Annotated in this window: 100 protein-coding genes, 6 tRNA genes and 1 other RNA gene (1 of these 107 only partly in view); 55 read left to right on the forward strand and 52 right to left on the reverse strand. The window is 70.3% G+C overall.

Going from position 1 to position 111,042, the window contains the following annotated elements:
* Positions 1–186 precede the first annotated feature (186 nt).
* Positions 187–1,788 carry a S8 family serine peptidase gene (locus JYK02_RS12220; protein ID WP_207051116.1) on the forward strand — a complete coding sequence of 534 codons (1,602 nt, stop codon included), beginning with the start codon at positions 187–189 and terminating at the stop codon, positions 1,786–1,788.
* Positions 1,789–1,868: 80 nt separating this feature from the next.
* Here the strand turns inward: JYK02_RS12220 and JYK02_RS12225 are convergent, their stop codons facing one another.
* From JYK02_RS12225 to JYK02_RS12235, 3 genes are all read right to left on the reverse strand, one after another.
* On the reverse strand, positions 1,869–2,312 hold the full coding sequence (locus JYK02_RS12225; protein ID WP_207051117.1) for a CoA-binding protein: 444 nt from the start codon (positions 2,310–2,312) through the stop codon (positions 1,869–1,871).
* Entirely contained in the window at positions 2,309–3,211 is a 903-nt protein-coding gene (locus JYK02_RS12230) for a hypothetical protein (protein ID WP_207051118.1), read from the reverse strand. Before JYK02_RS12230 ends, JYK02_RS12225 begins: the two co-directional genes overlap by 4 nt.
* A gap of 83 nt (positions 3,212–3,294) precedes the next feature.
* Positions 3,295–3,612 (reverse strand): DUF2795 domain-containing protein, encoded by a 318-nt coding sequence (locus tag JYK02_RS12235; RefSeq protein ID WP_207051119.1) that lies wholly within the window; start codon positions 3,610–3,612, stop codon positions 3,295–3,297.
* A 204-nt stretch (positions 3,613–3,816) separates the two neighbouring features.
* On the opposite strand from JYK02_RS12235, the gene JYK02_RS12240 reads away from it, so the two are divergent.
* The 4 genes from JYK02_RS12240 (at position 3,817) to JYK02_RS12255 (ending at position 7,199) form a co-directional block, all read left to right on the forward strand.
* A complete protein-coding gene (locus JYK02_RS12240) occupies positions 3,817–5,418 on the forward strand; it encodes a YiiX/YebB-like N1pC/P60 family cysteine hydrolase (RefSeq protein ID WP_207051120.1) in 1,602 nt (533 codons plus the stop codon).
* Positions 5,419–5,426: 8 nt separating this feature from the next.
* Positions 5,427–5,702, forward strand: coding sequence for a hypothetical protein (locus tag JYK02_RS12245; RefSeq protein ID WP_207051121.1), 276 nt, complete (start codon positions 5,427–5,429; stop codon positions 5,700–5,702).
* Positions 5,703–5,787: 85 nt separating this feature from the next.
* Complete coding sequence (locus JYK02_RS12250) at positions 5,788–6,612, forward strand: SirB1 family protein (protein WP_171421309.1); 825 nt, start codon at positions 5,788–5,790, stop codon at positions 6,610–6,612.
* Between the two features lie 14 nt (positions 6,613–6,626).
* Complete coding sequence (locus JYK02_RS12255; RefSeq protein ID WP_207051122.1) at positions 6,627–7,199, forward strand: NUDIX hydrolase; 573 nt, start codon at positions 6,627–6,629, stop codon at positions 7,197–7,199.
* Here the strand turns inward: JYK02_RS12255 and moaC are convergent, their stop codons facing one another.
* From moaC to trxB, 3 genes are read right to left on the reverse strand one after another with little or no spacing between them, the layout of a single operon-like run.
* A complete protein-coding gene (gene moaC, locus JYK02_RS12260) occupies positions 7,200–7,640 on the reverse strand; it encodes a cyclic pyranopterin monophosphate synthase MoaC (RefSeq protein ID WP_347402473.1) in 441 nt (146 codons plus the stop codon).
* On the reverse strand, positions 7,637–8,824 hold the full coding sequence (locus JYK02_RS12265; RefSeq protein ID WP_207051123.1) for a trans-sulfuration enzyme family protein: 1,188 nt from the start codon (positions 8,822–8,824) through the stop codon (positions 7,637–7,639). The genes moaC and JYK02_RS12265 overlap by 4 nt, the downstream gene beginning before the upstream one ends.
* 42 nt (positions 8,825–8,866) lie before the next feature.
* A complete protein-coding gene (trxB, locus tag JYK02_RS12270) occupies positions 8,867–9,832 on the reverse strand; it encodes a thioredoxin-disulfide reductase (protein ID WP_207051124.1) in 966 nt (321 codons plus the stop codon).
* An 81-nt stretch (positions 9,833–9,913) separates the two neighbouring features.
* On the opposite strand from trxB, the gene JYK02_RS12275 reads away from it, so the two are divergent.
* The 4 genes from JYK02_RS12275 to JYK02_RS12290 all read left to right on the forward strand — a co-directional run bounded on the left by JYK02_RS12275 (position 9,914) and on the right by JYK02_RS12290 (position 13,687).
* On the forward strand, positions 9,914–10,372 hold the full coding sequence (locus JYK02_RS12275; RefSeq protein WP_207051125.1) for a cyclic nucleotide-binding domain-containing protein: 459 nt from the start codon (positions 9,914–9,916) through the stop codon (positions 10,370–10,372).
* Positions 10,373–10,549: 177 nt separating this feature from the next.
* Positions 10,550–11,320: a RadC family protein gene (gene radC / locus JYK02_RS12280; RefSeq protein ID WP_207051126.1), complete on the forward strand. Its 771-nt coding sequence runs from the start codon at positions 10,550–10,552 to the stop codon at positions 11,318–11,320.
* Positions 11,320–11,580, forward strand: a complete 261-nt coding sequence (locus JYK02_RS12285; protein WP_207055086.1) for a DUF3006 domain-containing protein — start codon at positions 11,320–11,322, stop codon at positions 11,578–11,580. The genes radC and JYK02_RS12285 overlap by 1 nt, the downstream gene beginning before the upstream one ends.
* A 52-nt stretch (positions 11,581–11,632) precedes the next feature.
* Positions 11,633–13,687, forward strand: coding sequence for a RecQ family ATP-dependent DNA helicase (locus JYK02_RS12290; RefSeq protein ID WP_207051127.1), 2,055 nt, complete (start codon positions 11,633–11,635; stop codon positions 13,685–13,687).
* On the opposite strand, the gene JYK02_RS12295 is transcribed toward JYK02_RS12290, so the two are convergent.
* Together JYK02_RS12295 and JYK02_RS12300 are read right to left on the reverse strand one after the other, a co-directional pair.
* A complete protein-coding gene (locus JYK02_RS12295) occupies positions 13,684–14,040 on the reverse strand; it encodes a hypothetical protein (protein ID WP_207055087.1) in 357 nt (118 codons plus the stop codon). The genes JYK02_RS12290 and JYK02_RS12295 overlap by 4 nt on opposite strands.
* A 52-nt stretch (positions 14,041–14,092) precedes the next feature.
* A complete protein-coding gene (locus tag JYK02_RS12300; RefSeq protein WP_207051128.1) occupies positions 14,093–17,857 on the reverse strand; it encodes a tetratricopeptide repeat protein in 3,765 nt (1,254 codons plus the stop codon).
* Between the two features lie 92 nt (positions 17,858–17,949).
* Here JYK02_RS12300 and JYK02_RS12305 point away from each other — a divergent pair, with 92 nt between their 5' ends.
* Positions 17,950–18,369, forward strand: a complete 420-nt coding sequence (locus tag JYK02_RS12305; protein WP_207051129.1) for a hypothetical protein — start codon at positions 17,950–17,952, stop codon at positions 18,367–18,369.
* A 346-nt stretch (positions 18,370–18,715) separates the two neighbouring features.
* Here JYK02_RS12305 and JYK02_RS12310 read toward each other — a convergent pair whose 3' ends face one another.
* On the reverse strand, positions 18,716–19,678 hold the full coding sequence (locus tag JYK02_RS12310) for an NAD-dependent epimerase/dehydratase family protein (protein WP_207051130.1): 963 nt from the start codon (positions 19,676–19,678) through the stop codon (positions 18,716–18,718).
* Entirely contained in the window at positions 19,675–20,529 is an 855-nt protein-coding gene (locus tag JYK02_RS12315; protein ID WP_120592868.1) for a lysophospholipid acyltransferase family protein, read from the reverse strand. Before JYK02_RS12315 ends, JYK02_RS12310 begins: the two co-directional genes overlap by 4 nt.
* A 91-nt stretch (positions 20,530–20,620) precedes the next feature.
* Here JYK02_RS12315 and JYK02_RS12320 point away from each other — a divergent pair, with 91 nt between their 5' ends.
* A complete protein-coding gene (locus tag JYK02_RS12320; RefSeq protein WP_207051131.1) occupies positions 20,621–22,051 on the forward strand; it encodes a DUF2252 family protein in 1,431 nt (476 codons plus the stop codon).
* On the opposite strand, the gene JYK02_RS12325 is transcribed toward JYK02_RS12320, so the two are convergent.
* The 3 genes from JYK02_RS12325 to JYK02_RS12335 form a co-directional block, all read right to left on the reverse strand.
* Positions 22,052–22,999 (reverse strand): polysaccharide deacetylase family protein, encoded by a 948-nt coding sequence (locus tag JYK02_RS12325; protein ID WP_207051132.1) that lies wholly within the window; start codon positions 22,997–22,999, stop codon positions 22,052–22,054. It lies immediately after the preceding gene.
* Positions 23,000–23,014: 15 nt separating this feature from the next.
* The gene (locus tag JYK02_RS12330) at positions 23,015–23,725 is read right to left on the reverse strand and encodes a glycosyltransferase family 2 protein (protein WP_207051133.1); all 711 of its coding nucleotides are present in this window, start codon (positions 23,723–23,725) and stop codon (positions 23,015–23,017) included.
* Between the two features lie 78 nt (positions 23,726–23,803).
* Positions 23,804–25,117 carry a protoporphyrinogen/coproporphyrinogen oxidase gene (locus JYK02_RS12335; RefSeq protein ID WP_207051134.1) on the reverse strand — a complete coding sequence of 438 codons (1,314 nt, stop codon included), beginning with the start codon at positions 25,115–25,117 and terminating at the stop codon, positions 23,804–23,806.
* A 230-nt stretch (positions 25,118–25,347) separates the two neighbouring features.
* Here JYK02_RS12335 and JYK02_RS12340 point away from each other — a divergent pair, with 230 nt between their 5' ends.
* The 9 genes from JYK02_RS12340 to ffs all read left to right on the forward strand — a co-directional run bounded on the left by JYK02_RS12340 (position 25,348) and on the right by ffs (position 33,074).
* Complete coding sequence (locus tag JYK02_RS12340) at positions 25,348–30,450, forward strand: tetratricopeptide repeat protein (protein WP_207051135.1); 5,103 nt, start codon at positions 25,348–25,350, stop codon at positions 30,448–30,450.
* Positions 30,451–30,539: 89 nt separating this feature from the next.
* On the forward strand, positions 30,540–31,820 hold the full coding sequence (serS, locus tag JYK02_RS12345; protein ID WP_207051136.1) for a serine--tRNA ligase: 1,281 nt from the start codon (positions 30,540–30,542) through the stop codon (positions 31,818–31,820).
* 124 nt (positions 31,821–31,944) lie between these two features.
* A tRNA-Ser gene (locus JYK02_RS12350) sits at positions 31,945–32,031 on the forward strand.
* A gap of 42 nt (positions 32,032–32,073) precedes the next feature.
* Positions 32,074–32,163: transfer RNA gene (locus JYK02_RS12355), tRNA-Ser, on the forward strand.
* A gap of 29 nt (positions 32,164–32,192) precedes the next feature.
* Positions 32,193–32,269, forward strand: a tRNA-Arg gene (locus JYK02_RS12360).
* A 23-nt stretch (positions 32,270–32,292) separates the two neighbouring features.
* Complete coding sequence (gene tadA / locus JYK02_RS12365) at positions 32,293–32,760, forward strand: tRNA adenosine(34) deaminase TadA (protein ID WP_207051137.1); 468 nt, start codon at positions 32,293–32,295, stop codon at positions 32,758–32,760.
* Between the two features lie 6 nt (positions 32,761–32,766).
* Positions 32,767–32,853, forward strand: a tRNA-Ser gene (locus JYK02_RS12370).
* 13 nt (positions 32,854–32,866) lie between these two features.
* Positions 32,867–32,953: transfer RNA gene (locus tag JYK02_RS12375), tRNA-Ser, on the forward strand.
* A gap of 28 nt (positions 32,954–32,981) precedes the next feature.
* Positions 32,982–33,074: signal recognition particle sRNA small type (ffs, locus tag JYK02_RS12380), an RNA gene on the forward strand.
* 83 nt (positions 33,075–33,157) lie between these two features.
* On the opposite strand, the gene JYK02_RS12385 is transcribed toward ffs, so the two are convergent.
* Positions 33,158–34,627: a mannosyltransferase gene (locus JYK02_RS12385; RefSeq protein ID WP_207051138.1), complete on the reverse strand. Its 1,470-nt coding sequence runs from the start codon at positions 34,625–34,627 to the stop codon at positions 33,158–33,160.
* A 111-nt stretch (positions 34,628–34,738) separates the two neighbouring features.
* Between JYK02_RS12385 and JYK02_RS12390 the strand changes: the two genes are divergently transcribed.
* From JYK02_RS12390 to recR, 5 genes are all read left to right on the forward strand, one after another.
* Entirely contained in the window at positions 34,739–36,277 is a 1,539-nt protein-coding gene (locus JYK02_RS12390; RefSeq protein ID WP_207051139.1) for a phytoene desaturase family protein, read from the forward strand.
* Positions 36,278–36,354: 77 nt separating this feature from the next.
* Positions 36,355–37,566 (forward strand): DNA polymerase III subunit gamma/tau, encoded by a 1,212-nt coding sequence (dnaX, locus tag JYK02_RS12395; protein WP_207051140.1) that lies wholly within the window; start codon positions 36,355–36,357, stop codon positions 37,564–37,566.
* Positions 37,567–37,744: 178 nt separating this feature from the next.
* On the forward strand, positions 37,745–39,073 hold the full coding sequence (locus tag JYK02_RS39620) for a DNA polymerase III subunit gamma/tau (protein ID WP_242588717.1): 1,329 nt from the start codon (positions 37,745–37,747) through the stop codon (positions 39,071–39,073).
* A gap of 97 nt (positions 39,074–39,170) precedes the next feature.
* Positions 39,171–39,488 carry a YbaB/EbfC family nucleoid-associated protein gene (locus tag JYK02_RS12405; RefSeq protein ID WP_120551982.1) on the forward strand — a complete coding sequence of 106 codons (318 nt, stop codon included), beginning with the start codon at positions 39,171–39,173 and terminating at the stop codon, positions 39,486–39,488.
* Between the two features lie 6 nt (positions 39,489–39,494).
* Positions 39,495–40,088, forward strand: a complete 594-nt coding sequence (gene recR / locus JYK02_RS12410) for a recombination mediator RecR (protein WP_120527892.1) — start codon at positions 39,495–39,497, stop codon at positions 40,086–40,088.
* A 3-nt stretch (positions 40,089–40,091) separates the two neighbouring features.
* Here the strand turns inward: recR and JYK02_RS12415 are convergent, their stop codons facing one another.
* From JYK02_RS12415 to JYK02_RS12425, 3 genes are read right to left on the reverse strand one after another with little or no spacing between them, the layout of a single operon-like run.
* Entirely contained in the window at positions 40,092–41,948 is a 1,857-nt protein-coding gene (locus JYK02_RS12415; protein ID WP_207051141.1) for a protein kinase domain-containing protein, read from the reverse strand.
* A gap of 3 nt (positions 41,949–41,951) precedes the next feature.
* Positions 41,952–43,922 carry a hypothetical protein gene (locus JYK02_RS12420; RefSeq protein ID WP_207051142.1) on the reverse strand — a complete coding sequence of 657 codons (1,971 nt, stop codon included), beginning with the start codon at positions 43,920–43,922 and terminating at the stop codon, positions 41,952–41,954.
* A 31-nt stretch (positions 43,923–43,953) separates the two neighbouring features.
* Positions 43,954–45,519 (reverse strand): carboxypeptidase regulatory-like domain-containing protein, encoded by a 1,566-nt coding sequence (locus tag JYK02_RS12425; RefSeq protein ID WP_207051143.1) that lies wholly within the window; start codon positions 45,517–45,519, stop codon positions 43,954–43,956.
* A gap of 223 nt (positions 45,520–45,742) precedes the next feature.
* On the opposite strand from JYK02_RS12425, the gene mglB reads away from it, so the two are divergent.
* The 12 genes from mglB (at position 45,743) to JYK02_RS12485 (ending at position 59,707) form a co-directional block, all read left to right on the forward strand.
* Entirely contained in the window at positions 45,743–46,222 is a 480-nt protein-coding gene (gene mglB / locus JYK02_RS12430) for a gliding-motility regulator GTPase-activating protein MglB (RefSeq protein ID WP_002637270.1), read from the forward strand.
* An 11-nt stretch (positions 46,223–46,233) separates the two neighbouring features.
* The gene (gene mglA / locus JYK02_RS12435; RefSeq protein ID WP_014394794.1) at positions 46,234–46,821 is read left to right on the forward strand and encodes a gliding-motility regulator Ras-like GTPase MglA; all 588 of its coding nucleotides are present in this window, start codon (positions 46,234–46,236) and stop codon (positions 46,819–46,821) included.
* Between the two features lie 108 nt (positions 46,822–46,929).
* Positions 46,930–47,709, forward strand: coding sequence for a dihydrolipoamide acetyltransferase (locus JYK02_RS12440; protein ID WP_207051144.1), 780 nt, complete (start codon positions 46,930–46,932; stop codon positions 47,707–47,709).
* A 12-nt stretch (positions 47,710–47,721) separates the two neighbouring features.
* Positions 47,722–50,127: a tetratricopeptide repeat protein gene (locus JYK02_RS12445; protein WP_207051145.1), complete on the forward strand. Its 2,406-nt coding sequence runs from the start codon at positions 47,722–47,724 to the stop codon at positions 50,125–50,127.
* Positions 50,128–50,133: 6 nt separating this feature from the next.
* Positions 50,134–53,541, forward strand: coding sequence for a tetratricopeptide repeat protein (locus JYK02_RS12450; RefSeq protein WP_207051146.1), 3,408 nt, complete (start codon positions 50,134–50,136; stop codon positions 53,539–53,541).
* On the forward strand, positions 53,538–54,893 hold the full coding sequence (locus tag JYK02_RS12455; RefSeq protein WP_207051147.1) for a tetratricopeptide repeat protein: 1,356 nt from the start codon (positions 53,538–53,540) through the stop codon (positions 54,891–54,893). Before JYK02_RS12450 ends, JYK02_RS12455 begins: the two co-directional genes overlap by 4 nt.
* A 16-nt stretch (positions 54,894–54,909) precedes the next feature.
* Positions 54,910–55,182 carry a hypothetical protein gene (locus JYK02_RS12460; RefSeq protein ID WP_207051148.1) on the forward strand — a complete coding sequence of 91 codons (273 nt, stop codon included), beginning with the start codon at positions 54,910–54,912 and terminating at the stop codon, positions 55,180–55,182.
* A gap of 4 nt (positions 55,183–55,186) precedes the next feature.
* A complete protein-coding gene (locus tag JYK02_RS12465) occupies positions 55,187–56,533 on the forward strand; it encodes an AgmX/PglI C-terminal domain-containing protein (RefSeq protein ID WP_207051149.1) in 1,347 nt (448 codons plus the stop codon).
* Positions 56,534–56,580: 47 nt separating this feature from the next.
* Complete coding sequence (locus tag JYK02_RS12470) at positions 56,581–57,027, forward strand: cyclic nucleotide-binding domain-containing protein (protein ID WP_207051150.1); 447 nt, start codon at positions 56,581–56,583, stop codon at positions 57,025–57,027.
* A gap of 119 nt (positions 57,028–57,146) precedes the next feature.
* Positions 57,147–57,713, forward strand: coding sequence for a hypothetical protein (locus JYK02_RS12475; protein WP_207051151.1), 567 nt, complete (start codon positions 57,147–57,149; stop codon positions 57,711–57,713).
* Between the two features lie 108 nt (positions 57,714–57,821).
* Positions 57,822–59,081: a hypothetical protein gene (locus tag JYK02_RS12480; RefSeq protein WP_207051152.1), complete on the forward strand. Its 1,260-nt coding sequence runs from the start codon at positions 57,822–57,824 to the stop codon at positions 59,079–59,081.
* Between the two features lie 11 nt (positions 59,082–59,092).
* Positions 59,093–59,707 (forward strand): polysaccharide biosynthesis/export family protein, encoded by a 615-nt coding sequence (locus tag JYK02_RS12485; protein WP_207051153.1) that lies wholly within the window; start codon positions 59,093–59,095, stop codon positions 59,705–59,707.
* Here JYK02_RS12485 and JYK02_RS12490 read toward each other — a convergent pair.
* From JYK02_RS12490 to JYK02_RS12515, 6 genes are all read right to left on the reverse strand, one after another.
* Positions 59,704–60,528, reverse strand: coding sequence for an inositol monophosphatase family protein (locus tag JYK02_RS12490; protein ID WP_207051154.1), 825 nt, complete (start codon positions 60,526–60,528; stop codon positions 59,704–59,706). The genes JYK02_RS12485 and JYK02_RS12490 overlap by 4 nt on opposite strands.
* Positions 60,529–60,551: 23 nt before the next feature.
* Entirely contained in the window at positions 60,552–61,136 is a 585-nt protein-coding gene (locus JYK02_RS12495; protein WP_207051155.1) for a TlpA family protein disulfide reductase, read from the reverse strand.
* 3 nt (positions 61,137–61,139) lie between these two features.
* Positions 61,140–62,609, reverse strand: coding sequence for a UDP-N-acetylmuramate:L-alanyl-gamma-D-glutamyl-meso-diaminopimelate ligase (gene mpl / locus JYK02_RS12500; RefSeq protein WP_207051156.1), 1,470 nt, complete (start codon positions 62,607–62,609; stop codon positions 61,140–61,142).
* Positions 62,610–62,621: 12 nt separating this feature from the next.
* Entirely contained in the window at positions 62,622–63,785 is a 1,164-nt protein-coding gene (locus JYK02_RS12505) for a serine hydrolase domain-containing protein (protein WP_207051157.1), read from the reverse strand.
* Positions 63,782–64,696, reverse strand: coding sequence for a S66 peptidase family protein (locus JYK02_RS12510; RefSeq protein ID WP_207051158.1), 915 nt, complete (start codon positions 64,694–64,696; stop codon positions 63,782–63,784). The genes JYK02_RS12505 and JYK02_RS12510 overlap by 4 nt, the downstream gene beginning before the upstream one ends.
* 251 nt (positions 64,697–64,947) lie before the next feature.
* Positions 64,948–66,141 (reverse strand): RsmB/NOP family class I SAM-dependent RNA methyltransferase, encoded by a 1,194-nt coding sequence (locus tag JYK02_RS12515; RefSeq protein ID WP_347402474.1) that lies wholly within the window; start codon positions 66,139–66,141, stop codon positions 64,948–64,950.
* Between the two features lie 141 nt (positions 66,142–66,282).
* Here JYK02_RS12515 and JYK02_RS12520 point away from each other — a divergent pair.
* Positions 66,283–66,355 (forward strand) — tRNA-Asn (locus tag JYK02_RS12520).
* A gap of 252 nt (positions 66,356–66,607) precedes the next feature.
* On the opposite strand, the gene JYK02_RS12525 is transcribed toward JYK02_RS12520, so the two are convergent.
* The gene (locus tag JYK02_RS12525) at positions 66,608–68,512 is read right to left on the reverse strand and encodes a bifunctional metallophosphatase/5'-nucleotidase (protein ID WP_207051159.1); all 1,905 of its coding nucleotides are present in this window, start codon (positions 68,510–68,512) and stop codon (positions 66,608–66,610) included.
* Between the two features lie 490 nt (positions 68,513–69,002).
* Here JYK02_RS12525 and JYK02_RS12530 point away from each other — a divergent pair, with 490 nt between their 5' ends.
* On the forward strand, positions 69,003–71,822 hold the full coding sequence (locus JYK02_RS12530; protein WP_242588718.1) for a cell wall anchor protein: 2,820 nt from the start codon (positions 69,003–69,005) through the stop codon (positions 71,820–71,822).
* Positions 71,823–72,071: 249 nt separating this feature from the next.
* Here the strand turns inward: JYK02_RS12530 and JYK02_RS12535 are convergent, their stop codons facing one another.
* The 3 genes from JYK02_RS12535 to JYK02_RS12545 form a co-directional block, all read right to left on the reverse strand.
* A complete protein-coding gene (locus JYK02_RS12535; protein ID WP_207051161.1) occupies positions 72,072–72,449 on the reverse strand; it encodes a hypothetical protein in 378 nt (125 codons plus the stop codon).
* A 112-nt stretch (positions 72,450–72,561) separates the two neighbouring features.
* Positions 72,562–73,308, reverse strand: coding sequence for an SDR family oxidoreductase (locus JYK02_RS12540; RefSeq protein ID WP_207051162.1), 747 nt, complete (start codon positions 73,306–73,308; stop codon positions 72,562–72,564).
* 41 nt (positions 73,309–73,349) lie between these two features.
* Positions 73,350–73,655, reverse strand: a complete 306-nt coding sequence (locus JYK02_RS12545) for a nuclear transport factor 2 family protein (RefSeq protein ID WP_242588719.1) — start codon at positions 73,653–73,655, stop codon at positions 73,350–73,352.
* An 86-nt stretch (positions 73,656–73,741) separates the two neighbouring features.
* Here JYK02_RS12545 and JYK02_RS12550 point away from each other — a divergent pair, with 86 nt between their 5' ends.
* Positions 73,742–74,644, forward strand: a complete 903-nt coding sequence (locus tag JYK02_RS12550; protein ID WP_207051164.1) for a LysR family transcriptional regulator — start codon at positions 73,742–73,744, stop codon at positions 74,642–74,644.
* A 46-nt stretch (positions 74,645–74,690) separates the two neighbouring features.
* Here JYK02_RS12550 and JYK02_RS12555 read toward each other — a convergent pair whose 3' ends face one another.
* From JYK02_RS12555 to JYK02_RS12565, 3 genes are all read right to left on the reverse strand, one after another.
* Entirely contained in the window at positions 74,691–75,557 is an 867-nt protein-coding gene (locus JYK02_RS12555; RefSeq protein WP_347402475.1) for a hypothetical protein, read from the reverse strand.
* Positions 75,558–75,631: 74 nt separating this feature from the next.
* On the reverse strand, positions 75,632–76,390 hold the full coding sequence (locus JYK02_RS12560) for a hypothetical protein (RefSeq protein WP_207051166.1): 759 nt from the start codon (positions 76,388–76,390) through the stop codon (positions 75,632–75,634).
* A gap of 10 nt (positions 76,391–76,400) precedes the next feature.
* A complete protein-coding gene (locus JYK02_RS12565) occupies positions 76,401–77,594 on the reverse strand; it encodes a hypothetical protein (RefSeq protein ID WP_207051167.1) in 1,194 nt (397 codons plus the stop codon).
* 393 nt (positions 77,595–77,987) lie between these two features.
* Between JYK02_RS12565 and JYK02_RS12570 the strand changes: the two genes are divergently transcribed.
* A complete protein-coding gene (locus JYK02_RS12570; RefSeq protein ID WP_207051168.1) occupies positions 77,988–78,875 on the forward strand; it encodes a hypothetical protein in 888 nt (295 codons plus the stop codon).
* A 35-nt stretch (positions 78,876–78,910) separates the two neighbouring features.
* Here the strand turns inward: JYK02_RS12570 and JYK02_RS12575 are convergent, their stop codons facing one another.
* Positions 78,911–79,858 carry a TolB family protein gene (locus JYK02_RS12575; protein ID WP_207051169.1) on the reverse strand — a complete coding sequence of 316 codons (948 nt, stop codon included), beginning with the start codon at positions 79,856–79,858 and terminating at the stop codon, positions 78,911–78,913.
* A gap of 154 nt (positions 79,859–80,012) precedes the next feature.
* Here JYK02_RS12575 and JYK02_RS12580 point away from each other — a divergent pair, with 154 nt between their 5' ends.
* Positions 80,013–80,900: a helix-turn-helix transcriptional regulator gene (locus tag JYK02_RS12580; protein ID WP_207051170.1), complete on the forward strand. Its 888-nt coding sequence runs from the start codon at positions 80,013–80,015 to the stop codon at positions 80,898–80,900.
* Between the two features lie 16 nt (positions 80,901–80,916).
* Here JYK02_RS12580 and JYK02_RS12585 read toward each other — a convergent pair whose 3' ends face one another.
* Complete coding sequence (locus JYK02_RS12585; protein ID WP_207051171.1) at positions 80,917–81,600, reverse strand: SdpI family protein; 684 nt, start codon at positions 81,598–81,600, stop codon at positions 80,917–80,919.
* The gene (locus tag JYK02_RS12590) at positions 81,597–81,884 is read right to left on the reverse strand and encodes an autorepressor SdpR family transcription factor (protein ID WP_207051172.1); all 288 of its coding nucleotides are present in this window, start codon (positions 81,882–81,884) and stop codon (positions 81,597–81,599) included. Before JYK02_RS12590 ends, JYK02_RS12585 begins: the two co-directional genes overlap by 4 nt.
* A gap of 166 nt (positions 81,885–82,050) precedes the next feature.
* Between JYK02_RS12590 and JYK02_RS12595 the strand changes: the two genes are divergently transcribed.
* Positions 82,051–83,388, forward strand: coding sequence for a PQQ-dependent sugar dehydrogenase (locus JYK02_RS12595; RefSeq protein WP_207051173.1), 1,338 nt, complete (start codon positions 82,051–82,053; stop codon positions 83,386–83,388).
* 42 nt (positions 83,389–83,430) lie between these two features.
* Here JYK02_RS12595 and JYK02_RS12600 read toward each other — a convergent pair whose 3' ends face one another.
* Complete coding sequence (locus JYK02_RS12600; protein WP_242588720.1) at positions 83,431–84,342, reverse strand: alpha/beta fold hydrolase; 912 nt, start codon at positions 84,340–84,342, stop codon at positions 83,431–83,433.
* A 41-nt stretch (positions 84,343–84,383) separates the two neighbouring features.
* Positions 84,384–84,689, reverse strand: coding sequence for a putative quinol monooxygenase (locus JYK02_RS12605; protein WP_207051174.1), 306 nt, complete (start codon positions 84,687–84,689; stop codon positions 84,384–84,386).
* A 127-nt stretch (positions 84,690–84,816) separates the two neighbouring features.
* On the opposite strand from JYK02_RS12605, the gene JYK02_RS12610 reads away from it, so the two are divergent.
* Positions 84,817–85,593, forward strand: coding sequence for a cupin domain-containing protein (locus tag JYK02_RS12610; RefSeq protein ID WP_207051175.1), 777 nt, complete (start codon positions 84,817–84,819; stop codon positions 85,591–85,593).
* Between the two features lie 103 nt (positions 85,594–85,696).
* The gene (locus JYK02_RS12615) at positions 85,697–88,603 is read left to right on the forward strand and encodes a PQQ-dependent sugar dehydrogenase (protein ID WP_242588721.1); all 2,907 of its coding nucleotides are present in this window, start codon (positions 85,697–85,699) and stop codon (positions 88,601–88,603) included.
* 77 nt (positions 88,604–88,680) lie between these two features.
* On the opposite strand, the gene JYK02_RS12620 is transcribed toward JYK02_RS12615, so the two are convergent.
* The gene (locus tag JYK02_RS12620) at positions 88,681–89,805 is read right to left on the reverse strand and encodes an FAD-dependent monooxygenase (protein ID WP_207051177.1); all 1,125 of its coding nucleotides are present in this window, start codon (positions 89,803–89,805) and stop codon (positions 88,681–88,683) included.
* A gap of 118 nt (positions 89,806–89,923) precedes the next feature.
* On the opposite strand from JYK02_RS12620, the gene JYK02_RS12625 reads away from it, so the two are divergent.
* Positions 89,924–90,574 (forward strand): TetR/AcrR family transcriptional regulator, encoded by a 651-nt coding sequence (locus JYK02_RS12625; protein WP_207051178.1) that lies wholly within the window; start codon positions 89,924–89,926, stop codon positions 90,572–90,574.
* A gap of 3 nt (positions 90,575–90,577) precedes the next feature.
* Here the strand turns inward: JYK02_RS12625 and JYK02_RS12630 are convergent, their stop codons facing one another.
* A complete protein-coding gene (locus JYK02_RS12630) occupies positions 90,578–91,351 on the reverse strand; it encodes an oxidoreductase (RefSeq protein WP_207051179.1) in 774 nt (257 codons plus the stop codon).
* A 120-nt stretch (positions 91,352–91,471) separates the two neighbouring features.
* Here JYK02_RS12630 and JYK02_RS12635 point away from each other — a divergent pair, with 120 nt between their 5' ends.
* Positions 91,472–92,065 carry a TetR/AcrR family transcriptional regulator gene (locus JYK02_RS12635; RefSeq protein WP_207051180.1) on the forward strand — a complete coding sequence of 198 codons (594 nt, stop codon included), beginning with the start codon at positions 91,472–91,474 and terminating at the stop codon, positions 92,063–92,065.
* Between the two features lie 9 nt (positions 92,066–92,074).
* Here JYK02_RS12635 and JYK02_RS12640 read toward each other — a convergent pair whose 3' ends face one another.
* Complete coding sequence (locus tag JYK02_RS12640; RefSeq protein WP_207051181.1) at positions 92,075–92,722, reverse strand: nitroreductase family protein; 648 nt, start codon at positions 92,720–92,722, stop codon at positions 92,075–92,077.
* Between the two features lie 100 nt (positions 92,723–92,822).
* On the opposite strand from JYK02_RS12640, the gene JYK02_RS12645 reads away from it, so the two are divergent.
* Entirely contained in the window at positions 92,823–93,770 is a 948-nt protein-coding gene (locus JYK02_RS12645; protein WP_207051182.1) for a GlxA family transcriptional regulator, read from the forward strand.
* A 110-nt stretch (positions 93,771–93,880) separates the two neighbouring features.
* Here JYK02_RS12645 and JYK02_RS12650 read toward each other — a convergent pair whose 3' ends face one another.
* Both JYK02_RS12650 and JYK02_RS12655 read right to left on the reverse strand, forming a co-directional pair.
* A complete protein-coding gene (locus tag JYK02_RS12650; protein WP_347402476.1) occupies positions 93,881–94,855 on the reverse strand; it encodes a hypothetical protein in 975 nt (324 codons plus the stop codon).
* A gap of 29 nt (positions 94,856–94,884) precedes the next feature.
* Entirely contained in the window at positions 94,885–95,811 is a 927-nt protein-coding gene (locus JYK02_RS12655; protein ID WP_207051184.1) for a LysR family transcriptional regulator, read from the reverse strand.
* Between the two features lie 106 nt (positions 95,812–95,917).
* On the opposite strand from JYK02_RS12655, the gene JYK02_RS12660 reads away from it, so the two are divergent.
* Complete coding sequence (locus tag JYK02_RS12660; RefSeq protein ID WP_347402477.1) at positions 95,918–96,781, forward strand: aldo/keto reductase family oxidoreductase; 864 nt, start codon at positions 95,918–95,920, stop codon at positions 96,779–96,781.
* Between the two features lie 2 nt (positions 96,782–96,783).
* Here the strand turns inward: JYK02_RS12660 and JYK02_RS12665 are convergent, their stop codons facing one another.
* The 3 genes from JYK02_RS12665 to JYK02_RS12675 are packed head-to-tail and all read right to left on the reverse strand — an operon-like array spanning position 96,784 to position 98,400.
* Positions 96,784–97,359, reverse strand: a complete 576-nt coding sequence (locus JYK02_RS12665; protein WP_207051186.1) for a methyltransferase domain-containing protein — start codon at positions 97,357–97,359, stop codon at positions 96,784–96,786.
* 11 nt (positions 97,360–97,370) lie between these two features.
* Complete coding sequence (locus tag JYK02_RS12670) at positions 97,371–97,988, reverse strand: DUF6940 family protein (protein WP_207051187.1); 618 nt, start codon at positions 97,986–97,988, stop codon at positions 97,371–97,373.
* Between the two features lie 13 nt (positions 97,989–98,001).
* A complete protein-coding gene (locus JYK02_RS12675; RefSeq protein ID WP_207051188.1) occupies positions 98,002–98,400 on the reverse strand; it encodes a GFA family protein in 399 nt (132 codons plus the stop codon).
* 133 nt (positions 98,401–98,533) lie between these two features.
* On the opposite strand from JYK02_RS12675, the gene JYK02_RS12680 reads away from it, so the two are divergent.
* Positions 98,534–99,265: an SDR family NAD(P)-dependent oxidoreductase gene (locus JYK02_RS12680; protein ID WP_207051189.1), complete on the forward strand. Its 732-nt coding sequence runs from the start codon at positions 98,534–98,536 to the stop codon at positions 99,263–99,265.
* 18 nt (positions 99,266–99,283) lie between these two features.
* Here the strand turns inward: JYK02_RS12680 and JYK02_RS12685 are convergent, their stop codons facing one another.
* Positions 99,284–99,835, reverse strand: a complete 552-nt coding sequence (locus JYK02_RS12685) for a TetR family transcriptional regulator (protein ID WP_207051190.1) — start codon at positions 99,833–99,835, stop codon at positions 99,284–99,286.
* Positions 99,836–99,942: 107 nt separating this feature from the next.
* Here JYK02_RS12685 and JYK02_RS12690 point away from each other — a divergent pair, with 107 nt between their 5' ends.
* Positions 99,943–100,860, forward strand: a complete 918-nt coding sequence (locus JYK02_RS12690; RefSeq protein ID WP_207051191.1) for an NmrA family NAD(P)-binding protein — start codon at positions 99,943–99,945, stop codon at positions 100,858–100,860.
* Positions 100,861–100,867: 7 nt separating this feature from the next.
* Here the strand turns inward: JYK02_RS12690 and JYK02_RS12695 are convergent, their stop codons facing one another.
* Positions 100,868–101,674, reverse strand: a complete 807-nt coding sequence (locus JYK02_RS12695; protein WP_207051192.1) for a helix-turn-helix transcriptional regulator — start codon at positions 101,672–101,674, stop codon at positions 100,868–100,870.
* An 89-nt stretch (positions 101,675–101,763) separates the two neighbouring features.
* Between JYK02_RS12695 and JYK02_RS12700 the strand changes: the two genes are divergently transcribed.
* Positions 101,764–102,417, forward strand: coding sequence for a glutathione S-transferase family protein (locus tag JYK02_RS12700; RefSeq protein ID WP_207051193.1), 654 nt, complete (start codon positions 101,764–101,766; stop codon positions 102,415–102,417).
* Here JYK02_RS12700 and JYK02_RS12705 read toward each other — a convergent pair whose 3' ends face one another.
* The 4 genes from JYK02_RS12705 to JYK02_RS12720 are packed head-to-tail and all read right to left on the reverse strand — an operon-like array spanning position 102,418 to position 103,966.
* Positions 102,418–102,825 carry a DUF1801 domain-containing protein gene (locus JYK02_RS12705; protein ID WP_207051194.1) on the reverse strand — a complete coding sequence of 136 codons (408 nt, stop codon included), beginning with the start codon at positions 102,823–102,825 and terminating at the stop codon, positions 102,418–102,420.
* Positions 102,826–102,840: 15 nt separating this feature from the next.
* Complete coding sequence (locus JYK02_RS12710) at positions 102,841–103,227, reverse strand: DoxX family protein (protein ID WP_207051195.1); 387 nt, start codon at positions 103,225–103,227, stop codon at positions 102,841–102,843.
* On the reverse strand, positions 103,224–103,646 hold the full coding sequence (locus JYK02_RS12715; RefSeq protein WP_207051196.1) for an SRPBCC family protein: 423 nt from the start codon (positions 103,644–103,646) through the stop codon (positions 103,224–103,226). The genes JYK02_RS12710 and JYK02_RS12715 overlap by 4 nt, the downstream gene beginning before the upstream one ends.
* Positions 103,643–103,966, reverse strand: coding sequence for an ArsR/SmtB family transcription factor (locus JYK02_RS12720; RefSeq protein ID WP_207051197.1), 324 nt, complete (start codon positions 103,964–103,966; stop codon positions 103,643–103,645). The genes JYK02_RS12715 and JYK02_RS12720 overlap by 4 nt, the downstream gene beginning before the upstream one ends.
* Before the next feature lie 157 nt (positions 103,967–104,123).
* Here JYK02_RS12720 and JYK02_RS12725 point away from each other — a divergent pair, with 157 nt between their 5' ends.
* Positions 104,124–104,342, forward strand: a complete 219-nt coding sequence (locus JYK02_RS12725; RefSeq protein ID WP_207051198.1) for a hypothetical protein — start codon at positions 104,124–104,126, stop codon at positions 104,340–104,342.
* Positions 104,343–104,402: 60 nt separating this feature from the next.
* On the opposite strand, the gene JYK02_RS12730 is transcribed toward JYK02_RS12725, so the two are convergent.
* Both JYK02_RS12730 and JYK02_RS12735 read right to left on the reverse strand, forming a co-directional pair.
* Entirely contained in the window at positions 104,403–105,569 is a 1,167-nt protein-coding gene (locus tag JYK02_RS12730) for a hypothetical protein (protein WP_207051199.1), read from the reverse strand.
* Positions 105,570–105,836: 267 nt separating this feature from the next.
* Positions 105,837–106,820 (reverse strand): hypothetical protein, encoded by a 984-nt coding sequence (locus JYK02_RS12735; protein WP_207055361.1) that lies wholly within the window; start codon positions 106,818–106,820, stop codon positions 105,837–105,839.
* 168 nt (positions 106,821–106,988) lie between these two features.
* Between JYK02_RS12735 and JYK02_RS12740 the strand changes: the two genes are divergently transcribed.
* The gene (locus JYK02_RS12740; RefSeq protein WP_207051200.1) at positions 106,989–107,897 is read left to right on the forward strand and encodes a hypothetical protein; all 909 of its coding nucleotides are present in this window, start codon (positions 106,989–106,991) and stop codon (positions 107,895–107,897) included.
* Here the strand turns inward: JYK02_RS12740 and JYK02_RS12745 are convergent.
* On the reverse strand, positions 107,860–109,707 hold the full coding sequence (locus JYK02_RS12745; protein WP_207051201.1) for a M48 family metallopeptidase: 1,848 nt from the start codon (positions 109,705–109,707) through the stop codon (positions 107,860–107,862). The two genes, JYK02_RS12740 and JYK02_RS12745, sit on opposite strands and share 38 nt — an antisense overlap.
* Before the next feature lie 127 nt (positions 109,708–109,834).
* Between JYK02_RS12745 and JYK02_RS12750 the strand changes: the two genes are divergently transcribed.
* A protein-coding gene (locus tag JYK02_RS12750; RefSeq protein WP_207051202.1) for an SH3 domain-containing protein crosses the window boundary here: on the forward strand, positions 109,835–111,042 show its 5' portion. Its footprint extends 247 nt past the window's final position; 1,208 of the gene's 1,455 nt are visible here — the first part of the coding sequence; the start codon lies at positions 109,835–109,837; its stop codon lies beyond the right edge, outside the window.

Consider the following 111,042-nt stretch of genomic DNA (forward strand, 5'->3'; position numbering starts at 1 on the left):
TGTCCGCCGAGCGGGCCCTGGCCCGGCCCCCCGTCCCCTTCGAGCAGAGCATCTGAGCGTCCTCGCACGCCCAACGCGTTCAACGAGGGCCGAATAAATCAACAGGACAGAAATAAAGGGATAGCCTGATTTAAATGACAGACCGGCGTGGCATGGTGGAGATGCTGTCCATCCCGGAGGAAGTCCATGCTGAAGTCGACGCTGTCCCTGCGCCCCCTGCGTGGCGCGGCCCTGGCTGTGTCCCTGCTGGCGTTGGCCCCCGCTGCTGGCGCCGCGCCGAAGCTGGCGCCGCGCGCGCTCCTCGCGAAGCCCACGGGGCGAGAGCTGCCCGCGGGCACGTTCGTGGAGCGGCTGGTGGTGAAGTTCCACGAGGGCAGCCACGTGCGCCTGCGCGGCGACGCACTGCGCGCCCTCGCTTCCGAGCGCAGCGCCGGCGAGCGGGAGCTCCTGTCCGGCCTGCGCCTGGACGACGCGCGCGTGGAGGCGGACATCGCGGAGGTGGGAGCGCTGCTGGATCGCGCGCCGCGCATCGGTTCGCTCACCCGCGTCTTCCAGGCCGAGGAGGCCGCGCTGGACGCGAGCAAGGCGTCCGGTGAGGCGAAGGGCGGCGAGCAGCTGGCGGACCTGAACCTGTACTTCGAAGTACCGCTCTTGCCCGGCACCACCGCGGACACCGTGGCGGACCTGGTGGCGGCGCTCAACCGCGTGGGCAGCGTGGAGACGGCCTACGCGGCGCCGCCCGCGGAGCCGGCGATGGTGAACTTCGCCATGGAGGCCGGGCTGCGCGCGCTGCTGTCCGCCGCGGACCTGCCGCCCACCACGCCGCTGTACCAGGCCAACCAGGGCTACCTGAACGCGGCGCCCTCCGGCGTCAACGCGACGTACGCGTGGACGCAGACGGGCGGCCGGGGCACCAACGTGAAGTTCGTGGACATCGAGGGTGGCTGGCGCACCACGCACGAGGACTTCCCCTCGTTCTTCCGCGTGGGCGGCACGCAGTACAACGACCTGGGCTGGCGCAACCACGGCACCGCGGTGCTGGGTGAGATTGTGGGCGCGTCCAACGGCTACGGCGTGACGGGCATCGCCAACGCGGCGCAGCCGGGCGTGGAGGCCATTGGCGCGCAGAGCGCCGCCAGCGCCATCACCAACGCGGCGGCGGCGGTGGGCGCGGGCGGCGTCATCCTCATCGAGCTGCACGCGGGCGGCCCCGCGGACGGCACGGCCTGCACGTGCAACACGTCCCAGTGCAACTACATCGCGATGGAGTACTGGCAGGACAACTACGACGCCATCCGCAACGCCACCGCCAACGGCGTCATCGTGGTGGAGGCCGCGGGCAACGGCAGCGCGAACCTGGACGCGGCGGCCTACGGCGGCCGGTTCAACCCGGCCACGCGTGACTCGGGCGCCATCCTCGTGGGTGCCAGCACCGCCACCACGCGCGTGCCCATGTGCTGGACGAACTTCGGCCAGCGCGTGAACGTGCACGGCTGGGGCGAGTCCGTCGTCACCACCGGCTACGGCGACCGCTTCGGCAGCGGCTACGGCGAGGACCAGTACTACACGTCCACCTTCAGCGGCACGTCCAGCGCGTCGCCCATCATCGTGGGCACCGCGGTCAGCGCCCAGGGCGTGGCGAAGGCCAACGGCCGGCTGCTGAACTCCGTGCAGATGCGCGGCCTGCTGCGCAACAACGGCACCGCCCAGGCCGCGGACTCGCGCCAGATTGGCCCGCTGCCGGACCTGGCGAAGGCCCTGCCCAAGGTCATCTCCGGCAACTACTGAAGCGTCACTCCAGGGCCGGCGACCTCCACGCGCGGCCCCGCGGCCCTCCGTGCCTTCGGGCGCGGAGGGCCGTTGTTTTTTCAGCGCCCGCTGTAGCGGCGGTGGTCCACCATCAGGCAGCGGTCCTGCACCACGCGGATGCCGGCGGCGGCCAGCTTCCGGGCCGCGTCGTCGTTGCGGATGCCGGACTGGAACCACACCGCCTTGGGCTTCTTCGCGATGATGTCGTCCACGTGCTGGTCGATGTCGCCGGGCCTGCGGAACACGTCCACCAGGTCGATGTCGCCCGGGATGTCCACGAGCCTGCGGTACACGGGCTTGCCGAGAATCACCTTCGCGTCCGGGTAGTAGACGGGCACCGGAACCACGTCCACGCCCGCCTTCGCCAGGTACTCCGGCACGTAGTACGCGGGCTGGGCGGAGTGGTCCTCCGTCTTGATGCCCAGCACCGCCACGCGCCTGGCTTCCTGCACCACGCGCTTCACACCCGCGTCGTCCTCGATGAGGTACTCGTCGTGGCTCATGGCCCTTCCTCCTGGAGCATTTCCGCCTGGGACTCGGTGGTGAGCGTCAGCGTGGCGCCCTTCTCCACCGCCTTCACCTTCAGCAGGCGGCGCACCGGGATGAACCGGCCGTACGCCACCACCTGCTCGCCTTCACACGTCACGCCCTTCGCAAGCTCCGGCGAACCGGCCTCCGTCCACGCGGCCCGCAGCTCCGCGGGCGCCTTGGCGGGCAGCGCGTCCAGGCACTTGAGCGACAGCACCACCGCGTCGCCGAACGTCGTGGGCCGCGTGCCCTCCACCGTGCGCTCCAGCAGGTAGGCGCGCTCCTCGCCGTCCACGGCCACGAAGTCCACCGCCCACGTGCGCTGGCCCTCCACCAGGTTGCGCTGCAGGAGGCCCGCGTACTTCGCCTCCCACTCGCGGCGCGCGCGCGTCTCCAGCGCCTCCGGGGTGAAGAAGCGCTCCACCTCCGGCAGGCCGGTGCCCTCGGGTGCTACCTGCCGCAGCGCCTCCTGCGCGGCCTCCGGGCCCACCAGCTTCACGAAGGTGCCGTCCGCCGCCAGTTGCATGCGCAGCGTGAAGCGCTCCAGCACGGCGCCGGACAGCGACGGCACGTCCTGTCCGTCATGCACCTGGCGCGGGGTGCGCACGGACTGGGCCACGCGCCAGCCGCCGTCGGACGGGGAGAAGCGCGTCTCGGTGGTGAACGCGGCCTCGTCGCGCACTTCCGGCTGGCCCTCGCGCTGGAGGGTGCGGGTGGCGCGCACGGATTCGGTGAGGAGGCGGTCCACGGGGGGCTTGAAGTCCAGACGCACCGGCGGAGGCAGCCCCGGCGCGGGGTTGAGCGGCGGATACCGGGACGTGCACCCGGCAGCCAGCGACAGCACGAGACAGCACCACGGGAGACCAGGACGCATGCGCTCGCGAACGCTGGCAGAAAGCCAGGGCGCCCGCGAGCGTCTTGCACCGTTCCGCTGAAGGAGTCACCGCGCGGGCGACACTACGGGTGGCGCGTCTCCCCGTTGGAGGCACCCTCGATGCGGTCGCGCCCGATGTTGCGGCGGTCGCGGTCCACGCCGTCGTCGTCCTTCAGGCCGTTCATCGCGAAGCGGCGCTCGGCCTCCGCCAGGTCGCGCAGCACGTGCTCGCGCAACATGTACTCCGTCTGCGGCAGGGACTTGAGGATGTTGATGATGTCGACCGGGGCCTCGCTGTCCGCGGCGGCCTCGACGAGTTCCTCACGCGTCGCCGGGTACTCCACCCCATCCAGATGCGGGGTGATGGAGCGCGCCGGATCCTCCGCCTTTCCGTAAGCCATCGTGCCTTCCACCTTTCTTGCGCCCGGGCGTCCATGCCCGAGCGTCCATCCACGGAACAACGTGGGGATGACGCCCGCCCCGGGCCACCCTGCCTCCCGGCTCCTCCTACGACGCCGGGCAGGCGAGGGACCGACCGCCTTGCCCGCGCGCGCTTCGGGGTAGAGTCTTCCGCCGCGCCTACGCCCGCCGGAGTCCTCACCCCGATGTCCGCCGCCTCCCTGCTCGCCGCCTGGCTCACGCTCGCCAGCCCCCCCGCCGGCCCGCCGTCCGCCGCCCCTCCGCCGCCCGCCGCCCAGGCCCCGCGCGACGTCTACGCGCTGGACGACGCGGCCTTCGTCGCCCAGGCCCGCCGCGACCTGGAGATGCTGCGCCAGGGCACCGAGGGCCTGCGCCGCCTGCGCGATGAGGCCTTCCGCGCCAGGGCGCTGTACCGGCGCGGCGAGGACGTGCCGTACACCCCGGACGAGAAGCAGCTCCTGGTGTCCACCTGGGCCGCCTTCTTCGACTGCTTCGTCTCCACGGAGGTGGTGCGCCAGCGCTACTGGGACTTCCTCACGGTGCCCGCCGTCACCCAGCCGAAGAAGCACGCCTGGGGCTTCCTCCTCACCCACGCGGCGCTCGCGGCGGAGCTGGCGCAGGGGATGGCCTTCGCGGACCTGGCCGGGGGACAGGCGCAACTGGAGGTGCTGCTGGACGAGCCCGGCCCCGAGTACGGCCTGCCCGCGCGCGCCTTCAGCCGCTTCAAGAAGAAGGTCGTCCACGTGGGCACCACCACGCAGCTCTTCACCGGCGACGGCTACCGCGCGACGCTGCACCCGGTGCTGGCGAGGTCCGGCGTGCTGAACGAGCCCGGCGTCCCCGCGCTCTTCCAGGCCATGCGCCAGGACAGCAGGACGGCCCGCACGCGCCTGCTGAAGCGCGGCCCGGTGCTCTTCGCCAAGGCCGCCGCGGACCTCACCCAGGACACGACGGCGCGCGCGGTGTTCCCGGTGCAGAAGACGGTGGCCGAGTGGATGGGCGACACGCGCGTGCACCGCTCGGGAAGGCCGCTCATCTCCCGCGAGCAGACGCTGGCGCTGCTGCCGCGCATGGCCCCGGGCGACGTGATGGTCGCGCGGCAGAACTGGTTCTTGTCCAACATCGGCCTGCCGGGCTTCTGGCCGCACGCGGAGCTGTACGTGGGCACCGCCCGGGAGCTGGCCCTGACCTTCGACGCGGACCCGGAGGTGAAGGCCTGGGTGGCCACGCTGCCCGGCCACCCGGAGACGTTCACCGGCCACCTGGCGAAGGCATTCCCCGCCAAGTGGGCGGAGTACACCGGCAAGGACTCCCATGGGGACCCCTTGCGCATCATCGAATCCATCAGCGAGGGCGTGAGCTTCACCGGCGTGGAGCACGGCATGCACGTGGACTACCTGGGCGTGCTGAGGCCCCGGGTGTCGCAGGTGGACAAGGCCCGCGCCATCCTGCGCGCCTTCACCTTCCAGGGCCGGCCGTACGACTTCAACTTCGACTTCTTCTCCGACCAGTCCCTGGTGTGCACGGAGCTGGTGTGGAAGTCCTACGCCCCGTCGAAGGACATGAAGGGCCTGGACATCCCCCTGGTGAGCGTGGCGGGGCGCAGGACGCTGCCGGCGAACGAAATCGTGCGCGTGTTCGACGCCGAGTATGGCCAGCCCGGCCGGCAGTTCGACTTCGTCGCCTTCCTGGACGGGCGGGAGGCCACGGGTGACGCCGTCGAAGCGAACGCCGAGGCCTTCCGTTACACCTACCGACGCATGAAATGGGACATCGCCCAGGAGTGAGGCAGCGCATGACGGAAGAGACAGCGAACGAGTTCCTGGCCCTGGCCTCTCCCCTCTACGAGCGGATGATTGCCCAGCAGCAGGCGAAGGTGCTGCGGCTGGCGCGCGAGGCGGTGCCCAACATCGGGCCGGAGGAACTGCGCAACCCGCACGACTTCCCCCAGCTCAAGGAGCACCCGTCCTTCGAGTTCGAGGACGGCATCCTGGCCGGGCTGATTTCCGCGCACATGGCCATCCGGGCGGAAATCAAGAGCCGCCTGCCCGCGTCGCCGCCGGGCGCATGACGCTCGGCTGCCTGCCTTTGCCGTGAGGAGCTTCCGTGGGTTACAGGTGCGCACCGTGAGTTTTCCCTCTGGATTCGGCCCGCCCCTGGCGCGCGAGCGGCTGGTGTCTTCCCTGGCCGCGGACCCGCCCCGGCTGGACCTGGCGGCCCTGGCCATCGCCACGCTGGGCCGTGAGGACCTGGACGCCCCGGCGTGTCTGCACACGCTGGACGCGCTCGCAGCCCGGGTGCAGGTGGAGGCGGAGCGCCTGCGCGAGAAGGGCGAGGCCCTGGCCCCCTTGCGCGCCCTGCGCCACGTGCTGGCGGACATCGAGGGCTTCCGGGGCAACGAGGACGACTACCACTCGCCGGACAACAGCTTCCTGGACCGGGTGCTGGAGCGGAAGGTGGGGCTGCCGATAACGCTGTCGGTGCTCTACCTGGAGGTGGCTCGCCGCGCGGGCATCCCGCTGTACGGCGTCCCCTTCCCCGGCCACTTCCTGGTGGCGTGCGACGCGGGCGACCACAAGCTGGTGATGGACCCCTTCCACCACGGCGACATCCTCACGGAGCACGGCTGCGAGGAGCTGCTCAAGCGCGTGGCGCCGCAGCTCAAGTTCGACCGGGCCATGCTCGCGCCCGCGCCGGTGGAGCTCATCGCGTACCGCATGCTGTCCAACCTGCGCCGCGTGTACCTGGGACGCGACGACAGCCAGCAGGGGCTGGCGGTGGTGGACCTGCTGTTGCTCCTGGCCCCGGACCACCCGGGTGAATTGCGCACGCGCGCGTCGCTGCTCACCACGATGGGCGCCTTCCGCGCCGCGCTGAAGGACGTGGAGCGGTGCCTGGAGCTGTCGCCGGACGCGCCGGACCGCGAGCGCCTGGAGCTGTCCGCGCGCGAGCTGCGCGAGCGGGCCGAGCTGCTCAACTGAAAGGGAACCCCCGCATGGCGTCCGAGTCACCCAAGTCCACAGTGAAGCCCTGGCCGCGCCTGCGCCGGGGGCTGGAGCACGACTTCACGGTGGTGAAGGTGCGCGAGGACGTGGTGGCGGACCCGCGCACGAACCTGGAGCACGGGCGCGTGCGGCTGGAGTGCGCGGACTGGGTGAACGTCATCGCGGTGACGAAGCAGGACGAGCTGGTGATGGTGCGCCAGTTCCGCTTCGGCATCGACGCGCCGACGCTGGAGGTCCCGGGCGGCGTCATCGACCCGGGAGAGGACCCGGCCACGGCCGCCGCGCGCGAGCTGGAGGAGGAGACGGGCTACCGCGCCGGACGCCTGGAGCCGCTGGGCGAGGTGCACCCCAACCCGGCCTTCCAGTCCAACCGGTGCTTCAGCTACCTGGCGCTCGACTGCGAGCGCGTGAGCGACGGGGACCCGGACGACGGCGAGGACATCGCGGTGGAGCTGTACCCGCGCGCGGCCCTGCCCCGGCTCATTTTGGAAGGCCACATCACGCACTCGCTGGTGGTGGTGGCCTTCTTCCTGGAGCGGCTGCGCGCGGAAGCGAAGCGCTGACTACGCCGGCTCGCGGTCCCAGGTGCCGGAGCGGCCGCCGGACTTGTGGTCCAGCTGCACCGCTTCGATGACCATGCCCCGGTCCACGCTCTTGCACATGTCATAGACGGTGAGCGCCGCCGCGCACGCGGCCGTGAGCGCCTCCATCTCCACGCCCGTGCGGTCCACCGTCTTCACGCGCGCGCGGATCTCCAGCCCCTCGTCCACCGGCTCCAGCGTCACGTCCACGCCCGCGAGCGCGATGGGGTGGCACAGGGGCACGAAGTCCGGGGTGCGCTTGGCGGCCATGATGCCGGCGAGGCGCGCCGCCGCGAGCACGTCGCCCTTCTCCACCTTGCCCGCCAGGATGCGCTCGCGCGTCTCCGGCAGCATCCGGAGGCGCGCGGTGGCCACCGCCACGCGGTCCGTCTTCGGCTTGTCGCCGACGTCCACCATCTTCACCGGCCGGCCCCCTTCGCCACCGCGGCGAGCAGGTCGTCCGCCACGTCGTCCGGGTCCTCCAGCCCCACGGACACGCGGATGAGGCTGTCGCGGATGCCCGCCTGGGCGCGCTCCTGGGGCGTCATCCGGCGGGCGCTGGCGCTGGCCGCGTGCATCACCAACGTGCCCACGTCCCCCAGCGACGGCCCGGGCTTGGCCACCCGCAGCGCCTCCAGGAACCGGTCGCCCTCCTTCTGCCCCGCGCCCTTGATTTCAAACGCCACCATGGGCCCGAAGCCGCCCTCCAGCACCCGCCCCGCCACCGCGTGGTCCGGATGGGAGGAGAGGCCCGGGTAGATGACCCGCTCCAGCAGCGGCGAGTCCGACAGCCGCTTCGCCACGTGGGCGGCGTGCTCGTTGTGGGCCTTCATGCGGACGGGCAGCGTGCGCAGGCCGCGCAGCGTGAGCCACGCCTCGAAGGGGCCCAGCACGTCGCCGGACAGGATGCGTGCGGACCGCAGCGGGTCGATGCGCGCCCTGGAGCCGCTCACCGTGCCGCCCAGCGCGTCGCTGTGGCCGTTGAGCCACTTGCTGGTGGACTGCACCGCGTAGTCCGCGCCCAGCTCCAGCGCGCGCTGGCCGTAGGGCGACGGGAAGGTCGCGTCCACCGCGAACACCGCCCCCGCGTCCTTGCAGGCCTGCGCGAGCGCGCGGATGTCCGGCACGCGCAACAGCGGGTTGGAGATGCTCTCCGCCAGCACCAGGCGCGGGCGCCACTCCCGGATGCGCGCGGGGGCGTCCGGGTCCGTCTGGTCCAGGGGACGCAGCTCCACGCCCCAGCGGGCGCACAGGTTCTTGTAGAGCGCCCGGGTGACGCCGTAGCCGTCCGTGGGCATCACCAGCACGTCCCCGGCCTTCCACGGCTGCGCGTCGAACAGCGAGCGCAGCGCCGCCATGCCGCTGGCGTACGCGACGCACGCCTCCGCACCCTCCAGCGCCGCCACGGCCTCCTCCAGCAGCGCGGCGTTGGGCGCGCTGATGCGGGCGTAGGCGTAGTCCTTGCCGTCCAGCGCGTCCGACAGGTCGTCGCTGCTGTCGAACCAGTTCACCGCCGCCGGGAAGATGGGCGGGATGACGGGCACGGCCTTGCTCCCGGTGAGCCGGGAGCCCGCGTGCACCGCCACCGTCTTCTGCTTCGTCTTCATGCGCGTGTCGTCTCGCTGGGGACGGAAGGAAATGGGGACTGACTACTCGCCGTGCTCGATGAGCCAGCGCTCCGCGTCGATGGCGGCCATGCAGCCGGTGCCCGCCGCGGTGATGGCCTGGCGGTAGTAGCTGTCCTGCACGTCGCCGCAGGCGAAGACGCCTTCGATGTTGGTGCGCGTGCTGCCCGGAATCGTCTTCAGGTAGCCGCCCTGGTGCGTCTCCAGGATGCCCTGGAACAGCTCCGTGTTCGGCGTGTGGCCGATGGCGACGAACAGGCCCTGCGCGTTGACGAGCTGGCTGTCACCCGTCTTGAGGTTGCGCACCACGGCGCCCGTCATGCCCTTCGCGTTGCCCACCACCTCCTCCACGGCGGAGTTCCACATGAAGGAGATCTTCGGGTTGTTGAGCGCGCGCTCCTGCATCACCTTGGACGCGCGCAGCGTGTCGCGGCGGTGGATGAGCGTGACGTGGTTGACGATCTTCGCCAGGTACGTGGCCTCTTCCATGGCCGTGTCGCCGCCGCCCACCACCAGCACGTCCTGCTTCTTGTAGAAGGCGCCGTCGCAGGTGGCGCACGCGGACACGCCGCGGTTCTTGTAGGTGTCCTCGCCCTTGACGCCCAGCCACTTGGCCGTGGCGCCCGTGGAGATGATGACCGTCTCCGAGCGCACCTGGATGCCGCTCTCGCTCTCCAGCAGGAAGGGCCGCTTGGAGAAGTCCACCTTGGTGATGTTCTCCATGTGGATGACGGTGTTGAAGCGCTCCGCCTGCTTCTGGAAGCGCTCCATCAGCTCCGGACCGGTGATGCCCTCCGGGAAGCCGGGGTAGTTCTCCACGTCGGTGGTGACCATGAGCTGGCCGCCCGGGACGCGCTGGGGGTGCTCCAGGGTGGGGCCGCCGGCGAACACCACGGGCTCCAGGTTGGCGCGCGCCGCGTAGATGGCGGCCGTGTAGCCCGCCGGGCCGGAACCGATGATGGTGACCTTCTGGATCTTGTCCTGCGACACGGCGCCTCCTGCGCTCATACGTTGACGGGCCCGGACGGTAACAGACGCCGCCGTCCTGGCCATGATACGAACCTGGACCCCATGGATGCCGCTGTCCTCAAGAAGGTTGCGCTCTTCGAGGGGTTGACCCAGGGCCAGCTCGCCAAGGTCGCCCGGATTGCCCAGCCGCGCACCCACGTGGCCGGTGATTACCTATTCCGGGAGGGTGACGCCGGCCAGGACATGTTCATCCTCGCCGACGGCAAGGTGCGCATTTCCAAATCCGTGCCGGGCATCGGGGAGGAGGCGCTCGCCATCCTCGAACCCGGCCAGTATTTCGGGGAGATGGCGGTCATCGAGGATTCACCCCGCTCCGCGGACGCCATCGCCCACACCTCGTGCACGGTGTGGGTCATCGAGCGCGCGAAGCTGGACCAACTGATGTTCACGGACAAGGACCTGGCCTACGTCCTCCTGTGGACGTTCGTCCGCACGCTGAGCGAGCGGCTTCGAGAGACGAACGACAAGATCAAGGCCTTCTTCGCCATCTCCCGCTTCTAGCCGCCCGCCGCGAGCTTCCTGCTTCCTCGCACGCCAGGAGTGCGGGTGGAGCATCGCTGTCCGTCCCGCCAAAGGGCCGCTTCGCGCGGGTCTGGACGGGCGCAAGCGCGGTGTCCGGGAGTGAACCCCGAAGGCACGTGCCTTGCTCAAGCCCGCCGTCGCGTGGACGGAGGCGGGATGGAACAAGGTGGAGAGGCGTGGGCGGAGCCGGGCGAAGGGGAAGCCACAGGTGGCAGGTCGGTGAGGGCGCGCGGTCCGGCGTTGCCGGGGTTGGGAGCCGCGCGCGAGCGCCTCTTCCGGCTGGGCGCGGAGGCCCTCACCGACCTGGAGCTCCTGGGGCTCTTGTGGACGGAGGGGCTGGGGGACGCGGCGGACGGCGTGGTCAGGGGCGGGCTCAAGGCGCTGGTGCAGGAGGATCCGCGCGTCCTGTGCGCGCGGCGGGGCGTGGGGCCGGCCCGCACGTCCCGGCTGCTGGCGGCGCTGGAGCTGGGACGGCGCGTGCAGCGCTCTCCGGAGAAGCGGCCCCGGCTGCGGAACCCGAAGGAGGTGCACGCGTACCTGGCGCCCACGCTGGCCGCCTTGCGGCGCGAGGTGTTCCACGTGCTGTGCTTCAACCCGCGCAACGTGCTGGTGCACGACGCGCGGGTGGCGGAAGGGACGCTGAGCGCGTGCCCGGTGGATCCGCGCGAGGTGTTCGCCGCGGTGCTCTCCGCGCGGGCCACGGCCATCGTGCTCGCGCACAACCATCCGTCGGGGGACCCGGAGCCCAGCGTCCAGGACGTGGGGCTCACGGAGCACCTGGCACGGGCGGCGGGGCTGCTGGGCGTGAAGCTGCTGGACCACGTCGTCGTGGGCGACAGCGCGTTCGTGTCGATGCTGGAGCGGGGCATCCTGCCGGACAGCGAGCGGGAGGGCCGGCGCAGGTGCGTCACGGGCGGGGGCTGGTGATGGGGGCGGGCGTGCTGCTGGCGCTGGGGGCAAGCCCCGTGCGCGTGGAGGTGCTGGAGGACACGCGGGCCCAGGTGGTGCGGACCGACGGAGGGCAGGCGTGCACGGTGGAGCGCTGGCGGCTGCCGCAGGGCGCGCGCGAGGGGGACGTCGTCGTGGACGGCCGCCTGGACCCGGAGCGGACGGAGGCGCTGCGGCGGGAGGTGGCGCGGAAACGGGCCGCGCTGGCGGTTCCCCTTCCTCCGGGCCTTGAGCTGTGAGGTGGGGGCACCGGTGCCCACGGAGGGGATTGGCGTTGACGGCCGATCCAGGATGGTGAACATGCGCGCGATGACGGAGTCCCTGCCCTTCCTTGAAGATGCCCAGCAGGGACTGGTGCGGCACTTCGGCCTGTCGGAGTTCCGCCCCGGCCAGGCGCCCGTCATCAACTCCGTCCTCAGCGGCCGCAACACCGTGGTGGTGATGCCCACGGGCGCCGGCAAGAGCCTGTGCTACCAGCTCCCGGCGCTGCTCTTGCCGGGCATCACGCTGGTGGTGTCACCGCTCATCGCGCTGATGAAGGACCAGGTGGAGCAGCTCACCGCGAAGGGCATTCCGGCCACGTACATCAACTCGTCGCTGTCGGACGTGGAGCGGGCGGACCGCCTGCGCAAGCTGCGCGCCCGCGAGTACAAGCTGCTCTACGTGGCGCCGGAGCGCTTCCGCAGTGGAAGCTTCCTGGAGCTGGTGTCCGGGCTGGGCGTCGAGCTGTTCGCCGTGGACGAGGCGCACTGCATCTCCCAGTGGGGCCATGACTTCCGGCCGGACTACGCGCTGCTGGGCCAGGTGCGGAAGCGGCTGCGGCCCCCGCGCACGGTGGCCCTCACCGCCACCGCGACGCCGGAGGTGCGCGAGGACATCGTCCGCGTGCTGCTGATGAAGGACCCGGCGGTCTTCGCCCAGGGGTTCGACCGGCCCAACCTCTTCCTGGACGTGGTGAACGTCAGCGGGGACGAGGAGCGCCGGGACGCGTGCGCCAGTCTGGCGGCGAAGGGCGGCAGCGGCATCATCTACTGCTCCACGCGCAAGGCGGCGGAAGGGATGCACTCCGCGCTGGTCACGCGCAAGGTGAACGCGGTGCTGTACCACGCGGGCATGGAGGACGACGCCCGCCGCCGCGCGCAGGACGACTTCATGTCCGCGAAGGAGGCGGTGGCGGTGGCCACCAACGCCTTCGGCATGGGCATCGACAAGCCGGACATCCGCTTCGTCGCGCACGCCAACATTCCCCGGGCGGTGGAGGCGTACTACCAGGAGATTGGCCGCGCGGGCCGCGACGGCAACCCCGCCACCGCGGTGCTCCTGTTCAACCACGCGGACGTGTACACGCAGGAGCGCCTCATCGAGAGCAGCCACCCGTCCGAGGCCGTGCTGTCGGACATCTGGGCGCAGCTGCAGGCCGTGGAGGAGTTCGACCGGGGCGTGCATGCGCTCGCGGGCATGGTGGGCGCCAGCGAGTTCGAGGTCTCCGCCGCGCTCAAGATTTTCGAGCGCGAGGGCAAGCTGGAGCGCGGTGGCCGGGGTGAGGGCGAGTACGGCATCACGCTGACGGACAAGGCCGCCAGCGCCCAGCCGCACGCGGCGGAATCGCAGCGGCTGTTGCGCTCGCTGCTGGAGACCTTCCCCGTGGGACGGCAGGCCACCACGGAGCTGCCCATCCTCGCGCGGCGCACGGGGCTCACGGAGGACGACGTCCGGCATGCGCTGGGCCTGCTGGAGAAGTCCGGCGTGGTGCGGGTGCGCAGGCCGTTCGCGGGGCGCTCCATCCGCGCGCTGGAGCGCGTGCCGTTCCGCGAGCTGACGGTGGACCTGTCCCGCGTGCGCGAGCAGGAGCGGCTCAACCGGCTGATGCTCAAGCGGATGGCGGACTACGCGTACACGCCGACGTGCCGGCGCGCGTTCATCCTGCGCTACTTCGGGCAGGCGGACGCGGCGGCGGTGTGCGGAAAGTGCGACCGGTGCGCGGGCAGCATGATGCCCAAGCCCTCCGGTTCCTCCTCGCGCTCCGCGCCGGCCGCGTCCGGGGCGCCGGTGATGGTGTACAGCGAGCTTGCGTCCACGGAGCTGCGCCGCTGGCGCAAGGACCTGGCGAAGGACCTGGGCATCGCGCCCTTCATCATCTTCAACGACGCGACGCTGCTGGGGCTGGCCGCCGCGCTGCCGGTGGACCGGGAGTCGTTCCTCGCGGTGAAGGGCACCGGGGAGAGCCGCTGGGAGCGCTTCGGCCCCAAGGTGGTGGACATCTGCCTGATGGCGCGCGCGGCGGGCCACGAGCCGCAGGCGGCGCCCGTGGCCCCTCGCATCCGCAAGGCGAAGTCGCGCCGCTAGGCGTCCCGGCCTGGGCCCGGCGGCGGGCCGTCACCACCTCCGCGGGTGGCGCGCATGAGCGTCCACCGCAGCACGCCCATGATGGCGCCCACCACCAGGGCGAGCAGGAAGATGACCGCCACGGTGACGACGCCGAAGACGACGCGCACCCCCAGGTCGGTGATGCGGCCGGTGAAGTACGCCGCGCGCAGCGGCTCCATCGTGTGCGTCAGCTCCAGCGCCCGCGCCGGCAGCGAGTCGAGCGCCATGGAGAGCCGCTCGAAGAAGGGCGCGTGGTACCGCCGCCGGATGGACTCCACGACGATGCCCGTCAGCAGGTAGAGCACGGACAGCAGGAAGGCATTGCCCCACATGACCTTCAGCAGGGGGGAGGACGGGGGCCGCTGCTCGCTCACGTCCACCACGCTAGCGCGACGCCCGGCGCTTGAGGAGCGGAAGGGCCTTCTTCACCCGGTTCGCCTCCGGAGCCCCCCCGGCGAGCTTCAGGAAGGCCTCGTAGGCCTCCACCGCCCGGGGCAGCTCCGAGGACTCGCGCACCAGCACGTCCGCCAGCGCCAGGTGGGCCAGGCCGTCCGTGGGCTCCAGCTCCACGGCCTTGGCCAGCGCCTCGCGGGCGGGGGCCTCCTGCCGCTGCTTGAAGGCCACCAGTCCCAGGGCCAGGTACGCACGCCCGTTGTAGGGGGCAAGCCGCACGGCCTCGTCCGCCGCCGCGCGGGCCTCCTTCACGGCTCCGGCGCCCAGGAGCACCCGTGCCAGCGTCACCTGGGCGAAGGCCTTGTCCCAGACGGTGGGCGCCTTGTCGGCCAGGTCCTGCAGCGTGCGCGCCGCGCCGCGTCCACCGCCCGGCAGCTGCGTGTACAGCTCGCCCACGCGGCCGCACGTCGCGTCCGGCCCCTCGCGCCGCGCCGCCGCGAAGGCCGCGTCCGCGCTCTCCACCTGCCCCTGGCGCAGGAACGCCTGGGCGATTTCGCAGAAGGTGTCCGGGTCCTTGGAGTCCAGCTTGTTGGCGCGCTCCAGCGCCGCGAAGCCGCCCTTCGCGTCGCCGTTGGCGAACAGGAGCGCCGCGCGCAGCCGCTGCCCTTCCGCGTCGTCCGGCGCCAGCTTCACCGCGCGGCCCGACGCGCCCTCCGCCTCCTTGCGGCGGCCGGACTGGTACAGCGCCAGCGCGAAGCCCTTGTGCGCGGCCGCGTTGCCCGGGTTGTCCAGCTGCCAGGCCTCGAACTGCTTCAGCGCATCCGGAGTCCGGCCCAGCGCCAGCAGCGTGCGGCCCAGGGCGTCGCGCGCCTCGCCGTGCGCGCCGTTGCGCTCCACCGCCTGCGTCAGCGGCTTGAGCGCCATGTCCGGCAGGCCGCGCGACAGGAGCAGCCGCCCCAGCGAGCACGCGCCCTCGTAGTCGCGCGGGTCCTTCAGCGCCTCGTCGAACTGCGCCTGCGCCTTGTCGAGCGCGCGCTCGCGCCAGTACACCTGTCCCAGCGCCACGCGCAGGTCCGTGCGGGGCTTCTTGGCCACCGCCTTCTCCAGCACGTCGCGCGCCTGGGCGGCGTTGCCCTCGTTCGCGTCCGCCAGCGCCAGCCACGCGACGGCCTCCGGCGGGTAGCGGTCGTTCACGCGCGTCTTGCCCAGCTCCACGCGGGCGCGCTTCCAGTCCCCGAGCCGCGCGTAGGCAGCACCGCGAACCAGCGACACCTTGCGGCCGCCGTCCGCCTCCAGCCGCTGGAGCGCTTCCTTCTCGCGGTCGCGGTCCAGCAGCGTGCGCCCCAGGCCCTCCTTCGCGGCCTCGCTCTTGGGCTGCAGCTTCAGCGCGGCCTCGTAGGCCTGCTGCGCGGCCTCCAGCTTGCCCGCCGCGCGGCCCGCGGCCCCGAGCGCCAGCTGGAAGTCCATGGCCAGCGGCCCCTGCGTGCCCTTGGAGAGCATCGCGCGCGCTTCCTCGTACTTGCCCAGCGCGGACAACAGCTCGCCGTGCACCAGCTGCTGGCGGGGCTGGAGCGCGGGCGGCAGCTTCGGGTCCTGCGCGAGCGGCGCCACGTCCGCCAGCGCCGCGTCCAGGTCCTGCTCCAGCGCGAGCCGGCTCTCGGCCATCCCGATGCGGGCGGCCGGGTGCTCCTTGGAGACCTCGCGCGCGCGCTTGAACATCTCCAGCGCCTGCGGGAAGTCCTCGGAGGCGAGGTAGTAGTCGCCCAGCGACACCAGCGCGCGGACGTTGCCCGGGGACGCCTTGAGCGCACGGTCGAAGCGGTCCAGGGCCTTCTTCTCGTCCTTGGCGGCGATGAGCAGGCTGCCCGCGAGCGCGTGCACCTCCGTCACGTCGTCCTGCGACGCGAGCAGCGCGCGGCGCGAGGCCTCGCGGCCCCGGTCGTCGGCGACGAGCGCATTGGTGGCCAGCACCAGGCCGTTGAAGCCCTCCTTCACGCCCGGCTTCTCCAGCGCCTCCAGCGCGAGCCGGCGGTCGTCGGCGTTGGCGCCGTGGTCCAGGTAGCGCAGCGCGTGCGCGTAGCCCGCGAGCGCCCACGCGGCGGGGCTCGCTTCGTCCATGTCACGCGCGCGGTCGAGCTGGCGGAGCGCCTCGTCCAGCGACGCCCCCGTGTCCTGCGCGATGGCGCGCTTCGAGAGTTCCAGCGTCTCCGACAGCGTCTGGCCGCCCTGGCGGGAGCGGTAGAGGATGAAGAAGCCGGCGCTCGCGCCCAGGAAGATGAGGGCCACGAAGAGGGCCACGGTCTTCGCGCCGTATCGCTCGAGGAGGGACTGCTTCGCCCGCTCCTTGGCGATCTTCTCGTGCATCTCGCGCTCGTACTTCGCCGCGAGCGCCTCCGTGTCCTTCGCGTTCGCCGCCGCCTTGTTGCGCGCCGCGGCCGCCGCCAGCTCCGTCGCATCCGGGATGTCGTCCAGCAGCGAGCGCTTGCCGCCCGCCCCCGACGACGCCACCGGAGCCGGCCTCATCGGCACGGTCGCGCGGGCCCGAGCTGCCTCGGGAGGAGGAAGGTCCCCGAGCAGTCCCCCACTCTGCGACGCGGGTTCTTCCGCCGGGGCGTCCGGCAGGTCCGCCAGCATCCCGGACTTGCGCCCACGACCAGAGGCACCCTGCGCGGACTCGGAAGCGGCACCCGCGCCCGGATCCGTCGGAGCACCGTCCGTCGCGTCGCCCGCGGAGGCCTCCGAGCCCGCGCCCGAAGCGTCACCGCGAGCCTCAAGGCCGCGTCCCGAACCGGGCTCCTGGCCCGCGTCCGAGGAGCCATCACCGGGTTCCTGGCCCGGATCCGAAGGTCCACCACGGGCCGCGCGACCGCGTCCCGCACCGGATCCATTACCCGAATCCGCTCCGGCCTCCGACGCCACGCGCTGCCGCCCCGAACCCGGCTCCTGCCCCGGATCCGACGGGCCACCGCTGGCCACACGACCGGATCCGTCGCCCGGATCCGCGCCAGCGTCCGGCGCGCTCTCGCGCTGATCATCCGCCGCGGACGGACCACCCGCATCCACCGAACCATCGCGCCGAGCATCCTCCGGCACCGGCGTTCCGGAAGGCGCGGTCGGCCCTCCGTGCGCCTCCACGGATCCGACGCGAGCAGCCGCGTGCGCATCCACTCCACCCGCTGGGGTCTCCGTCCTCGCGGAACGGCGCGGCTCCAGGCCCGCCGCAGCGGCGGCACGCGCCTCGAACGCGGACGGGGCTGCTTCCGCACCCGGCGCTTCCGGCGTCTCTTCCTCCGGCGCCGCCGCCGGGGTCCCCAGGATGCCCAGGTCCTCGAAGATGGGCGCAGGGCCGCCGGACAGCGCCTGCTGGGCCTGATCCAACCACTGCTTCACGCGCCCGTTGTTGGGCTGCAGCGCCACGGCCTTGCGCAGAATCGGCAGCGCGGAGCGGTACAGCCCGCGCTGCAGGAGCACGTCGCCAATGAGGTTGTAGGCGTACGGGTTGTCCCGCTCGATGGCGATGGCTTGGTCGAACTGCTCCATCGCCTCCGCGGGCCGCCCCAGCTGGATGAGGGCCTTGCCCCACAGCACCCGCCCCACGGTGGACGTGGGGTGGTGGGAGATGCCCTGCGTACACACCTCGATGGTGCGCGCCGCGTCTCCCTTCTCCAGCAGCGCCTTCGCCAGCTCCACGAAGACGGAAGAGGTCGGGTCCTGCCGGAGGAGCTGCTCGTAACGCTCCACCATCGACTTGGCCATGTTGAGTCGCGACTCCGGTGCGCTAAGCGGGGGAGCGCGGACCATACCACTGCCCTCGTCCGTTCCGCCCAGCGGCTGCTAGCGTCGCGCGCATGAAACGCCTGCCTGCCCTGATGGTCGCCCTGGTCCTCGGTGGGGCGTGTGCCCACACGCCGCCCAAGTCGGACCTGGAAGAGCTCCGCCCCGTCGTGGAGGGCTTCCACAAGAACCTGCGCTGGAGGAACTACCGCGCCCTGTCCGGCTTCCTCGTCCCCGAGGAGCGCAAGGACTTCGAGCGCCAGCGCCGCGAACTCCACGACGAGCGCGACCTCACCGTCACCGACTTCGAAATCGAGGACGTGAAGCTCGCCGAGGACGGCCGCCGCGCCACCGTCCACAGCCGCATCCAGTGGATGCGCCTGCCCTCCGTCTCCGAGCAGACCGACACCGTCACCTCGGAGTTCGTCTTCCGGGACGGCGTCTGGCTGCTGGAGAAGCAGCACGACGGTCCCTTCGCAGGCGAGCTGGAGTAGGCGCCCCTACCCCGCAAAAAAATCGCCCACCGTCTCGGGGCCGGCCGAGACGATGGGCGTCGAGGGTTCCCCAATGGAACCCCCTACCAGGGTGACGATGTCGCGCGGTACTTCCGGCCCGCTGCGACTTCGCCGTGTTGCCTGGTCTCTAGAGCAATGCTGGTGCCAACCTTCGAGCCCCCCTGCCCCACCCCGGGTTCCCACGGGAAATCAGGCACTTAACCCACCTCACTCCCCGGCTCCGCCGTCCCATGCCTGACAGTCCTGTCAGGCCCTCCCTGCCATGGCGCCACGTTCCCCCTGACATGGCTGTCAGGGAACTGACGGCGGGCCCCATGAAAAGCCGCTACTCGCCGATGACGGAGCGGATGGTGTCCCGCATGGAGTGCTGGGCCTTCCAGCCCACGTCCTGGACCCAGCGGTTGCCGTCCACGGCGCAGAGGAACTGGATGTGGTCCAGCTCCGGCGGCGGGAAGTTGGCCAGCCGGTAGCGGAACATCAGGCCCAACAGCGGCCGGGCCACCGGGTGCGGCACGGGGATGGGGGTGTGGCCCAGCTCGCGCAGCACCGCGGACAGGGGCACCTGGCCGGGGCCGACGACGTTGTAGACGCCCTTGGGCTCCGGGCGCAGGGCCTCCATCATGGCGCGGGCCACGTCCTCCACGTGGATGAGCTGCACCATGGGGTCGAAGCCCGCCATGGTCCACGGGTAGCGCAGGCGCAGGTAGTGGGACGGCGCGTTCTTGATGGTGGGCCCGACGATGTGGACGGGCCGCAGGATGACCGTCTCGATGTCGGGGTGCTTCCAGAAGAAGCTGTGCGCCAGCATGTCCACTTCGATGAGGTCGCGCACGCCGGAGAAGCGGCTGGCGGCCATCAGCGGCGCGTCCTCCGTGAGGAAGTTGGAGTTGTCCGGGCTGGGGCCGTAGACGTTGGCCGAGGACAGCACCACCACCTTCTTCACGCCGTACTTCGCGCAGTACTCCAGCAGGCGCGTGGTCCCCACGACGTTGAACGAGTGGTGCTCCTCCTCGCTCATGCGCGGGTCATGCATGATGCCCATGTGGATGACGGCGCGGATCTCGTTCTTGCGGAAGACGTCCTCCGCCTTCTTCTTGCGCAGGTCCAGCTGGTGCATCTCGACGTCCTTCGGCTTGCCCACGAAGGGGCGCCGGTCGATGCCGATGATGCGCTCGCGCTTGTGCAGCTGCTTCGCCAGCGTGCGGCCCAGGTTGCCGCTGATGCCGGTGACGACCACCGCCGGGCGCTTGTCCGCGACGGTGTCCTTCTCCTCGGTGGAAGCGCTCACCAGAACACCCCCCGGCGTTCCTTGAGGCCCTGGTGCAGCATCGCCTGGATGGAGGCCTTCACGGTGCGCACCTTCTTGTCCAGCTCGCTGTCCTCGTCGTCCGCGCGGCCGGTGAAGTGGAGCGCGTCTCCGAAGTAGATGCGGTACTTCGTGGGCAGCGGGAAGGGCGTGCCCGTGGGGGTGATGGGGAAGGACGGGAAGCCCAGGAGCTTCGCCACCGGCTTGAGGTTCATCAGCGCGGGGGCCTGCTCCTCCGCGCCCACCACGGCGATGGGCACGATGGGCGTGTTCGTCTCCAGCGCCAGCCGCATGAAGCCCAGGCCGAACTCCTGGAGCTGGTAGCGCTGGGGCCAGAGCTTGTTGAGCCCGCGCGTCCCTTCCGGGAACACGAGGATGGCCTCCTCCGCCTCCAGCAGCCGCCGGCAGTTCTCCGGCGTGCCGACAATCTGCCCCACGCGCGCCATGAACGTGGAGACGTACGGCAGGGACGGCACCCACTTCTCCACCATGCTGCGGATGGCGCGCGGCGGGTTGCCCTCCACCATCAGGGCAATGCCAATCATCGCGCCGTCCAGGGGCAATTGGCCGGAGTGGTTGGACACCAGCAGCACCCGTCCCGCGGGGATGCGGTCCGCGCCGTAGGCCTCCACCCTGAAGTAGTGGCGGTAGAGCCACATGAACGGGGCGATGGCGGCCAGGCTGTAGTCCAGGTTGAACCCGAACGGGTCCACCCCGTACTCGTTCTCCGTCCGGGCCAGGGCCTGGAGTTGGTCGGACTGCTGCTCGCCGGCCATGCGCTCGGTCCAGCCGCGCAGGCCCTTCTTCACCTTGTCGCTGAAACGCTCCAGCATGGGCTGGCTCCTTAGCACCCCGGCATGCACGCCGGGAGTGCGCCGACAACCCGCGAACGCCTTCTGACGATAATCCGCCGGAAGGTCCCCCATGCGCATCCCGCCCAAGCCCTCGCCCTCCTCCCGGACGTCCGTCCCCGGCTCCACCGTGGCCGCCACCGTGCTGACGCTCGCCTCCGGGGCCTCGGCGGGGCGGCTGCCGTCCCACGTCAGCGACTTCCAGCCCCAGGCCACCACGTCACGGACGGGCAACGCCGTGGCGCTGAACGCGCCAGCGCCCAAGGGGGCCCGGGCGTCCGGACTGGACCGCGAGCCCGCCCAGGCGGTGGCCTTCGTGCGCGACTTCAACGCGCGCCTGGACCTGCCGCCCGCGCGCCTGAAGGAGAAGCTGGCGCAGATGCGTGAGAGCCCCTCCGCCATGTTCCGCGCCATGCCCGCCCTGTTCCACGCGGACCTGCGCGGTCCGTACGCGCAGGAGGCTCGGCTGACGGACCGGACGCCGCCGGACATCCGGGTGGTGGGCGACGCGCACGTGGGCAACCTGGGCACGTTCCGGGGCCCGGACGGCAAGGCGGTGTGGGGGCTCAACGACTTCGACCAGACGGGCACGGCGTCGCCGGAGGCGGACCTCACGCGCCTGGCCACCAGCGCCGTCCTCACCGCGCGCGAGGCGGGCCTGTCCTCCAGCGAGCAGGCCAAGGTGGTGGAGGCGCTCGCGAAGAACTACTTCGAGACGCTGGAGCTGCTGGCGGACGGCGACGCGAACCCCGGGGCCTTCCTGGACAAGAAGGAGTCCTCCGGCGCGGTGAAGGACCTCATCGGGAAGGCGCGCGACACGTCCGCGAAGGACCTGCTGTCCAAGTACGTGAAGCTGGATGGCGCGAAGGGCCCCCACTTCCTCAAGTCGGACACGCTCAAGCCGCTGGACGCGGAGCAGAAGACGGCGGTGCGCACGGCGCTGGCCTCCTACGAGAAGACGCTGGACGGCACGGAGGGCGTGGCCGTGCCCCTCAAGATCTTGGACCTGGCCGCGCGGCTGGACGCGGGCGGCAGCAGCTACGGCCTGGAGCGCGACTACGTGCTCGTGGGCGCGGCGGATCCGAAGGCGCCGCCCGTGCTGCTGGAGCTGAAGGAGCTGCTCGCCTCCGGGGTGACGTCGCCGCCGGTGCCCGCGAACGGCGCGGACGTGGTGAAGGCGCAAGAGGAGCTGGGCGGCGCGGTGAACCCGCTCACGGGCGCGGTGGACATGGGCGGCCGGGCCTTCCTCGTGCGCGAGGTGGAGCCGGAGAAGGACAAGCTGGACGACGCGGTGCTCGGGAAGAAGAAGGCGCTGCGCTCCACCTTCGAGCAGGCCGGCGTCGTGCTGGCCCGGGCCCACGGCAACACGCAGGCGCAGGCCGCGCGCCTGGAGGACTGGGTGGGCGGCGACGCGAAGGGCGCCACGAAGCGGCTGGTCACCTTCGCGCAGGCCTACGCGGATCAGGCGGAAGCGGACTGGAAGGCGCTGAAGGCCGCGCGCTGATCAGAGCGCCGCGGAGAGCTGTCCCGCCGCGTCGCGCAGGGTGACGACGTCGAAGTCATCCTTGAGCCACTGGAAGATGCTGCGCAGCCGCTCCTGCTTCTTCGAGGCGCTCACGCGCAGGTCGCGCTGCTGGCGCACGAGCTCCGGCGGGATGCCGTCCGTGGCGTCCAGCACGTCGACGCCGTGCAGCTCGAAGTTGAAGAAGGCGTCCGCCCGGCACGTGCGGTACGCGGCGCGCATCGTCCCGCGAGGCAGCGTCGTCGCGAACGTGCCGATGAACGGGAAGCGCACCACCGGCGTCACCGTCATGGGCAGCTCCAGCACCGCCCCCGAGCCACGACGGTAGGGCTGCGCGGGATCCGGTCGGTACGGAACCCGTGGCGCCAGCAGCACGCGCGGGGTGTCCAGCACGGAGCGAGACGGCCGCCCCAGCGCCGCGAGCGCCCCCATCACCGCCGCCTTCGCCGCGTAGTACGGCGCCGCCGGGAACGCGGAGGACCCGTACTGGTACCCCTGCGCCACGGTGGCCGCGTACAGGTCCGCGTTCAGCGTGTAGCCCGGAGCGCGAAAGCCCACGGGCCGCACGCCCACGGCCTTCTCAATGGCCGCGTCCGCGCGCCCCAGGTCCTCCGCGATGGCGGCGGGCCCGCGCCGGGTCAGCGCGTAGTCATGCGCGTGGCTGTGGCTGGCAATCTCCACGCCCGCGGCGTGGGCGCGCCGCATGCCGTCCGCCGCGCCGGGGTCCGACTCCAGGTCCTCGCCGATGACGAAGAACGTCCCCGGCACGCCGACCTGCGCGAACAGCTCCAGGAAGCGCGGCACCGCCACGCGGTGGATGAGCGTCCGCGCGCGCTCGTCGAGCAGCGACTCCGGGAGCCCGTGGATCCGGCAGTAGTGCGGCAGCGAATCCAGGTCGACGGAGATGGACGCCAGTCGCGCTGCCGTCATGGGGCAACCCTCCGCTCAGGTCCCGCGCACGCGGATGACGTAGAACAGCTTGCCCACGTTCTTGAGCACGTTGGGCACGCGCTTGAAGAGGTGGATGGACGGCTGGCGCTTCTCATGGAGCTGGATGGGGATCTCCATGACGTTGAGCCCCTCGCGCCACGCGCGGATGACGAACTCGCTGGCGAACACGTCCATGTCCACCACGCACTTCTGGATGACGGGCAGCAGCGCTTCCCGGCGGAACGCCTTCAGGCCGTGCGTGTCCGTGCCCTGGAAGCCCAGCGCCACGCGCAGGAGCTTGTTGTGCACCCGCGTGGCCGCGCGGCGGATGAGGGGGCGCTGGTCGCTCGCGCCCTTGGCCGCCTTGGAGCCCACGACCATGTCCGCCTCGCCGCGCTCCAGCCGGGGCAGCGCCGCGTCGTAGAAGGTCAGGTCGCAGAGGTCGATTTCATCGCACACCACGTAGGTGCCCCGGGCCTTGAGGATGCCGGCCTTGAGCGCCACGCCGTAGTTGGGCGTCTCCGAGTGGAACCAGCGCAGGCGCGGGTTCTTCGCGCAGAGCTCTTCCAGGATGCGGGGGGTCGCGTCGCGCGAGCCGTTCTCCGCGAAGATGATTTCGTAGTCGAGCCCGCGAGCATCCAGCCCCTGGCGCAGCTCTTCGGCTGCCTGGGCGATGATGGACTCCTCGTTGTAGACGGGGATGACGACGGAGAGGTGCAGGGCCATGGGTCCGGAGATGCGAAGGGAAGGCCTCGGGGCCTAGCACGGCCCCGGACCACCGTCGACAGGAGACGACTCCGTGCGTCAGCCGTTCAGCGTCCGGGCGCAGGCCCGCCCGCCCAGGATGGCGTCCTCCATGGAGGAGTACTCCCACTTCCCGTAGCGCCCCGCCGTGAGGATGCCGGCGTGCTCCAGGAAGCGGTTGATCTCCGCCATCGCGGGGCCATAGGCGTCGTCGTAGAGGACGTACGCGTTGGGAATCTCCCGGCCCTTCGTGAAGAGGATGTCGTCCGCCGAGTGGATCATCCGCGAGCGCAGCAGGTCCTCCACCGCGTACTTCTCCGCGTCCGCCACGGACAGCTCGCCGTGGTGGCTGAACTCCACGGAGAAGCTGGCCGTGTCCGGCGGGGCCAGGGGCGCGTACACCGCCGACGGCGCCCCGATGCGGTACGAGTGGAACTCCGGCTCCGGCAGGTAGATCCAGTGCCACGGCTGGCGGTTGGCGCCCCGGGCCCCCACGCACACGTACGTGACGATGAAGGCGCGCAGGCGCTTCGCCGCGGCGCGCACCTCGTCCGGCACGCCGGAGGCGCCCTTCCCGATGAGGTCCACCAGCAGGGGCAGCGCGATGGAGGACACCAGCCCGGAGTACGGCAGGGTGCGGCCGTCGGACAGCGTGACCTGCTTCGCCTTCCAGTCGATGGAGACGGGCTCGGTGCGCACGCTCAGCTCGCCGCCCGTCAGGTGCTGCTTCATCGCGCGCGCCAGGCTCTCGATGCCGCCCTCGCGCGGGTAGAGGAACGACGCGTTGTAGCCCAGCTGATCACTGCCCGCGCCCAGCGCCCCGTCCACGACCTCCTTGAGGGTGGGGCGCGGCACGAACCGGCCGACCCACGCGGCGGACATCTCGCGCGGGTGCACGGTCCAGAGCTTCTGGTTGTAGGGCAGCATGAAGTTCTTCGCGAAGCCCTCGCCCATGTAGCGGAGGATGAACTCCTCGAAGTTCACGGGGTCGCGCTCGCGCAGGGCGCGGCCCTTCTCCCCGTAGATGGCCTCCACGTAGCCGACGAGGTTCTCCGCGACGACCTCCGGCGGCAGCCCGTGGGTGTTCACCTGGTAGGGGAAGCGGGTGAAGGTGTCGCGGGAGAACACGGCGGCGCGGCGCTGGATGCGCACCAGCTGGTCCGGGAGCCAGAGCGTGTTGACCAGTTCCTGGATCTCCGGGTCGCGCAGGTGGAGCCAGTGGCCGGTGGGGTCGAAGTAACACCCGTCGATGACCTCGGTCTTGATGAGGCCGCCGACCCGGTCGGACTTCTCGATGAGGCGCCAGGGGCGCTTGAGGAAGTGCGCGGTGGACAGGCCCGCCAGGCCCGCTCCGAGGATGACGATGGGATCCATGACCCGCCGGGTCTACCACCTCGGGAGGGCCCCTGGAAAAGGGACGCACACTGTTGGTGTTGCCGGGCGCCCGCCCTCCTGCCCGCCCGGGTGACGGCGGTGCGCCCCAGGGACGCGTTCTTTCCGGGCTTGAAACGGCTCTGCTAGCCTGCACGCGCCGCGCGGACCATCGCACCGCCCCCGTCATTCCAGCGCGTGCGCGCGCCAGCCGGTCTCGTCGAAGGAAAACAATGAAAGTCTCCTGCCCGTCGTGCCAGACGAATTACAACATCGATGACAGGCGGATCCCGCCCGGGGGCGCGAAGCTGAAGTGTGCCCGGTGCCAGACCACGTTCCCCATCAAGGCCGATGGCGCGGGCACTGAAGCCCCCGAGGCCGCGGCTCCCGCCGCGCCGCAGCCCGCCGCGATTCCGCTCCCCGGCACCGCCGCGCCCCAGTCCGCCGCCATCCCGCTGCCCGGAAACGCCGCGCCGCAGCCGGCCGCGATTCCGCTCCCTGGCACCGCCGCGCCCCGCGCCGCCGCGCCGCAGGCCGCCATTCCCCTGCCGGGCACCGCTGCTCCGCAGTCCGCCGCGATACCGCTCCCGGGCCACGCCGCGCCGCAGTCGGCCGCCATCCCGCTCCCCGGTAGCGCCGCGTCTCAGTCCTCCGCGATTCCGCTGCCGGGCACCGCCGCGCCGCAATCGGCCGCCATCCCGCTTCCGGGCAGCGCCGCTTCGCAGTCCGCCGCCATCCCGCTCCCGGGCAGCGCCGCCTCGCAGTCCGCCGCCAGCCCCCTGCCGGGCACCGCCGCCCCGCGCGCCGCGCCCCAGTCCGCCGCCATTCCGCTCCCGGGCCAGGCCGCACCGCAGTCCGCCGCCATCCCCCTGCCGGGCACCGCTGCGCCCCAGTCCGCCGCCATTCCGATGGGTGCCGGTCCGGCCATCCCGCTGCCGGGCACCACCGCGCCGCGAGCCGCCGCCATCCCGCTGCCGGGCACCGCTGCTCCGCAGTCCGCCGCGATTCCGCTGCCGGGCACGGCCGCGCCCCAGTCCGCCGCCATTCCGATGGGCGCGGGTCCCGCCATCCCACTGCCGGGCACCGCCGCGCCCCAGTCCGCCGCCATCCCGATGGGCGCGGGTCCCGCCATCCCGCTGCCGGGCACGGCCGCCCCGCGCGCCGCCGCCATCCCGCTGCCCGGGAGCGCCGCCCCGCAGTCCGCCGCCATCCCGCTGCCGGGCACGGCCGCTCCGCGCGCCTCCGCCATTCCGCTGCCGGGCCACGCCGCGCCGCCCGTGCCTGAGGATCCGTTCTCCTTCGACGACGAGGTCCCTCCCGCCGCGTACGCCTCGCCGGGCGTGGCCGCGCTCCGCGCCATCTCGCTCGACGCGGGCCCGGGTGCGCCGGTGGCCCTTCCGGATGACTCGTTCAACTTCGACATGGACGCCGCGCCGCCGGCCCCCGCGCCCATGGCCGCGGAGGACGACTTCTCGGAGGTGGGCAGCGGCGAGTTCTCCTCGCTCGACACCAGCGACTTCTCCGAGCCGCGCGAGGACGTGACCCGCGTCGTCGCCATCCCCGTCCCCACGGACGCCTACCGCGAGCCCGCCGCGCCCGCCGCCTACGGCTCGAACGAGCCCGCCAGCACCGCGCGCGACTTCGACTTCTCCGAAGACCCCATCGCCGCCGCCCCGCCCGCTCCCGAGGCCGACTTCGGCACGCCCGACTTCGACTTCGCGGACGACGGCAACCTGCCCGTCCCCGCGCAGCCCGCGCCCGAGGACGCCTTCACCTTCGACATCAACGACCCGTCCAACGCCCACGGCCCGGCGGCGTCGCGAGCCCACCCGCAGACCTTCGGCTACGGCGAGCCCCCGCCGGCGGATCCGTTCGCCCTGGCCCCGCCCTCCGCCGAACCCGAGGCGGATCCGTTCGGCCTCCCGCCGCCCTCCGCCTACGCGGCCCCGGCCCCCGAGGCGGATCCGTTCGCCCTGCCCCCGCCGCCCGCCGGCGCACCGGCCTACGACCTGGGCGGGCTGCCCTCCGGGAGCGAGGACCCCTTCGCCCTGCCGCCCTCGCCCGGCCTGGACTACTCCGACCTGCCCTCGCCCGCCGCGCCCCAGGCGATGGACTTCTCGGACCTGCCGTCCCCCGCCGCGCCCGCGCCCGTGTCCTTCGACTTCGCGGAGCCGCCGGCCCCCGCGTACGGACAGGCGCCCGCGTACGGCCAGTCCCCGGTGCCGATGGATGATCCGTTCGCCGTGGACTTCACGTCGCCGCCCCCGGCCGCGCCGCCCGCTCCGGACTTCTCCCTGGACTTCGGAGACCCCGCCCCGGCCGCGCCCCCGGCGCCCGCGCGCATCAACCCCGCGACGGACTTCGGCGACGTGGACTTCGGCGACCCCTCGCCCGTCCCGTCCTCCGCCGCCACGGGCCTGCCGGACGCGCTGGAGTTCGACCCCACCGCCGCGCCCGCGGATGACCTGGAAGCGGACCTCTCCGCGCCGCTGCCGCCCCCGCCCGCCGCGGGCCCCGCGGACGGCCTGGAGATGCTCAGCTTCATCGACGACAGCGCCGGCAAGGACGCCGGTGCCCGCGCGCCGGTGAAGCGCTTCCACGTGCGCCGCCGCTCCGGGAAGATGTTCGGCCCGTTCGAGGAGGGCGTCATCGTCAAGATGCTCGAGGACGGCCAGCTCCTGGGCAACGAGGACGTCTCGCCGGACTCGGAGGCGTGGTCCGCCATCGGCACGGTGCCCGTCTTCGCCGCCGCCATCCAGCGGCTGATGGAGGGCCCGTCCAAGGCCGTGCCGCTCGCGGCCACCCCGGGCGCGCCCGCGCCGGACGCGGCCGCCAGCCCGGACGCCGCCAACCCGCAGGCCAGCATGGAGCGGCTGCGCCAGCTCTACGAAGGCCGCATGGCCGCGGTGTCCGTCGTGGACCGCAGCGCCGCGGAGGCCAAGTGGAAGAAGCGCCTGCCCGTGCTCATCGCCGCGGGCGTGTCCGTGGTCGTGCTGGGCACCGGCGCCAGCTTCGAGGCCGGCCGCTACGGCGCCTTCGGCCGCAACAAGTTCTTCCCGGCCCGCGTGTCCGCCGGCTCCTCGGAGGCGAAGCTCGTCGAGGAGGCGCGCCAGGGCCTGCTGGCGGACACCTACGCCAGCTACAAGGAGGCGCGGAAGAAGAGCGCCCAGGTGCTGGCCTCCAAGGAGTACCCCGAGGTCCGCGCCCTCTGGTGCCAGTCCGTCGCCTACCTGCAGCGCCGCTACGCGGACGGCGAGCGCTCCGACCTCACCGCGTGCAACACGCACATGGAGGCCATCGAGCTGCTGGGTGAGAAGAACGTGGAGGTCATCAAGACCGCCGCCGCCATCGCCCTGGCCAACCGCAGGGGCGCGGAGGTGCAGGCCCGCCTGCAGGACGCCGCCACCCGCGAGGACAACCAGAACGACCTGGAGCTCTCCTTCCTGCTGGCGGAGTCCTTCGCGCAGCAGAAGGACATCCCCAACGCCGTCGCCACGCTGACGAAGATCCTGGAGAAGGACGCGAAGTCCGCCAAGGCCCACCACGCGCTGGGCAACCTGTACCAGGCGCAGGGCAAGGCGGACGAGGCCGCCAAGGCCTACGCGGACGCGCTCGCCGCGGATCCGCAGCACGCCGCCTCCGCGGTGGAGCTGGCCGCGGTGGAGCTGCTGGTGCGCAAGTCGAACATCGAGCAGGGCGCCCAGGCCGTGGAGAGCGCCCTGAAGCTCCAGGACGCGCTGGGGCCCGCCGAGCGCGCCCGCGCCCGCGGCCTCAAGGGCGTGGCCCTCTTCCAGCAGTTCAAGCCCAAGGAAGCGGAAGCCGAGCTGAAGGAGGCCTACAAGGACAACCCGGACTCCGCCTTCATCAAGGCCCAGCTCGCCCAGGTGCTGCGCTCGCAGCGCGACTACGACGGCGCGCTGCCGCTCTACGCCTCGCTCGCGGCGGAGGACAGCTCCAACCTGGAGCTCGTGGACGGCCACATCACCGCGCTGGTGATGACGGGCAAGATGCAGGACGCGCTCACCGCCGTGGAGGCCGCCAGCAAGAGCTTCCCCAACGAGGCGCGCATCGCGTACCTCTACGGCCGCATCGAGGACGCGCTCGACAAGCCCACGGAGGCGGAAGGCCACTTCAAGCGCGCCAACGCCGCCGACGCGAAGCTGGTGGACGCGGGCCTGTACCTGGGCCGCCTGTACCTGCGCCAGCACCGCAACGCGGACGCGCGCGCCCTGCTGGAGGCCGCCGCGCAGCAGGCGCCGGAGCACGCGGGCGTGCACGCGGGCCTGGGTGAGCTGGCGCTCGCGGAGAACAACAGCCTGCTCGCGCAGCAGGAGTTCGACCGCGCCGTGCAGCTGGACCCCAACCTGGCGGACGCCCACCTGGGCCTGTCGCGCGTGGCGCTGCTCAACGGCGAGGCGGCCCGCGCGGAGACGGAAGCCAACCGCGCCCTGGAGCTGGATCCGCACCTGCTGAAGGACGGCCGGCTGCAGCGCGGGCTCGTGCTCTGGCGGCTGCACCGCCTGGACGAGGCCGTGGCGGAGCTGGAGAAGGCCAAGGCGGAGGACCCCCGCTCCACCACCACGCCCATCACCCTGGGCGCGGTGCTCCTGGAGAAGGGCGACCTGGCCGGCGCGGAGAGCAACCTGGGCCTCGCGCTGCGCAACGAGCCCTCCAACCACGAGGCGCTCTACTACCTGGGCCTCGTGCGCGCGAAGCGCTCCGAGTACACCCAGGCGCTCGACAGCATGAAGACCGCCGTGGACCGCGCCCCCAAGCGCGCGGACTACAAGTACGCCTACGGCGTCATCCTGCGCGACGCGAAGCGGCTGCCGGACGCCATCGAGCAGTGGCAGGCCGCCGTGCAGCTGGACCCCAACTACGCGGACGCGCACGAGGCCCTGGGCCACGCCTACCTGGAGCGCGCCGACTTCGACAGCGCCATCGCCTCCTTCGAGGCGGCCCTCAAGGCGGATCCGCAGCGCACGCGGGTGATGGGCGCCATGGGTGACGTGCTCTTCAACGCCGCGCGCTGGGACGACGCCGTCCGCCGCTACCAGGCGGCGCTCAAGGTGGATCCGAAGCTCACGTACGTCTACTACAAGGTCGCGCGCGCCTACACCGAGCAGGCCCAGCACGCGAAGGCCATCGACTGGTACAAGAAGGCCACCACCGCCGAGCCGGAGAACCCCCAGCCCTTCTACTACCTGGGCTTCGCCTACAAGGAGCGCAACAAGCGCAAGGACGCCATCACGGCCTTCAAGGAGTACCTCGTGAAGAAGCCGGACGCGGCGGACAAGAAGGACATCGAGGACGAAATCTACGACCTCGAACACTAGCCCCACCCTTCCGGGCGTCAGGCCCTGAGCACCCGGTGCGTGGAGAGCCTTGCCGGCCCACGCCCGGGATGACTACAAGGCGAGCCCCTATGCTGGACCTCCGGAACGTTGCGCAGAACTTCGATGCGGTCGTCGCCCGACTCAAGACGCGGGGCGGCAGCCTGGACCTCGGCCCCTTCCAGGCGCTCTTCCTGGAGCGCCGCGACCTCTACGTCTCCATGGAAGCGCTGGCCGCGCGCCGCAACGCCGCCAACGAGGAGATGAAGCGCAAGGCCAAGGAGGACCCGGCCGCCATGGAGAAGCTGCGCGGCGACCTGCGCGGCGTCTCCCAGGAGATCAAGGAGAAGGAGGCCCGCCTCAAGGAAGTGGAGGAGGAGCTCAACCGCATCCTGCTGGTCATCCCCAACGTGCCCCACGAGTCCGTCCCCGTGGGCACGAGCGCGGACGAGAACGTCCAGGTGAAGAGCTGGGGTGAGAAGCCCAACCTGCTCTTCACGCCGAAGCAGCACTTCGAGCTGGGCGAGTCGCTGGGCATGCTCGACTTCGAGCGCGCCGCGAAGGTGTCCGGCAGCCGCTTCACCTTCTACAAGGGCGCCCTCGCCCGGCTGGAGCGCGCGCTCGTCACGTTCATGATCGACGTGCACACGTCCAAGGGCTACACGGAGCTGCTCCCGCCCTACCTCGTGCTGCGCGAGACGATGATGGGCACCGGCCAGCTGCCCAAGTTCGAGGACGACGCCTTCAAGACGTCCGGCGATCCCGAGCGCTTCCTCATCCCCACCGCGGAAGTCCCCGTGACGAACTACCACGCGGACGAAATCCTGGAGGGTGAGCAGCTCCCCATCCGCTACTGCGCCTTCAGCCCGTGCTTCCGCGCGGAGGCCGGCGCCGCGGGGCGCGACACGCGCGGCCTCATCCGCCAGCACCAGTTCCACAAGGTGGAGCTGGTGAAGTTCTCCCAGCCGGAGAAGAGCCTGGAGGAGCTGGAGGCCATGACGGACGACGCGTGCGACATCCTGCGCCGCCTGGGACTGCACCACCGCGTGATGCTGCTGTGCACCGGGGACATGGGCTTCGGCGCCCGGAAGACCTACGACATCGAGGTCTGGCTGCCGGGCCAGGGCGCGTACCGGGAGATTTCGTCCTGCTCGGACTGCGGCGACTTCCAGGCCCGCCGCGCGAAGATCCGCTACCGCGCCCAGAAGGGCGACAAGCCCCAGATGGTGCACACCCTCAACGGCAGCGGGCTGGCCGTGGGGCGCACGAGCATCGCCATCCTGGAGAACTACCAGCGGGAGGACGGAAGCGTCGCCATCCCGGAGGCGTTGGTGCCGTACATGGGGGGCCTGAAGGAACTTCGCCCCCTGTAGTCAGGTGCGCCGGGCCCCGGACGTGAAAAGGGGCCAACATCCTGCTTGCCACAGGGAAGAAATGATGTAGAAGGGCGGCCCCACGGGCGCGGTTGGCCCGCCGGGAACCGACGGCACCTGCTGTGGAGGCGTGGCCGAGCGGTTGAAGGCAGCGGTCTTGAAAACCGCAGAAGGTGAAAGCCTTCCGTAGGTTCGAATCCTACCGCCTCCGATTTTGAGCTTGAGTTTCGCGGTTCTTTGACAGAGAAGAGTTGGAGAGATGGCCGAGAGGCTGAAGGCACAGGTTTGCTAAACCTGCATACTCGAAAGGGTATCGAGGGTTCGAATCCCTCTCTCTCCGCCACTTGATGTAAAGCAGCAGCCGGAAGAAATGCTCCCTTAGCTCAGCTGGATAGAGCGTCGGACTACGAATCCGAAGGCCGGAGGTTCGAATCCTCCAGGGAGCGCCACTTCTTCTTCAGGCGCGCACATCATGAGTGACGACATCGCTTTCATGCAGCAGGCTCTTGAGCTCGCGCGGGAAGCAGCTTCACTCGGGGAAGTTCCGGTAGGTGCGGTGGCGGTGCTGGACGGAAACGTCGTGGGCACGGGCTACAACCGCCGCGAATGCGACCGGAACCCCTTTGCCCACGCCGAGATGATTGCCCTGGCAGCTGCTGCCAAAGCGCGTGATGCGTGGCGACTCTCCGGGGTGACCCTCTACGTGACGTTGGAGCCGTGCGCGATGTGCGCCGGTGCGCTGGTCCAGTCTCGTGTCACCCGACTCGTCTTTGGTACGATGGACCCGAAAGCGGGCGCGGTCGGCTCGCTGTACAACCTGGTGGAAGAGCCCCGGCACAACCACCGGCTTCAAGTGACAAGCGGCATCCTGGCGGAAGAGAGTCGCCAGCTTCTCAAGACGTTCTTCGAGCGCTTGCGCGCGAAGCGACGTGAAAACTGAATATCTGGAGAGCTGGCCGAGTGGTCGAAGGCACCTGACTCGAAATCAGGCGTACCGGCAACGGTACCGTAGGTTCGAATCCTACGCTCTCCGCTCCAAAGTCTCTGGAGAGGTGGCCGAGCGGTTGAAGGCGCACGCCTGGAACGCGTGTATATCTGAAAGGGTATCGTGGGTTCGAATCCCACCCTCTCCGTTGTTATTTTCGAAGTCGCAGCACGGATTTTGTGGTCGGGACAACGTGGGGGCGCGAACCCCGCCAGGTCCGGAAGGAAGCAACGGTAGCGTACTTCCGCGTGTGTCCCGGCCGTTCTGTTTCACCGCAAGCGCCGACATCCCTCCGGGGATGCCGGCGCTTCGGCTTTGCGGGCCTGCCCTCCCCTGCCCGGCCGCTCCTCCTTCAGTCCCGGGCGAGAATCGTTTCCCGCCCCACCTGGCGGACGACCCGGAAGCCGGCGGCCTGGAGCTCTTCCAGGGCCCGGCCCTCGAAGGTGACGGCGCGGTTGAAGGTGCGGTCGCGGATGGAGGCCTGGAAGGCCGCGTCCTGGGGCCAGTCGCAGGTGCGCCAGGGGATGTTCCGGCCGATGTAGAAGAAGCCCCCGGAGCCCCACAACCCCTCGTTGACGATGAGCAGCCCCGTCGCGTCGTCCCGCGTGGCCCGGACGATGGCGCGGAACTGGTCCGCGCGGAGGTCGTTGGACGGGAAGCCCTGGCCGTGCACGAAGCCCAGGCACAGCGCGAGCACCGCCGCCCCGTTCCGCAGGCCCGGCCGGGAGAGCGTGGTGATGGACGCAGCCAGCTGGGACGCGGCCGCGAGCAGCGCCACCACGAGCCCCGGGTAGAGGAAGCGCTCCTCCTTGTGCGGCGTCGTCAGCAGGACGGCCGTGTAGACGGCCGCGCAGGTGAGCGGCAGGGACAGCGCGCGGAAGCGGACCAGGGGGATGAGCGACAGCGGCACGGCGGCCCAGGCCCAGAGGGGCACGGCCTGGAGCAGCGGCTCCCAGTAGAAGCCCGGCGGTGAGGCGCCGAAGGCCTGGGCGGCCTTCCCGGACAGGACGTTGTAGTCCACGTAGGCCCGGAACGAGTGGAAGGGCGTGCCCCAGGTGCCCCAGTCGAGCAGCCCCAGGCCCACCGCCACGACGGAGCCGCCCACGCAGGTGAAGGCGAGGAGGCGCCACCGCCGGGCGGCCACCAGCCACGCGAGCGCGGCCACCACGAAGAGGGCGGACGGGTAGCGCGTCACCACGGCGAGCCCCAGGGCCCCGCCGCCCAGCAGCCCCGCCCGGCGCACCCGTGAAGCGGGCCCGGTGTCCGGGCGGTCCAGGGCCTCCATGGCCACGAGGAGGAAGGACGCGGAGAAGGACTCCGACAGGGTGCGCCCGGCGAAGAGGAGCACCGGCGCGCTCAGCCCCACGAGCACCACCGCGAGCGCCGCGCCCCACGGGCCGGCGCGGCGTTGCGCGAAGCGGTGGACGGCCCACAGGCTCCAGGCGTGCAGGGCCAGCTGGGGCAGCGCCACCACGCCCCGGTAGACGCGCGGGTCGGTGATGCCGAAGCCGTGCGCCACCTTGAGGAAGGCGGCCAGCACGCCGGGGGCGAACCAGTTGCGCAGGCCCTCGCGCCACTCCCAGGCCAGCACGCCGTAGCCGTGCACGCGCCAGTACGCGGGCTCCAGCGCCTGGAAGACCTCGTCCGGGTGGATGCGCCCCAGCTGACGCACCGCGAGGACGGTGGGCACCAGCGCCACGGCGAGGAGCCCCAGCGCGAGGAGGCGTCCGGACGGCTCCGGCTGGACGGCGGGCACCGGGAGCTCCGCCGGAGCGGGGGGGATGGCGGGGGCTTCGGGCGCGTCGGGGGTGGAGGCGTTCACGGGGCGAAAGCCGACTCTTTCTGGACCCGACGTCCTGCGCAAGACGCGCGGTGTTTGTCGGGGAGGCCGCGGCTCGGGTAGGAACGGCCTTTTCCCCCAAGGAGGAAGACCATGCCAGACGTCATCGTGGTGGGCGCGGGCCACAACGGACTTGTCGCGGCGGCGATGCTCGCGCGCCGGGGCCTGTCGGTCACCGTGCTGGAGGAGAAGGACCAGGTGGGCGGCGCGTGCAAGACGGAGTACCCGTTCCGCACCGCGCCGAGGCTGGGGGTCTCCACGGGCGCGTACCTCCTGGGGCTGATGCCGCCGGAGCTGCTCCAGGAGCTCCAGTTGGAGCTGCCCCTCAAGCGCCGCGACCCGCACTACTTCCTGCCCACGATGGACAAGCGCTACCTGCTCTTCGGCTCGGATGAGCGGGAGCTGGAGCGGCAGTTCCGCGAGTTCTTCTCCGAGGCGGACTGGAACGCCCACGTCGCGATGAACGCGGAGCTGGGGGCGCTGCGCGAGGACCTGGCGCCCGCGTGGCTCCTGCCGCCCCGGCCGCTGGAGGAGACGGCGGAGCGGTACGTGCGCCCTGCCCTGCGCCAGCACTTCATCCATCTGTGTCGCGGCACGGCGCGCGAGTACCTGGAGCGCTTCGGCTACAAGTCCGACTTCGTGAAGGCGATGTACGCCGTCACCGACGCGTTCTCCGGCCTGGACGGCGGCTACGACACGCCGGGCACGGGCATGAACCTGCTGGTGCACAACCTCTGCCGGCTGCCGGGCAGCGGCGGCACGTGGATGATTGTCGAAGGCGGCATGGGCACCGTCACCCAGCGCATCGCGGCGCTCGCGCGCAAGCACGGCGCCCAGCTGCGCACGAACGCGAAGGTGGCGTCGGTGCGCGTGGACAGCGGCGTGGTGAAGGGCGTGGTGCTGGAGAGCGGCGAGGAGCTGTCCGCGAAGGTCGTGGTCTCCAACGCGGACCCCTTCCGCACGCTGAAGCTGGTGGACTCGGAGGCGCTGAACGCGGACTACCGGAGCATGGTGGACGGGCTGTCCGCGCCGGGCACCACGCTGAAGGTGAACCTGTGCCTCAAGTCCCTGCCCACCTTCACCTGCCTGCCGGAGGACCGGGGCCAGTTCGGGCCCACCATCCACCTGCTGCCCCAGGAGGACGACGTGCTGGGCGCGCTGGCGCACGGCTACAAGGAGGCGAAGGCGGGACGGCTGGCGGAGTTCCCCTCCATCGAGTGGTACGTGCACACCACGGTGGACCCGTCCCTGAAGGACGCGGAAGGCCACCACAACTCCGCCCTCTTCGTGGAGTGGGTGCCGGAGAAGCTGGAGGGCACCACCTGGGAGAAGGAGGAGGCGCGGTACGTGAAGCACCTCTTGTCCATCTGCGACCGCTTCGCTCCCGGCACCAGCGACCTGGTGCAGGAGTACTTCGCGCTCACGCCGCCGAAGATTGAGTCCCACTTCGGCATCACCCGCGGCCACATCCATCATGTGGACAACAAGCGCGGGTTCACCGACCGGCTGCCCTATGAGACGCCGGTGCAGGGGCTCTACTTCTGCAGCGCGGGCTGCCACCCGGCGGGCAGCGTCATCGGGGCGGCGGGGCACAACGCGGCCAACGTGGTGCTACAGGCGCTCGGACGCTGACAGGGAGTGCGGTTCACGGCGGGCGGAATGGACGTTCCATGGATCATTCGGCCCGCCGTGTTTAGATGACTGTCCCCATGAGCTACCTCGTCCTCGCCCGTAAATGGCGCCCGCAGAAGTTCGATGACATGACCGGCCAGGAGCACGTGGTCCGGACCATCGGGAATGCCATCAAGATGGACCGGGTCGCGCATGCGTACCTGTTCTGTGGCCCTCGAGGGGTGGGCAAGACGACGGCCGCCCGCCTGCTCGCCAAGGCCCTCAACTGTGAGCAGGGGCCCACGGCGACCCCGTGCGGCACCTGCCGGGCGTGCACCGAAATCACGGCTGGCACCAGCGTGGACGTGGCGGAGATCGACGGCGCGTCCAACAACGGCGTCGAGAACGTGCGCGAGATTCGCGAGAACGCGAAGTACCTGCCGCAGCGCGACCGCCACAAGATCTACATCATCGACGAAGTCCACATGCTCTCCGGCGCGGCGTTCAACGCGCTCCTGAAGACGCTGGAGGAGCCGCCCGGTCACGTGAAGTTCATCTTCGCGACGACGGAGGCGCACAAGCTCCCGGACACCATCCTGTCGCGCTGCCAGCGCCACAACTTCCGGCGCATCTCCGCGGCGCGGATGCTCCAGCGCCTGAAGGAGATCTGCCAGGCGGAGGGCGCGGGCATCTCCGAGCAGTCGCTGTCGCTGGTGGTGCGCCAGTCCGAAGGCGGCATGCGCGACGCGCTGAGCCTCCTGGACCAGATTCTGGCGTCGTGCGGTCCCAACCCCACGGACGAGGCGGTCGCGGAGGCGATGGGCGCCATCGACCGCACGGTGGTGCAGGACTTCGCGGAGGCGCTGGTCCGCAAGGACGCGAAGCGCGTGCTGGGCCGGGTGGACGAGGTCTTCAACCGGGGCCTGGACCTGAAGCGGTTGGCGGAGGAGCTGGCGCTGCAGCTGCGGCACCTCTTCGTGACGAAGTCGCTGGGCGAGGCTCCCGCGGAGCTGGCGGAGTCCGAGCAGAAGGCGCTGCTGGCGCTGGCGAAGGAGGCGGACACCGCGCAGCTGTCGAGGCTGTTCGACATCGTGCACGGCAGCATCTGGGACGTGTCGCGAGCGGCGCAGCCCCGGCTGGCGCTGGAGATGGCGCTGCTCAAGGCCATCCAGCTGTCCCCGGCCGGTTCGATTCCCGACCTGCTGGCCCGAGTGGAGCGGCTGTCGGCGGGACTTGGCGCGGAAGGCGCCGCGAAGAGCACGTCCGGAGCGCCGGGAGGTCGCTCCGGTCCCGCGAACTTTCGCGTCTGACGCCCAGACCGAAGTCCGAGCCCCGGCCGCGTCCGTAGCGCCGGCGCCGCGCCCTGTCGAAGCACAGGGTGCGCCCGCGCAAACGGGCGCCATGCCGCGTCCGTTCGATGCGCAGGGTACGTCCGCGCATGCGGAAGCGACGTCACGTCCGTTCGATGCCCGCGCAGCGGCTGGGGCCATGGGCCCCACGTCGCGCATGACGGATGCGCAGGGTCCGTCTACTCACGCCGGGGCCACTGTCCGCCCCTTCGACGCGGCGGCGCACCCCGCATCCAACGGGCACTCCCGTGAGGCCCAGGGTCCCGCGGCCTACGCGGGCGCCAGTCCTCGGCCCTTCGGGGTTCAGGACGCGTCCGCGCGCACGGGCTCCGCGCCCCAGTCCTTCGAGGCTCGCGGTGCTCCCACGGCGCACGACGGCGCACCGCCCACGGTCGTCACGCGCGCACCCGAGCCGCCCCAGGCCGGAGCGTCCGCCGTGGCCACGCGGACGCCTCCCGCCGCACTGATGGAGGGCCTGTCCCCCGCCGCGGCCCGTCCCCTCTCCTTCCTTCGCAATGGCGGCGCCGCGGGCGCACCCGTGCCGACTCCCGCCGCCGTGCCTCCCGCGCCGGTGGTGATGGACGACCTGTCACCCTCCGCCGCGCGCCCGCTGTCCTTCCTGCGCAATGGCGGCGGCGCGGCCCCCGCGATGGAGGCCCCTCCGGCCCCGGCCGTCGTCATGGACGACCTGCCCCCGTCCGCGGCGCGTCCCCTTTCCTTCCTCCGCAACGGCGGCGCCCAGCCCCCACCGCCCGAAGCCGGGCCCACCGTGCGCATCACCAACATGCGCAAGCCGGAGCCCGTGGCTCCGCCGGAACCGCCGCCCATCGATGACGCGGACGAGCGCATGTTCCCCGAAGAGGGCTCCGCCGAGGGCTGTGCCTCCGGCGAGTGCATCCCCGTCGCGGAACCCGCCGCCCCTGTTGAACCGGAGCCTCCGGAGCCCGAACCGCCGCCCGCGATGGCGCCCGTCGCCACCAGCCGCGACAACCCCAACCGCCCCCTGCCCGAGCGCTGGCGCGCCGCCGTGGAGACCGTGAAGTCCGCGTCCGTGCGCCACGGCACGGCGCTCGCCAACGGCCGCCTCCAGTCCATGAAGGCCGGCGAAATCGTCCTGGGCTATCCGCCCTCCGCCGCCTTCCACAAGGCCGCCGTGACGGCCCCCGCGGGCAAGGCCGCCGTGGACGCGGCGCTGGCCTCGCACTTCGGCCGGGCCGTGAAGCTCACCATCACGGACGTGCCCCAGGTCCAGGACATGCTCCCGGGCGGCATGGGGCAGAGCCTCTCCGAGCAGGACACCCAGAGCCGCGCCACCCACGAGAAGACCACCGAGGGCAAGGTGCGCTCGCACGCGTCCGTGCGGGCCATCCTCAAGATGCTGGGCGGTGAAATCGAGCACATCCAGGTCTACGAGCCCGAGCGGCCACCGGCCAACCTCCCGGACGTCCCGGCCGCTCCTGAGGACTGACAACGCCGCCGCGCCCCGCTAGGGTGCGCGGCAACGTCCCTGCACCGAGCGGCGCCATGCCGGCCCGCGCTCCCACGTCCGGGGACCGAGGAAGCACATGCCCGGCATCGACCTGAACTACTTCATCCGGCAGGCGAACAAGCTCACCGAGAAGATCGAGGAGCGGAAGAAGCAGCTGGCGGAAGAGACCGTCGAGGCGAAGTCAGGCGAGGGCCGCGTGACGGTCGTCGCCAACTGCGTGCAGGAGATCCGCAGCATCAAGATCGACAAGAGCGCCATCGACCCCAACGACCCCGGGATGCTCGAGGACCTCATCACCGCCGCCGTGAACGCTGCCCTGGCGAACAGCCGTCAGCACATGAACGCCGAGCTGGCGAAGATCTCCGGCGGCGTGAAGATCCCCGGCATTAATTAAAGACGGATGACCCCCGATCCGCTGAATCGCCTGGTCGCCCAGCTCGCGAAGCTGCCGGGCATTGGTGAGAAGACCGCCCAGCGCCTCGCGTTCCACATCCTGCGAGCGCCGGGCGAGTTCGCCGTGGACCTCTCGCAGGCCATCCGCGAGGTGAAGGAGAAGGTGCACCTGTGCGTGCGCTGTTTCTCCCTCACCGACTCGGAGCTGTGCGGCTTCTGCCGCGACAACCGCCGCGACGAGCGCGCCCTGTGCGTCGTGGAGACCTACTCCGACCTGATGGCGCTGGAGCGCACCCGCGAGTTCAAGGGCCGCTACCACGTGCTGCACGGTGTCCTGTCCCCGCTGGAAGGCGTGGGCCCGGAGCAGCTGCGCATCAAGGAGCTGCTGGAGCGCCTCAACGACAGCCGGGTGGAGGAGATCATCCTCGCCACCAACCCGGACATCGAGGGCGAGGCCACCGCGCTCTACCTCACGCGCCTGCTCAAGCCGCTGGGCCTGCGGGTGACGCGCATCGCGCAGGGCCTGCCCATGGGCGGCGACCTGGAGTTCGCGGACCAGGCCACGCTCGCCAAGGCGCTGTCCGCCCGTCGCGACCTGTGACGGCTACTGCGTCACCTTCCACGAGAACGGCATCAGCACGGTGACTTCCTGGTCGCGGTGCGCCGGGAAGCGCAGGCTCTGCGCCTGCGTCTCCAGGCAGCGGCCCACCGCCGTGGACGCCAGCGGCCCGCGCGTGCCCGCGCGCACCTTGCCGGAGGACACGATGGTGAGCTGCACCTGCACCTCGCCCGCGGCGGACGGCAGGTCGGACTTGTAGCGCTCGAAGCAGCCGGTGATTTTCGAGCGGCCGTTGGACACCACGCGCTGGATGTCCTCGATGCCCAGCGACACGCGCTCCTTCACCGCCGGCTTCGTCCCCGTCTTGCGAGGCGCCGTGTCCTCCGTCCCCTCATCGACATGGGGCGAATCCGTCACGGACGCAGCCACCGTCTCACCGCCCGGCACGGTGCCAGGTGAAGTCCCTTCAGGACCCTGCGCCTGCGTCCCCACGGGCGCCCGCGGGGGCGGAGGCTGCTGCACCGCCGCCGGAGGAGGCGCCGCGTTGGTGACGGGAGCGGCGGCCTGCTGCACCGGTGCCGGAGGCGTGGAACCCGTGGCCGAACCACCGGGCCGCGCGACGACGAACGCCGCGCCCGCGAGCACCAGCCCCACCCCGCCCACCACGCCCGCGAGCCACCGCCGGGACGCGGGCTTCGCGGGAGGCGCGCTCGCGACGACTTCCGGCGCGGGAGCCTGCGCGGGGGCGGACTTGTTCTGAGAGGTCAGCGCCCGCATGCCTGTGGCGCTGGGACGGGACACCTGCTGCCCGTACGTGTTCGTGCCCGGGCTGGCGACCGGAGGGGCAATCGCCGCGAACTCGGGGTCCGTCGGGCGCGCGGCGGTGAGCGTGGCCAGCGTGGGGATGCGCGTCTTCTCCGTGACGCGCTCCTCGCCGAAGTGCTGGCGCAGGAACGTGCCCAGCGCCGGAGCGCCCGCGGCCCCGCCCTGGAAATCCGAGGCGAAGGTCTCCAGCGCGAGCGCGAAGTCCTCCGCGGTCGCGTACCGGTCCTCCGGCTTGAAGGCCATGGCCTTGAGGATGATGGCCTCCAGGCCCTCCGGCAGGTCCGCCCGCAACGCGCGCGGCTTCTCGAACTCGCCCTGCAACAGCGCGTTGAGCACCGCCAGGTCGTTCTCGCGGGAGAAGGGCCGCACGTGCGTGACGGCCTCGTAGAGGCTGACCCCCAGCGAGAACACGTCCGCGCGGTGGTCGACCTCCTTCCCCTGCGCCTGCTCCGGCGCCATGTAGATGTACTTGCCCTTCACCACGCCGGTGCGCGTCTGCACCAGGCGCGACTCGGCCTTGGCGATGCCGAAGTCCAGCACCTTCACCTGGCCCTGGTACGTCACGTACAGGTTGGACGGCGACACGTCCCGGTGCACCACGTGCAGCGGCTGGCCCTGCTCGTTGGTGAAGGTGTGCGCGAAGTGCAGGCCCCGCGCCGCGTCGATGAGCACCCGCAGCACCACCGGCAGCGGCACGTACTGGCGCCGGCGGCCCGCGAGCCGCAGCGTCGTGGAGAAGTCCTCGCCCGCGAGGTACTCCATGCAGATGTAGTAGCAGCCATCCGTGAAGCCCAGCTCGTGGATCTGCACGATGTGCGGATGCGACAGCTTCGCCGCGAGCCGCGCCTCGTCGCGGAACATCTCCACGAAGTCCGGGATGGCCGACAGCGTCGGCAGCATGCGCTTGAGCACCACGTTGCGCTCGAAGCCATCCGCGCCCAGCAGCTTGGCGAGGAAGATCTCCGCCATGCCGCCTTCCGCCAGCTTGCGCACGAGGACGTACTGTCCGTAAGGCTGGAGGATGGGCGCGGTGGAAGCACCGGCGGGATCCGGAATGGGAACGTTGGGCTGTGCCATCCCTCAAGGTCCTCGCGGCTTCAGGGTGCGCACCGTCAGTACGTCCGGGGCACCGGGTCGCGTCATCTTAAACACCAGCAGGGGGGGCATTCCCATGGGGGGGACCCACGTATCGAAGCGGTGCTTGGCGTCCAGGGGCACGTCCCGTCCGTTGATGGACAGGCGGGCGTTCACGGGCGCCACGCCTGAAGCCCGCACCTTCTCCGCCGCCGACGCACCCTGCCGCGGGCTGTCCACCACCAGCCCCACCACCGAGTTGTCATAGACGAGCTCCAGCTTGTTCATCCGCCCGCCCTTGAGGGCCGCGCCTGCCTGCGACAGCGGCGTGACGGACCACAGGTAGCTGCCCTCGCCCAGCGCCCCCGCCTCCAGCGCCGCGCGCGGCTCCGACACCGTGCGCTGCACCACCGGCGTCGCCAGCGAGCCCGCCTTGTACACCGCCACGCGATAGCTATGGGCCTGCGGTTCCTCGCCGTAGGTGAACGTCACCGCCGGGGGCTTGTCCTGGTAGAAGATGGTCGTCTTCTCCGGCCCCTCTGGCACCACGTTGCGCACGCGCGCCAGCGAGCTGGTGGGGGATTCGGGAGCGAAGTGGACGCTGCCCGCCGCCACCTGCGTGCCGTCCTCCTTGCGCGCGCGCCAGTACAGCGTGCCCCGGGCCAGCGCGGACACGTTGACGGAAGCGCGGTGCACCCGGCCCCAGAGCACCGGGCGCTTGAAGGCCGCATCCTGCGCCGCCTCCACCACCGCGTCGCCCTCGCCCTCCCAGGTGAGCGCCACCTCCGACAGGCCCCGGTGGAACACCTCCGTGCCGTCGCCCGGGCCCACCGCCACCACCGCCGCCTCCAGCGGCTCCACCTTCGCGGTGCCGTCCGTGGCCACGGTGGCGCGCTCACCGGCGCGCAGCTCCTGCCGCGCTTCTCCGCGTCGCAGCGTCACGTCGCCCGTGTGCGCGGCCACCTGCATGCCGGAGCCGGTGCGGCGGATCTCCAGCCGCGCCCCGCTCCCGGACTCCACCGTCATCTCCGGCAGCACCACGCGGCTCTGCCGTCCCATGGCGAGCTGCACGGCCAGCAGGCCCTGGAGCAGGTTGACGCGGGCTTCATCAATGGTGCCCTGCTGCCCCGCGCTCTCCAGCACCGCCTCCGCGCCCGGAGCGAGCGTCAGCACCGAGCCGCTGTCCTTGAAGGACAGCACCGCCTCGCCGCCCTTCGTCCGCACGCCGTCGCCGAAGGCCAGCACCTCGCCCTCGCGGCGCACCTTGCGCCAGCGGCCTGAGTCCTTCGCCTTCACCTCCGTGACGCCCGAGGACGCGCGCACCGTCACCGGGATGGGCGCCAGCTCCACGATGCGCGGGGCCGCGGGCACCACCTCCGCGCGCTCGCGCGACAGGTCCACCGCGTCACCCTGCGCCGCGCGCAGCGTCTTGCCGTCCTTGGAGACCAGCTCGATGGCGCCCAGCTTCACCTCCACCCGCGCCGAGTCCTCCGCCACCGCGACCTTCACCTCCGACGGATCCGGTCCCACGCGCGTGAGGCCGAACGGGGTGAGGATGTTCAACGTCACCTTGGAGCCCGCGACCTCGGCCCTGCCGCCCGCGGGCACGCGCGACAGCACGATGCCGCGCTCCACCTTCATCACGATGCCCGTCGCGTCCGAGCCCACCGCGAACCGGCCCTCGCTGCCCACCTCCACCGTCCGGTCGCCCGGGAAGCGCACCGTCGCGGATCCACTCTCACCCGTCTCGACCGCGTCGCCCGCGAGCAGCGGTCCCTCCACCGCCGGCCCCACCTTGCCGCCGCGCTCCAGGCGCACGTCGCCGGAAAGCCCTTCCAGTCGGCCAATGGGGACGACGGCCCCCGCGTCCACCTCCACCACCGCCGGTGGAGGTTTCGGCGCCTCCTCGCGTTCACACCCCGAGCAGCCGGAGAGGAGGACGAGCAGCGACAGCGCCAGGATGCGGACAGGACTCACTGAGACCTCAATGACGACGGACGGGCGCGGTTCACCGGCCCCTCGGGAACAGATCAACGTTGAGAATCGCCTGCTCGCCCTCGCGCACCGTGACCGTCTTCGTCTGGGCACGGTGCCCGGGGGCGGACAGGGTGATGCGGTACGTGCCGCCACGGACGCGCGCGGTGAAGGCGCCGCTCTTGTCCGTGCGCGTGCGCACCTTCGCCTGCGGGATGCTCACCGTCGCCACCAGCGGCTGGCCGCTCCGGGCGCTGCGCACCTGGCCCACCAGCGTGGCCAGCTCGCCCTTGCGCTCCTGCGACAGCACCACCACCAGCTCCGACGTCTGCCCCGCCACCACGACCGCCGCTTCCTCCGAGGAACGGAAGCCCGGCGCGGACATCGCCACCGCCACCGGCCCCGGCGCGAGCCCCTCCAGCAGCACCTCGCCCACCAGGTTCGTGCGCAGCCGCGCGGCGCCGGAGACGACCTGCACGTCGGGCACCGGCTGCCCGCTCTTGCCCTGCACCACCTTCACCTTGAGGGAGCCCGTGGCCGGCGCCTTCTTGCGCAGGCGGAGCTGGACGGGCGCGCTCTCCGCGTCACCGCTGACAGAGGCCACCGCCGTCGCGTCCTCATAGCCCTCCACGCTCGCCTGCGTGGACTGCGAGCCCTCGGGCAGCAGAACCCGCAGCTGGCCCTGGGCGTCCGCCACCAGCTCCTCGTCCGTGCCCGGCGTCTTCAAGGAGGGCACGCGCACGTGGGCGCCCGGAAGCGGTGCGCCCGTCTCCGCGTCCACGACGCTCAGCGCGACGAAGGCCTGGCGCGGGCCTTCCACGGGCCGCGACGTCCGGCCCCCACCGTCCAACGCCACCTCGAAGCCCAGGCCGATGCGGCGCATCCGCTGTTCGGAGCGCAGGCCGCTGTCCTCCAGCTCCATCGTGTCGTGGGCCTGCTGCACGTCCAGGAGCAGCCGCCCCGTCCAGCCGTCCCGGCTCACCACCGGATACGAGAGCGCCGCGCCCACGACGTAGCCGGACGACGACGCCTTCAGTCCGTCCGCCGCGTGCGCGGACAACGTCAGCGGCACCTCGCCACGCGCCTCCAACTGGAGCCGCGCCGGCAGTGCCACCAGCACCCGTCCTGAGAACAGCGCCGCGTGCCGCACGCCCCGCTGCAACACCGGCGCATCGGTGAACCCACCGAACAGCGGCAGCTGCGCGAAGCCATAGCCCGCGCCCAGCTCCAGCCGCACCGGCCCCAGGAACAGGCGCCCGCGCGGCCCTACCGAACCGCGCACCAGGCTGCCGCCTGTCACGCGCGACGACGCATCCCGCAGCTCGAACGCCTCGCGCTGGAGATCCACCTGGCCACCCAGGGACGTCCCCGCCCAGCCCATCAACGTCAGCGCCACGTCGTTCGGCGTCAGACCGGAGTAGGTGAGCCCGGGCCCTACATCCACCTGCTCACCCTGGCGCGACGACAGGCCGTAGCGCAGCCGCAGCGAGGCGCGCTCGGACTCGGGTCCTTGAGCACGGGCGGCCCCGGAACAGGCGAGCGCCAGGACGAGGACGAGCAGTCGCGGGAGGATGTCGGTGAGGGGGCTCGGGCGGCGCAAGGCCCGGCAGAGTATAGAGAAGCGGGGCAGGTGTCCCAACCCGCGAAGCCGTCATTCCTTCAAGAAGCGGCGCGGATCACGGCTGGCTTCTTGCTGGAGTGGAACTGCTTTGCTAAGCATGACGGCGGTCGGTAGCGCCTCGTCTAACCTCCGGGATTCACTCCAGAAACATCGGAGCGCCGCCGTGCGCGGGGCGAGCGAACGCTGAGGAGCGCATACGCCCATGGGCACGCAACTGGTGATGTACGAAGAGGAGTTCACCAAGATCAACGCCGTTTGCGACCGGCTCACCAAGGACGCGAACGCGAAGGTGGTCTTCCTCGTCGACAAGAACGGCCAGCTCATCTCCTCGGCCGGCCAGACGCAGAACATCGACACCACGTCGCTCGCGTCGCTGACGGCCGGCAACGTGGCCGCCATGGGCGGGCTCGCGAAGCTGATCGGGGAGAACGAGTTCCCCAACCAGTTCCATGAAGGGGCGAAGGACAGCCTCTACATGACCATCGTGGGCAGCCGCGTGGTGCTGGTCGTCATCTTCGACAACCGCACGAGCCTGGGCCTGGTGCGCCTGCGCATCAAGAAGGCCAGCGACGAGCTGACGAAGATCTTCGAAAGCCTCGTGAAGAAGACCGACAGCCCCGGAGCCGGTTCGCCGTTCGCCGAGATCTCCGACGACGATATCGACAACCTCTTCAGCGAGTAACCCGGGAAGCCATGTCCTTCATCAATTACTCATCCCGCGAAATCAACTGCAAGATTGTCTATTACGGGCCGGGCCTCTGCGGGAAGACGACCAACCTTCAGTACATCTACAACAAGACCGCGGCGGACACGAAGGGCAAGCTCATCTCCCTCTCCACGGAGACGGACCGCACGCTCTTCTTCGACTTCCTGCCGCTGTCGCTCGGTGAGATCCGCGGCTTCAAGACGCGCTTCCACCTCTACACGGTGCCCGGCCAGGTGTTCTACGACGCCAGCCGCAAGCTCATCCTCAAGGGCGTGGACGGCGTGGTGTTCGTCGCCGACAGCCAGATCGAGCGCATGGAAGCCAACATGGAGTCGTTGGAGAACCTGCGCATCAACCTGGCCGAGCAGGGCTACGACCTGAACAAGATTCCGTACGTCGTGCAGTACAACAAGCGCGACCTGCCCAACGCGGTGACCGTGGAGGAGATGCGCAAGGCGCTCAACCCGCGGAACATCCCGGAGTACCAGGCCGTGGCCCCCACGGGCGTGGGCGTCTTCGACACGCTCAAGGCCGTGGCCAAGCTGGTCCTCACCGAGCTGCGCAAGGGCGGCTGACACGCTGCCTGCTCCCCTGCCCGGCGGGCTGCCCCCCAACGGGCAGCCCCCGGCAAAGGATGGTATGACCTCGTGCCGTCGGGCAGAGCCGCCTTCCGAGGTCGTACCGTGCGCGTCGCATCCGCCACCTTTCGTCTCCTCGCGCTCCTGAGCGCTGGCCTGTCCGGGCCGGTGTTCGCGCAAGGTGCTGCATCCCCCACTCCCGCTTCTCCTCCCGCCGCGTCGCCGCAGGCCCCCGCGGCCACGACAGCGCCCGCCGGCGAGCAGACGGCGGATGAAGCCTTCACGTCGCGCGTGAAGACGCTGGAGGAACAGGTCGTCGACCTGAAGGAGAAGATCTACCGCTCCAAGGCGCGCCTGCTCCTGCTCCAGGAGTCGGTGATGGGCGGCGAGCTGTCCACCGGCGCCCGCGCGGTGCTCGTGCACAAGAACGAGATGGGCAACGCGTTCCAGTTGGAGTCGGTGGTGTACGCGCTCGACGGCGCGCCCATCTTCACCCAGGTGGACACGCAGGGAGACCTGAACCGCCACCAGTCGCTGGAGGTCTTCAACGGCCGCATCGTGCCGGGCCAGCACCAGTTGGCGGTGCGCCTGGTGTACCGGGGCAGCGGCTACGGCGTGTTCAGCTACCTGGAAGGCTACAAGTTCAAGGTGCAATCCAGTTACACCTTCAACGCGGAGTCCGGAAAGGTCACCACGGTGAACGTGGTGGGCGTGGAGAAGGGCGGCCTCACCACCGACCTCAAGGACCGGCCCGCGGTGCGCTACGACATCGAGGTGGCCAAGGACACGCGCGCGAACCGGCCGCCCGGCCCTACCCCTCCGGCGACGGAAGGGGCCGCGGGCACGCCCGCCGCGCCGGCCACCACCTCCAGCGAGCCGAAGTAGGAGCGGACGGCCGTGACCGCGACGCTGCACGCCCTGGCCCTCGCGCTGTCCCTCGGGGCCGCGCCCGCTCCGGCGCCCCAGGCCTCCAAGCCGGGGACCGCGCTGCCCCCCATGCCCGCCTCGCTCAGCACGCGCGCCGCTTCGGTGGAAGCGGTGGAGGCGCAGCTTCGCGCGGCGGAGCAGTCCCTGCGCTTCGTGGAGACGCAGTTCACGGAGCGCCCGGAGCCCAGCAGCACCGACTCGCAGCTCAAGCGCTTCTCCGAGGGCGAGGTGTACTCGCTGCTGGGGGACTGGGCCGCCGCGTCCGTCCTCTTCTACGACCTGGTGAGCGACCCGGACTTCAAGGCGAACCCGCGCTACCCGGAGGCGGTCTTCTACCTGGCGGACGCGCTCTACCAGCAGAAGAATGACATCGGCGCGCGGGTGTACCTGCGCGACGTGCTGTCGCTGCCCCTGACGCCGCAGCGCTACAAGGAAGCCGTGAGCCGCTACCTCGCGGTGGCCGGCCGGCTCCAGCAGTTCGAGGGCATCGACGCGTACGTGGAGAAGGCGCGGCAGCTGTCGGGCGGCGTGCTGGCGCCGGACATCGCCTACGTGCACGCGCGCGGCACCTTCAAGCGGCTGGACCTGTCGCCGGAGGAGCACCAGCAGCGCTCGCGCGCGCTGTTCGCCCCGCTGGCGCAGAACCCCGGCGCCTTCCGCGTGCAGGCCGTCTACCACCTGGGCGTCCTGAGCGTGCAGAGCGGGGACTACCCCGCCGCCATCGCGCAGTTCCAGCGCATCGTGGGCAGCGGCCCGGACTCCGTCGTGTCCACGGGCCTGGCCGAAGCAGAGGCCCAGCGCTTCCGCGAGCTCGCGTACCTGTCGCTGGGCCGCCTGATGTACGAGACGGGCCGCTACGACGAGGCGCTGGACCACTACGGCCAGATTCCTCGCGAGAGCGAGCGCTTCCCGGAGTCGCTGCTGGAGGTCGCGTGGACGTACGTGCGCAAGCAGGACTTCACGCAGGCGAAGAACGCCACGGACATCCTGCTGCTCGTCGCGCCGGACTCGCAGCTCGCGCCCGAGGGTCGCATCCTCCAGGGACACCTGCTCCAGAAGCTGCGCCAGTACGACGAGGCGCTGGAGACGTATGACGGCGTGGCCAACACGTTCCGGCCCGCGCGCGACAAGGTGGACGCGCTCCTGCGCGTGAATCAGGACCCCGTCGCGTACTTCGACAACCTGCTGGCGCGCAACGAGCGCTCGCTGGACGTGAGCACCCTCCTGCCCCCGCTGGCGCTGAAGTACGCGTCCACGCAGAAGGAGGTCGCGGACGCGGTGCGCATGGTGGGCGACCTGGACAGCGGCCGTCAGGGCGCGGGCGAGGCCAAGGCCATCGCGGAGCGCATCCTGGAGGCGCTGGACGCGCGCGGGCTGGAGGCCTTCCCGGAGCTTCAGGAAGGCTACGTCCGCGCGGAGGCCGTGGACACCGCGCTCACCGCCGTGGAGCAGTCGCTGGTGCAGGCGGAGGCCGCGCTGGTGGAGGAGAAGCTGACGCCCGCCGAGCGCGAGAAGCTGCTCGTCGCCCAGGGCGCGCGCGAGGCCCAGCGGCTGCGCTTCGCGGCGCTGCCCGCCACCACCAAGGAGCTGGAGGCGCGGCGCCAGCGCATGCAGGCGAAGGTGGACGCGGTGGACCGCGAGGCCTTCCGCGTGGGCTATGAGCTGCAGAGCCTGCACGCCAACGCCGCCGCCATCCGCAAGTGGGTGGAGGACACGCGCGACGAGCGGCAGGCGGACCCCGCCGAGGAGCGCGAGTTCCTGGTGCAGTTGCAGGCGGAGATCGCCACGCTGAGGGATTTGCAGGCGGAGCTGGACCGCACGCGCGCCCGGCTCGCGACCGAGCGCCAGTCCACGGACACGTCGCTGGAGGGCGAGGCCGCCATCCGCGCCCGCTACTCCGCCGCGCTCCAGCAGGAGCACGGTCTGCTGCGCGCCGGTGAAGGCCGGCTGTCCGGCGAGGACACCCGCGTGCTCCTGCGCATGCACCAGGTGCGCTCGCGCATCGACTCGCTGCGTGGCCGGGTGGCGGTGGCCCGCGTGGCGCTGCGCTCGCGGCTGGAGCACCGCGTGAAGTCCATCCGCGACAAGGTGCGCGTGGAGCAGGCGCTGCTCCAGGGCTACGAGCAGGAGGTGGCCGCCGCGTCCGGCGACGCCCGCAACCTGGTGGGCCGCATCGCCTACGAGAGCTTCCGCCGCGTGCGGCAGCAGTTCTACGACCTGGTGCTCAAGGCCGACACCGGCACGGTGGACGTGGCCTTCAGCCGCACGCAGGACAACGCGGTGAACATCCAGAAGGTCGCCAAGGAGAAGGCGGACGCGCTGCGCGCGCTCGACACGGAGTTCAAGGACGTCCTGTCGTCGGAAGGGGGGGACTGAAAAGCCATGCGCCGCCCTGCCCTCGTCCTTCTGTTGGCCCTCGCGCCGCTGGCCTCGCACGCAGCGAAGGCCAGGGCCGCGAAGAATGCCCCTCCCCCCACCGCGCCCGTGAAGGCCCCACCGGCCCCCCCGGCTCCGCCCGCGCCCAACACCTCGCGCTACCTGGACGGCCTGGGCCACACGCCGGAACAGGAGAAGCTGCTGCGCGACGTGAGCCGCGCGCTGGAGGCCTACGAGGCGGAGTCGCGCGACTTCCACCGCGAGGTGAAGCAGCTCATCGAGCGGCGCTACCAGCAGAAGCGCTCGTCGCTCAACAACGCCTACGAGAAGACGCTCACCGCGCTGGAGTCGCAGGAGCGCACGCAGCGGCTGGACGCCATCGCCCGCTTCGAGGACTTCCTGCGCCGCTACCCGGACGAGCCTCGCGCCACGCCGGACGTGATGTTCCGCCTGGCGGAGCTCTACTACGAGCGCTCCGCGGACGAGCACCAGCTGGCGCGCAAGGACTACGCGGAGCGCGTGCGCACGCTGTCCGACGAGCAGATGATGGACCTGCCGCCGGAGCCGGAGGTGGACTTCACGCCGTCCATCGGCCTGTACCGCACGCTGCTCGCGCGCTTCCCGGACTACAAGCTCAACGACGGCTCGCTGTACCTGCTGGCGTACTGCCTCAACGAGCAGCACAAGGACGAGGAGAGCCTCGCCACCTACCAGCAGCTCACCACGCGCTACCCGAAGAGCCGCTTCGCCACCGACGCGTGGACGCGCATCGGCGAATACTGGTTCGAGGACGAGACCGACCCGGAGGCGCTGCGCAAGGCCGCCGAGGCGTACACCGTCGCGACGCGCGACACCGAGCACCGGTTCTACGACAAGGCCCGCTACAAGCTGGCCTGGACGTACTACCGGATGGACTGGTTCGAGGAGTCCGTGGACAGCTTCCTGCTGCTCCTGGACCACTACCAGTCCCACCAGCAGTCCGGCAGCAAGGCGGACGAAGGCGACCTGCGCGCGGAGGCCATCCAGTACATCGCGCTGTCGCTGGCGGATGAGACGTGGGGCGGCGTGGCCAAGGCCCGCGACGTCTTCGCGAAGCGCGGCGGCCGGCCCTACGAAGCCGAGGTGTACCGGCGGCTGGGCAACGTCTACTTCGACCAGCTCCGCAACCCGGAGGCCATCGCCGCGTACCAGCAGGCGCTGGCCATCGACCCGCTCGCCACGGACGCGCCCCGCCTGCAGCAGCGCATCGTCCAGGCCTACGAGCGCGACCGGCGCATGGACCTGTACGCGCGGGAGTCGGAGAAGCTGGCCAACGACTACCTGCCCGGCGGCGCCTGGTACGAGAAGAACAAGGACGACCCGAACGCGCTGTCGCACGCGCAGACGCTCGCCGAGCAGAGCCTCTACTCGGCCGCCGCGTATCAGCACCAGCAGGCGCAGGCCTTCCAGAGGGAGGGCAAGGCCGCGGAGGCCAAGGCCACCTACGCCGCCGCGGCGCGCGCGTACGGCACGTACCTGGAGCGCTTCCCACGCAGCAAGACCGCGTACGCGATGCGCTTCTTCCACGCCGAGTCGCTCTTCAACTCGGACGCGTACGGCCCGGCGGCGAAGGAGTACGAGGCCGTCCGCGACTCCAACCAGGACAACACCTACCGCGACGTGTCCGCGCACAACGCGGTGCTCGCCTGGAAGGCGCAGCTGGACGAGGACGTGAAGGCGGGCCGCGTGCCGGAGCGCAAGCCGCTGCGCGCCAGCGAGCGCCCCAAGGACAGCGCGCATACGCCCGTGGCCCTGGCCCCGACGGAGGCCGCGCTCGTGAAGGCGTCCGACGCCTACGTGACACTGCTGCCGAAGGAAGAGGCCGCGCCGGGCATCGCGTACCAGGCCGCGGAGCTGTTCTACACGCACGACGACTTCGCCCAGGCCCGCCCCCGCTTCGAGCAGGTGGTGAAGACGTACCCGCGCGACCCGGTGGCCGGCTACGCCACCAACCTCATCATCGAGTCCTTCCTCGTGGACCAGGACTGGAAGAGCGTGGAGGAGGTCAGCGCGCGGCTCGCCAGCAACGCGCAGGTGGTGGACCCCAACAGCGACCAGTACCGCGAGCTGATGAAGTTCAAGCTCGCCGGCCGCTTCAACCTGGCGGATCAACTGGCGGCGCAGAAGCGCTACGACGAGGCGGCGAAGAAGTACCTCCAGTTGGTGGAGGAGGCCCCCCGCCACGAGTTCGCGGACAAGGCGCTCAACAACGCGGCGGTGGCCTACGAGGAGCTGCGCCGGTTCGACTCCGCGATGAAGCTCTACGAGCGCATCTACCGCGACTATCCGAAGTCGCCGTGGGCGCACACCGCGCTGTTCCGCGTGGCCCTCAACGCGCAGAAGTCCTACGACTTCGACAAGGCCGTCACCAGCTACCAGAGGCTGGTGAAGGACTACCCGAAGGCGGAGGAGCGCGAGGCGGCGCTCTACAACGCGGCGTCGCTGCTCGAAGGCCAGCAGCGCTACGCGGAGGCCGCCGCTGCCTTCCAGCGCTGCGTGGAGCTGTATCCCCACGGGAAGAACGCGCCGGAGAACCAGTACCGCGCGGCCCGCATCCTGGAGAAGTCGGGCGACACGAAGGGCGAAGTCCAGGCGCTGGAGGCCTTCGTCCGCAAGTTCGCGAGCAAGGCGGATCAGGTGGAGCTGGTGGTGGACGCGAAGCGCCGCCTGGGCGACGCGTGGAAGAAGCGCGGCAACGTGAAGGAGGCCCAGCGCGCGTACACCGCCGCCGCGGATGAGTTCGACCGCCGCAAGCTGAAGCCGGACACGCACCTGCGCGCCGCGGAAGCCGCCGCCTACAGCCGCTTCCAGCTGGCCGAGCTGGAGTTCCAGCGCTTCGACGCGATGAAGGTCAGCGGCGTGGGCAAGGCGCTGGCGAAGAGCTTCACGAAGAAGACCGAGGCCGTGAAGGCAATCGACGCCGTCTACGCGAAGGTGCTGCCGTACAAGCAGCTGGAGTGGTCGCTGGCGTCGTTCTACCGGCGTGGCTACGCCAAGGAGCGCTTCGCCGCCACGCTGCTGGAGGCGCCCGTGCCTCCGGAGGTGAAGCGCATGGGGGACGACGCGGTGCTCGCCTACCAGGACCAGCTCACGCAGAACACCGTGGCCCTGGAGGACAGCGCGGTGGAGAGCTACGCCGCCACGCTCAAGGAGGCGCGCAACTACCGCGTCTCCAACGAGTGGACGCGCCGCACGCTGGAGGCCCTCAACCGGTTCCGGCCCAAGGAGTACCCCGTCCTCAAGGAGGCCCGGGGCGCGCTCGCGTCGGAGACCGTGTACCCGGACGGCCTGCTGGGCAGCCTCGCCGCGCCGGCCGCGCCCGCGCGCGTGGAGCCCGACAAGGCGACCCGGCTGACGGAAGGGGGCACGCCATGAACGCGGGCCGCAAGTTCGCGCTCACCGGACTGGTGCTCTGGCTGTCCGCCTGCGCCTCCGGCCCGGAGACGCGCAAGGACTCGAAGCTCACCGGCCCGGAGGCCGGGCCCGCCACGGCCGTGAGCACGTCTCCGAAGACCGGCGACGCGAAGCCGCAGGCGAAGGAACCGGCGCCTGTCGCGAAGTCACTTGCCGGGCAGGAGCGGGACTTCACCAGCGCGGTGGAGGTCGCCCGGCGTGGCGAGCTGACCATCGCGGAGACCGCGCTCAAGGCCCTGCTGGAGAAGTCCCCGAAGCTGGGCCCCGCGTGGACGAACCTGGGCATCGTGCAGGAGCGCCAGGGCCGCTTCCCGGACGCGGAGCGCTCCTACCGGCAGGCGCTGTCGCTGGAGCCGGACCAGGAGGCCGCGTGGGACTGCCTGGTGCGCCTGTCCGCGCGCACGGGCCGCGCGGCGTCGCTGGAGGCGGAGCTGCGCGAGGCGCTGACGAAGCAGGACTCGGTGGCCCGGCGCACGGCGCTGGCGCTGAACCTCCTCTTGCAGAAGAAGCACTCCGCCGCCGTCGCGGAGGCCCGCCGCGCGCTCCAGGTCAGCGAGCAGCACGTGCCCGCCATGCAGGTGCTCGCGCAGGTGTACGCCCGCGAGGGCAAGTACGAGCTGGCATCCATGGTGCTGGGCAACGCGCTCGCCATCGACGCCGAGGACGCGGCCACCCTCAACGCGCTGGGGCTGGTGCACCTGGGCTTGAAGGAGCGTCCCCAGGCGCTGGAGCGCTTCCGCCAGGCCATCGCGCTGCGGCCGGACTTCGCGGAGGCGCGCAACAACCTGGGCACCCTGCTCAACGAGGGCGAGGACTACGCCGGCGCCCGCGTGGAGCTGGAGGCCGCGGTGAAGGCCGCGCCGGACTTCGCCGCCGCCCACCTCAACCTGGGCAACGCCTGGCGGGGCGAGGGCGACTTCCCCCGCGCCCTGGCGGAGTACGAGCGCGTGCTCCAGCTCCAGCCCGACACGAAGGACGCGTTCTTCAACCTGGGCCTGCTCCACCTGGACCTGGAGCCCGCCGGCATGGACACCCTGGAGCGGCTCCAGAAGGCCGTGGCCTTCCTGGACCAGTACAAGGCGAAGGGCGGCACCGACGAGCGCACCGCGCAGTACCTCAAGGACGCGCAGAAGGGCATCGACCGGGAGACCCGCCGCCGCGAGCGCGAGCGCAAGGAGGGCCTGAAGAAGGCCGCCGAGGCCGCCGCCGCTCCCGCGAAGGCCCCCGAGGCAGCTCCGACCCCCGCCCCGCCCCCGGGGCCCCCTGCCACGCGGCCGGGCGCCTCGGGTAAGGTGTCCAAAGACGTCCGGTAGCCACGACCTTCCGCCCATGCGCCCCGCCCTCTTCCTGCTGCTGCTTGCCGTCGCCCGTCCGTCCTGGGCGGAGGACCCCGCGTCCACGAAGAAGGCGGCGGACGCCGCGCCGCCCGCGAAGAAGGCGGTCAAGACCATCCGCCTGGAGGCCATCCAGGTCGAGGGGCGCATCCAGAAGCCGGAAGCCTTCTATTTCCTCGACCGCTCCAAGCCGAGCTTCGACGACCTGAACCGCACGGAGAGCTTCGTGCCCAAGGTGGTCCAGAGCGTGCAGCAGGACCCGTTCTAGTCCCATGGCCCTTCAAACCCGCCCCAAGCTGCTGCGCGTCGGCGTCATCCAGGACGGGCGCATCGTCGAAGAGCACCACCTGCTCCACGACTCCGTCACCATTGGTGACGACGCCCGTAACACCATCGTCCTGCCTCCGTCCGAGGCGCGCCCGCCGCGCTTCAAGGTGCTGGAGAACCGCGGCCAGCAGTTCCACCTCATCATCGACGAGCAGATGCAGGGCCGCGTCAACCTGGGCTCGTCGGACGTGGACTTCGAAGCGCTGCGCGCCCAGGGCCTGGCCACGCGCCGCGCGGACGACACGTTCGACCTGCCGCTGCAGGAGAGCGCGCGCGGCAAGGTGGAGCTGCCGGACGCCACCCTCTTCTTCCACTTCATCCCCGCGCCCGCGGAGGGCGCCAGGGCCGAGCTGCCTCCGGAGCTGAAGGCCAGCCCGTGGCGCACGGTGGACCGCCTCTTCTTCGGCATCCTCCTGTCGATGCTGGTGCTCTACGTGCTGAGCGTCGCGCTCATCGTCGCCCAGCCGGCGCCGGTGGAGCGGGAGGTGGAGCTGGACCAGCTGGAAGACCGCTTCGTGCGCGCCATCATCCCGGAGCAGCCTCCGAAGAAGGAGGAGCCGCCGCGGGAGCAGGGCACCACCGAGGAGAAGAAGGCGGACGAGCCGAAGACCCCTTCGAAGAAGCCCTCCGCCGACCCGACGCCCGCTCCCGCCAACAGCGAGGAGCGCCGGCAGCAGGTCCAGGAGAGGGTCGCGGGCACCGGCCTCCTCAAGCTGCTGGGCGGAAAGGGCCCCGGCGGCGGCAGCGCCATCGCGGACGTGCTGGGCAGCACCGGCAGCGGCGCCAACGTGGCGGAGGCGCTCGCGGGGGCGACGACGGGCGGCGCGCTCACGGCGGGCTCCGGCGGCAACGGCATCGCGAACCCGCTGGGCGACACCGGCGGCAAGGTGGCGGCCATCGGCACGACGCAGACGTCCGGCGCGGGCACCGTGGACACCGGCAAGAAGCAGGTCGTCAAGGTGCCCCAGGTCGTGGACTTGGCGCCGGAAGTGGACAGCTCCGAGGTCAAGCCCAAGGACCTGGCCCGCTTCATCCAGAGCCGCAAGGCCTCCATCCAGCGCTGCTACGAGAACGGCCTCAAGCGCGACCCCTCCCTCAAGGGCAAGGTGATGGTCCGCTTCGAACTCACGCCGCAGGGCCGCGCCAGCAACGTGGAGGTGGAGGAGTCCACCCTGCGCTCGGACGAGGTCATCAACTGCATCAAGACCACCATGCGCGCCTGGACGTTCCCTTTCAAACCGAGTGACGACGTCCCCGTCAGCTACCCGTTCATCTTCTCGCCAGGGGAATAGGCTCGACCGTCCGGACCTTCCGGAGGCGCCGGACCTGCGGGGAGCACATGGAGAAGCTGGCCGTCATCGCCACATCCCCCCTCTTCGAGATGCTGGCCCCCGCGGAGCTCGCGCGGCTGGCGGAGCTGGCACGGCTCTACCGGTACTCGCACGGGGAGGTGGTGTTCGAGGAGGGCGACCTGGGCGACAGCCTCTTCGTCATCGTGCGCGGCCAGGTGGAGGTCGTGCGCCGGGGGACGGACCACGGCGCGAAGCCCCTCACCGTCCTGGGCCCGCCGGAGTTCTTCGGGGAGATGGGCCTCATCGACAAGGACCACCGCTCCGCCACCGTCCGCGCCCTGGGCGAGGTGGAGCTGCTCCAGCTCACCGCGCAGGACTTGCGGACCTTCCGGCTGGCGCACGCGGACGGCTTCACCTTCATCGTCGTGAACATCGCGCGCAGCCTGTCCGCCCGCCTGCGGGAGGCCAATGCCCGCCTGGTCCCCCAGGACTGAAACCCCGCGTCCGAAAACCGGACTCCCGGTCGATGGGGCATTGCGTTGACACCCCACCCCCTCGCTCCTACGCTCGACTCACGACGCTGGAAGAGGGGCCGGAAGGACTCGTGAAGCACATGCGCATCCTGGGAATGCTCGCCGTGGTCGGAGGACTCGTCACCTCCGGGATGGCGCACGCGCAGGCGCCCGCGCCGCTGCCGCGCCCCGCCACCCCGCCCGCGCTGGACAAGGCCGGTGACGTGCCAGACAGCCAGAAGCTGGAGCGCAGCACGCAGGCCCTGGGCGGCATGCGCGAAGCGCTCCGCCAGGTGCTGGAGAAGGTGGAGGAGGCCCGGCGCACCAAGGACGTCGTGAAGCTCAACTGCGCCAATGAGAAGCTGACGCAGATCAAGGGCCTCCTGCGCATCTCCGAGCAGGCCGACGTGGCCCTCCAGGAGGCCGTCAGCAAGAGCGAGGCGGCCCCCGGCGAGCACGAGTTCACCAAGGTGATGATCGCCCAGCAGAAGGTGGGACAGCTGCGCTCGGAGGCCGAGGAGTGCATCGGCCAGCTCGCCTTCCGCACCGACGAGAACCTCTTCGTGGAGGTGGAGGAGCCCGACAACCTGCCCGGCGGAGACCCCACGCGGCCCCCGCCGCCGCCGGACCTCGTCGTGCGCCCGCCGCCCGCGAGCCCCGTGGACTGAGTGCCTGCTCCCACCACCTTCCCCGGTCCCGGCCCTGGACCGTTTGTTCCGATGGGGGAACCTGCGTGCTATGCCCGCCGTCCCACCGTCTGGAGCGCCTCTGACACCATGAAGCAGCCTGGGACATTCCGTCTGGCCCTTGGGGCCCTGGCGCTCGCGGCGCTCCTGCCGCTGACGGCGTCGGCGCAGGCGTTCGCGGGGGGCCGGCCTCCGGGGGGCAACGGCCTCAAGGTGGGCAACGGGCGGCTGCACCCGACGCTGGATTTGGAGACGCGCCTGGACAGCGGCGTGGGCTACTTCCGCGCCGAGGGCACCGGCCCCCTGTCGCCGGACCTGTCCGGAGAGCTGGCGCTGCACATCCGCCCCGGGCTGCTGCTGGACGTGCCGTCGCCGAAGCTGGCCATCGCGCTGCGCGCCAACCTGGACTACGTGGCCTACACGGGCCTCATCACCGCGGGCTCCGGGGCGGCGTCGCACCTGGAGGGCGCGGCGGACCTGGCGCTGCTCTTCAACCAGGAGAGCACGCTGTCCGTGGAGGTCGGCGACCAGCTGACGCGCTCGGACCGCACCCGCACGGTGGCGCTGGGCGCGGGCATCCTCAGCCTCTTCAACGAGGCGCGCGTCAAGGCGCAGTGGAAGCCCGGTGGCGGCGCGCTGGAGGTGACGCCGTCCGTCGCGTACGCGATGGAGTTCTTCGAGCCCCTGGGCGGCATGGCCCCCGTGGGCTGCACCGACGCCGCGTGTGATCCGCTCGCCGCCAGCCAGTTCAACTACGGCAACCTGCGGCTGGGCGCGGAGGGCCGCTGGCGCTTCCTGCCCAAGACGGCCGTCGTCGTGGACACGGGCCTGGAGTACCGGGGCTACTTCAACGACACCACCACGCCCGGCGCGGCCATCCTGCACGCCATGGCGGGCGTCTCCGGCCTGGTGTCGCCGCGCATCACGCTGACGGCGAAGGCGGGCTGGGCCCAGAACCTGGGCTCGAGCGGCGGCGGCACGGTGGTGGCGCTGGCGGAGAGCACGTACCTGTGGGGCCCCTCGCTCACCTTGAAGGGCGGCTACCTGCGCGCCTTCGAACCGGTGGCCGCCTACGGCACCTTCAGCGACAACCGCGTCTACGCGGAGGCGCGCTCCCTGATGGGCAGCCGGCTCGCGCTGCACGCGATGGGCGCGCTGGACTTCCTCTCCTTCGCGGGCGGCCGGAGCGACACGCTGGTGACGCTGGACCTGGGCCCGGAGTATCAAATCCGCCCGTGGCTCGTGGGCGCGGTGGGCTACATGCTGGGCACCCGCTCCTCGTCGCTGGGCGCCGCCGGCCTCAACTACACCCGCCACGAAGGCTACGCGCGGGTGTCCGTCTCGTACTGAGGCTCGCGGCCATGCGTTCCTCGCGGCTCACCCTCCTGCTTCCGGCCCTCCTCGCGCTCCTGTGCGCGTGCCACGCGGACACGCGTCCGCTACCGCCGCCGCCCACGCCCGCCGCGACCACGGAGGCCGCGGCGACGTCCGGCGGCAACCTGGGCCCGGGGGACGTGGTGGAGGTGCGCGTCTTCCAGGAGCCCGAGCACTCCGGCACCTGGCGCGTGTCGCCGGAAGGCACCATCGACTATCCGCTGTGCGGCAAGGTGGAGCTGTCCGGCCGCACCGCCAGCGCCGCCGCGGACACGCTGCGCGACTGCCTGGCGCGCTACCTGAGACACCCCCAGGTGTCCGTGCTGGTGCGGGAGTACAACTCGCAGAAGATCTTCGTCTTCGGCGAGGTGCAGAAGCCCGGCACGTTCCCCGTCACCGGTGAGATGTCCATCATCCAGGCCATCACGCTGGCCGGTGGCTTCACCAAGCTGGCGGCGAAGAACAACACGCTCGTCACGCGGGTCATCGACGGGCAGGAGCGCAAGATTCGCGTGCCCGTGGAGGACATCGGCGTGGGCCGGGAGCGCAACTTCCTGCTCCAGGCCGGCGACATCGTCTTCGTGCCGGAGAGCTTCTTCTAGTCGCGCGGCGTCCAGCCGATTTCGTCCAGGAAGCGCTTCGCCTGGGTCATGAGCTGGGGCGCCAGGTTCGCGCCGCTCGCCAGCACGTCGCCCTTGAGCACGTCGAAGGGCCGCCCGTCGATGTGCACGATGACGCCGCCGGCCTCCGCCACCAGCAGGCCGCCCGCGGCGATGTCCCAGGGCTTGAGGCCGAACTCGAAGTAGCCGTCGAAGCGGCCCGCCGCGACGTACGCCAGGTCCAGCGCGGCGCTGCCGGTGCGGCGCATGCCCTGCGCCAGCAGGATGAGCTGCGAGAAGAGGCCCACGGGCAGGTCCGGGCGCTCGCGCACGTCGTAGGGGAAGCCCGTGCACAACAGCGCCCGCTCCAGCGTGGCCGTGGGGCTGGCCTTCAGGGGCACGCCGTTGAGCGTGGCGCCCTGTCCCTTCGCGGCGGAGAAGAGCTCGTCGCGCATGGGGTCGTAGACGGCGCCCGCCACGGTGCCCTCCGGCCCCTCCACCGCCACGCTGACGCAGAAGTGCGGCACCTGGTGCGAGTAGTTCGTCGTGCCGTCCAGCGGATCCACGATCCACCGGAACGTGTCGGTGCCCTGAGTGGCCCCGCTCTCCTCCGCGAGGATGGCGTGGTGCGGGTGACGCTCGCGCAGGAAGTCCAGCAGGGCGGCCTCCGAAGCGCGGTCCGCGTCGGTGACCAGGTCGATGCCGCCCTTGAACTCGATGGTGCGGTGCTGGGGGAAGCGCTCACGGAGGATGCGGCCGGCCATGCGCGCGCCCTCCTCCGCGGTGCGGCGCAGCGCGGCGGGCGTTTCCGGGTCGTGGGCCATGGATGCGGTTTCCTCGTGGGAGGTCAGGAGGCGGGCTCGGCGAGCAGCTGCTCGATCTCCGTCTGGAACTGCTGGAGGAACTCCTCGGCGAAGCCCTCGTGCACGTGCCGGATGACGCCCTTGCGGTCAATCAGGAAGGTGGTGGGCATCAGCCGCACCTTCAGCAGGCGCTCGGCCACCAGCGCGTTGGCGTCCAGGAGGATGGGCACCTCCACCTTCGCCTCCTCCAGGAAGGTCGGGATGGCGCGCACGTCCTCGTCCACGTTGAGGGCGTAGGCCTTGAAGCCGCGCGTGCCGTATTCCTTCTGCAGCTGCGCGTACATGGGCAGCGCGTCCTTGCAGGGCTCGCACCACGTGGCCCAGACGTCCAGGAGGACCACCTGTCCCCGGTCGCTCTTCAAGTCGTACGGGGTGTTGTCCGGGTAGCGCTTCACCTGGAAGGACAGCGGCTGGCCCTTGGCCTGCCCTGACGACTCCAGCGCGGAGGCGCGGGTGCGGGGACTGTCACCGGTGCGGTCCGTGAGCGGCGGCAGTGGCGCGGGCGATGACGAGGCACAGCCCAGGGCCAGCGACAGGGCGCCCAGCGAGAGCAGGAACGGACGGCGCATGGCTCAGGTCCCCTTCCCCGCCCGGGCCTTCAGGGCGCTGAGCAGCTTTTCGATGAAGCCCCCGAAGGCGCCGTTGCTCATGACGAGCAGCACGTCGCCAGCCTTCGCCTCGGCGGAGACGCGGTCCACCAGCGTCTGCACGTCGGTGGCGCCGTCCGCGGCGATGCCCTGACCCTTGAGCGCCTCGATGAGCTTGGGGACGTTGAGCTCCTCGCCCTCGGGCACCTTGTCGTGGCGCTCGGGCACCTTGAGGCTGGCGCGCGCGGCGCCGGGGAAGGCGTGCGCGTAGTCCTCCTGGTGGATGTTGCGGCGGCTGGTGTTGGAGCGCGGCTCGAAGATGGCCCACAGGCGCCGGTCCGGGTAGCGGTGGCGGATGGCGGCGATCGTCTCCCGCACGGCCGTGGGGTGGTGCGCGAAGTCGTCCACCACGAGCACGCCTTCAATCTCCGCGCGCACCTCCTGCCGGCGCTTCACGCCCTGGAAGGTGGACAGGCCCTGCTGGATTTCAGCGAAGGTGAGACCCAGGCCGCGAGCGGCGGCGATGACCGCGAGCGCGTTCTCCACGTTGTGCGCGCCGGACATCGGCAGCGTCACGGTGCCCAGGTCCTGGCCCTTCTCCATGACGTTGAAGCGCGCGCCCTCCGGACCGAAGGAGAGGTTCTTCGGCGTGTAGTCCGCGTCCGCGCCCTCCTTGGCCACGTAGGTGACGACGGGCGCGGTGCCGCCCCGCGCGATGCGCACGGCGTTGGGGTACGCGGCGCAGACGACCAGTTGGCCGTCCCTGGGCACCAGGCGCACGAACTTCTCGAACGTGGCCTCGTAGTGGGGCAGGTCGCGGAAGATGTCCGCGTGGTCGAACTCCACGCTGGTGACGATGGCGGTGCGCGGGCGGTAGTGGAGGAACTTGGAGCCCTTGTCCCAGTACGCGGTGTCGTACTCGTCGCCTTCGACGACGAAGTGCGGGCCCTTCCCTACGCGGTAGTTGCCCGCGTAGTTCTGGGTGACACCGCCCACGAGGAAGCTCGGGTCCTTGCCCGCGGCCACCAGCACGTGGGCCATGAGCGAGGACGTCGTCGTCTTGCCGTGCGTGCCGGCCACGACGACGGAGTGCGAGCGGTCCAGGAAGAGCGAGCCCAGCGCGGCGGGGAAGGACATCTGCTTGAGGCCCCGCTCGCGCACGGCGGTGGCCTCCGGGTTCACGCGGCGGATGACGTTGCCGATGATGACCAGGTCCGGCTTCGCCGCGTCCAGGTTTGCGGGCGAGTACGGGCTGCTGGCGGGGATGCCCCACGTCCGGAGCATGTTGCTCATGGGCGGGTAGACGTTCTCGTCGCTGCCGGTGACGTCGTAGCCGGCGGCCTTGAGCATGCCGGCGAAGGAGCCCATGCCGGTGCCAGCCACGCCCACCAGGTGGATGCGGCGCACGGACTTCGGGTCGAGGGTGTCGAGGACGTTGCCGTTGTCGTCAGCCATGCTGCGGTTTCCTCAGGGGAGGACGTGGAGGTCGAGCGCCTCCACGACGAGCTCGTGGAAGGCGGGGCGGAAGTCGCGGATGCGCAGGTCCTGTCGGCCCTGGGCCACGCGGTTGGTGATGAGCGCGACGACGAGCGACCGCCTCAGGTCCACCCAGAGGCTGGTGCCGGTGAAGCCCAGGTGGCCCACCGCGCCCGGAGGCGTGTCGCCAATGAAGCGGCCCGCGCTGGAATGACCCTTCGACGGCGAGTCGAAGCCCATGGAGCGCGTGCTGCCCGCCACCAGCGGATCCGTGGCGAGCGCGCGGTGCCACAAGGGCCCCGGAGCAATCGCGGCATGCGTGCCCGCGGCGCCTTCCAGCACGGCCTGGCCGAAGCGGGCCACGTCCACGGCGGTGCCGAAGAGGCCCGCGTGTCCCGCGACGCCGTCCAGCACCCAGGCGTTGTCGTCGTCCACCTCACCGGGCCGGGACGGCTGCGACGGCACGTCCTTCCACAGCGACTCCTGGCCGGGCGCGGGCTCGCGCGGGCGCATGGCGCCGGTGGGCGCGGTGGCGCCGTCCGCGGGGAAGTCGGTGAGGCGGTGGAAGCGGGCCTTCAGGTCCAGCGGCTCCGCGATGTGGCGGTGGAAGAGCACGTCCAGCGGGGCGCCGCCAGCCCGGGCGAGGATGTCCCCCAGGAGGATGAAGCCCACGTCGCTGTACGCGGTCTTCGTGCGCACGGGCGCATCCAGCGGCGTGGCGGCGGCGGCGTGCAGCACCTCCGCGTGGACCTGCGCGCGAAGGCTCGCGGGGCACGCCGCGTCGAGCAGCTCCGGATGGGCCTTGAGGGCGTCCGCGAAGAACGGGACGAAGGGGGGCAGGCCGGAGCGGTGGTAGAGCAGGTCCGCGACGGTGACGCCCGCGTCGCCCGCGGGTGAGCCGGGGAAGTAGCGGGACACGAGCGTGTCCGGGCCCACCTTGCCCTCGGTCCACAGGCGCAGGAAGAGCGCGGTGGTGGAGAGGACCTTGGTGAGGGACGCGAGGTCGAAGCGCGTGTCGCCCTTCACGTTGCCGGCGACGCCGCCGAAGACCTGCACGCCCTTGTGGAGCACCACGGCCTGTGCGGCGGGGAAGATGCCCAGCTCCACGCCGTCATCCAGCACGGCCTGGAGGTTGGCGATGGGGTGCTGGTTCATCCGGGGCTCACCGCGCCTTCGAGGAACGTGAGGCGCGCGGCGTCCGCGTCCAGGCGCACCTGGGTGCCCAGGGCCACGGGGTAGTTGATGGCGCCATGGCCAATGGGGAAGCCCGCAGCGCAGGGAAGCTTCGCGTCCCGGGCCAGCTCGCGGAGCACGTCCGCGCTGGAGTAGTTCGCGTCCTTCTCCTCGCAGGCGGTGAAGTCGCCCAGGACGATGCCGCGCACGCGGGCGAAGACGCCGGCGAGCCGCAGGTGGGTCCACATGCGGTCGATGCGGTAGGGGCGCTCGGTGACGTCCTCCAGCAGGAGCACTGCGCCGTCGAGCGGCGGCATGTACGGCGTGCCCAGGAGCCGGGAGAAGACAGACAGGTTGCCGCCCACGAGGACGCCCTCGGCGGTGCCGGGGACGTAGGTGGCGTTGCCCGTGAGGGGCGGCGGGGCCTCCGAGGATTCAAGGAGGCGGAAGAGGTAGTCGTGGACCTGGGTGGACTGGCGGCCCAGCTGCGTGAGGACGGGCGCGTGGATGGAGACGCGGCGCAGTGCCTGGAGCGCGCAGTGGACGGACGTCAGGTCGGAGAAGCCGGTGAAGGCGACGGGGCCGGCCTTGTCGAGCGGCAGCTCCGGCAGCAGGCGCGCACTGCCATAGCCCCCCCGGGCGCAGAAGATGGCGCGCGAGGCCCGGTCGAGGAACGCGTGGGACAGCTCCTCCTGGCGGCGGGCGTCATCCCCCGCGAGGTAGCGGTGGGACGCGCCGATGTCGGGGCGGACCACCGGGCTGTAGCGCTCGGAGAGGATGCGCAGGCCGGCCTCGAAGGGGGCCTGTTCGAAGGGGCCCGCGGGGGCGACGACCTGCACCGTGTCCCGGGGGCGAAGCGGAAGGGGCTTGAGCCAACGCACGCAGCGCTTCATAGCACCCGGTGCCGGGGCGCCACGGTGTTTCAGGGAGCTGATGGCCCCAAGCGTTGAGTACCGCAGGCCGGAGGAACGAGGCCCCGTGGAGCGCTCGTCCGCCCGCCCGCCGCCGGAGCGGAGCCGCCCAACTGGTCCGACTGTCGGACCAGTTCGGAACCAGCCCGCCCAACCCCGCCGAGCTGCGTTCGAGCACCGCCGCGTCGCCGGAAACCTGTCCGACAGTCGGACAGGTTTGGAACCGGACCGCCCTACCCCTCTGAGCTGTGTTCAAGCACCGCCGCGAAGAACCCGTCCGTCCCGTGCCGGTGCGGGGTGACGAAGAGGAACCCGTCCTGGACACACGCGTCCGGAAGCCAACCGGCGCCCGGGGTGACGGCACGGAAGTCCGGGCGGGAGCGGAGGAAGTCCGCGACCACGTCCTGGTTCTCCGCGCGGTTGACGGTGCAGGTCGCGTAGACGACCCGGCCGCCGGGGCGCACCACGTCCCCGGCCCGGGCCAGGATGTCCCGCTGGACGACGGTATCCCGGGAGAGGACGTCCGGGCTGAGCCGGAAGCGGAGGTCCGGGCCCCGGCGCAGGGAGCCCAGCTCGGAACAGGGTACGTCCGCGAGGACGCGGTCGACGTTGAGCCCCGCCGACGGAGGCGTCCGCAGCACCTGGACGCGGGTGAGCCCGGCACGGGAGGCCCGTTGCTGGAGCCGGTCCAGCCGCTCCGCATCCGGGTCATAGGCGAGCAGCTTGCCCGAGTCGTTCATGGCCGCCCCCAACTGGAGCGTCTTCCCCCCTGCCCCGGCGCAGAGGTCCAGCACGGTCTCCCCGGGCCGGGCCTCCACGAGGAGCCCCAGGAGCTGGCTTCCCTCGTCCTGGACCTCGAACAGGCCCTCACGAAGAGAGGCCAGCCCATAAAGGTTGGGCCGGGGCCCGTCGACATGGAGGGACAGCGGGCTCCAGGAACCAGGGCGGGTCGCGACGCCCTCGGCAGCCAGGCGCGAGGCCAGGGCCTCACGGGAGATGCGGGCAGGATTCACCCGGAGCGTGATGGGGCCCGGCACGTTGAGGTGGGCGCAGAAGTCCTCCGCCTCCGGCCCCAGCTCCCGGGCGAAGTGGTCCGCGAGCCAGTCCGGCAGCGAGGCCCGGAGCGCCAGCGACGGAGGCGGCTCCATGCGCAGCGGCACCGGGGCCGGAAGCCCCGCCCACGACGCGGCCTCCGGAGCAGGAACGCCGACGAGGCCATGCAGGAGCGCGAAGAGGAGCTGGGACGGCAGAGCGTCCGGAGAGCCCAGCAGGAACCCCAGGCGGCGGCGCCAGAGGCCCACGTTGAAGACGGCTTCCTTCAGGGCCTGACGCCCGTCGCGGGACAGGTCGCGGTGGGCCCGCAGGGTCCGGTCGAGGACGCGCTCGGCGGGGTCCCCCGAGAGGACGCGGGCAAGCGCGTCAGACACGACGGGGCCCAGTCCCTCCAGAGCGGACCAGGGCTGCGAAGTAAGCCGGGAGATCGGATCGAACAGGACAGTTGACAGGGCAGGCTCGGTTCTCTAGAAGTCGCATCCGTCTCGGCAACGCACCGCCGCGACGGGACATATTCCCCGATAGCTCAGCTGGTAGAGCGGGTGACTGTTAATCACCATGTCCGTGGTTCGAGTCCACGTCGGGGAGCAAAAAAGAAGGCCCTGCCCTAATCCGGCAGGGCCTTTTTGCTTTTCTCGGCCCGCCGAGAATGTGCGTGCAGCGCTCCCCAAAGAGCATGGCTCGGCGAATCGAGTCCTCCCAAGCAGGCCGCCAGAAGTTCCGAGACAAATTCGGGTCGCATGCCCAATTCCTGGGGCAAGCGACCGGCAAGTAGCCCAGCCGAGCTGGGGCTGACAGCACACGAGCTGAAGAGCGTCGGAGGGGGTTCTCAACGCCCTGCTAGGGCAGCCTGGTGATGCGATTGAGCGCGGGGGCGGGCAAGGGGCTCGCCTGACTGCTGTGTGCCTTCAGGTATGCCTCCAGCGCGTCGCTGTCCACGGCGCCACCCAGCCGGTTCGTCCCCTCGGCGAACACCTGGAAGCCATCACCCCCACTCGCGAGGTAGTTGTTCGCGGTGACGCGGTAGTTCGCCGCCGGGTCCACCGTCACGCCGTTGATCCGGATGGACGCAGGGTCTACGCGGCTTCCGACGGGCGCCGACGCGCTGAACGCATAGGTGAAGCCCGCCGACGGAAGCAGCATGAGGGTGGCTCCCGACGGCCGCCACTGCCGCTCCAGCAGTTGCTCGATTTGCGCGCCCGTCAGCGTCAGGGTGACCAGGCCGTTGCCGAACGGCTGCGTCGTGAAGGCCTCGCCGTAGGTGACCTCGCCCTGGGCGATGTCCGCGCGCACGCCGCCCGGGTTCATGAAGGCCACCTGCGCCCCACCCAGGTTCGCGGGCTTCGTCGCCTCCAGATGCGAGTCCGCGATGACGAAGCCCAGGCTGGACTGGCCTACGGAGTCCGACTGTGTCCTGAGCGTTTGCGACACCCAGCCGATGACCCGGTTGGCCCTCGGCGTGACGAGTTCCTGGTACTTCGTCACCAACTCCTTCACCGCGCCGACCTCCTGCACGTCGCGAGTGACGATGATGTTGTTTGCTCGCGCCTCCACGACGTCGCCCGTCGCCTTGCTCAACGTCAGGTCGATGTCCGTGACGAGCTGCCCCATCGACGAGGCGCTCGTGACGACCTTGCCATCGATGACGCAGTTGTAGGCCTGATGCGTGTGGCCGCTGACGATGACATCCACCGCGGCGTTGAGGCCCTTGGCCACGCCCACGATGGCACCTGAGATGAGGCCGTCCGCACCCGCGCCCTTGCAATCGTTCACCAGCGAGCCCGAGGTCGGAATTCCGCCCTGGTGCACCACCACGATGATGGCTTCGATGCCCTGCCGCCGCAGCTCCGGCACCAGCGCGTTCACCGTCTGCACTTCGTCCTTGAAGGTGAGCCCCGCTACGCCCGTGGGGATGACGCTTTCCGGCGTGTCCTCCAACGTCATGCCGATGAAGGCCACCTTCACGCCCTCGAACTCGCGCACGTCGTAGCGGGGGAACAGTGTGCTGTCCACGCCCGTGGCCACGTTGGCCGCCAGGAACTTGAACTTCGCACCCCGGAAGCCATCCCCGTCCAGGCAGCCATCCACCGGGTGGCAGCCGCCCGACTGCATGCGCAACAGCTCCGTGCTGCCCTCGTCGAACTCGTGGTTGCCCACCGCGACCAGGTCCAGGCCAATCAGGTTCATCGCCTCGACGGTGGGCTCGTCGTGAAAGAGCCCCGACAGCAGCGGGGAGGCGCCAATGAGGTCTCCCGCCGCTACCACCACCGTGTTCGGATTGGCGGCCCGCAGGGCCGCGATGTGCCGGGCGAAGTACGTCACGCCGCCCGCGTTCACCCGCACCGGTCCACCGTCGGCGGCCACGCCCGCCAGAATCTGGCCCGCGGGCTCCTCGAGTTGCCCGTGGAAGTCATTGAACGCGAGCACCTGCACGCTCACCGTGGAGGGACCCGAGTCGGGCGTCCCTGAGTCGGGCGTCCCTGAGTCGGGCGTCCCCGCGTCCGTGCCGGAATCCGGGGGCGGCACCTGGACGGAATGCTGATCACAGCGCTTGTCCTCGCAGACCCACTCCGTGTTCGAAGCCGGCGGTCCCTTGTCTTCACGGCAGTCGGCGGCGTCCTGGCACTCGTCACCTCCGCAGCCGCCCTGGGCGAAGAGGAACATGCCGGTGACGAACGCTCCGGCGAGCAGGAAGACGCTGGGACGCGCGTCCAGAAGTGACGAGCGCGGTGTGGCTTGTGGCATCGACGGAACTCCACCGAACAGGGAGGGAGAACCTACTTCGGTTCGTAGACGATGGAGCGACTTCATGGCGGCACGGTGAAGCTCGCGCCCCGACGTCACGAGCCGGTCACAGCCACGGTCACGAGGCTTGCCTGGAGGCGCACCCCTCGGGGTGCCGGCCGCCCTTCGGCCCTCGCACCCTGCGCGGAAGTCCTTGGGCCTGGCGTTCTCCAAGGACTCCGCGTGACCGCATGGACAGGACTGCCACCTTCTTTCGATGACACCTGACGATCCCAACCATTTCACGGCAGCTTTCCCGTGCCATGACAGTGGATTGCGCTTCGCACTTCGGCGTTCTTCACATGGCTGATTCCCGGACCTCCAGTCCGGTGAGTCGACACCCGATCGAAACCCCATGACCCGATTCCGAAGTCTGTGGCTCGCGGCCGCCCTACTGCTGGCCGCCTGTGGAACGACTGAACTCGCGCAACCCGACGACGTACAGGATGCGATGACGGCCCAGGGCCTCTCCATGCTCTCCGTGCGAGGAACCACCAGCGCGAGCGGCCTGGCCACCACCACCCTCTCCATCCCCACCCCCGTCGGTACGGCCGCCGGAGATGTGCTGGTGATGCAGCTGAGCAATCGCGAGGCCGTCACCGCCGTCGCCACCCCACCCGCTGGCTGGACGCTGCTGCGCTCCGAGCAGAGCGCCTCGGCCATCAAGTCCTGGCTCTTCCTCCGCGTGGCCAGCGCGGCCGAGCCGAGCAGTCACACCTTCACCCTCGACCTCGCCAGCTCCATGGCGGCCACCCTGGTCGCTGTGTCGGGCGCGGATCCGCTCCAGCCGGTCGACGTGCACGTGGGCCAGAAGAATGGCAACAGCGCGAGCCTCGCGCTGCCCGTCGCCACCACGTCGTCCGCGAACGGCCTCGCAGTGTGGTTCTCGGCCCAGGTCTGGGGAGGCGCCGCGTGCCCCGCGGTCCACACTCCTCCGGCGGGCTTCACCGAGCAGCTCGACACCTGCCTCGTCTCGTCGTCGCTCGGCGTGCTGCACAGCGCCGCCACCTCGGAGCTCGGGGCCGCGGGTGCCCAGCCCGCCTTCACCGGCAGCTCCACGCTCCCCAACACCAACATCACGCACGCGGTGGTGCTGCGTCCCCGCCAGCCGCCGGCCACCGGGGAGATCACCCTCGTCGGCACCACGCACGCGAGCGGCAAGACGGTCACCAGCCTGACCCTCTCGACCCCTCCGGGCGTCGCCGCCGGTAACGTGCTGCTGGCGCACCTTGCGAACCGGAACCAGATTGGCGCCGAGTTCACCCCGCCTCCGGGTTGGACGCTGGTGCGCACCGACATGAGCACCTGGAGCATCCGCGGCTGGGTCTTCGTCCGCGTCGCCACCGCCAGCGAGCCCGCGAGCCACACGTTCCAGGGTTCCATCGCGAGCAACCTCGTCGGCAGCCTCGTGGCGTATGCCGGCGTCAATCCGGCCAACCCGATCGACACGCACGCCGGCAAGAGCAACAGCGGCTCGACGGCCTTCACGACGCCGCAACTGAGCACCACGACCGCGGGCGGGGCTGCCGTCTGGTTCGGCGCGCAGGCGTGGACCGGCGCCGCGTGTCCGGCCCCGGCGATCGAGCCTCCCGTGGGCTTCGCCGAGACCTACGACACCTGCCTGGTGTCCTCGTCCCAGGGCCTCGTCTTCAACGCCGCCTTCATGCCCCTCGCCGGTGCCGGCATCCAGGGACCGTTCAACGGGAGCTCGACGTTCGCCGAGACCAACGTCGCGCAGGTCGTCGCCCTTCGCCGCGCCGAGGTCGCACCGTCCTCGGGGGTCGCGTTGCGTGGGAGCTCGCGCCACAGCGGCCTGTCGCTCTCCTCGCTGTCGATCCCCAAGCCGGTGGGGACCGCGGCCAACGACGCACTCATCGCGCGGGTGACCGTGCGCAACAACATCTCCGCGACCGTCACGCCGCCCGCCGGCTGGACGTTCCTGCGCTCGGAGCAGAGCGCCTGGGCCATCCGCACCTGGATCTTCTACCGCGTCGCGAGCGCCTCCGAGCCCGCGAGCTACGCGTTCGGACTGGACGCGACCACCCACATGGCTGGGAGCGTGGAGGCCTTCAGCGGCGTCGATCCGGTCCAGCCCATCGACGTGCACGCAGGCCAGAAGAACGGCGACTCCGCGTCGTTCACCGTGCCCGACGTGGTGACCGGCAGCGCGGGTGGCCTCGCCGTCTGGTACGGCTCACAGGTCTGGCCGGACGCCACCTGCCCTGCCACCGGCATCGAGCCGCCGCTCGGCTTCACCGAGGCCTTCGACGCGTGCCTGGGTCACACCAACGGACTGCTCTTCAATGCGGCCTACCGGTCGCTCACCGCGCCGGGCCTCCAGACGGGCCTCTCCGGCAGCTCCGCGTTCGTGCAGACCAACACCGCGCACGTGATCGTCCTGCGCGCCGCCAACGCCCCCAGTTGCATGGTCGGCGACACGTACGCGAGCACCTTCACGCTCCAGGGCACCGTGACCGCGCCGGAAATCGTGGAGCCCTCGGGCCTGGCCGCGAGCCGCGTGGTCGGCAACGCGCTCTACGTGCACAACGAGGACACCACCGCGATCGTCGCGATCAACACCCTCAACGCGAGCACGATCGGCACGTTCAACGTGACCAACGTGACGCCGGCCGACTGGGAGGACCTCGCGACCGGGCCCTGCCCGAGCGGCTCGTGCATCTTCATCGGTGACATCGGGAAGTGGAGCGCCAACTTCCCTCCGGGTGGCACCCCCACGTCATTCACGATCTACCGCGTGCCCGAGCCGGATCTCGCCAACGGCCAGACCTCGGGGGGGCTCGTCGCCGAGGCCTTCCCGTTCGTCTATCCGGACGGCGCGAAGGACGCGGAGTCGCTGATGGTGCACCCCACCACCGGGGACATCTACGTCGTCACCAAGAACGGGGGCACGGGGCAGAGCGGCGTGTACAAGTTCCCCCGGCCGCTGACGCCGGGCGTGCAGGCCACGCTGATCCACGTCCACACGATCCAACTGCCGCTGAACGGAGACGCCAACTTCTCGGCCGCGACCGCGGCGGCGATCCATCCATGCGCGGATCGTTTCCTCCTTCGCACCTACCGCACTGTCTACGAGTTCCGTGCGACGCCGGGACTTGGCTTCGAGTCGGCCGTCTTCGCGACGCCCGTCACGCTGACCGACACCTCCGAGGGCCAGGGTGAGGCGCTCGAGTACGAGGCCAACGGCGCGAGCTACTTCACGATGAGCGAGAGCCCCTCCCCCTTCAGGCTCAAGCGCGTGCCCCTGCGGTAGGACCGCGTCGACACGCCGAGCAGCAAGGCCGGTCGTGGGGCACGTCCCCATGGCCGGCCTTGCTGTTCCGAGCTGGGAGCTCGCGCCAGGCGCCGCCGTTCACGCGGTCGTACACACGGCGTCCCGCCTGATGCCTCTCCCCGGAAGCGACGTGCGGCACGGAGGTCTACGCGTCAGACTCCTTGCGAACCTGCGGGGCAGCTGCGCCCGCTGCGAGCGAGTCCCCGCGATGGAGACGATGGAGCGGCTTCAGCCCGGACAGCGCGCGAAGGTCGCCGAGGCGGCCAAAGCTGAGCTGGAGCGACTCCAGGCTTCGACTTCGCGAGATTCCGTCGAGGTCCCGGATGCTGTTGCGGTCGTCAGGCCCGTGAGCCAGCGGACGCGGATCTGCATGCGGAGCTCAGCTGCACGGGGCCCGTTCGCGTCGCGAAAGCGCCGAAGCACCTCGATGACTCGCTGCTCGCGCACGTCCATGTCCTGCCAGTCGTCCTTGCCGCCCTCGAAGCGGAGCTGTCCCGGTGTGGCATGAACGACATCAAGGATGTTTCTGTTGGGCGCGGGGTCGTAGCGAACCGTCGCGAACAGTGCCTCATCGCTTTCCCCGACCCACCGTCCTGCGTCCCACATCGTGTGTCCCCCTGGCGGCAGTGTACCTGGGACAGCCGGGCGTGGATGACGAGGGCCCGCTCCTGCTCCGGTGCGGGAGGTCGTCCCCGCACCGGAGTTTTTCCGCGGCCTGCTAGCTCACGGGCACCGTCCCGCCGTCGATCACGTACTCCGCCCCGGTGATCGCGCTCGCCCGGTCCGAGACGAGAAACCCGATCAGCTCGGCGACCTCGGCCGGACGCGCGGGGCGCCCGAGAGGAATTCCGCCGAGCGAGCGCATCACGAGTTCCTTCGCGCCCGCCTCGTCGGTGCCGTTCTTCGCCGCGATCTCGCTCATGAATCCGACGGAGGCCTCGGTCTCGACCCAGCCCGGCGACACGCGATTCACGCGCACGCCCTGCGGCGCGACCTCCTTCGAGAGGGCCTTGCTGTAGTTCGAGAGTGCGGCCTTGGCCGAGGCGTACGCGGTCGTCGCTTCATGAAGCGGCATCTGCCGCTGGATCGACGTCACGTGCACGACCGCGCCGGTCCGGCGCTCGCGCATTCCAGTGACTAGTGCCCGGTCGAGACGCACCGCCGCCATCAGGTTCAGGTCGATCGTCTTCTGCCACGCGTCGTCGTCGAGGACGGAGAAGCCGCCCGCCGGCGCCGACGTTCCCCCCACGACGTGCACCAGGATGTCCACGGCTCCGGCGGCCTTGACGACGCGCGCGCAGCCCTCGGCCGTGGCGACATCGGCGGCGATGAAGCCCTCGCCCGTTCCCTCCCGCGCGGTCGTCAGTACCGTCGCGCCGGCCGCGCGCAGCCATGTGACCACCGCCTTGCCGATGCCCTTCGTCCCGCCCGTCACGAGCGCGCGCTTACCCTCTAGCTCTCTCATCACGTCATCTCCTTCCGCAGGGTTGAAATGGGCACCGCGGCTCACGCGCCGATGCTCAAGGCCGCGATCCGATCGCCCTTCATCCGGAACGCGAACGTGAGCGTGATGGGACTGCCGGGAAACCGGCCCGTCACCTTCGCGCGAACCTCGCAGGCATCGTCCTTCGCGTTCACTTCGATCGGCTGCGCGACGGCCTGATACTTCGCCTGGGAGTCACGCCACCATGCGTCGATGGCCGCATGCCCGACATGCCGATGTCCCTCATCCTCGACAACGGCATCGGGCGCGAAGGCGTGGAGCGGCGTGGCACTGCCCGCGTCGAAATAGGCTCGAATGGATGGGTGCATTGTCATGACCCAAGAGGTAAGCCCTCGCGATTGCGCGCTCAACAGGGACAAACCAGGATGCGGCATCCCGAATTAGAGGACTATCGATGTATCAACCCGGACTGAATGATCTCGATGCCGTCCTCGCCGTCGCTCGCAGGAGCTCGTTTCGCGGCGCTGCCCTCGATCTCGGGATGTCGACGACGGCGATGAGCAGCGCGATCGCGAAGCTCGAAGCACATCTGGGCGTCCGCCTCTTCAACCGCACGACGCGCAGCGTCTCGCTGACCGACGCCGGCAGAGCGTTCGTCGAACAGGTGGCTCCGGGACTCGAGGACATCCGCGGCGCGATGGACGCGGCTCGCTCCCAGCAGGCGAAGCCGTCCGGCATGCTGCGCATCAACACCTTCGCGACAGCGGCGCGCGAGATCCTCGCGCCACTGGTGCTGGAGTACCTCCGCCGCCATCCGGACGTGCATATCGACGTCGTGACCGAAGGCCGGCTGGTCGACGTCGTCGCCGAGGGGTTCGACTTCGGCGTGCGGATGGCGAACCTCGTGCCCACCGACATGATTGCCATTCCGCTGGGAGCGCCCCAACGCCATGCCATCGTCGCTTCGCCGGCGTACCTGAAGAAGCACGGTCGGCCGCGCGTCCCCTCGGACCTCTTCCGTCACCGGTGTATCCGGGTGCGCTTGCCGAACGGCAGCCTCTTCCGGTGGGAGTTCCGTAAGCGGGGGCAGACGGCCCTGATCGATGTGACGGGGCCCCTCACGCTGGACGAGGCCAGCCTCTCGCGGATCGCAGTCCTGGAGGGCATCGGACTCGGCTTCTTCATGGAGCCGGACGTGCGAGGCGACATCGAAGCGGGACGCCTCGTTCGCGTGCTCGAGGACTGGACACCCGAGCTCGCTCGGCTCTGCCTCTACTACCCTGGCCGGCGCAATGCCTCGGCCGCTCACACGGCGTTCGTCGCACTGGCCCGCGAAGTCGCGGTCGCTCGCAAATGAGGCTCGCCGTAGGCAACTGGCAAGGGGCTCAACGGAATCCCGGTCACTACGACGACGCGTCCTCCGAGCCGAAGTCGCGGGCCCAGTGTGCCCTCAGGATTCGCGCGAAGCTCTCACGCTGCCTCGCGCCGGAACGACGCAGCGAATCTTGCGAGGAGATCCAGAACGCGTTGAACCGCTTCGGGTCCTCGAGCAGCACCTCCGCGAGCGCCTCGAGGAAGTGCCGGACACGCTCCGGCTCCCGTCTCGCGGAGGGCGGCACGAGATTCCATTCCTGCTCCACCACGTTGGAGATGACTCCGTCCTCGAAGGTGACCACCATGAAGAGGATGGAGAGCGACTCGTCGGGCCCCTGCTGGGTGTCCACCCATTGGAGGCGCGTGGAGTCGGTCTCGCGCACCGCCTCGAGCGGCGGCAGGCCCTCGAGACAGTCCTTCAGCGCCCGGGCCGAGAGCGCCTCTCCAGGAAGGAACGGCTCCGTGACGGTCTCCTCGGGATGGAGATCGAGCGCCGGCAGGTCGGGCGAGCCCGTGGATGAGAAGTTCACCGAGCTGAGCCGTCTGCCTTCACCTCCGACGTGGGTGGTGAACACGTCGAGCCGACGTGCCTCCACATCGAAGACATAGACATAGGCCACGGCACCGGTCTCCTCCGGTGCGACGCGCAGTCCCGGCTCCTGCTCCGAGAAGCGTTGGCCCTCCGGCTTCTCGGGGCCCGGCATGCAGAGCGACCAGCCCCAGGGGGCCTCATCGATGAGCTGGCGCACCACGGCCCCCAGGTCCCCCTGCGCGCGCTGCGCGCGGTACAGAAGGTGTTGCCCGAGGCCGGTGGGGTAGCCATCCCAGTGGTGATAGACCCCACGCCAGGGCCGCTCTGAGACGTGCTCGGGGATGCCCGAGCCCGACGTGTACACAGCGATTGCTCCGGGAGTCGACATGAGATGGAGAGTGTAGTGTCTCCACGCTCCTACCGAAACAGGCTCCAAGCTCAGCGGAGGGCCTTCTCCAGCTCCTCGCGGCTGAAGTCCCTGGAGAGGTTGTTCGGGTCCCAGAGGTCGGCCAGCTCGACGATGGCCGGCAGCAGTGCCTGGATGCGGTCCTTGAGCCTGGCGCGCACGTGCTCCTTGAACCGCTGGTTCTTCACGCGGGCCAGCTCGCGCACCTCTTCCGGGACGCGGTTGACCAGGTCGTCCAGGGGGCGCAGGCCCCGCTCGAGCGCGCTGTCGGCCTCGCTCTGGAGGTTGCCCGGCAGCGCCTTGAGCTTGCCGGCGGCGTCCTTGCGAGTGATTTCCTCGAGGTGCTGACAGAAGAGGTAGGACTCCGCGAGCTGCTCGAGGGTCTCGCTCCCCAGGGACTGGACGAAGATGCCGACGAGCAGGTCGTCGTGGAGCTGGGGCGTCTGCACCTTGGCCAGGGAGTCGAAGAAGGCCATCTCGTGCTCCAGCGCCTGGTACCAGAAGAGCTGGAGGGCGGGCGAGAGCATGTGGTCCTTGGCGGCATCACCAAAGGCGCGGCTGATGTCGGCCGTGGCCGTGGCGCAGCGCTCCTGCCACTTGCGCGGCGTCCCCAGATTGCCGGCGCTGGTGCGCTCGCTGGCGTCGAGCATGGCCGACAGGGCTTGATCGGCCGCGTTTCCAACCTTCACGATGGCGTCGCTCAAAGCGCGCTTCACCGTGTCGGGGGCGCCCTCGGAGGCGCGGTTCAACTGCTCGTTGAGTTCAGAGACGCGGCTCGAATACCAGCCCATGGAGTGCTCCTTACAGGCGCTGCTCGCTGGTGATGCGCCAGGGGCCACCGTTGCGGCGTTGCACCGTCCAGCGCCGACGCACGTCGACTGACTTGAAAGTGCGGGTCTGGCCCTCGAAGAGGCCGACGTGGTCCAGCTCCAACTCGACCTCCTCGACGCGCGGCAGGCCCGGAGCCTCGTCGCCCCGGATGACGACCCGTACATCGCCCATCCAGCGCACCCGCGCGTCGAGCACCTTGTTGAGCAGGAGTTGCCGCGAGCGCACCCACTCGCTGTCGCGGCCGTTCCAGGTCCAGACCGGGTAGTAGATGGGCCGGTCGGCGTCTGGCACGGCGCGCCAGTCCGCGAAGAGGCCGTTCCAGGTCTCCTGGTCACCGCGCTTCACGGCCGAAATCATCGCGGTGAGGACCTCGCGCGGGCTCGCGTCGTCGGCCGGAGCGCCGAAGCGCTCCTGGCGGAGCGTCTCCTCTCCAGCGAAGCGCGGTCCGCCCTCGCTCGGGTCGCTGACGTCGACGCAGACCACGCCGCCGACCAGGGCGGCGACGGGCTCCACCTCCAGGCCGGCGGCGGTGCGGCCCGAGCCCGCGAGCAGGCGGGGGTCCGGAAGGATGCGGCCGAGCACGGCGATGTCGAGCCTCACCGACGGGGCCACGCGCTTCTGGTAGCGCTGCATGGCGGAGAAGACCTTGTTCATGGCCGGGGTGCTGGCGGGGCAGAAGACCCAGGCGCCGGACTGGTTCCAGGCCAGGTAGTTCTTGCCCATGTCGACCAGCCACTCGCGCTGCGTCAGCGTCGGCAGTGAGACCAGCTTGCCAGTCACCGCCGAGCGGTCACCCCGGAAGGGGTCGATGACGGGGAAGGCGCCGAGTGTCTCCCCTGCACGCGCCTCCAGCAGCACCTTCCACGCCGCCGCGGCCTGGAGGCCGATGGCCTTCACCTGCTCCTCGCCCCGGGTGCGGAACTCGAGGGCATCCGCCGGGAGCGTGACGAGGTCTCCATCGAGACAGGCACGCACCGTCTCCCAGTCCTCGCGCATCGCCGTCGCGAAGGGGCCGGGATGATGCTCGACGAGGAAGTCGACGCGGGCCTTGTGTCCGAGGTGATTCGCGAGCTCCGCGCGCGTCCCTCGCGAGGTGCGCCAGGCGCCGAAGGTGCTGTCGAGCAGGCGCTCCCAGTCGAAGACGCGCTTCTCGAGCCATGACATCCAGGTCTCCGACAGGCTGCCCGTCGACAGCGATGACCCGGTCGCCCACGCGCAGTCCCGAACCGCGGAAGCCGCTGTCCCAGGAGATCCACGCCACGTGGAGGTGGGGCGTCAGGGCGTCGAAGCGCGCGTCGAGCTTGAGGCCGCTGCGCAGGCCAGCTTGGAGGTATTCCTTCTCAGCGCCACGAGGGTTCATGAAGGCGCTCCTGCCCTGAATCCCCGCCCCCTGCGGAGATGAGGCATCAATCTCTATCTCGCGGGCCTCGGCGCTTCGAGGAAGGGGGACGCCGGAGCACCTTAAAGGGACCACATCCTCAGCGAGGGCAGAGGCTTCGCAAAAAATCGCTATTCGTGGTAGTCCTGGACTCCAATTTCTTCGGGAGTTTTGAAACAATGAAGAAGTGGACTCGCTCTCTGGTAGCCCTGGTTGGGTCGTGCCTTGGCCTTGTGTCGAGCACGGCCGCCGCGCAGCAGGCCGTCCTCACGGATGCGTCTGGGAAAATCCAGATCGGCATCTTCCACAAGGATTCGGAGCAGGCCGCCCAACCCATTGTCACCATTCCCGTAGGCGGGGATTGGGTGGTCATTGGCGGCGGTGGGTTCACCGACTGGCTGGGATACAATGGTTACGGGAGCCTGCTGACCGCATCCTACCCCGACCCGTATTTCTCTTCATGGACGGTACGGGCGAAGGACCACATCTACTCGAACCCGGCTGTCATTCGCGGGTATGCCATTGGGATGAGGGTGAGTGGTCTATCGCGCCAGCAACTCCTGGAGCACGTGAAGCTGAACTCGGTGGCAAGCGCCTACTCCGGCACTCCGAGCGCCACGGCCTACGTCGACAGCGGCTACACACTGCTGGGATGCGCCTTCCAGATTCAGTACAGCAGCGCGGGAAACATGGCCGTGGACGCTTATCCCTCGAACTCGAGCAGTTGCTACGCATCAGGCAAGGACCACCAGATTTTCGATGTGTCGATGATGTTCGTGTCCACCATTGGCATCCGCACCACCATTCCTGGCGTGGGCAACATCATCAACACCCTCCAGAGCGCGCTTTCCACAGCCAGCTATCCTCCCATGGCGACCGCGAAGGTGCCGGACGGCTTCGTGGTGACGGGCGGCGGCGCGGACATCACCTCCTCCGGAGCAGGCCATCTGCTCTGGATGAACAGGCCGCTGGTGAGCAATAGCTGGACCGTTGGCTCCAAGTGGCATGCGGTCACGGATACCTCCGGCTACGTCCGGGCCTTCGCCATCGGTGTGAAGGTGCAGTAGCCCTTCAGCCCTTGCGCTTCGTGGCGCGCTGGCGCTCACAACCCCAGCACGGACATGGGGAGCCGGTAGATGTCGCCTGTTCCCCGGCCGATTCCTTCGAGTGACGCGTCATTCCTGGGAGTGTCGAAGCGCGTGCCCACGGGGCCCGTGAAGGGCCGGTTGCTGCTGAAGTAGAGCCACTGGCCGTCCGGCGAGACGCTCTGGTTGAAGTCTCGCGCCGGGGAGTTGATGCCCTCGCAGAGGTGCTGGGCCGGCTCCCAGCCCCCGGGCCCCCTGCGGCTGACGTACAGGTCGTAGCTGCCGCGGCTGTCCGCGCGATTCAGGGCGCTGAAGAGGAGGAAGCGCCCGTCGGGGGCAATCCAGGGCTCGACCTCTGGGCCTTTCGTGTTGATGGCGTCCCCAAGATTCTCGGGAGGCTGGTGGACGCCCCCCACGAGGCGGGACACCCAGAGGTCGCTCCCCCCGTGGCCCCCTGGCCTGTCCGCGCCGAAGTACAGGTCTCCGTTCGCGGCCACCGAGGGGGACCACTCGTCCCGGGTCGCGTCGCTCACCGGCTCGGGGACCCGGCGGGCCTCGCTCCATTCGCCGTCCGCCTGGAGCGAGGCGGTCCAGACGTCGAACGTCGCGCGGGCCGCGGTCCCCTCCTCTCCCGGGTTGGGACGGTTGGAGATGAAGAAGACCGCGCGGCCGTCGGGCGTGAAGTGTGGATCCGCGTCGCTCCATCCGGAAGCGAAGCGCGGCTTCACGGGAGGGGACCAGCTCCCGTCCGTGCCGAGCCGGGTCTCGTAGAGCGTGTAGTGCTCGAAGCCGTCATCCGCGCGGCCGAAGACCACGCGCCGCTGGTCGGGCGTGAACGCGAGGAAGAAGTCCCACGCGCCCGTGGTGAAGAGGCCCGCGCCGTAGAGCTCGGGGACGCAGTGCGTGGCGGGGGCTCCGGTCCCGGCATTGGTGGTCCGGCAGCCCGCCAGTCCGACGCAGAGCATCAGCGAGAGGCTCCACGCACGGGTGCACACGGGGGACTGCCGGGACGAAGCGGAACGAGAAGGTTCGTGCATGGGACGGTGGCTCCAGGGGATGCCGCGATGCGGCCAGCGCAAGCGACTCCAGCTCGATGAGTCGTGGCAGTAGCATCCGTGCATGGCGCGAAACTTGGGGAATGTTGCGACGGTCCCGCTCCCGGTCCGGCCGTGCGGCTTCCACGAACTGATCCGTGACGAGGCATGGGGCGCCCGGGATTGCGTCTGCGCGCTGGGCATCCGCGCTCGCCGCTCCCAGGGGGCCCACCCTCGCGCACGGATCGCGGTCATCCTCTCCGGCACCTTCCAGGCGCGGTCGAGCCAGGGCGAGATGCTGGTGGGACCGGGGGCGTTCCTGCTCGGGAACGCGGCGGCGGAATACGAGTACCGCCATGTCGATGACGGCGGGGACCGCTCGCTCGTCTTTGATTATTCGGAGGCGCAGCTGGAAGAAGTGGGCCGCTCGCTCGGCGTTCACGTCCGCGGTGCGAGGTCCTTTGGTCGGGTCGCGGTGCCTGCCGCACCCGGGTCGGTGCGGGCCGTGGCGCTCGCGCACGAGGCCCTTTGGGACGGTGGACGCGAGGCGTTGCGTGAGGCGGCCCTGCTCGGCGCGGAGGTCGTCCTGTCCGAGCAGAACGGAGGAAGGCATTGCGTGGCGGAGCCCTCCGCGACGCAGGTCCGGCAGGTCGCCCGGATGCTCCGCTACATCGAAGCCCACAGCGCGGGGGATTGCTCGCTCGATGCGCTGGCCGCGCTCGCGGGGCTGAGCCGCTTCCACTTCCTGCGCATCTTCCAGAAACAGACCGGCCAGACACCCCGCCAGTACGTCATCGCCACCCGGCTGCGGGTCGCCGCCACCACGCTTCGGACGACCCGCCTGCCCGTCACCCAGGTCTCACTCGATGCCGGCTTCGGGGACCTGTCCCACTTCACGACGCGCTTCACACAAGCCTTCGGTGCATCGCCTCGCGCGTACCGGCTCCGGCACCTGCCCCGTGCCGCGCATTGAGGCTGGGAGCGCTGCTTCACACGGGGCCATGTGAGCCCGCGTCGTCCGTCGGGCCGTGCGTGTCCCCATGGATGCGGCGGTAGAGGAAGTACGAATAGAGCACCGGAGCCGCCGCCGCGACGGCGACCGCCGCGATCACGGGGACCGGCCCTCCACCGAGCAGCCCCGACACGAGGACGATGACTCCCGCGAGGACGAAGAGCCTTCCTCCCAGGCGATGCGTGCGCAGCCAGACCTCGTCACTCGCGAGCGTCCAGGGCGTCCGGATTCCGCAGAAGAAGTTCTTGGTGAATTTCCCCATGTAGTTGCCCAGCACCACGAGGAGCAGGCCCGTGGCCACGGGAACCACACGCTCCATCGGCACGGCAACGCCGATGCCCGCGAGCAGGACCAGGGCGTTGATCAGGAACAGGAACGCGACCAGCACCGCCTGGATGCCCTCGAAGATGCCCTGGAACCTCGCCACGCCGTAGCCCCTGGGCGAGATGCGCGGCACGGCCACCAGGACCAGGTACACGGCAGCCGTCACCAGCGGCAGGACGAAGGGTCCCCAGGGCTTGGGCGTGTACCCATCCACCACGCCCTCGGCATTCCAATGCGTGGGGATCGACTCCGGCAACTGGCCGTAGAGCATGAAGGCCATCGCGAACGACGCGACGACCCATCCCAGACTCACTGCATGGGCTCGGCGGATGCTCATGACTGCCCTCCATTCCTCTTGTCGACCTTGAAGAGATCGAGAAGGACTGCCGCGACGTCCTCGAACACGGTCGTATTGAGCGAGTAGACGATCTGCTGTCCGCGGCGCTCGCAGCGCACCAGGTCCGCGGCCTTGAGGATGTTGAAGTGATGCGACAGCGACCCCTTCGTGATGTCGAAGGCCTCGGCGAGCTCTCCCGCTGACTTCGAGCCGCCCTGCAGGAGCTTGAGCACCTTGCGCCGGGTGGGGTCTGAAATGGCCTTGAAGACCTCCTGCGTCCGCATCACGACCTTTCGATATTTTTATAAACTTCAAAATAACGACCGAGACGCTCCTGTCAAGGGGACTGCCTGGGAGCCGGAATTCGGGAGAATTGCCCTGGCGCATCCTTCCCAGGTGCTTCAAAGAACGTGATGTTGCCTCCCCCCTTCCCCCCCTGGAGTGAGTCGCATGCGCAGCCTGTCAGTCCCCCTCCTCGTCGCCACCCTCCTCGTCGGTTGCCAGGACGATCCAGAACCCACGCCCCCGGACTCGGGCGTCTCGCAGCAGCAGGACTCGGGCGTCTCGCAGCAGCAGGACTCAGGCGTCCCGGAGAACGACGCGGGTGTCCCGGAGACCGACGCGGGCATCCCGGAGGATCCGCTCCCCAGCGGTCCCCCGGTTCCGCAGGGCCCGCCCAACGTGCCCGAGTTCCAGCCGGCCTTCCCGGGGCAGACGCGCGTCCCCGCCATCCAGACGAAGACGGCCCTCCAGGTCACGGAGCTTGCCTCGGGCTTCAGGAACCCCTGGGCCATCGCCTTCCTGCCGGACCAGCGCATGCTGGTGACGGAGAAGCCCACCGGCTCGCTCTACATCGTCACGCAGCAGGGCGCGAAGTCCTCCGCCGTCAAAGGCCTGCCCGCCGTGGACGGACGTGAGCAGGGCGGCCTGCTCGACGTGGAGGTGGGCCCGGACTACGCCCAGAGCGGGCTCATCTACTGGACCTACTCCGAGCCCCGTCAGGGCGGCAACGGGCTGGCGGTGGCGCGCGGGCGGCTGGTGGATGGAGCGCAGCCTGCCGTGGAGGGCGTCCAGGTCATCTTCCGCATGATGCCCACGCTCGAGTCGACGCTGCACTTCGGGGGACGGATGGTGTTCACCCCGGACGGCAAGCTGTTCGTGACGCTCGGGGAGCGCTCCATCACCGCGGGCCGCGCGCAGGCCCAGGACGTGAAGAGCCACCTCGGCAAGGTGGTCCGCATCAACCCGGACGGCACCGTGCCCCAGGACAATCCCTACCGGAACAACCCGGAGGCGAAGCCGGAGCTCTGGTCCATCGGTCACCGCAACGTCCAGTCCGCGGCGCTCGACAGCCAGAACCGGCTGTGGACGGTGGAGATGGGACCGCAGGGCGGTGACGAGTTGAACCGCCCCGAGGCAGGCAAGGACTACGGCTGGCCCACCATCGGGTACGGCGAGGAGTACTCCGGCTTGCCCATCCACCAGAGCACCCAGGCGCCGGGCATGGAGCAGCCCGTGTACTACTGGGACCCGGTGATTGCCCCCTCGGGGATGACCATCTACTCCGGGACCCTGTTCCCCGAGTGGCGCGACAACATCTTCATCGGCGGCCTGGCCGCGAAGGCGCTGGTGCGGCTCATGGTGCGCAACGACCGCGTGGTGGGCGAGGAGCACCTCCTCAAGAACCTGAACGCGCGCATCCGCGAGGTGGTGCAGGGCCCCGACGGCGCCCTCTACCTGCTCACCGACGCCACCAACGGCAAGGTGCTCAAGGTCACGCCGAAGTGAAGCAGCCGTAGGCCCCGGCCTGCGCCCCGCTCCCCGAGCGAATCAAACCTCGGGGAGCGCAAGGGGCGCGCCGGGCTTCGTGGCGGCATTCCGGGCGGATGCTGCCTCGTCGAAGTGCCGCAGGAGTGCCGCCGCGAGCGGTGGCACGACCGCGCGAGGAAGTGCGTGCCCCATGCCTTCAATGCTCACCCATGTCGCGCGCGGCAAGGTTTCCGCGAGGAACCGGGCATGGGACACCGGATGGGTGGGGTCCTCCGGGGCGGCGATGACGAGCGTGGGCACGGTGACGTGCGTGAGTTCCGCGCCGCGAGCCATTCCGGAAGGGTCGGCCCGGGCATGGGCCGTCGAAGTATCGTGACGACCCGCATGCGCGATGACGCGCCGCTCGAGTGCACGGAACGCGTCGGCATCGAAGGGAATCACGCCACCGTTGAGCCGGCGCCAGTTCTCGACCCGCCATTCCACCTGCGCATCCAGGTCGCGCGGGTCGAACATGTGGCTCCAGAACTCGAGCAGTCCGGGGTCGATGGGCGCGCGGGATGGGAGGTCGCCGCGTGCAGGGGCACCCTCGAGCGCGGGAGCCCCGATGACCGTCGCGCTGAGGAGCCGCGCGGGATGCGTGACCAGCAGCCACTGCGCCAGCAAGCCCCCCAGCGACAGTCCCACGACGTGCGCGCGAGCGATGCCGAGTGCATCCAGGATGGCCAGTGCATCCTCGGCCATCCGGGTCGCCGGATAGGGGTTCCGGTCGAAGTCCCAGGTGGACGCCCCGGTGTCTCGATGGTCGTAGCGGATGACCCGGTAGCTCCGGGCAAGAAGCGCCACGAGTTCATCCGGCCAGAAGAGCCCCGATGCCGTGGACCCCATGATGAGCAGAACAGCGGGAGCCTCCTCCGGGCCTCGTGACTCGACCCAGAGCGAGACGCCCTCAGCGACCTTGACGAAGTGTTCCATGCCCCCAGCTTCGCCGATCCAGGCGAGGATGGGAGCAGGCATCACGCACGGACCCAGGCACTCTCGACGCGGTAGTGCTTCATCTCCTGGATGTCGGCGACGAAGGGCTTGATGAGCTCGAAGAACTTCCGGAACTCGGGGCCGCGGCGGAACCCCTGGAGGTGGCCCTCCTCGGAGTCCCACTCGATGCGGACCACGAAGTGGTGCGGCTCCTCCACGCCCTGGCTCACTTCGTAGCGCAGGCAATGGGGCGAGGCGCGCAGGTGCTCACCCGCGCGCTGATAGGCCTCGAGAAACGCCGCCGTCCGCTCGGCGGGAACGTCATAACGGATGTACTCCACGACCATGGTCGGTACCTTCTTCGAAAGGGGCTGACCTCCCGCCCGTGCCTGAACATGTAGAACGTAGCGAGGCGGCCTGCTTTGCCGCACGTTCCGAATCCTGTGCCCGGCGTCCCGGAAGGATGAAATGCGGATGGAGCCACTCTCGGCGGTACTTCGCGGGATGCGCCTGAAAGGGAGCATCTATGCCGCCTGGGAGCTGCGCGCGCCCTGGGGCATGGACCTGCCGGAAGGCCCCTTCGCTTCGTTCCACCTGGTGGAGCGAGGACGGTGCGTGCTGCGCACCGCGAGCGAACTCATCCACCTGGAGGCCGGTGAGCTGGTCGTCCTCTTCGACGGTCAGGCGCACCAACTGCTGTCCTCACGGGAAGCCCCCGCCGTTTCCCTGGCACAGCTCATCGCACGGCATCCCCGGGTGGATGGCGCGCATCAGGTGCCCGGAGCGGGCGAGCCCATCCGTCTGGTCTGCGGCAAGTTCGCCGCCGAGGGCGCGCAGGGAAGCCGCATGCTGCGCGGGCTCCCCCGCGTGGTCCACCTGGGACGCACGAAGCTGGCCGCCCTTCCCGCGCTCCGCGCACTGCTGGAATCCCTCGCGCACGAAGCAGCCTCCTCCGCTCCCGGTGCGGACACGGCCGCCGCTCGCATCACGGAGGCGCTCTTCATCCAGGTGCTGCGCGCCCTGCTCCTCGACACGGAGAGGACGCCGCCGGGATGGTTGGCGGGCCTGAGCGAGCCCCGATTGGCGGAGGCCCTCCAGCACCTCCACCTGGATCCGGCTCGAAGCTGGTCCGTGGGAGCGCTGGCCGAGCGCGTGGGCATGTCCCGCACGCGGTTCGCCCTGCTCTTCCAGCAACGCGTCGGTCAGACGCCCTCGGCCTTCCGCAAGGCCTTGAATTCCTATCCTGCCTAACACGCTTTCATTGTAATACCCGCCTATCCAACCGAGAGGAGCAGCGATGCCATCACAGGTGAAAACGAGTGGACGAGCGGGGTGTCCCCATTCCCTTATCGTCATGTGCGCGGTCTTCTCCCTCGTCGTGGGCTGCTCGACGCCGGAGCCCCAGGAACTCGGGGTCGCGCGCGCGGGCGCGGTCGTTCAAGACGCCAACTTCGCCGACTCCGTCTTCGTCAGCGGCCTCCAGGGACCGACCACCATGACCTTCGCGCCCGACGGGCGCCTGTTCGTCTCGGAGAAGAACGGCTCACTGCGCATCGTCCAGAACGGCCAGCTTCTGGCGACTCCGTTCGTGACGCTCGCCGTGGACAACGACAACGAGCGAGGGCTGATGGGCGTCGCATTCGATCCCAACTTCGCCAGCAATCACTACCTGTATGTCTATTACACGTCCGTCGCCGGCAGCATCCACAATCGGGTCAGCCGCTTCACCGCCAACGGCAATGTGGCGGTCCCTGGAAGCGAGCTGGTGCTCGCCGACCTTCCGACGCTCGACGCAGCCAACCACAACGGCGGCGCGGTTCGCTTCGGGCCCGACGGCAAGCTCTACGTTTCCGTTGGCGAAAACGCGGTCTCGTCCAACTCGCAGAGCCTGAACACGCCCCTCGGAAAGCTGCTGCGCTTCAACCCGGACGGCAGTATCCCCACGGACAATCCGTTCTACGCGACCGCCACCGGGCTCGCGAAGGCGACCTGGGCGATGGGGCTGCGCAACCCCTTCACCTTCGACATCCAGCCCGGCTCGGGGACCCTGTTCATCAACGACGTGGGCGAAGGCGGCTGGGAAGAGATCAACCGCGGACAGGCCGGTGCCAACTACGGCTGGCCCATGACCGAAGGCTACTTCACGAATCGCCCGGGGCTCACCCAGCCGTTCTACGCGTACCCCCATGGCTCCGGCACGGCCGCCGGCAACTGCATCGCCGGGGGTGCCTTCTACAACCCACCCGTCCCTGCGTTTCCCAGCGCATACGTCGGTCAGTACTTCTTCGCGGATTACACCAACAACTGGATCGCGCGCATCGACCCGAACTCCGGTGCGCGTTCGCTGTTCGCGACGGCCGCCGCGGGGCCCGTGGACCTCGATGTGGGGCCTGACGGCGCGCTCTACTACCTGGCGCGCGGCGCGGGCCAGGTGGGCCGGATCGCCTACACGGCTTCACTGCCGCCGAGCATCGCTCAGCAACCCGCGAGCACGTTGGTCTCCGTCGGCAATCCGGCGACCTTCACGGTATCAGCGAGTGGCGAGCCGCCGCTCACCTACCGGTGGCAGCGCAACGGCGTGGACATCGCCGGCACGACCTCGCCGAGCTACGTGCTGAACGCCGCGCAGCTCGCTGACAGCGGCGCGCGCTTCCGGGCCGTCGTCACCAACGGGCTTGGCTCGGCCACCAGCACCGAGGCGGTGCTGACGGTGACGTCCAACAAGCCGCCGGTGGCCACGATCGCGACGCCGGCGGAGGGAGCGACCTACACCGCGTCCACCCAACTGATGTTCTCCGGCTCGGCCAGCGACCTGGAGGATGGCGCGCTGCCGCCGAGCGCGATGACCTGGAGCATCGTCTTCCATCACGACACCCACACGCATCCCGCCATGCCCGATACCGCCGGCATCGCGAGCGGGAGCTGGCCCATTCCGAACGTCGGCGAGAGCTCGGCCAACGTCTGGTATCGCGTGCGGCTCACGGTGCGGGACTCGATTGGCCTCACCCACACGACCTATCGCGACGTCCTGCCGGTCACGGTCCCGCTCCAGGTGACCAGCGTGCCCAGCGGGCTGCAGGTCCTGATGGACGGCCGGCCCTTCGCCGCGCCGCACGACACGACCGGCGTGGTCGGCGTCATCCGCTCGGTGGGCGTCGACTCGCCCCAGTACGCGAACGGACGCTTCTGGGCGTTCTCGTCGTGGTCGGACGGCGGCGCGCAATCGCACTCCTTCACCACGCCTGGCAGCGCGGCCACCTATACGGCCACGTTCATCGAGACCTCGGGCGGGAGCTGCTACCAGATTCAAAGCGAGCGCTCCGACAAGTGGCTCATCGTCGACAGCGCGGGCAAGGTCGTCGCCGGCAGCACGACGCAAGCGGGAGGGCAGATCTTCCAGCTCGTCCCGAACGGCGCCGGGTACAAGCTCAAGGGCTCGGGCGATGCGTTCCTGGCGGTGGCGGCGAACCAGCTCGCGATGAGCGCCAACTTCTCCAGCGCGGAGTCGTTCACCCAGCTTCCCTGCGGCTATGGCGGCCGCAACCGTGTCGGCTTCAAGGCTTCGTCGGGGAGCGCGCCCCATTGGAAGGAGACCACGCCGGGCGGGCCGATCCAGAGCGGTGACGGCGGCAATGGCGGCGCCTGCAACCCGAACGATGCGGGCGCCTGGGAGGGCTTCTACCTCGAACCGGTGACCTGCCCGGGTGTCAGCACCGGTCCCGTGTGCGGCAACGGCACCGTCGAGAGCGGCGAGCAGTGCGACGATGGCAACACCCAGCCGGGCGATGGCTGCGATGCGACATGCCACACCGAGACGGCCAGCGGCGGGAGCTGCTTCCGCATCCAGAGCGAGCGCAGCGACAGGTGGCTCACCATCGACGGCGCGGGCAAGGTGGCCGCGGTCAGCACGACGCAGACCGGTGGCGCGGTCTTCGAGCTCGTCACGAGCGGCACGAAATACAAGCTCAAGGGGGCGAGCGGCGCGTACGTGGCGGTGGTCGCGGACCAGCTCACCGTGGGGGCCTCGCTCAGCACGGCGGAGCCGTTCACCCGCTACGACTGCGGCATCCACGGCGGCCGCAATCGCTATGGCTTCGAATCGTCGACGGGCACCGCACGCAACTGGAAGGAGGTCACGGTCGGCACGCCCATCCAGAGCGGAAGTGGCGGCAACGTGGGCATCTGCAATCCGACCGACGCTGGCGCGTGGGAGGCCTTCTACCTCGAGCCCGCGACCTGCCCGGCGGCGGGAGGAGTGTGAGAAGGGCCTGTCCATTCCTCACCCTTCGCCCATAGCAGCCTGCCTTTGTCAGCGTCGCTGGACACGCGTTCCAGCGCTCAGAACATGGAGTGGGTCTCCGCGTTCCTCGCGCGGATGGCCTCTTCGGTCCTGGGGACCAGGGACGCGAGCCCGGTCCGCACCGCTTCCGCCTGGACCTGTTCGATGAACGGGCGGAAGCGCTCGTTGTAGGTGCGAAACGCGAGCTCGAAGTCGCAGTCGTGCTCTCGCATCGCATCCGCCAGCGCTGCCGCGCCATCGATGGCCAACGAGCCGCCCATGCCGGCGGCAGGTGAAGGGCAATATCCCGCATCGCCCACCAACGCGACCCGGCCCTTCGTCCAGGAAGGCATCCGGACCTGGCACAGCTTGTCGAAGTAGAAGCTCTTCGAACCGCGCACTTCCTCGAGCAGCTCCGCCGTCCTCCAGCCCACCCCGCCGAACCGGTCCGCGATGATGCGCCGCTGCGCCTCCTCGTCGCGGCGGTCGTACGGAATCTCCTTGTCGGAGACGAACGCGAAGATGATGTCCGTGTTGTTCTTGTAGGCGTTCAACATCACGGCCTTGCCCGGCACGTTGAACATCTGCGCGGTGTCCCGCTCGATGAGCAACCTGTCCACGATCGTGATGGAGAAGTACTGCTCGAGAAAGTGGATGTACCGGGCCTCTTCGCCGAACCACAGCCGCCGGACGGCGGAGTGGACACCGTCGCAGCCGAACACCAGGTCGAACGTGCGTCGCGCGCCCCTGGCGAACGTGACCTCGATGCTGTCTTGCGTCTCGCTCAGCGCGGTAATGCTGTCGTTGAAGACGACCTCGACGTGATCCTTCACGGCGTCGAACAGCAGGTTCAGCAGGACGGTCCGCTCAACCTCGAACGCGTCGTCCGAAGGTGCTTCACCCTCACCTCTCAGCACCAACGAGCGCTCCGTGACGTCGCGCTCGTTCTTCATCTCCCAGCGCTGCAAGCTCAGCCGGTTCGACCGGATCTGTTCGAAGAGGCCCATGCGCCGGACGATGTCGACGGTGTTGCCCTTGATGTCCACGGCCGTGCCGCCCGTCCGAAGCCCGCGCGCGACCTCCACGACGGTGACCTCGTAGCCCAGACGGCTCATCCAGAAAGCGGTCGAGAGCCCGGCGAAGCTCGCGCCGGAGATGAGGACCTGCTTGCCCTTCGCGCCCATGACGTCTCCTCCTGATGGCCCGAATATTATACCCGGTCAATTTTTCCGCAATGGATTCGTTTACCGGGCATAAAAATCCGAATCCCCACGCCAGCAAGGCTTCGCTAGAATCCGGGGCATGGGCGAGCGACGCGAGAGCAAGAAGCGCGAGACGCGGCAGCGGATCTCCGATGCCGCGACGGAGCTGTTCTTCGCGCGGGGCTTCGATGCAGTGACGCTCGACGAGATCGCGGCCGCCGCGGGCGTCTCCAAGATGACGGTCTTCAACTACTTCCCGCGCAAGGAAGACCTCATGCTCGACCGCCAGGATGACCTGAAGCTGGTCTTCTTTCGCGAGGCGATTCGCGCGAGGGCGCCCGGAAAATCTCCGGTCGCCGAGCTCCGCGCGCTCATGGGCAGGTTGCGGGAGCAGAAGCATCCGTTCGTCCGCTTCGACCGCCATGCGGCTGAGTTCTGGCGTTTCATCGCGGCGAGCCCGTCGCTCGAGGCGCGGCTCCGGGAGCTCAACGACGAAGCGGCGGAAGGGCTCGCGACCGAGCTCGACGGCCCGACGCCGGATGGCCTGGCGCGGCTCGCGGCCGGCATGATCGTGCTGACGGTGCGCACGGCCCGCCAGGAAGCCATCCGCGTGTTCGAACACGGAGGCTCCGCGAAGAAGGCGGGCGCGGTGTTCTTCACCTTGATCGACCAGGGCTTCGCGGCCGTCCAGGCCATCGAGCCATCCCTGGCGGGGGGCACGTTCGCGCCGGACGGAAGGGATGCGGGCTGAGGGTCAGCGCGCCGTCATCCCGCCGTCCACGCGGTAGTTCACGCCGGTCAGCCACTTGCCGCGCTCCGAGACGAGCAGCGCGACGACCTCCGCGATGTCGTCGGTGCTGCCCCAGCGGCCGAGCGGCACGGACTGGAGCCACGCCTCGGCGGGGACGCCCATCGAGTCGCCGAACGTCTTCCGGAGCGCGTCCGAGCCTACGGTCGACACCGGTCCAGGGGTGACGACGTTCACGCGGATGTTGCTCGGCGCGAGCTCCACGGCGAGGACGCGTGAGTAGGCGTCGAGCGCCGCCTTCGCCGCGCTGTAGTGGGCGAAGGGACCCGCCCCCGCCCCCATCGTCGCCGCCGTCGAGGAGAGGTTCACGACCGCTGCCGCCTTGGATTCACGGAGCGCTGGCAACACCGCGCGGGTGAGGCGGACCGAGGAGAAGAGGTTCAACGCGAAGACGTCCTGCCACTCCTCCTCCGGGATGGAAGCGGCGCCTTCCGGGAACCCGTTCGACCCTCCCGCGTTGTTCACGAGGATGTCGAGCCCACCGAGGGCCGCGAGCGCCCCCGAAGCAATCGCCTTCACCCCTTCCGGGGTGCGGATGTCCCCGGCAACGAACGTCGCCGCCGCGGGGGTCTCCTGGTTGCGCGACCGCGCGGAGACGACGACCTTCGCGCCGGCGTCGAGCAGACGCTGCGCCACCGCCGCGCCGATTCCGCGCGAGCCTCCGGTGACGAGGGCACGGCGGCCGGTGAGTTCCTTCGAGAAATCGAGCTTGCTGGACATGGGTTTCCCCTTCGCCACGACGGGCGTCTGGATGCGCTATGTTTTCCGGAGCAGCGCTCCAATTATCCGGAGCACTGCTCCATATATTCGGAGCACTGCCCCGCTTGTCAAGGGAACCTCATGCGTGCGGACGCCAAGAAGAACTACGACCACCTGCTCGCCGTCGCGCGCGCCGTCGTGAAGGAGCAGGGGGCGGACGCATCGCTGCGCGACATCGCCCGACAGGCCGACGTCGGACTCGGCACGCTGTACCGTCACTTCCCGACGCGCGAGGCGTTGCTCGAGGCGCTGCTTCGCACGACGCTCGACGAGATGACGGCGCAGGCAGCCGACCTCGAGGCCTCGAACGCGCCCGACGATGCGCTGGTGACGTGGCTCCGCGAGGCGGTTGCATTCACGCACCAGTACCGAGGCGTCACGGAGCTGATGACGGCCGCCCTGGATGACCCGGAGTCCGCGCTCCACGCCTCATGCGTCACGGTGCGCGCGGCGGGCGCACGGCTGCTCGCCCGCGCACAGGCGGAAGGAAAGGCGCGAAGCGACATCGATGGCACGGAGCTGTTCGCGCTGATCGCGGCGCTGGCCTGGCTCAGCGACCAGCCCGCCTTCGGACGACACGCCCCTCGTCTCTTCGAGATCGTCGCGAGCGCCATCCTGCCGGATCGACCGGACACCGAAGGCCGAACCCCACGCCGACCCAAGACCCGGAGCTGACCCCCGGGACTACTCCGCGCCGGGTCGCATCCGGTCGATGAACAGGATTTCCTCCACGGGCTTGCGCGGCTTCTTCGTCCAGTTGCCCTCGCCCTCGTGGCCGACACAGATGATGAGCGAAACGAGGTAGCGGCTCGGGATGCCAAAGGCCTCGCGAATGCCGTCGGCATTGAAACCTCCGACGGGGCCGGAGACGTAGCCCAGGGCATGTGCCGCGGTCATGAGGTTCATCGACGCGAGTGCCGCGGACCGCAGGGCCTCGTCCCGGTTGACCTGCGCATCCCGGTAGTTGTCGGCCAGGCGGTTCCACGTCTCGCGCATGCCCTCGCCGAAGACGTTGGCGCGAATCGCCGCGTCGGTCAGCCGGGGCATCTCGTCCACGGCGCGCAGGTCCGCCAGCACGACGAACACCGCCGAACAATCACTGACCTTCCGCTGCCCCAAGGCGTACCCACGCAGCAGGTTCTTCTGCTCGGGGTCCACCAACGCCAGGAAGCGCCAGTGCTGAAGGTTCGATGAGGAGGGAGCCTGCGACGCGGAGTGCACCAGGGCGCGGACGTCCTCGAGCGGCATCGGGCGGCCGGGTTGGAAGTAGGTGACCGACTTTCGCGCCTCCAGTTGACGCAGCACCTCTGGATGTCGTTCAGGGAGGGACATGTGTCGCGCATCTCCAGGGTTCGGGGATGGGCGCAAGCTGCCGGACTTCGGTGCCTGGGAAAATTGTCTGGAACGACAAGGTTTTTGCCATTCTCGCCAGATGCACGTCGTCATCCACCTGCCGCGCTTCTTCTACGCCACGCTGGCCTCCACGGTCGCGGAGATGCTCGCGCTGGCCAACACCGTGGACGACGGGCCGCGGTTCACGACGGAGTTCGTGTCCTCGCATGTCCCCTCCGTGTCGAGGCTCGGCATCACCTTCCCCGCACGACCCAAGCCCTCAAGGAAGCTGGACGTGCTGGTGCTCCTGTCGGCACCGCACCCGACCCCCGAGGAGACAATCTCCCTGCTGCTGGAGGAGGGGCGACGCGTCCAGGGACTTGTCGACCTGGCACTGCGCCAGGGCGCGACCATCGCGGCGCCGTGCGCGGCCCCCTTCTTCCTGGCCATGCGCGGCCTGCTCCACGCGCGAAAGGCCACGATTGGCTGGTGGCTGAAGGACGAGGTCCAGCAGCGCTTTCCGGCCGTGAAGTGGGACACGTCCCGGCTGGTCGTGCGCCAGGGTCCCTTCTACACGGCGGGAGCCTCCTTCGCCGTGGTGGACCTGATGTCGACGCTCCTGATCGACCTGGGCTTCGCGGCGCAGGAGCGGCAGGTGCGCAGGCTGATGGCCCTGCCCGCGCGTCGAAAGGTGCAGACCCCGTTCGAGCTCCCCGATGACCATCGCAGCCACCCCTTCGTGAAGGAGGCCCTGCGACACGTCCCACGCGACCTGTCACTCCTCACGCCGAGGTACCTTGCGGGCAAGCTGCACCTGAGCGAGCGAACCCTCTCCCGGCGCTTCGAGGTAGAACTCGGCACCAGCCCCGGACAGTGGATCCAGGGGCTGAAGCTCCAGGCAGCGCGGGCGCTGCTCGAGGACACCCAACTGCCCGTGTCCGAGGTGTGTCTGCGCTCGGGCTATCTTGACCAGGCGTCGTTCTCACGCCTGTTCAAGCGAAAGACAGGAGTGACTCCGGGTGACTACCGGAGCCACTTCCTCGTCTGATCATCCAGGTTCCTGGCGCTTCCACGCGTCGTACAGTCCCTGCTCCCCCGCCGGGCTCCCTGCAGGGAACCCGGCGGCCGCATGCAACGCTTCAGCAAGGAAGACCGGGCCTACCGGGCGTCGCGCGCATCCACGGTGAGGCAGGGCTCCATCTTCTCGGGGGCGACGAGGAACCGCTCCTCACGGCCCAGGTCCTGGGAGAGGCCCTGCGCGGCGAAGCCAATCTGGCCGCCGCCGTCGTACAAGAGGGCCGTCCAGTCGTTCTGCGAAGCGGGGAACACGTTGTTGGCGGCGCCGGAGCGGTTGAAGTCCAGGGCGTAGGACGCGGCCTGGATGGTCCCGTTGTTGTCGAAGTCCAGGTTGGCGCTCGCGTTGCCGGTGACCTGGACGTTGTTGAAGCGCAGCCCGCTGATGAGGGCGAGGTCCGCTTCCGTGGTGGGAGCGACGGGCGCGAAGGCGGACACCTCGTTGACCGTCGCCTCGTTGAAGGCGGCCACCTGCACGCGCGAGTAATCCAGCACGTTGTTCAAGCCGCCCTTCCCGAAGCCATAGAACTGGTACTCGTAGTTCATGATGCTCAGGTAGTTGGGCTTGTAGTTGGAGTCGTCGTTGCCGCCGTGGCGCAGCCCGATGTTGTGTCCCAGCTCGTGCATCAGGGTGCCGGCCTGCTGCAACTCCGTGCCGCCGCCGATGAAGCCCAGCGTCACCACGAAGTCATGCGCGGGGATGCCACGCGAGATGCCGCTGGAGTTGCCTCCGCTGTAGCGGTTCGCGAACAGCATGTAGTGGAAGTAGGGCGCGCGGCTGGCGGTGAAGTACTTCCCCTTGATGACGTCGAAGTCCGTCCAGCGAGCGTTCGCGCCGAGCGTCGGCAGGTCCAGGACGCCGCCGAATCCGAACGCCTCCGCGTAGTCGCTGAGGCGGTCCCCGTCCGTGTCGGAGCTGTTGGGATTGGTGCCCAACACCGCCTCCACGAGGTCGCAGATGCCGTCGCTGTCCGTATCCAGCGCGCCCACCGGGCACCCAGGGACCGGGAGGGGCACCGCCGCCGCCGCCACGCCTTGCAGGGTGCTTGCCGTCTCCACGCCTTGGAGATCGGCACTGCCGCAGCCATTCAGGAACAGGAACGCCACGGGTGCCCGCGGGGCTGCAAGGATTTGACGAAGTCGATGAACGCACGCAGCGGCGTCGGGAGGTGGTGACGTCCGGGGTAGTAGAGCACCGGCCCGGAGAAGGCAGGCCACCAGGGCTCGAGCACGGGTTCGAGCTCTCCCCGGTCGATGTAGGGCCGCAGCCAGTCCTCGAAGTCGTAGATGATCCCGGTCCCCGCCACGGCGGCAGCCACCGCGAGGTCGGTGGTCGTGCCAAGGCCGACCACCAGCGGGCCCTTCGGATCGACGCGGAGGGTCTTTCCACCGCGCTCGAACTCCCACGCATGCAGCGGGCCCCCGATGTACCGGCCCCCCAGGCAATCGTGGTCCAGCAGCTCGCGCGGGTGTCTGGGGCGGCCACGGCGTGCGAAGTACGCGGGCGAGGCGGCGGTCGCGAACCGCTGGACGCGAGGACCAATCGGGACCGCCACCATGTCCTGCGCGAGCCGCTCCTCGTAGCGGATGCCCGCGTCGTAGCCCTCGGCCACCACGTCGACGAGGCGCTCCTCGGCGATCACCTCCAGGCGGATGTCGGGATACTTCGCGAGGAACGGCGGCACGATGCCCGGCAGCACGAGCCGCGCCGCCGCGATGGGGACGTTGAGCCGAAGCCGTCCCGCGGGGCGGTCGCGGAAGTCGTTGACCACGTCCAACGCCGAGCGCACCTCGCCGAGCGCGGGCGCGAGCCGCTCCAGCAGGCGGGCCCCTGCGTCCGTGGGCGTCACGCTGCGCGTGGTCCGGTGGAGCAGCCGGACGCCCAGCCGGGCTTCCAGGCGGCGGACCGCGTCTCCCATGCGTGAAGCACTGCTGCCCGCCGCACGGGCAGCGCTGCGAAACCCGCCCTCGCGAGCGACCGTCATGAAGGCCGTGAGGTCCGTGAGCTCATCCATCGCTGTGCGGATTTTCGCACAGCCTGTACAGACTGCCACCGATAGTCGCGCAGTGGTTCGTTGCGTACATGGGGTGGGCCACCTCGTTCAACCCAGGAGCTTCACCGTGACCCACCCGCACATTCCAGGCAGCTATCGCATTGGCACGCACACCGTTCGCCGCGTCGGGTATGGCGCCATGCAGCTCGCCGGCCCCGGCGTCTTCGGCCCTCCCAGGGACCGCAAGGCGGCGGTCGCGGTGCTGCAAGAGGCCATCGCCCAGGGCGTCGACCATCTCGACACCAGCGACATCTACGGCCCCCACGTGACCAACCAGCTCATCCGTGAGGCGCTGCACCCGTATCGCGACGGGCTGGTCATCGCCACGAAGGTCGGCGCGGTGCGCGGCCCCCATGGCTCGTGGGAGCCCGCGTTCTCCGCGGCGGACCTCGAGCGCTCGGTCCACGACAACCTGCGCAACCTCGGGCTCGAGGTGCTCGACGTCGTGAACTTCCGCGCGATGTTCAGCGCCGAGGGCCCGGTGGAAGGCTCCATCGAGGCGCCGCTCACAGCGCTCGCGGAGCTTCAGCGGCGCGGCCTCATCCGCCACATCGGCTTGAGCAACGTCACGCCGACGCAGGTCGCCGAGGGCCGCGGAATCACAGACATCGTCTGCGTGCAGAACCACTACAACCTGACGCACCGGCGCGACGACGCGTTGATCGACCAGCTCGCCGCCAGCGGCACGGCCTACGTGCCGTTCTTCCCGCTGGGCGGGTTCACGCCGCTGCAGTCGAGCACCCTGAACGGCCTGGCCGCGCGGCTGGGCGCGACACCGATGCAGGTCGCGCTGGCCTGGCTCCTCCATCGCTCCCCCAACGTGCTCCCCATCCCGGGCACGTCGTCGGTGAAGCACCTGAAGGAGAACCTCGCGAGCGCCGCGCTCCGCCTGAGCGCGGAGGACATGGGCACCCTGAACCGTCTGCCCTGACCTCAGCCCGTCTTTCGCGCCAGGTAGTAGCGGTTCCCGCCCGGGTCCGTGTGCGTCGTCTCCAGCATGAGCCCGTGCGCGCGCAGCAGGTCGCGATACCCGTCGACGCTGTACGAGTGATAGCGGAACGGCACGCCATCCATTGGCGCGCCATCGATGGAGCCGTGGGTGTCGCCCGAGGTGAAGAGGAACGGGGCGCCAGGCTTCAACGCGCTGGCGATGTTGGCGATCGCCTGTTCCTGCGCTTCGTGGCTCAGGTGGAACAGGACGCCCCACGCCATCGCGGCGTCGAACGCCCGCGCCGGGAGCTCACACGACTGGATGGGCGCACAGCGCACCGGCACGTGGGGGAAGTTCGCCTGGAATCGCGCCAGCAGCTCGTGGGAGCTGTCCACGCCCGTCACCTGGCAGCCGTGCTCCAGCAACACCCGCGTCAGCGGCAGCCCCGTGCCGCAGCCGACATCCAGCACGGAGGCGCCGGCCGGAAGCGAGGCCGCGAGCGCCGTCACTTCCGGCACGCCCATGGGTCCCGCGCGGTGGGCTGCATACCAGTCCGCGATCAAGTCGTACTCGTGCACGCGTCAGCCTCCTACCGCCCGTGCGCCGGCCGGACCCGATACGGCGCGTGCTTGTAGTATTTCGGCCGTGCGTCGAGCCGCACGTGCAGCCACGGCACCCCGCTCCCCGACGTGCTCAGCCACACCGGTGCCGGCCCGCGGGCCCATGCGGCTGTCAACGCCTCGCCAACCGCCTGCCATAGCGCATGGACCTGCGACGCCGGAGCTGCGCGCACGAACGCGGCCAGATGGCCATACGACTCGGAGTCCGCCATCGCGCGCGGCACCACCAGGGTCGCGTCCCCACCCAGGTTGGCGAACGTGCGGACCTCTGGCCCCGACCGGTCCTCCAACTGGAGCTGCTCCGCGAACGCCACCGGTGACGCTTTCGTCCCCGCCAGAGAGGGAGCGGAAACCAGCACCATCTCGAACGGCGTTCCGGTCCCTGCCGCCGACACTGCTGGGGTCTCCCAGAAGAACGCCGGGTACGGGCAGTCCGCCAGGGTCTCGGAGAGCGCCGACCGCAGCGCGGGCTCCGTGCGCAGGCCCGCCGCGAACGCGGCCCAGGACACCGCCATCCCGGCGGAGAGCAGCCGGTGCTGGCGCGTATCGCTGCGCAGGGATTCGCAGGTGAAGTGAAACGGATGCATCCGCCGGCCCTCCTCAATGCGGCTTGGGTGGGATCGTGTCGAACCGAGGCACGCCGTCCGCGATGTCGTAATAGTCGCCCTTGTGGGCCGTGTAGACATGGACCGCGATGCGGGTGTGGGTTGGCGTGTCGAAGGCACCCATGGCAATTCCAATCCAGTCGCGCTGGAGCGGGTCCCAGAACAGCGACGAACCACAGACAGAGCAGAAGCCGCGACGCGCCTTCTCGGACGACTGGAACCAGCCAATCTTGTCCTGGCCCTCGATGGTGACCGCCGAGCGCGGCACGTCGGCCGACACGAAGTAGTGGCCCGAGTGCTTGCGGCACTTGCCGCAATGGCAGGCATCGGGGGCGGGCAACTCGCCCTCGACGGTGAAGCGGACCGCGCCGCACAAGCATGAACCCTGATGCATGGGTGGGTGAGGACTCCTTCAAGAGGTGCCTCAGTATAGATAAGCCTGAAACCCTGGCTATCCAGGACTCGGGCGCGTCGCTCCACGCGCAGTGAGTGGTACCCCAGCGTGACGGCGCCCATAGTCGTGAGACATGGCACGCATCTTTATCACCGGGTCCGCGGACGGCTTGGGCAAAGCCGCCGCCCGGACCCTTCTCTCCGACGGTCATGAGGTGATCATCCACGTGCGCGGCGAGCAGCGGCTCGCGGGCGTACAGGACCTGGTGGCGCAAGGCGCGACCGCGCTGGTCGCGGACATCGCGGCGCTGGACCAGACCCGAGACCTCGCCCGGCAGGTCAACACGCTGGGGCGCATGGACGCCGTCATCCACAACGCAGGCGTGTACTCCAGCCCGTCGGTCCTGTCCGTGAACGTCGTGGCGCCCTACGTGCTCACCGCGCTCATCCAGCGGCCCCAGCGCCTCATCTACCTGAGCAGCGGGATGCACCGGGGCGGCAAGCCGGACCTCGATGACATGGATTGGACCGGAGGTCGCGCCACGGGGAGCTACTCGGACAGCAAGCTCTTCGTCACCACGCTGGCCGCGGCCATCGCCCGGCGCTGGCCGGAGGTCTTCAGCAACTCGGTCGATCCGGGCTGGGTTCCCACGAAGATGGGCGGGCCCAACGCGCCGGATGACCTGCGGCTCGGTCACCTCACGCAGGAGTGGCTGGCGACCAGCGACGCCACGGAGGCCTGCACCACCGGTGGCTACTGGCACCACCAGCGGCGGGTCGAACCGCATGCCGCGGTCCACGACCTGGAGTTCCAGGCCCAGCTGCTCAGTGAGCTGGCCCGGGCCACCGGCATTTCGATTCCCTGACGGGAAGCGCTTCCGGCTTCACGGCCGAATGCCGGTGAGCGCCAGGCGCAGCAAGCGGCGCGCGGTGAGCGGGTCGTTCTCGTTGGCCACGGCAATTGCGTTCGCCAGCTTCATCAGGTCCCCCGGTGTCACGTCGGCGTGGAGTGCGCCCGCCGCGGAGGCGCGGTCCACCAGGACGGACATCGCGCCGGTGAGCCGGTCGGTGGCGCAGAGGTCTTCCGCCGCCCGGCCATCCAGCCCGGCCAGCAGCGCGGCGGCAAGCCCGCGGTGGGTCGCGGTGTAGACCGTCAGCTCCTCGAGCCAGGCCGCCAGCTCGACGGCGGGAGCCTTGCCCGGTTGCGCGGCGGCCCGAGCACAGAGCTGTGCGACGCCATCTTGGAAGACCGCCTCCAGCAGCGCCTGCCGCGACGGGAAGTGCCGGTGCAGGGTCGCTGACCCCACCCCCGCCTGCCGCGCAATCTCCTCCAGGGATACCTGCGCGCCATCCCTCGCGATCAGCTCCGCGGCGACCTCGACAATCCGCTCCCGGTTGCGTTGTCCGTCCGCTCGCAACCGCTTCACCCGCTCCACGGCGGCTTCCTCCTCACGCGCCCCTTCGATTTGACAAACGGGGGGCCCCTCCGTATCTAACCACGGAAATAAACGGTGGGGTCCCCCACTTACGAGAGGAGCGCTCGATGGGCAGCAAGGATGTCGTTCTCGTCACGGCCGCCACGGGGCGCCAGGGCGGCGCCACCGCCCGGGCACTGCTGGCAGGGGGCCGCACCGCGGTGCGCGTGCTGGTGCGCGATCCGGCGGCGGCGAATGCCAGGGCGCTCGCGGCGGCTGGCGCGGAGGTCGTCGTCGGCAATCTCAACAACCCGGCGTCGTTGCGCGCCGCCTGCGCCGGGGCTCGGGCGGTCTTCTCGATGCAGTCCCCCATCGTCTCCGCGACCGGCATCGACTTCAGCCAGGAGCTCCAGCAAGGCAGGAACCTCGTCGGGGCCGCGCTTGCCGAGGGCGTCGAGACGTTCGTGCACACCGCGACGTCCGGCGTCGGGGACCACCGCAACGTCGAGGGCTGGGCGGAGGGACGCTGGAAGTTTCAAGAGACGTACTGGGAGAACAAGCTCGCCACCTGCGACCTCGTCCGCACCGCGGGCTTCAAGCACTGGACGCTCATCCTGCCCTCCACCTTCATGGATCAACCCATGTTCGATCCGGCCGGGTTCGCTGACGGACGCCGGCTGCTCACGGTGATCAGGACCGACAAGCCCCTCGCGCTGGTCGCGCCCGAGGACGTCGGGCAAGCGGCCGCGGCGGCCCTCCTCGATCCCGCGAGGTTCCACGGCGTGACCCTCCAGCTCGCGAGCGACCTGCTCACGCTTCCTGAAATTGCCGAGACCCTGTCGCGCATCGATGGCAAGGAGTACGTCGTCCAGTCCTGCACCATCGAGGAGGCCGTCGCGGCGGGCCTGCATCCCGGCGTGGCGCAGGGCCTGACCTACATGAACGTCGCCCCGCTGCTGGCACGGCCTGAGTTCGCGCGCTCCTACGGCCTGGTCCCCACCAGCTTCGAGACCTGGGCGCGGCGACGTCACGAGCTGGCTGCTTAGGGAGGCTTCAGCGTCCGCCGTGGTCGTTGAGCAACTGTTCGACCCCACGCGCGGAAGCGTCGTCGGCGGGTGAGAGGACCACCATGCTCAGGCCGTCGCTGTCATCGACGGAGAACGTCGATGCGTCGAACAGGAGCTCGCCGACCTCCGGCCGGAAGAACCGCCGGGACTTCACGCCGTGCGTGGACAGCTCGTTCTCGGCCCACAGCCGGCGGAACTCCTCACTTGTCTGCATCAGCTCATCGACGAGCGCGGCCGCTTCCTCGGAGGCTCCCGCCCGCTCGATGTCGACGCGAAACGCGGCGAGGGCCGTGCGGCGCATGTCCTCGCCATGCGGCAGGAACGTGGCGGCTTCGGGATGGAAGACCCGGCGGAGCATGTTCCGGTCGCGCTCGGCAAGCGCGGCGTAGTCGCCGATCACCGCCACCGCGGCGCGATTCCACGCGACAATCTGGAACGTCGGCGTCTTCACGAACGCGGGCACGCGCAGGCTGTCGAGCACGCGCTGGAGTGTCGGCGTGACCTCGGACGGCGGTGTGTAGCGGCGAGGCGGCGGACGCGCGTGGGCGAGCAGGAACAGCATCTCCCGGTTCGTGTCATCCAGCTCGAGTGCGCGAGCGAGGCGTTCGAGCACGTCGTCGGACGGCACCCCACCCCGCCCCTGTTCGAGCCACGTGTACCAGGTGACGCTCACCCCGGCGCGCGCCGCGACCTCCTCGCGCCGCAGCCCGGGCGTGCGTCGCCGCCCGGTGGACTCGGGGTGAAGCCGCTCGCGGCGACTGCGGAGGAATTCAGGGAGGGTGGTAGTCGCCATACCGGTATCCGGGCACGTCTTTTCCAGCGGACGCGCGAAGCCTACGGTCCACCCATGCGCACGACAATGCTTCGGGCCAGGGTGTCCCCATGCTGACGCTTCATCATCTCGGACGGTCGCAATCCGAGCGGATCGTCTGGCTCTGCGAGGAGCTCGGGCTCGACTACGAGCTGAAGCGGTATCCGCGCCGGGCCGACAACCGGCTGGCCCCACCGGAATACAAGGCGCTCCACCCGATGGGCACGGCGCCGGTCCTCACCGACGGCGGCCTCGTCCTCGGCGAGTCCGGAGCCATCTGCGAGTACCTGCTCCAGACCCACGGCGACGGCCGGCTCGTCGTGAAGCGGGGCGAGCCCGGCTTCGCCGACTATCTGTACTGGTTCCATTTCGCCAACGGGACGCTGCAACCGCTCGTCCTGCAGGTGAGGTACCTGGAGCGCGCCGACCCTTCGGAGAAGAACGTGCTGCTGCAGGCAGCCAGGGACCGGTTCAACCTGGCCTTCTCCACCCTGGAGAGGCGGCTGGGGGAGGCGCCCTACCTGGCCGGCGAGGCGCTGACGGCGGCGGACATCATGACCGTGTTCACGCTGACCACGATGCGGCTGTTCAAGCCGTATGACCTGTCGCCCTGGCCCCACATCCTGGCCTACCTGCAACGCATTGGCGCGCGGCCCGCGTACCGGCGGGCCATGCAAAAGGCGGATCCTGATCTGACGCCCGTGCTGGGCGCCCTTCCGGAATAGCTACTGGACCAGGCCCGGGAGCGCGGCGGCCTGGCGGATCCACGAGGCCAGTTGCTCCTCGTCGAGCTTCCCCTCGTGGATGTCGTAGTAGCGGACGTCCTTCACCTTGGACTCGCCAGGGGGGAGCGGCTTGAGCGACGTGCCCCGGAAGAAGGTCACCTTGACGTACTTGTTGAAGCAGTGGAACGCGGCGAAGTAGCCCTCCTCGCCGACGCCGAAGAACGGCGTGTTCCACTTCACCGCCTTGCGCACGCCCGGGACGGTGCGGACGATGAGCGCGTCGATGCGACGGCCGACGTCGCGCTTCCACCCGGGCATGGCTTCGATGAAGGCCTGCACCGGCGCGTCCCCCTCGCCTTTCGGAATCTGGGGGTTGCCACCGGACAGGAGCTTTGGCTTCGTGGGCATGGTCCCTCCCTTGCGTCACGCGGTGACCGGCACCACCGGATGGAGGACGTAGCGGCCGTACGCCACGAAGGCGACCAGCCCCCCCATCACGAGCGCCCAGAGCATCGGGTTCTCGGGCGTCAGCTTCGTCGAATGACGGGCGTACAGCGCGGCGAGCGCGAACGTCTCGAACGCGAGCACCGCGGCCGCGTGCGCGGTGAGGCCGGGCATCCACTTCAATGCCGCCGGGATGATGAGCAGCACGCCCCCGGCCATCTCCAGCAAGCCGAGTGCTCGCCATCCCGCGTGCGGGACCTCGCTGAACTGGCCCGCGAGTTGCTGGAACGAGAAGGCCTTGTACGCCCCGCCCGAGAGGAACAGCAGCGCGAGGACGACCTGAAGACTCCAGAAGAGGATGTTCATGGATGGGGGTTCCTGAGGGTCTTGGAGAGCTTTCCGTGCATCATCTTCCAGCCGTACCCGGCGCCGTGGAACGCGGAGTCCTCCTTGAAGCCGGAGTGCTCGAAGAGCACGCGCGTCCCGTCGCCGTCGGCTTCCAGCCGGTAGCTGACGCGCGTGTCCAGCCAGCCCTCGCCCACGACCCACGTGAACTCGAGCTCGGACGGAGGCGCGCACTTGAGGACCTCGCAGTGCACGACGAGCCCCTGCATGTTGGCCCGGGGGTCCGGAGGCACGCGGAACGTGAAGCGGTGCCCGACGCGCGGCTCGAAGTCGTTCGGGTACATCCAGTCCGCGAGCGCCTCGCGGGTCGTGAGCGCGCGCCACACCACGGCGGGCGACTGGGTGAACTTCAGCTCCCGCCGGATGGCCTTCGTCGTCATCGCTCGTCGCCCTTCTCGAGGTGCCGCCGCAGGCGGGTGAAGTTGTCGTCCCAGAACCGCTCGTAGTGAGCGAGCCAGTCGCGCACCGGCTCCAGCCGCTCCGGCACCAGGCGATACCGCCGCTCCCGGCCGTGCCGCTGCTCGGTGACCAGGCCCGCGTCGAGCAGCACCCGCAGGTGCTGCGACACCGCCGGGCGGCTCATCTCGAAGTTCTCGGCGATCGCATTCACCGGACGGTCGCCTTCGACCAGCAGGTCCAGCATGCGGCGCCGCGCCGGATGGCTGATTGCCCCGAATACCCCTGGCTCCGTGTGCATCATCGCCCGCGCATGATGAGTAAGAACTCTCTTACCTGTCAAGCCATTGGATTGCAGACGCACTGGGAGTAACGTTCCCAATGCCTCTCAACCCAAGGAGCATCAGATGCTGCGGAAGCTCGTTTCCGGAGTCGCCCTGAGTTTTGCCTTCGTGGTGGGAATGGCTGTCCCCTCTTCCTCGCAGCTCGCCCCGGGTGAGGTCGTGGCGAACGAGGAAGCCGTGCTCGTCTCGACCGCTCCCAGCAGCGCGGTGCCGGACGAGACCACGGGAGAACCCTCGAACCTGCTGGGCTGCTGCACCGGTGATGGCGAGTTCTGCATCAACACGGCGGCATGTCAGGCCCGGGGTGCCGGCATCTGCGGCGCGCCCTGTAACTAGACGTCGCTTCTGCATGCCGGCCCGGGAGGAGGGGCCGGCATGCGGCTTCTCAGCGGCGCATCACGACCGGTGGAAGGCCTTGGCGAAGAACTTCTCGACGTGGGACTTCTCGGGCTCGATGGCGAGCGTGGGGGCCGGCACGCCCATGGCGCCGCCGAGGGCGGGACGCAGGCCGGAGGCGATGCCCGGCTTGAGGTGGTGACGCAGGTCGACCGCCACGTCGGTCTTCACGTGGGTGCCCACGCCCAGGGCGGTGCTCACGTCCGCGGACTGCTTGAGGAAGCCGTTCTCCAGGCCGAACTTCCCGCCCGCCTGGGCGGAGGCACCCGCCACCGCGCCCGCCGTGACCGAGCCGTGCACCCGGCCCACGTGCCCGCCCGCCGTGGCGTACGCGCCCGCGGTGGCTGACGCGCCCACCTGCCCGGAGACCATCGCCGTGGCCGTCTTCGGATCCACGGTGGCCACGCCCTCCGCGAAGGCGTTGGCGGAGGCCTTCGCCTCACCCTTCACGTAGCCGCCCACGTGCCGGTTGAAGTCGTGGCTGGCGCTCGCCGTGACGCCCACGCCCGTCTCCGCCTTGGCCGTCAGCGCGGCGGTGTACGCGTGCGAGCCCGTGTCGGCCGACACGCCGGCCTGCGCCTGCGCCTTGAAGCTGTTCGCCTCGCCGGTGAGCTGCGCGCTCGACACGCCGAAGCGGCCCGCGTGCGTCTTCTGCAGCTCGTAGGAGGCGTGGGGCCCCTGCACCTCGGCCTGGGCCGAGTAGTGGTGCACGCCACCGCCGCTGTGGGTCGTGGTGGAGGCCTGCATCGAGCCCATGCCGCCGCTCAGCCGGCCACCGCCGAAGGTGTCCTTCTGGAAGGGGGTGCCCGGCTTGTCGACGAACATCGTCTGCTTCGCGGCCGGGGGCGCCGTGAGCTTGTTGTCACCGCCGCTCAGCGACACATCCGAGCCCTGGCCCGTCGTCTTCTCCCAGGGGGTGTAGGAGGGCGCGCCCTCGGGCCCGCCCGCGTGCTTCACCGGCCGGGGCTCCGTGGCGGCCGGCGTGGTCGCGGTGGGCTTCGTGGCCGTCGTGGTGGGCTTCGTGGCCGTCACGGCGGGCGTCGTCGCCACGGGCTTCGTGGGCGTCGTGGGGAGCGTCGACGCGCGCGCGGGAGGCTTGGGCTGGGACACCGTGGAGGTCGGGAGCGTGGCGGAGCGGGAGAGGGACGAACCGATGCGACGGGCCATGGGAGCAACCTCAGGGGCGGCGAAGGGGGACTGAACAGCGATGCCCTCCCCTACTGCATCCGACATGCCGCCCCTCCAGCGCACCGTGTGGCCAGGCCCCGCCCGTGGTTTCAAGCAGTTGGCGGAAGGGGCGTCGCGGGAGCTGGTGACTGCGATCACCAGTGCCGGCGACAGCAGCCATCACCCGCCGCCGCGCCCCAAACGGCGACGGCCTGCCCCTCCGCATAAGAGGGGCAGGCCGTCCTTGAAGCGACGTCTCCTGGTGGCTCAGAACAGGCTGGCGATGTCCTTCACCGGCTGGGGAGCGGCCTCGGTGTTCGACAGCGCGCCCATGTAGGCGCCGAAGAGCATGGAGGCCGGGTTGGCGCGGCCCTTCGTGATGGAGCCGACGACGCCCTCCGCGACGCCCTTCAGGGTGTTGAGGGTGCCGGTCGCGGCGCCCTCGATGACGCCCTTGAAGCCGCCCTCCGAGTTGCCGATGCCCGTCAGCACGTTGCTGACTCCCGGCAGGAACCACAGGGCCTTGCCCGCCTCGCCCGCGGCCCACTGGAAGTTGTCCTTGTTGCTCCCGTCCGCCTTGACGTGGGTGTCCTTCGTCGTCGGCAGCTGGTGCTCGCCCAGGAAGGAGTAGCCCTTCTCGGCGAAGTCCTTGAGCATGCCGGCCTCGGTGCCGTGGCGCGCGTCGCCGTCCTTGGTGATGCCCTCGATGTTGCCGTCGCCCTTGCCGTCCTGGACCTTGTTCGAGCGGTCCCCGCCCGTGGAGGCCTTGGCGCTGTCGATGAACTCCAGCACCTTCGTGAGGCGGTAGACGGCGTCGGCGTTCTGCTTCGGGTCCTTCAGGTCGAGCTTGGGGTCGATGCCCGTCTGCTTGCACAGCTCATCGAACTTGATGTCCTTCTGGCGGCCCAGCTTCTTGAGCACGGGCGAGTCGTCGACGATCTGCGCCGCCGTCCGGTTGTCGCCCGCGGGCCGCTTGTCATTGGCGCTCGGGACGCCCGAACCGGAGGGCGGCTGGGGAGCGGCGGCCACCGGAGGGGTCGGGCACCGGTTGATGACCGCCGCGGGCTCGAAGGAATCCAGCGGGCTGAAGCCCCGCGCGCTCATGTCCCGGACGGGACCCGCCGACAGCTGCTGCTTCGGGGTGACGGGGGTGGACGAAACAGCGCTGGGACGCAGGGAAGACGAGAAGGCCGTGGGGTTGGCGAGGCGCATGGGGGTCACCGGGTTCGGGACGTCGTTGCGCTGGCTCATTGCAGCGCGGATGCCAGCCAGGTGGACCGCACAACCCATGAACTTCACAGGGACAGGGGTCGCGCATCAGGGCTCCAGCCGATGACCGCAGTCACCAGGCGGATGGCGCCAGTCATCAGGACGCCCGCGCTTGCTCCTGCTCGGCGTTTGCCCGGAAGCTGTCTGGGAATGATCGACCCACGCTTTCCCGCCAGACTTCTGGAAGACCTGTCCCGAGGGGGCTCCATCGCCGGGCCCCGGACGCGCCTCAACCTGGACCGGTACGGCGATGAGAGCGATGACCTGCCCGGGCTGGTCCCCTTCGCCAGGGATGGGGGCGGCGGCGCCTGGTACCTCGACGTCGAGGACCGGCTCCAGCGGGGCGCGGGGGCCGTCTTCTACCTCCACATGAGCGAGACGTATGGCGATACGCGCTTCATCGCCTCCACCTACGACGCGCTCCTGCAACGCGTCTCGGAGGGCCTGCATCCGCACGACATGCCCTCCTTCGACCAGCTCGCGTCGGAGCACGCTCCCAAGAACACGCGGGTGCCCGGCATCGAAGGCCTGGTGGACGTCGAGCGCATCCACGCGTCCACCGGCAGGCCCGCGACCGTCACGCCGCATGATGACGCGCGCTGCGAAGGGGGCTTCGTGGCGCGGGCGGGCACCCCGGTCTACCTCTCCGAACACGGCCGGATCTACCTCGTCACCCTGGCCGGACCCGCGCTCGTGGAAGGCGTCGCGTGCGCCGGAGGCACGGAGCTCTTCCGTCATCCGGAGACGGGGCGCCCGCTGCGCTTCACCCCGTCCGAGCCCATGGTGGTCGAAGGCCTTCCCCTGGCCCCCTTCCACGAAGTCACGATCCCGGACCCCGTCTACTTCGCCGAGGTGAGCGGCGTGCTCGCCCGGGACCACGACGTGAAGGGGCTCCCGCTGGCGGGCGGGACGCACCTGAGCCTTTCCTCGCGGATCTTCAACGGCACGCTGCGTGCCGACGCCGTGGTCGCGGGGAGCGCGCTCCCCGCCGGCACCTCGTTCGAGCTCTCGAACGGGGTCCTCAGGCCGCCTTTGATTCGGGGCGGTGCGCCTTCATGAACCGGTGCCGTCCCAGGTAGTTCTGGAAGGCATTGAGCACCGCATCGGGGTCCTTGAGCTTGCTCAGGCAGATGGAGCGCCGGCTGGTGGAGCGGCTTCCGTCAATGACATCCAGGTCCAGGTACTTCTTGAACAGGCGCTCGGCGGTGGAGGGGGTCACGACCTGGTCGAACAGGACGGGCTGCTCCCACTCCGTGCAGCTCACCTGCGCGTAGTCCATCCGCACCTCGTAGCCGGCCTCCTTGCCCTCGAAGACGAGCGGCGGGAAGTGCTTCTCCACCAGCTGCCGCTCCTCGTCCGTGGCCGGTTCGTAGCGGCAGGCCAGCGCCAGCTCATGAGCCCGGGCGAAGCGCTCCTCGTAGACGCCCCACAGCCGCGCCTCGATGGCCTCCGCGTCCACGATGCCGTCCACCCACGAGGACGTCACGGGCTCCAGGAGCACCTGCGTCATGTCCGCGGGCTTGAGGTGGACGCCCACGTTCTCCATGCGCGCGGCCAGCGGCGGGTGGGAGTCGAAGGGATGGGGCGTCACGGCGCCCTTCAGGTCGTCGTGCACCGCCTCGGACCGGGCGTACTCGGAGAAGCCGTGCGCGACCCGCTGCGCGATGGCCACCGAGTGGTGCCGCGCATCCTCCGCGAAGAGCTTCTCCTCCACGCGCGCACGGAAGCTGGCGTACGCGCCCACCTTCACCAGGGAGCGGGAGATGTCCTGCCCCGACGTCACGCCCGCGGCCAGCCGGTCCGCCGCGAGCTCACTGGCGCGCCGGCTGCGGCCCAGCGACAGCTCGAACAACGCGCGATAGGCCCGCATGAAATAGAAGATGGGCATCGTCATGCCCCCTTCGTGCAGCGTCTGCAGGTAGTGGTTGAACCGGGACAGCGTGGGCGACAGCCGCTTGCTGTGCCCCGTGTCGCCGCCCAGCAGGTGCCCCATCTCGTGCGCCAGCACCGCCTCCGCCTCGGAGCGCTCCAGCGTGCGCAAGAGGGAAAGGCTCACGAAGAGCGTGCGGCCCGTCAGCGTGCGCCCGCCCACGCGCACTTCATGCTCGGTGACGAAGAAGTTGGTGTCGATGCCCGCGAGGATGTGGTCGGGCGGGGTCGTCTTCAGCCGCGCGCACAACTGGCGCACGCAGGCCCACAGCTCCGGGGCGCGCTCCTCGGGGAGCTCCTCCGCCTCCACCTCGAAGTCCGAGGACGGGCGGGTGAAGATGGCCATGACCACCACGAACACGGCGAGTCCCGCGATGCCGGCCATGATGAGGATGAGCTTCGGGTAGTAGCGGTTCGTCCACAGCGCGGTCATCCAATAGGAGAGCCACACCAGCAGGGTGCCCTGCCCCAGCACCTGGAGCGCGCTGGAGATGCGCAGCACGTGCCAGCCGACCACGAAGCCGCCGTACTGGAAGGGGCGTGAGATGAACGCCGCCAGGCCGCACAGGAGCGCGATCGCCGTGGAGACAAGGCCGATGGCCAGCAGGATCCACGAGCCCAGCAGGGCCCACTGGAACTGCTTCAGGTCCGAGCACGCGTCGCCCAGGTTCTCGCGGTAGCGCGTCAGCTCCACGTCGTCGCTCGCGCAGGCCGCCGACGCGGGGACCGCGCTGTAGAAGGCGAACGCCTCCTGACGGTCCGCGGCGCTCAGCGACGTGTCCTGGTCCAACTGCTTCTTGACGGCTTCGAGCACATCCGCGTCGTAGCTGTCGGCGGCATGGCCGGAGAACCAGAGCCCGACCAGCGGCAGGGCGAAGAGCAGCAGCGCGGGCAACACGAGGCTGCGGACGAAACCAGGGGATTTCTGTGAGGAGGACATGGGATGTGGCGGACCAGCATAGCGCACGGCGCGGGACACAGCCGCCACGGGTCTCCCGGAGAGGGACGTCACATGCCCGTGAAATCGCGGACGCCGGGAGTTCGTTCTTCCGGTAGGAGCGTTCCGCATGGACCGTCTGGCCTCCCCCTCCTCGACTTCGACCCGCCGGGTGGGCACTCCCACGTGGCGCAGGCGGGCCATCTCGCTCGCCATGATGGGGGCCACGGCCTGCCTTGGCGCCTGCGCCGCGCCGTCCGCGCTCGCCGTGTCTCCGTCCGGGGTGCCGGCGTTCAGCGAAGACATGCTGTCGCCCGAGTATTGGATCCGCCGCGCGCCGTCTCCGGATGCGGTGCTGCTCGATGCCGACCAGGTGGCGGCGAAGCGCCTGCGCGCCTCGGGTCCGGAGGGAGGGCTGGTGGACCTGAAGCGCATCCCGGCCACGCTGACGCGGGCCCAGGTCGCTGGCTGGGTCCGGGATGCCGGGCGGACCCCCATCCAGGCGGCCATCGACGAACAGGGGCGGCCGGTGACGGAGGCGGTGCTGGACGGGCTCCGCCAGAACGCCGCGGAGGAGCACCTCCCGGAATCCTCCCCCGCTCGCTACGGCCTCAGCGTGCGGCGCACACCCCTGCGGGCGCTGCCGTCGGACCGACAGTTCTTCGCTTCGGAGGACCTGCGCGACTACGAAAGCCTGCAGGCCGGCGTCCTGTTCCCGGGCGAGCCGGTCGTCATCGCGCACGAGAGCGCGGATCAGCAGTGGCTGTTCGTCCTGACGACCCAGGCCCCCGCGTGGGTTCGGCGGGGCGATATCGCGGAGGGCACGGCGGACGCGGTGTTCTCGTACGTGGCGAAGGCGCCCGGACGCGTCGTCACGGGGGACCAGGTCCGCACGGTCTTCACGCCGGAAGCACCGGAGGTGTCCGAGCTGGAGCTCGACATGGGGATCGCGCTGCCTCGGGCCGATGTCGCGCCCGGTGAGCCCGTCAACGGAGCCAGCAGCTACGCGTCGTGGCCGGTGCTGTTGCCGGTGCGCGGGCAGGAGGGCGCGCTGGCCTTCAAGAGTGCGCTGCTGCGCCGGACCGCCGACACCGCGCCGGGCTATCTGCCGCTGACGCGCGCCAACATCCTCCGTCAGGCGTTCAAGTTCCTCGGCGAGCGCTATGGCTGGGGGCACCAGTTCAATGCGCGCGACTGCAGCGGCCTGAGCAGTGAGGTGTACCGCGCCATGGGGCTGTTCCTGCCGCCCAACTCCGGGATGCAGGGCCGCAGCGCGGCGCTGAACCATCGCCTCTTCACGGCGCAGGACTCACACGCCGAGCGGCTGCGCGCACTGGC

Origin of the sequence: Corallococcus macrosporus (assembly GCF_017302985.1) — a bacterium.
Lineage (GTDB): Bacteria > Myxococcota > Myxococcia > Myxococcales > Myxococcaceae > Corallococcus > Corallococcus macrosporus_A.

Bases quoted from the DNA above. Each gene is read 5' to 3' on its own strand.
- JYK02_RS12725 (WP_207051198.1), top strand. From the start codon at position 104,124: ATGGCTGTCCCCTCTTCCTCGCAGCTCGCCCCGGGTGAGGTCGTGGCG.
- JYK02_RS12325 (WP_207051132.1), bottom strand. From the start codon at position 22,999: ATGACGGCAGCGCGACTGGCGTCCATCTCCGTCGACCTGGATTCGCTG.
- JYK02_RS12640 (WP_207051181.1), bottom strand. From the start codon at position 92,722: ATGTCCCTCCCTGAACGACATCCAGAGGTGCTGCGTCAACTGGAGGCG.
- JYK02_RS12620 (WP_207051177.1), bottom strand. From the start codon at position 89,805: ATGGGCGCGAAGGGCAAGCAGGTCCTCATCTCCGGCGCGAGCTTCGCC.
- JYK02_RS12480 (WP_207051152.1), top strand. From the start codon at position 57,822: ATGAAGCAGCCTGGGACATTCCGTCTGGCCCTTGGGGCCCTGGCGCTC.
- JYK02_RS12625 (WP_207051178.1), top strand. From the start codon at position 89,924: ATGGGCGAGCGACGCGAGAGCAAGAAGCGCGAGACGCGGCAGCGGATC.
- JYK02_RS12590 (WP_207051172.1), bottom strand. From the start codon at position 81,884: ATGCGGACGCAGGAGGTCTTCAAGGCCATTTCAGACCCCACCCGGCGC.
- JYK02_RS12680 (WP_207051189.1), top strand. From the start codon at position 98,534: ATGGCACGCATCTTTATCACCGGGTCCGCGGACGGCTTGGGCAAAGCC.
- JYK02_RS12610 (WP_207051175.1), top strand. From the start codon at position 84,817: ATGGAGCCACTCTCGGCGGTACTTCGCGGGATGCGCCTGAAAGGGAGC.
- JYK02_RS12570 (WP_207051168.1), top strand. From the start codon at position 77,988: ATGAAGAAGTGGACTCGCTCTCTGGTAGCCCTGGTTGGGTCGTGCCTT.
- JYK02_RS12675 (WP_207051188.1), bottom strand. From the start codon at position 98,400: ATGCATCAGGGTTCATGCTTGTGCGGCGCGGTCCGCTTCACCGTCGAG.
- dnaX (WP_207051140.1), top strand. From the start codon at position 36,355: ATGAGCTACCTCGTCCTCGCCCGTAAATGGCGCCCGCAGAAGTTCGAT.
- JYK02_RS12460 (WP_207051148.1), top strand. From the start codon at position 54,910: ATGCGCCCCGCCCTCTTCCTGCTGCTGCTTGCCGTCGCCCGTCCGTCC.
- JYK02_RS12715 (WP_207051196.1), bottom strand. From the start codon at position 103,646: ATGACGACGAAGGCCATCCGGCGGGAGCTGAAGTTCACCCAGTCGCCC.
- JYK02_RS12490 (WP_207051154.1), bottom strand. From the start codon at position 60,528: ATGGCCCACGACCCGGAAACGCCCGCCGCGCTGCGCCGCACCGCGGAG.
- JYK02_RS12505 (WP_207051157.1), bottom strand. From the start codon at position 63,785: ATGAACCAGCACCCCATCGCCAACCTCCAGGCCGTGCTGGATGACGGC.
- JYK02_RS12580 (WP_207051170.1), top strand. From the start codon at position 80,013: ATGGCGCGAAACTTGGGGAATGTTGCGACGGTCCCGCTCCCGGTCCGG.
- JYK02_RS12630 (WP_207051179.1), bottom strand. From the start codon at position 91,351: ATGTCCAGCAAGCTCGATTTCTCGAAGGAACTCACCGGCCGCCGTGCC.
- JYK02_RS12255 (WP_207051122.1), top strand. From the start codon at position 6,627: ATGGCGTCCGAGTCACCCAAGTCCACAGTGAAGCCCTGGCCGCGCCTG.
- JYK02_RS12585 (WP_207051171.1), bottom strand. From the start codon at position 81,600: ATGAGCATCCGCCGAGCCCATGCAGTGAGTCTGGGATGGGTCGTCGCG.
- JYK02_RS12290 (WP_207051127.1), top strand. From the start codon at position 11,633: ATGGTGAACATGCGCGCGATGACGGAGTCCCTGCCCTTCCTTGAAGAT.
- mglB (WP_002637270.1), top strand. From the start codon at position 45,743: ATGGGCACGCAACTGGTGATGTACGAAGAGGAGTTCACCAAGATCAAC.
- JYK02_RS12275 (WP_207051125.1), top strand. From the start codon at position 9,914: ATGGATGCCGCTGTCCTCAAGAAGGTTGCGCTCTTCGAGGGGTTGACC.
- JYK02_RS12540 (WP_207051162.1), bottom strand. From the start codon at position 73,308: ATGAGAGAGCTAGAGGGTAAGCGCGCGCTCGTGACGGGCGGGACGAAG.
- mpl (WP_207051156.1), bottom strand. From the start codon at position 62,609: ATGGCTGACGACAACGGCAACGTCCTCGACACCCTCGACCCGAAGTCC.
- JYK02_RS12235 (WP_207051119.1), bottom strand. From the start codon at position 3,612: ATGGCTTACGGAAAGGCGGAGGATCCGGCGCGCTCCATCACCCCGCAT.
- JYK02_RS12230 (WP_207051118.1), bottom strand. From the start codon at position 3,211: ATGCGTCCTGGTCTCCCGTGGTGCTGTCTCGTGCTGTCGCTGGCTGCC.
- JYK02_RS12485 (WP_207051153.1), top strand. From the start codon at position 59,093: ATGCGTTCCTCGCGGCTCACCCTCCTGCTTCCGGCCCTCCTCGCGCTC.
- JYK02_RS12450 (WP_207051146.1), top strand. From the start codon at position 50,134: ATGCGCCGCCCTGCCCTCGTCCTTCTGTTGGCCCTCGCGCCGCTGGCC.
- JYK02_RS12245 (WP_207051121.1), top strand. From the start codon at position 5,427: ATGACGGAAGAGACAGCGAACGAGTTCCTGGCCCTGGCCTCTCCCCTC.
- JYK02_RS12740 (WP_207051200.1), top strand. From the start codon at position 106,989: ATGATCGACCCACGCTTTCCCGCCAGACTTCTGGAAGACCTGTCCCGA.
- JYK02_RS12225 (WP_207051117.1), bottom strand. From the start codon at position 2,312: ATGAGCCACGACGAGTACCTCATCGAGGACGACGCGGGTGTGAAGCGC.
- JYK02_RS12465 (WP_207051149.1), top strand. From the start codon at position 55,187: ATGGCCCTTCAAACCCGCCCCAAGCTGCTGCGCGTCGGCGTCATCCAG.
- JYK02_RS12705 (WP_207051194.1), bottom strand. From the start codon at position 102,825: ATGCCCACGAAGCCAAAGCTCCTGTCCGGTGGCAACCCCCAGATTCCG.
- JYK02_RS12475 (WP_207051151.1), top strand. From the start codon at position 57,147: ATGCGCATCCTGGGAATGCTCGCCGTGGTCGGAGGACTCGTCACCTCC.
- tadA (WP_207051137.1), top strand. From the start codon at position 32,293: ATGAGTGACGACATCGCTTTCATGCAGCAGGCTCTTGAGCTCGCGCGG.
- serS (WP_207051136.1), top strand. From the start codon at position 30,540: ATGCTGGACCTCCGGAACGTTGCGCAGAACTTCGATGCGGTCGTCGCC.
- JYK02_RS12710 (WP_207051195.1), bottom strand. From the start codon at position 103,227: ATGAACATCCTCTTCTGGAGTCTTCAGGTCGTCCTCGCGCTGCTGTTC.
- JYK02_RS12495 (WP_207051155.1), bottom strand. From the start codon at position 61,136: ATGCGCCGTCCGTTCCTGCTCTCGCTGGGCGCCCTGTCGCTGGCCCTG.
- JYK02_RS12735 (WP_207055361.1), bottom strand. From the start codon at position 106,820: ATGAGCCAGCGCAACGACGTCCCGAACCCGGTGACCCCCATGCGCCTC.
- JYK02_RS12545 (WP_242588719.1), bottom strand. From the start codon at position 73,655: ATGCACCCATCCATTCGAGCCTATTTCGACGCGGGCAGTGCCACGCCG.
- JYK02_RS12240 (WP_207051120.1), top strand. From the start codon at position 3,817: ATGTCCGCCGCCTCCCTGCTCGCCGCCTGGCTCACGCTCGCCAGCCCC.
- JYK02_RS12315 (WP_120592868.1), bottom strand. From the start codon at position 20,529: ATGCTGGAGCGTTTCAGCGACAAGGTGAAGAAGGGCCTGCGCGGCTGG.
- JYK02_RS12605 (WP_207051174.1), bottom strand. From the start codon at position 84,689: ATGGTCGTGGAGTACATCCGTTATGACGTTCCCGCCGAGCGGACGGCG.
- JYK02_RS12455 (WP_207051147.1), top strand. From the start codon at position 53,538: ATGAACGCGGGCCGCAAGTTCGCGCTCACCGGACTGGTGCTCTGGCTG.
- JYK02_RS12695 (WP_207051192.1), bottom strand. From the start codon at position 101,674: ATGGCGACTACCACCCTCCCTGAATTCCTCCGCAGTCGCCGCGAGCGG.
- JYK02_RS12525 (WP_207051159.1), bottom strand. From the start codon at position 68,512: ATGCCACAAGCCACACCGCGCTCGTCACTTCTGGACGCGCGTCCCAGC.
- JYK02_RS12470 (WP_207051150.1), top strand. From the start codon at position 56,581: ATGGAGAAGCTGGCCGTCATCGCCACATCCCCCCTCTTCGAGATGCTG.
- JYK02_RS12535 (WP_207051161.1), bottom strand. From the start codon at position 72,449: ATGTGGGACGCAGGACGGTGGGTCGGGGAAAGCGATGAGGCACTGTTC.
- JYK02_RS12565 (WP_207051167.1), bottom strand. From the start codon at position 77,594: ATGTCATGGCTCGAGAAGCGCGTCTTCGACTGGGAGCGCCTGCTCGAC.
- JYK02_RS12510 (WP_207051158.1), bottom strand. From the start codon at position 64,696: ATGAAGCGCTGCGTGCGTTGGCTCAAGCCCCTTCCGCTTCGCCCCCGG.
- JYK02_RS12320 (WP_207051131.1), top strand. From the start codon at position 20,621: ATGCGCATCCCGCCCAAGCCCTCGCCCTCCTCCCGGACGTCCGTCCCC.
- JYK02_RS12405 (WP_120551982.1), top strand. From the start codon at position 39,171: ATGCCCGGCATCGACCTGAACTACTTCATCCGGCAGGCGAACAAGCTC.
- radC (WP_207051126.1), top strand. From the start codon at position 10,550: ATGGAACAAGGTGGAGAGGCGTGGGCGGAGCCGGGCGAAGGGGAAGCC.
- JYK02_RS12635 (WP_207051180.1), top strand. From the start codon at position 91,472: ATGCGTGCGGACGCCAAGAAGAACTACGACCACCTGCTCGCCGTCGCG.
- JYK02_RS12330 (WP_207051133.1), bottom strand. From the start codon at position 23,725: ATGGCCCTGCACCTCTCCGTCGTCATCCCCGTCTACAACGAGGAGTCC.
- JYK02_RS12335 (WP_207051134.1), bottom strand. From the start codon at position 25,117: ATGGATCCCATCGTCATCCTCGGAGCGGGCCTGGCGGGCCTGTCCACC.
- JYK02_RS12595 (WP_207051173.1), top strand. From the start codon at position 82,051: ATGCGCAGCCTGTCAGTCCCCCTCCTCGTCGCCACCCTCCTCGTCGGT.
- JYK02_RS12415 (WP_207051141.1), bottom strand. From the start codon at position 41,948: ATGGCACAGCCCAACGTTCCCATTCCGGATCCCGCCGGTGCTTCCACC.
- mglA (WP_014394794.1), top strand. From the start codon at position 46,234: ATGTCCTTCATCAATTACTCATCCCGCGAAATCAACTGCAAGATTGTC.
- JYK02_RS12265 (WP_207051123.1), bottom strand. From the start codon at position 8,824: ATGAAGACGAAGCAGAAGACGGTGGCGGTGCACGCGGGCTCCCGGCTC.
- JYK02_RS12645 (WP_207051182.1), top strand. From the start codon at position 92,823: ATGCACGTCGTCATCCACCTGCCGCGCTTCTTCTACGCCACGCTGGCC.
- JYK02_RS12305 (WP_207051129.1), top strand. From the start codon at position 17,950: ATGAAACGCCTGCCTGCCCTGATGGTCGCCCTGGTCCTCGGTGGGGCG.
- JYK02_RS12745 (WP_207051201.1), bottom strand. From the start codon at position 109,707: ATGTCCTCCTCACAGAAATCCCCTGGTTTCGTCCGCAGCCTCGTGTTG.
- JYK02_RS12720 (WP_207051197.1), bottom strand. From the start codon at position 103,966: ATGATGCACACGGAGCCAGGGGTATTCGGGGCAATCAGCCATCCGGCG.
- JYK02_RS12220 (WP_207051116.1), top strand. From the start codon at position 187: ATGCTGAAGTCGACGCTGTCCCTGCGCCCCCTGCGTGGCGCGGCCCTG.
- recR (WP_120527892.1), top strand. From the start codon at position 39,495: ATGACCCCCGATCCGCTGAATCGCCTGGTCGCCCAGCTCGCGAAGCTG.
- JYK02_RS39620 (WP_242588717.1), top strand. From the start codon at position 37,745: ATGGGCCCCACGTCGCGCATGACGGATGCGCAGGGTCCGTCTACTCAC.
- JYK02_RS12295 (WP_207055087.1), bottom strand. From the start codon at position 14,040: ATGTGGGGCAATGCCTTCCTGCTGTCCGTGCTCTACCTGCTGACGGGC.
- JYK02_RS12670 (WP_207051187.1), bottom strand. From the start codon at position 97,988: ATGCATCCGTTTCACTTCACCTGCGAATCCCTGCGCAGCGATACGCGC.
- JYK02_RS12700 (WP_207051193.1), top strand. From the start codon at position 101,764: ATGCTGACGCTTCATCATCTCGGACGGTCGCAATCCGAGCGGATCGTC.
- JYK02_RS12390 (WP_207051139.1), top strand. From the start codon at position 34,739: ATGCCAGACGTCATCGTGGTGGGCGCGGGCCACAACGGACTTGTCGCG.
- JYK02_RS12615 (WP_242588721.1), top strand. From the start codon at position 85,697: ATGTGCGCGGTCTTCTCCCTCGTCGTGGGCTGCTCGACGCCGGAGCCC.
- JYK02_RS12690 (WP_207051191.1), top strand. From the start codon at position 99,943: ATGGGCAGCAAGGATGTCGTTCTCGTCACGGCCGCCACGGGGCGCCAG.
- JYK02_RS12340 (WP_207051135.1), top strand. From the start codon at position 25,348: ATGAAAGTCTCCTGCCCGTCGTGCCAGACGAATTACAACATCGATGAC.
- JYK02_RS12550 (WP_207051164.1), top strand. From the start codon at position 73,742: ATGTATCAACCCGGACTGAATGATCTCGATGCCGTCCTCGCCGTCGCT.
- JYK02_RS12655 (WP_207051184.1), bottom strand. From the start codon at position 95,811: ATGGATGAGCTCACGGACCTCACGGCCTTCATGACGGTCGCTCGCGAG.
- JYK02_RS12285 (WP_207055086.1), top strand. From the start codon at position 11,320: ATGGGGGCGGGCGTGCTGCTGGCGCTGGGGGCAAGCCCCGTGCGCGTG.
- JYK02_RS12300 (WP_207051128.1), bottom strand. From the start codon at position 17,857: ATGGCCAAGTCGATGGTGGAGCGTTACGAGCAGCTCCTCCGGCAGGAC.
- JYK02_RS12575 (WP_207051169.1), bottom strand. From the start codon at position 79,858: ATGCTCTGCGTCGGACTGGCGGGCTGCCGGACCACCAATGCCGGGACC.
- JYK02_RS12560 (WP_207051166.1), bottom strand. From the start codon at position 76,390: ATGGGCTGGTATTCGAGCCGCGTCTCTGAACTCAACGAGCAGTTGAAC.
- JYK02_RS12530 (WP_242588718.1), top strand. From the start codon at position 69,003: ATGACGGCCCAGGGCCTCTCCATGCTCTCCGTGCGAGGAACCACCAGC.
- JYK02_RS12600 (WP_242588720.1), bottom strand. From the start codon at position 84,342: ATGGAACACTTCGTCAAGGTCGCTGAGGGCGTCTCGCTCTGGGTCGAG.
- JYK02_RS12730 (WP_207051199.1), bottom strand. From the start codon at position 105,569: ATGGCCCGTCGCATCGGTTCGTCCCTCTCCCGCTCCGCCACGCTCCCG.